The following is a 113,758-nucleotide window of genomic DNA, read 5'->3' as shown; positions in this document are numbered from 1 at the left end:
TGCTCTGTGCCGTCGGCAGGTCGGCCAGCGTCGCCCCAAACATTTTTCGCGACTTGGCGTGAGCAACCGCCTCGTCCAGCGCGCGGCGTGCGAAGCCAAGGGCTGCTGCCGCCACGGAGGGCCGGAAAATGTCCAGCGTGCGCATGGCAATTTTGAAACCTTCACCCGGCTCGCCCAGAAGCTGGGATGCCGGAATGCGGCAGTTGTCGAAACGCACGCGTGCCAGCGGATGCGGCGCGATCGTCTCGATGCGCTCGGCGATCGAGAAGCCGGGCGTGTGGGCATAGACGACGAAGGCCGAGATGCCGCGCGTGCCCGGCGCCTCACCGGTGCGGGCAAAGACGGTGTAGACGTCGGCGATGCCGCCGTTGGAGATGAAGATCTTCTCGCCGTCGAGCACGTAGTGGTCGCCGTCACGGCGGGCGGAAGTCGCCATCGCGGCGACGTCGGAGCCGGCTTCCGGCTCGGTCAGCGCGAAGGCGGAGATCAGTTCGCCGCGAGCGATCTTCGGCAGAACGGCCTGCTTGAGTTGGTCCGAGCCCGACAGGCTGATCGCACCGGTGCCGAGGCCCTGCATGGCGAAGGCGAAGTCAGCGAGGCCGTCGGCATAAGCGAGCGTCTCGCGGATCAGGCAGAGCGAGCGGCTGTCGATCTGCTCCGACACGCCGCCGAAAGCAGCAGGCACGCAGTTGCGCAGGAAGCCGGCCGCACCGAGTGCCTTGACCAGCTTCTTGCAGGCGCCGTCGGCGTCGGCATGGTCGATTTCGCCCAGCCCGCCCTTTGATATGAAGCCATCGAGTTCGGCGGCCAGCGCGCGGTGGCTGTCGGCGAAGAACGGCCAGTCGAGGTGGTCGCGGGCCGGCGCGCCGGCGGGCGTCAGGTGCGCGGCCATGGCTCAGTTCCCCTTGAATTCGGGCTTGGCCTTGGCGGCGAAGGCCTCGAAAGCCCGACGGAAATCGCCTGTCGCCATGCAGATTGCCTGGGCCTGGGCTTCAGATTCGATCAGCTGGTCGATGCCCATCGCCCATTCCTGGTCGAGCATCTTCTTGGTCATGGCGTGTGCGAACCAGGGGCCGTCGGCCAGGTTGCGGGCGAATTTCTGTGCCTCGGCGAGCAGCGCGCCGCGCTCGTGCAGCGCGTTGTAGAAGCCCCAGGCGTGGCCCTCGGCGGCGGTCATGGCGCGGCCGGTGAACAGCAGTTCGGCGGCGCGACCCTGGCCGATGATGCGCGGAAGGATGCCGCAGGCGCCCATGTCGGCGCCTGCAAGGCCGACGCGGGTGAACAGGAAGGCGGTCTTGGCTTCCGGCGTCGCGACGCGGTAGTCGGAGGACATCGCGATGATCGCGCCGGCGCCGGCGCAGATGCCGTCAACCGCCGAGATGATCGGCTGGGGGCAAGCGCGCATCTGGCGCACGAGATCACCGGTGAGGCGGGTGAAGTCGAGCAGGTCGGGCATCGGCATGCGGGTCAGCGGCTCGATGATCTCGAACACGTCGCCGCCAGAGCAGAAGTTGTCCTCAGCACCCGTGATGACGATGGCGCGCACGTCGCTGGCACGGTGCAGGGCGCGGAACAGGTTGCCCAGCTCCTCGTAGCTTTCGAAGGTCAGCGGGTTCTTCTTCTCTGGGCGGTTCAGCGTGATGGTCGCGACCTTGCCGTCGGCATCGGTCTCGAACTTGAAGTGCTTTGCCTCGTGGCCCTGGAAGGGACGCTTCTTGTCCTGCATCGGGTTGGTCATCGTCATCCTCCCAGAACTTCGCCGCCGGCGACCGGGATCGCCTGGCCTGTGATTGCGGTCGCCTTTTCCGAGGCGAGCCAGAGCACGGTGTGTGCCACTTCCTCAGGCGTCACCAACCGCCCCTGCGGGTTGGCGCGGGCCAGTGTGGCGCGGGCTTCTTCCGCCGAACGGCCGGTCTTGCCAGTGATCGTCTCGACCGCGCCGTCGAGCAGCGGCGTGTCTGTAAAGCCGGGGCAGACGGCATTGACGGTCACGTCGGTGCGGGCAAGCTCGAGGGCGAGGGCGCGGGTCATGCCGACCACACCGTGCTTGGAGGCGCAGTAGGCCGAGACATAGGCATAGCCGGTCAGACCGGCAGTGCTGGCGACATTGACGATGCGGCCCTTGCCGGCGCGCCTGACCGAGGCAAGCGCTGCCTGGGTGACCAGGAACGTGCCGGTGAGGTTGATGCCCATCACCCGGTTCCACAGCGCAAGGTCGGTCTTGTCGAAGGGCGCGGACGGTGCTTCGCCGGCACAATTGACCAGCACCGCGATGTCGCCGAACCGCTCGATCGCCTTGGCGACACCCGCCTCGACCGAGGCCGGATCGGTGACGTCAAAACCGTCGAGAACCGCTGCTTCGCCGCCTGCCTTGGCGATCTCGTCGCGCACAGCGTCGAGCGGACCGGCGCGACGGCCGCACAGGCTGACACGATGGCCTTCCGCAGCCAGCGCCAGGGCGATGGCCTTGCCGATGCCGCTGCCGGCGCCGGTGACGAGGGCGTGACGCTTTGCCATGCTCACGCCTTGCCGGTGGGAGCGGCGGCCTGTTGGGCGCGCTGCAGGTTTGTCACATATTGCTGGCGGCCCGAGCGGTACTGCTTAGGCCATTCCTGCTCGTCATAGCCGATCTTAGCCGCCTCATGCAGCACGAAGGCCGGGTCGGCGAGATGCGGGCGGGCAACCGCGCAGAGGTCGGCGCGGCCGGCGGCGATGATCGAGTTGGCGTGGTCGGCCTCCGAGATCGCGCCGACGGCGATTGTCGGCACCTGGATTTCGTTGCGGATCTTGTCGGAAAAGGGCGTCTGGAACAGGCGGCCATAAACCGGCTGCTCTTCCTTCACGACCTGGCCCGACGAGCAGTCGATCATGTCGGCGCCGGCGTCCTTAAACATCTGGGCGAAGATCGCGGCGTCCTCGGGCGTGTTGCCGCCCTCGTACCAGTCGTGCGTCGACAGGCGCACCGACATCGGCTTTTCCTCAGGCCACACGACTCGGATGGCGCGGAACACTTCGAGCGGATATCGCGCCCGGTTCTCGTGGCTGCCGCCATATTCGTCGTCGCGCAGGTTGGTCAGCGGCGACAGGAAGGACGACAGAAGGTAGCCGTGGGCGGCGTGCAGTTCGAGGATGTCGAAGCCGAGGTCGCGGGCGCGCTCCGTGGCGCTGACGAAATCCGCCAGCACCCGGTCCATGTCCTCTCGGGTCATGGCGCGCGGCATGTCCGAATGCTTGAGATAGGGCAGGGCGGATGCCGAAATCAGCGGCCAGCCGCCTTCCCTCACCGGCTGGTCGATGCCTTCCCAAGGCACCCTGGTCGCACCCTTGCGGCCGGCATGGCCAATCTGGATGCCGATCTTGGCAGGCGTCTGGTGATGGACGAAATCGACCATGCGCTTGAAGGCCTTGGCCTGTTCGTCGTTCCACAGGCCGAGGCAGCCGGGCGTGATGCGCGCGTCCGACGACACGCAGGTCATCTCGGGGAAGACGAGTGCCGCGCCACCCATGGCGCGGGCGCCGATATGCACGAGATGGAAGTCGTCGGGCAGGCCGTCGGTCGCCGAATACATCGCCATCGGCGACATCACGATGCGGTTCTTCAGCGTCATGCCGCGGATGGTGAAGGGCGTGAACATGGGCGGCGGTACCGAGCCGTTGGGCGCCGGGTTGACGCCGGCACGCTCGGCGAACCAGCGCTCGTAGCCCTCCAGCCAGTCCTTGTCGCGCAGGCGCAAATTCTCGTGGCTGATGCGCTGCGAGCGCGTCAGCATCGAATACATGAACTGCTCGGGCTCCAGCGTGTCGGCGTAGCGCTTGCCCACCACCTCGAACCATTCCATGGCGTTGCGCGCCGCGTTCTGGATGCGGGCGACGTCGACGCGGCGGACTTCCTCATAGGCTTCGAGCACGTCTGGAATGCTGGCCTTGTCGTGGCCGATCAGGTCGAACTGGCGGGTCAGCTCGATGGCGTCGTCGATGGCAAGCTTGGTGCCCGAGCCGATGGCGAAATGGGCGGTGTGGGCGCTGTCGCCCATCAGCACGACATGGCTGTTGCCGTTGAAATGGCTCCACTTGTCGCAGATCAGGCGGCCGAAATTCAGCCAGGCCGAGCCACGCAGATGGCGCGCATTGGTCATCAGTCTGTGGCCGTCCAGGGTCTCGGCGAACAGCTTTTCACAGAAGGCGATGGACTGGTCCTGGTCCATCTGGTCGATGCCGTGCGCCTTGAACACGTCGTCGGTCGTCTCGACGATGAAGGTCGAGGTGTTGTCGTCGAAACGATAGACATGGGCCTGGAACCAGCCATGCTCGGTGCGCTGGAAATCGAAGGTGAAGGCGTCGAAACGTTTGTCGGTGCCGAGCCAGATGTAGCGGTTGGGCCGCATCACCATGTCGGGCTTGAACACGTCGGCATATTTGTGCCGGATGCGCGAATTGACGCCGTCCGACGAGATGATGAGGTCGGCGTCGGGGAAGTCCTGGTCGCCCTGCACGTCGGTCTCGAACACCAGCTCGACGCCGAGTTCGATGCAACGCTCCTGCAGGATGTTCAGCATTTTCTTACGGCCGATGCCGACGAAGCCGTGGCCGGTGGTACGGATCTTGCGGCCCTTGAACACCAGCTCGATGTCGTCCCAGTGATTGAAGGCGTCCTCGATTGTCGCGGCGGTGGCCGGATCCCACTGGCGCATCGACTGCATGGTGGCGTCGGAGAAGACCACGCCCCAGCCGAATGTGTCGAAGGGACGGTTACGCTCGACGACGGTGACATGGTGGCCGGGGTGCTGCTTCTTCATCAGCAGGGCGAAGTAGAGACCGGCCGGTCCGCCACCGATACAGACAATGCGCATGCCGTCCTCCTCCTGAAGCCGTGCGATCAGGAGGGCATGCGTGCCCGACCCTGACCATGCGGGCACCATGGACGGTTTCCAAAAAAACTTCAAGCTTAAAGTTATTTTTGGGGACCGGACGCAAAGCGCACGCCCCGGTCGGCGTCGGCGCGACCGGGGCGGAGAGGGAGCGCGCACTATCGCGACAGGTAGGTCGCCGTATCCACCAGTTCGCCATAACCGAAGGCGATCGCCGCCATGACGGCGTCGTGGACCTGGGCTGCGGGCACGGTCTTGCCATTGAATTCGAGGTCGCGGGTGGCGCAGGCGTCGTGGACGACAACAGTCTTGTAGCCGAAGTCGGTGGCCGCGCGGGTGGCGCCCTCGACGCACATGTGGCTCATCGCGCCGACGATCACCACTTCGTCGATGCCGCCGGCGTCCAGCGTTGCCCTTAGGTCGGTCTCGCGGAACGAGTTGACATAGTTCTTGGTGATGACCTTTTCGCCGTCGGCCGGGGCGACAGTGGCGTTGATCTCGATGCCTGGGGTGCCTGGCGCAAAGATCGGTGCGTCGGCTGCCTTGGAGAGGTGGCGCACATGGATGACGGTGTCGCCCTTGGCGCGTGCCGCCTCGATGACGCGGGCGGCGTTGTCCGTTGCCTGCTCGATGCCGACGAGCGGCATGCGGCCCCCGGGGAAATATTCGTTCTGGATGTCGATGGCGATCACCGCGCGCTTGCTCATGTCCCTGATGCCTTTGCTGTTGGGAAGGATGTTGCACGGAAGATGCAATGGATTATGGTGCCGGCCCATTGGCGATATCGACATAACAAGGGGTGATTTCGACAAATGGCAAAGGCCGGCGTCATCGAGATCGGGCTGGTATTCTACCCCGGGACGCAGATGTCGGCGGTGCTCGGCATGACGGACCTGTTCGAGCTCGCCAACCGCACCGCCGGGCGCAAGAGCCGCGGCGCGCCGCCCTCCACCTTGCGCGTCAGCCACTGGCGTTTGGAAGAGCCGGGACAAACCCCAATACGGGTGTTCGACACCCATCCCGACGCGCCAGGCGTTCCCGAGGTCTATGTCGTGCCGCCGGCGCTCGGCGATCCCATTTCGCCTGAATATGCCGCGCCCGTGGCCGGCTGGCTGCGCCAGCGCCATGCCAGCGGCGGCGTGCTGGCCTCGGTCTGCGCCGGCGCCTTCGTGCTTGGCGAGACCGGGCTGCTGGCCGGGCGCGCAGTGACGACGAACTGGGTCTATGACGAGGCGTTCCGCACGCGCTTTCCGGAAGCCAAGCTCGACACCGACAGGCTGCTCATCGATGACGGCGACATCATCACCGCCGGCAGCCTGATGGCCTGGACCGACCTCGGGCTGAAGCTCGTCGACCGCTTCCTCGGGCCGACGGTCATGATCGAGACCGCCCGCATCCTGGCGCTCGATCCGCCTGGCCGCGAGCAGCGCTACTACAGCGCCTTCGCGCCGCGCCTCAGCCATGGCGACGCAGCCATCCTCAAGGTGCAGCACTGGCTGCAGGCCGGCGAGGGCAAGGACCTGAACCTCGCGACGCTAGCCGCGCTGGCCGGGCTGGAGGAGCGAACCTTCCTGCGCCGTTTCCAGAAGGCGACGGGACTGACGACCACCGAATACGGCCAGCGCCTGCGCGTCGGCAAGGCACGCGAGCTTTTGCAATTCACCACGCAGTCGGTCGACAAGGTGGCGTGGGAGGTCGGCTATGGCGACCCCGGCGCATTCCGCAAGGTCTTTGCCCGCATCGTCGGGCTGACGCCGAGCGATTATCGCGCCAGGTTCCGGGCGTAGGGCAATTCCAGGAAAGCTGCGATGCGGTTCTCCGTCGGGCAACGCTAGCTGCCCTTGGCGAGCGACGCGACGATCGATCGCTTGAGCTTGCCAAGTTCATCGAGCAGGATGCCGCCATCCTTGGCTGACAAGGTGCCGAAGAGGGCGCCGATCCAGTCGGCGTGAGCTGCCGCCATCTTCTCGAACTCGGCGCGGCCGAAGGGCGTCAGCGCGATGATCTGGACGCGGCGGTCGGTGGGTGACGTGGTGCGGCTGATGTGGCCGCTCTCGGCGAGGCGCTCGACCAGAACGGTGATGTTGCCGGGCGACACCATCATGCGCTTGGACACCTCGCCCAGCACCATGCCGTCGGGCGCGCGCTCGAGCTGCGCCATCAGGTCGAAGCGGGGCAGGGTGGAATCGAACTCCTCGCGCAGGCGCCGCCGCACCTCGGTCTCGACCAGCGTCGAGCAGGTGAGCAGGCGAAGCCACAGGCGAAGCTCGGTGCCGTGATCGGCAGGTGCTTCCAGCACCTTGGTCTCGCCGTCCACCCAGCCTTCGGCGCCTGCCGTATCCTTGCGTTCTTCCATCTGCCTACAGGTCTTCCCTCGTCGCGCGAGCCGGTGCTTTGGCCGGTTCGCTCAAGCAGTTGTAGTGCCGTTTCGCAGATTATTACAAGCTTGAAGGTTCAAGGAGCGGGAATGTCTCCGGCGAGCACCGCGGCATAGGCCCAGGCATCGATGTTGCCGCCCGAGATCACGCAGACGACGTTGCCCCTGGCGTGTTCGCTTTTCAGGGCTGCGGCCAGCGAGGCGGCGCCCGCGCCCTCGGCGACGACCTTGGACTTCGAGAAAAGCAGCCGCATCGCATCGGTGACCTGTTCGAGGCTGACGGTCACCGCGCCGTCGATCAGCTTGCGTGCCACCGGCCACAGCTGCGGCACCAATGACGGGCCGCCGATGCTCTTGATGAAGGACGGGCGCGTCTCGAGGTCGACGATGCGGCCTGCGGCAAGTGCCGCAGTCACCGGCGCCGCATTCTCGTCCTCGACAGCGAAGACTTTTGCTTCCGCGCGCAGCGCCTTCACGGCGCTCGCGACGCCGGTGGTCATCGAGCCGCCACCATAGGGCGTCAGCACCACGTCGACTTCGGGCAGGTCCTCGACGATCTCCATGCCGATCGAGCCGTTGCCTGACAGCACCGCCTGGTCCGTCACCGGGTTGATCAGCAGCTCCGGGAAATCGGGCTTCTCGGCGCCGACGATGTAGCGCCACCATGTCTCCATCGAGATGAAGCGGACGTCGCCGCCGAGGCGGCGCACGCCGTCGATCTTGGTCTGGGGCGCACCCGAATACATGTAGGCGGCCATCGGTACGCCCAGCCTGTTGGCGGCCCAGGCCATGCCGTAGGCCATATTGCCTGAACTGGTGGTGGCGACGCCGCTTGCCAATGCGTCGCTTTCGCGTGACAGCAGCGCGTTCAGCGCCGGCCGGAGCTTGAAAGCTCCGATAGGAGAAAGCGTCTCGAGCTTGAGGAAGATCTGCCGGTCGGGCAGGCCGAGATCGAGCCGCACCAGCGGGGTGGGCGGAACGTGTGGCGCGAGCCTGTTCCGCGCTTGCTCGATCTCCTGCAGCGATGGACGGCGGGGCGAGTTCATTCGGCCGCCTGTCGCTTCCTCAGGCTGCCCGGACGCGAAGAATGCTTGCCGCCGCTGTAGTCCTCGGTGTGGATATAGACGTGCAGCGTGTAGCCGATGTGGGCGATCATGAGCGACTTGGCCCGCTCGACATCACGGTCGAGCGCCGCTTCCATGAGTTCCGTGTGGTGCTCGATCGCCATGGCTTCGCGCAGCGCGGCCATCGCCTCTTCATACCCTTCCTTCTGGCCGGCGGCGGCGCGCAGCGTCGGCGCCAGGCCAAGGAAGCGGTGATGGCGGCGCAACTGGTCGGAAATGGTCGAGCGGAAGCGCAGCAGCCAGCTCGAGGTCGCAGCACTCAGCAGCGCGGTGTGGAAAGCCTCGTGCTTTTCGTCCCACTCGTCGACCGCCTCGTCCGAGGGATCGTCGGGCGCCGTCTTGCAGCGCGACAAACGATAGTGGGCGGTCACCACCGCCGATTCCCACTCGCTGCCGCCCTTTTCCATGGATTCGAGCAGCAATGGCAGTTCGACCACCATCCGCGCGCGGGCGAGGTCTTCCAACTCTTCGCGCGAGACGGGTGCGACGGTGAAGCCGCGATTGCTGATGGCGGTCACGAGCCGTTCGGCTTCCAGCCGCGACAGCGCCTCGCGCAGCGGGGTCCAGCCGACCCCGTAGGTATCGCGCAGCGCGCTGAGCTTCAGCGGGGCGCCCGGCATGAGACGCGTCGTCAGGATGTCGCGGCGCAGCAGGCGATAGGCCGCTTCCGTCTTCGAGGAGTGCTCGTCATCCTGCATCGCTGTTCATCCGCAAGGCCGTTCGATTCAAAAATTATATATCATGCGAGCAACTGGCAAGAATTATATATAATGTTTGACAGGAGCCCGCGGACTGCGCATGATCCGCGCCAGCCGCCGCCGGGATGTGCGGCGCCTTGTCAAATCTGGGAGGAATAGATGAGAAACCTGAAGTCCGGCCTGCTGTCGGGCCTGGTGCTGGCCGGCGCGCTCGCTGCCAGCCTCGGCGCCGCAATTGCCGAGCCGATCAAGATCGGCATCGCCAATTTCGGCGAACACCCGCAGCTCAACGCTTCGATCGCCGGCTTCAAGAAGGCGCTGGCCGACAACGGCTTCGTCGAGGGCAAGGACGTGGTCTACACCGAGAGCCACACCAACTTCGACGCCTCGCTGGTGCCGCAGATGATCGCCAAGCTCCAGGCCGAGCAGCCGAAGCTGATCTACACTGTGACCACGCCGGTTTCGCAGATCGCCAAGAAGGCGCTCGCCGGCTCGGGCATCAACATCGTCTTCTCCGCCGTGACCGACCCGGTCGCCGCCAAGCTGGTGCCCTCGTGGGATGCCGGCGACGAGGGCATGACCGGCGCCACCGACCTGCAGGACATGGCGGCGGTGATGGAATTCACCAAGAAGCTGCTGCCCAACGCCAAGCGTTTCGGCGTGCCCTACAATCCGGGTGAGGCCAACGACGTGGCCCTGCTCGAAAAGATCAAGGAAGTTGCCCCCGCGGCCGGCTTCGAAGTGGTCGCCGTGGGCGTCGACAACGTCAACGACATCCAGCAGCGCATCGCTTCCTTCGCCGGCAAGGCGGACGTGATCTACACGCCTGCCTCGAACCTGCTCCAGCCGGCCGTCGCCGCCGTCTCGGCCGCCGCCCGCCAGGCGGGCATCCCGATCGTCAACTCCGACGACGGCGCGGTCCGCAACGGCGTGGTGCCGGCAAGCTTCGCCGTCAACTACACCCAGGTCGGCATGAACGCCGGCAAGATCGCCGCCGAGATCCTCAAGGGCAAGGACCCGAAGACGATCGCGCCGTCGCGCCCGGCCTATGAGGACCATGCGCCGACTATCTCGAAGAAGGCGATGGCGGCGTTTGGCGTCGAGATCCCCGAGTCGATGGCCGATTGCGGCTGCATCGTCGACTGATTTCCTGCTTCGTCAAACAGGCGGCGGCGCTCCAGGGCGCCGTCGCCATTTCGGGAGGGACGGATGCTCGAAATCCGATCTGCACGTAAAGTCTTCTACAAGGGCCAGCCTGACGAGAAGACCGCGCTCGACGGCCTCAGCCTGAAGCTCGCCACGGGCGAGTTCGGCGTGGTCATCGGTTCCAACGGCGCCGGCAAGAGCAGCATGCTCAATGCCATTTCGGGCGCGCTGGTGCTCGATTCCGGCCAGGTCATCATCAATGGCGACGATGTCACCGGCATGCCGGTGCACAAGCGCGCCATGCGGCTCGCCCGCGTGTTCCAGGACCCGATGAAGGGCACGGCAGCGTCCATGACGGTGGCCGAGAACATGCTGCTCGCCGAGTTGCGCAGCAAGAAACGCACCTTGCGCCAGGGCCTCAACGCCAAGCGGCTTGCCGACTACCAGGAGCGGTTGTCGCTGCTCGGCCTCGGCCTCGAAAACCGTCTCGACACCCGCGTCGAACTTCTCTCCGGCGGGCAGCGCCAATCGCTGTCGCTGATCATGGCCGTCGGCGGCCAGCCTGAACTACTCCTCCTCGACGAGCACACGGCGGCTCTCGATCCACGCACCGCCGACATCGTCATGCGGGCGACCGTGCGTGCCGTCGACGCGCTGAAGCTCACCACCCTGATGGTGACCCACAACATGCAGCACGCCGTCGACTTCGGTCACAGCGTCATCATGCTCGATGCCGGCAAGCTCCGGCTCGAGATCACCGGCGAGGAGAAGACGAAGGTCACGGTTCCCGACCTGATCGGCCACTTCGCCGTCAAGACCGACCGCATGCTGCTGGCGAGCTGATCACCATGGACTTCATCCAGACCATCTTCTCGAGCTTCGTCTCGCTGATCCCCGTCACGCTGGCGCAGAGTCTGATCCTCGCCTTCGTGGTGCTGGGCATCATGATCCCGTTCCGCACGCTCAACTTCCCGGACCTCACCAGCGAGGGCGCGTTTCCGCTCGGCGGCTGCGTCTGCGGCGTGCTGCTTGCCGCCGGGGCCTCGCCGTTGACCGCGATCGCGGTGGCCATCATCGCCGGCTTCCTCGCCGGCTGCTGCACGGCTTTCATCCACCTGCGCTTCCGCATCCACACGCTGCTCGCCGGCATCCTGATGATGACGATGCTCTACAGCATCAATCTCAGGATTATGGGCAAGTCGAACCTGTCCGTCTTCGGCGCGCCCACCGTCTTCGACTGGGCGCCGTTCGTCCAGCCGGGCTTCCCGGCGAGCAAGATCATGGTTGCCGGCCTGATCGGCGCCGTCGTCTTCGTGCTGCTCAACCTGTTCTTCAAGACCGAGAAGGGCACGGCCATCCGCGCCGTCGGCTCCAATCCCGACATGGCCGAGGCGCAGGGGATCAATGTCTGGGTCGCCACCATCGGCGGCGTCGGCCTTGCCAGCGCCTTCTCCGCTACCGGCGGTGCGCTGATGGTGCAGTCTCAGGGCTTCGCCGACGTAAACATGGGCCTCGGCATCCTGATCAACGGACTCGCCGCACTGATGATCGGCGAAGCGATCGTCGGCAAGCAGACCGTGTTCCGCCAACTCGCGGCACCCTTCGTCGGGGCCATCGTCTACTACCAGCTGGTTTCGCTCTGCCTGGCCGCCGGCATGCCGCCCCCCGATCTCAAGCTGGCCACCGGCCTGTTCGTGCTCGCCATGCTGGCTCTGCCCAGCCTGCGCCGCAGCCGCGGCCCGGCACCGGCCCGAGAAACCGTCCGCGAATAATCGAGGATTGCCTGTATCATGACTGGAATTCCGGATCTCGCCGCTGTCGAGGCGATGGATGCTGCCGACAGCCTGCGTTCCATGCGCGACCGCTTCGTCCTGCCCGAAGGATTGATCTATCTCGACGGCAATTCGCTGGGGGCGGCCTCGCCGGCCGCCTATGCCGAACTGGAAAAGGCGGCCCGCGAGGAATGGGGCAAGGACCTCATCCGCAGTTGGAACACGGCCGGCTGGTTCGACATGCCGGTCGAGCTCGGCGACCGCATCGGCCGCCTGATCGGCGCGGCACCTGGCCAGACCGTGGTCGCCGACACGACGTCGATCAACATCTACAAGGCGCTGCACGCGGCGATGGGCTTGAGGCCGGACCGCAAGGTCATCGTCGCCGAGGGCGGCAGCTTCCCGACGGACCTCTACATGGCCGAAGGCGTGGTCTCGACCCGGCCGGGCGCCGTGCTTCGGCTTGAGGGCGTCGACGCGCCGACGATCGAGGAACTGATCGACGATCATGTCGCGGTGGTCCTGGTCAATCACGTCAACTACAAGTCGGGCGAGCTGCGCGACATGGCGGCGCTGACGAAGCGTGCGCACGAGGCAGGCGCGCTGGTGGTCTGGGACCTCTGCCATACCGCCGGTGCCCTGCCGGTCGAACTCGACCGTTGCGATGCCGACTTTGCCGTCGGCTGCACCTACAAGTACCTCAATGGCGGCCCGGGAGCGCCAGCCTTCATCTATGTAGCCGCGCGCCATCTCGGCAAGGCGGAGCAGCCGCTCAGCGGCTGGTGGGGGCATGCCCGGCCCTTCGCCTTCGAGCAGGGCTATGCGGGTGACGCCGGCATCCGCCGCTTCCAGTGCGGCACCCAGGGCGTGCTGTCGCTGCGGGCGCTGAAGGGCGCACTCGACATCTGGGACGACGTCGACATGCAGGCGCTGCGGACCAAGAGCATAGCGCTGACCGACCTGTTCATCCAGCTGGTCGAGGCGAAGTGCGCCGGCTACGGGCTCAAGCTCGAAAGCCCGCGCGATGGTGCCAGGCGCGGCAGCCAGGTGTCGTTCGAGCACGAGAACGCCTATGCGGTGATGCAGGCGCTGATCGAGCGCGGCGTCATAGGCGACTTCCGCGCGCCAGCCACCGTCCGCTTCGGCTTCACACCGCTCTATATCGGCTACAGGGACGTCTGGCAGGCGGTCGAGGTGCTGGAGGACATCCTGCGCACCGGCACCTGGAAGGACGCCCGTTTTGCCGTCAAGTCGGCGGTAACCTGACCTCAGGTCGAATGGAAATCAAAAAAGGGCGGCACTGGCCGCCCTTTTTCATACGCCGAGATAACGGTCCTGGATGTCGGGCGTCAGCGCTTCGGGCGTGCCCTCGAACACCGTCACGCCCTTCTCCAGCACGAAGCAGCGGTCGACGACGGGCAGAAGCTCCGACAGCGTCTTGTCGACCACCAGGATCGACTGGCCGGCTGCCTTGAGCGTGCGGATGGCAGCCCAGATGTCGTGGCGGATGACGGGCGCCAGCCCTTCGGTCGCCTCGTCAAGGATCAAAAGGCTTGGATTGGTCATCAGCGCGCGGCCGATGGCCAGCATCTGCTGCTCGCCGCCCGACAGAGTGTTGGCATACTGGTCGCGGCGCTCGCCGAGGCGGGGGAACAGGTCGACCACCTTGTCGTAGGTCCAGTCGTTGCCGCGGGCGGCGGCGACGAGGTTCTCGAACACGGTGAGGTTGGGGAAGCAGCGGCGCCCCTCCGGCACCAGTCCGAGGCCGAGGCGGGCGATGCGGTGCGGCCGCTGGCCTGAAATCTCGCGACCACCGAAGCGAATCGAGCCGCCGCGCGGGCGCACCAGCCCGAGCACCGAGCCGATGGTCGTGGTCTTGCCCATGCCGTTGCGGCCCATGAGCGCCACGACCTCGCCCTCGCGCACGTCGAGCGTCACACCGAACAGTGCCTGCGATGCGCCGTAGAAGGTCTCGATGCCCTTGAGTTCGAGCAGGCTCACGCGGCTTCTCCGAGATAGGCGCGGCGGACTTCCGGATCGTTGCGGATCTCGTCGACACTGCCGGTGGCAACGACGCGGCCATAGACCAGCACCGAGATGCGGTCGGCGAGCGCAAATACGGCGTCCATGTCGTGCTCGACCAGAAGGATCGGCGCTTCCCGGCGCAGGCCGTCGAGGAACGCCGTCAGTGCCTTGGAGCCTTCCGGTCCCATGCCGGCCATAGGCTCGTCGAACAGGAAGCACTTCGAACCCAGCGCCAGTGCAATGGCGATCTCGAGTTGCCGGCGTTCGCCATGCGACAATTCCGCCGCCGGCAGATGCGCGCGAGAGGCCAGGCCGACGCGCTCAAGCATGGCCATGGCAGGTCCGGTCAGGCTCCTGTCGCCCATGACGGGCTTGAAGAAGCGGAAGCTCGAACCCTGCCGCGCCTGCGCTGCCAGCATGACGTTGCGCATTGCCGAGAATTCCGGCGCCAGGGACGAGATCTGGAAGCTGCGGCCGAGCCCGAGGCGGGCGCGGGCGGCCATGTCGAGCCCGGCCATGTCCTGGCCGAGGAAGCGGATGGTGCCGCTGTCGGGGCGGATCGAGCCGGAGATCTGGTGGATCAGCGTGCTCTTGCCCGCGCCGTTTGGCCCGATCAGGGCATGGATCTCGCCTGGCATGAGGGTGAGGCTGACGCCGTCGGTCGCCTTCAGCGCGCCGAAGGTCTTGCGCAGCTCTTTGATTTCGAGGACCGGCTCAGCCATGACGCGCCTTTCCGGCCAAAAGCCCAAGCAGTCCGCCGCGCGCGAACAGCACCACGCAGAGGAGGATCAGCCCGAGGAAGAACTGCCAGCGCTCGGTGATGCCGCCCAGCGCATATTCGATCAGCACATAGAGCATGGCGCCGGCGACCGGGCCGAACAACCGGCCCTTGCCGCCGAGGATGATCAGCACGATGAACTCGCCCGACATCTGCCAGGACAGCATCGACGGACTCACGAACTTGTTGAGGTCGGCGAAGAGTGCGCCCGCGACGCCCGTGACCATCGCCGATATGACGAAGGCGACAAGGCGGATGGTGAAGGGGGCGATGCCGACGGCAGACAGCCTGACAGGATTCTGCCGGGCTGCTTCGAGAGCTGCCCCAAAGCGCGAGCCGCGCAGCATCCAGAACAGGGCGAGTGCCGCGAGCAGCAGGACGTAGCAGATCAGGAAGAAGGGCAGGGGCTGCGCCGTGTTCAGGCCAGGGAACTCGTTGCGCACATAGATCGACAGCCCGTCCTCGCCGCCATAGGCCGGCCAGGAGACGGCGAAGTAGTAGATCATCTGCGCGAAGGCGAGCGTGATCATGATGAAGTAGACGCCAGCCGTACGCAGGCTGATCGCGCCGATGGGCAGGGCGATGAGCCCGCAGACGACGATTGCCGCCAGCCAGATGGCGGGCATCGAGGTCGTGCCCTCGAAACCAAACAGCATCGGCTCGGCGTTGAAGGCATGCGTCGCCAGGATGCCGGCAACATAGCCGCCAAGGCCGAAGAAGGCGGCGTGGCCGAACGACACCAGCCCGCCGAGGCCGAGCGCGATGTTGAGGCCGACGGCGGCGAGCGCCAGCACCGCGATGCGGGTGGCGAGCGTGATGTAGAAGGGTTCGCCCATCGCCTGCGCGGCCAGCGGAAAGCCGAGCAGCAACAGCGCCAGCAGCGCGTTTATGATGGTTTCGCGGGTCATGAAAGGTGCGTTGGTCATGGCCGCCTCACGACTGCGCCGCAAACAGGCCGCTCGGCCTGAAGGCGAGGATGAGCGCCATGACGATGTAGATCAGCATGGAGGCGAGGGCCGCGCCGATCGGGCCGGCCTCGGCCGCGGGCATGGCGAGCGCCAGCGCCTTGGGCAAAAGAAAGCGGCCCATCGTGTCGACGACGCCGACCAGGATGGCGCCGAACAGCGCGCCCTTGATCGAGCCGATGCCGCCGATGACGATGACGACGAAGGCGAGGATGAGGGCAGGCTCGCCCATGCCCACCTGCACCGATTGCAGCGCGCCGACCATGGCGCCGGCGAGGCCGGCAAGGGCGGCACCCAGTGCGAAGACGACGGTGTAGAGCGTGCGGATGTCGACGCCGAGGGCCGCGATCATTTCGCGGTCGGATTCGCCGGCGCGGATGCGCATGCCGAGCCGGGTGCGCGAAATCAGCAGGTAGAGCCCTATGGCGACGACGATACCGACGCCGATGATGGCGAGGCGATAGAGCTGGTACTGGCCGCCGCCGGGCAGCGGCACCGCTCCCTGCAGCAGGGGCGGAATGTCGAGGTAGAGCGGGAAGGAGCCGAACAGCCAGCGCGTTCCTTCCGAGAACATCAGGATCAGCGCGAAGGTGGCGAGCACCTGGTCGAGATGGTCGCGGTCGTAGAGCCTGCGGATGACTGTCACCTCGACGATCGCACCGGCCGCGGCGGCGGCGATCAGGCTGGCGACGAGTCCGATCCAGAACGAGCCGGTGGCGGCCGCGACCGCCGCACAGGCGAATGCGCCGACCATATAGAGCGAGCCATGGGCGAGGTTGATCAGCCCCATCACGCCGAAGATCAGCGTCAGGCCGGCTGCCATCAGGAACAGCATCACCCCGAGCTGCAGGCCGTTGAGAAGTTGCTCGATGAGCAGTGCGATGGACAAGCGGATACTTTCGCTGGCTGGGAAATGTGCGACGAAGACGCCCCCTCTCCCCACCTGCGGGGAGAGGTCAAGGGTGAGGGGCAGCTCGGACGTCCGGGCGTATGCGCCGCCCCTCATTCGCCCCTGCGGGGGCACCTTCTCCCCGCAGGCGGGGAGAAGGGAACTTACATCTTGCACTGCTCGGCGTAGGCGTCGCCGCGCTTCTCGAAGGCGGTACCGACGATCTTGTTGGTCAACACGTCGCCTTCCTTCACCACTTCGCGAACATAGATGTTCTGGATCGGGTGGTTGTTGGTGTTGAAGGTGAAGTCACCGCGCACCGACTTGAAGTCGGCGGCCTTCAGTGCTGCGCGGAATGCGTCCTTGTCCTTGACGCTGGCCTTGCCGAGCGCCGACAGGATCAGGTTGGCCGTGTCCCAGCTCTGGGCGGCATAGACCGACGGCAGGCGCTTGTATTCTGCCTGGAAGGCTTCGACGAATTCCTTGTTGGCGGCGTTGTCGAGATCCTTGGACCAACTGGCCGAATTCTTGACGCCGAGGGCCGCGTCACCCACCGCCGGCAGGATGTCCTGATCGAAGGAGAAGCCCGGGCCCATGACCGGGATCTTCACGCCCGACTGGGCGTACTGCTTCATGAACGCGATACCCATGCCGCCGGGCAGGAAGAAGAACACCGAGTCGGCGCCGGAATCGCGGATCTGGGCGATCTCGGCGGCATAGTCGGTCTGACCGACCTGGGTGTAGATCTCGCCGGCCAGCTCGCCCTTGTAGTAGCGCTTGAAGCCGGTCAAGGAATCCTTACCGGCCGGATAGTTCGGGGCGAGGATGAAGGTCTTCTTGTAGTCCTTGTTGGCGTATTGCCCCATCGCCTCGTGGAAGTTGTCGTTCTGGTAGGCGACGTTGAAGTAGTTCGGATTGCACTTGGCGCCGGCAAGGACCGACGGGCCGGCATTGGGCGACAGGTAGATGATGTCCTGCGCCACCGCGTTCGGCACCACCGCCATGGCGAGGTTCGACCAGATGATGCCGGTGAGCAGGTCGACCTTGTCGCTCTGGATCATCTTCTCGGCCAGTTGCACGGCGATCTCGGGCTTTTGCGCGTCGTCCTCTATGACGAGTTCGACGTCCTTGTTGCCCGACTTCTTCATGGCGAGTGTAAAAGCGTCGCGCATGTCGACGCCAAGGCCGGCGCCGCCACCCGACAGCGTGGTGATGACGCCGATCTTCACCGGCTCGGCATGGGCTAGGTTGGACGCCGCCATCGAGAGGCCGAAGATGCCGGCCACAATAATCTTCTTCATCAGGTTCTCCCTCCCAGTGTTTTAATTGAAATTCAAAAAGCTTCAGAGCCGGGTGCGAACTTTCCAGAGTTCGGGGAACAGTTCAACCTCCAGCATCTTCTTGAGATACGAAGCGCCGGACGTTCCACCGGTGCCGCGTTTCATACCGATGATGCGTTCGACCGTAGTGACGTGATTGAAGCGCCAGCGGCGGAAGTAGTCCTCGAAATCGACCAGCTTCTCGGCCAGTTCGTAGAACATCCAGTAGCGCTGCGGCTCGCGGTAGATCGTCTGCCAGGCGGCCAGCACCTCCTCGCTTTCGCTGCGCGTCTCGCGCCAGTCGGTCTTCTTCGCCTCGGCGCCGACATCGAAGCCGCTACGGGAAAGCAAAAGGATCGCCTCGTCATAGAGCGACGGCTGAGCCAGGATCGCCTCCAGCCGCGCCGTCAGCTCCGGCTCGTGGGCGTGCGGGCGCAGCATGGCGAGGTTACGATTTCCGGCCATGAACTCGATGGCGCGATACTGCCAGGACTGGAAGCCCGACGACTGGCCGAGCGAGTTGCGGAACTCGGTATATTCGCTCGGCGTCATCGTCCTGAGCACGTCCCAGGCACTGTTGAGCTGCTCGAAGATACGCGACACACGCGTCAGCATCTTGAAGCTCGGCTCCAGCTTGTCGGCGCGGATCGAGCGGATGGCGGCGCCGATCTCGTGCAACGCCAGCTTCATCCACAGCTCCGATGTCTGGTGCTGGATGATGAACAGCATCTCATCATGGGCCGTCGACAGCGGCGCCTGCGCGTCCAGCACCTTCTCAAGGTGCAGGTAGTCGCTGTAGGACATGCGGTCCTTGAACGACATCTGCGCACCCTCGGCCGCGGGATCGTAGGGCTTGCTCAATTTGCCTTCTCCGCACGCAGCCGGAAGCGCTGGATCTTGCCGGTCTGGGTCTTGGGTAGTGCGTCGATGAACTTCACCGAGCGCGGATACTTATAGGGCGCGATCGTCGCCTTGACATGGTCCTGCAGGCGCTTGATCGTCTCGCCGTCGCGGGCGATCCCTTCGACCAGAACGACATAGGCCTCGACGATCTGGCCACGCTCGCCGTCCTCTGTGCCGATGACGGCGCATTCGGCGACGTCGGGGTGCGAGAACAGTGCTGCCTCCACCTCGGGGCCCGCGATGTTGTAGCCGGCGCTGACGATCATATCGTCGGAGCGGGCGGCGAAATGGAAGAAGCCGTCGACGTCCTGGAAGAAGGCGTCGCCCGTCAGGTTCCAGCCATCGCGGACATATTCGCGCTGGCGCTCGTCGGCCATGTAGCGGCAGCCGGTCGGGCCGCGCACGGCAAGCCGGCCGACCGTGCCGCGCGGCACCTCGTTCATGTCGGCATCGACGATGCGCGCCTCATAGCCGCCCACCGGCTTGCCGGTGGAGGCCGGCTTGCGGTCGGCGAAACGGTTGGAAATGAAGATGTGCAGCATCTCGGTGGCGCCGATGCCGTCGAGGATGGGCTTGCCGGTCTTGGCCGTCCATTCCTCGAACACCGGCCCCGGCAGGGTCTCGCCGGCGGAGACGGCGACGCGCAGCGAGGAGAGATCCGCGCCCTCGTCCATGGCCTTCATCATGGCTCGGTAAGCGGTGGGGGCAGTGAACGATATCGTCGCCTTGTAGGTCTCGATGATGTGGATCATGTTCGGCGGCGTCGCGTGCTCGAGCAACGTGGCTGCAGCACCGAAGCGCAGCGGGAAGATGGCGAGGCCGCCGAGACCAAAGGTAAAGGCCAGCGGCGGCGAGCCGACGAACACGTCGTCGGGCGTGACCTCGAGCACCTCCTTGGCATAGGCGTCGGCGATGATGAGCAAGTCGCGATGGAAATGCATCGTCGCTTTCGGCACGCCCGTCGTGCCTGAGGTGAAGCCGAGCAGAGCGACATCGTCGCGGCCAGTCTTCACAGCTTCGAAGATCACCGATTTGTCGAGGGCGATGCGGTCGAGTTCGGCGTCATGGTTGGCGGTGCCGTCGAAGCCGATGACTTTCTTGAGGAACTTGCTGTCCTTGGCGCAGGCCACCATTTCGTCCATCAGGCGCGTGTCGCACAGCGCGATCGTGATCTCGGCCTTGTCGACGATCTTGGCGAGTTCGCCGGCGCGCAGCATCGGCATGGTGTTGACCACCACGGCGCCGGCCTTGGTGGCGGCGAGCCAGCAGGCAACCATGGCGGGGTTGTTGGCCGAACGGATAAGCACGCGATTACCCGGCCTTACGCCGTAATTCTCAACCAACGCATGCGCCAGCCGGTTGGTCCAGTCCGACAGCTCCTTGTAGGTGCGACGGCGGCCATTGCCGATCAGGGCGGTGTGATCGCCGAAGCCTCTTTCGACCAACCTGTCGGTCAGTTCGACGCCGGCATTGAGGTGGTCGGGATACTGGAAGCCGTCGAGCAGGAAATCCGGCCACTGACCCTGAGGGGGCAGGTTGTCGCGCGTGAACGTGTCGGTATGCGCTGACGGTCCAAGCATTCTGCCCCCTATATTGCCCATCGCAACGACCGCATCGCCGCGCTTGCGTTCTTGAATTTTTGAGGGGAGATCGAGCACCGGTTCCAGGCCAAGCCGGCATTCCGGCGACACCCTTCGCACAGTCGACGATTTGACCGGCTTTCGGCGCAGCGAGACCTCCCATTCTCACTGATGGCCAAGCATCGCATCAGACCAAATTTATTTCAAGCCTAAAGTTTTTGGCCGCTGGTACATTGACGCCGGCCGGCACGCCCGCCATTTCTGTGCTCCACGAACGATACCGCCAGAGGAGGGCGCCGGTGCTCGAACGTCATATCGCCGATTGGGACAATGCCTACACCAACGGCGCCAATATCGCTGGCGGCGACCGCTGGCCGGCGGCGTGGGTGGAGCCGGCCAAGGGATTTCGCGACAGATTGGCGGCTGTGAGCCGGGCTCAGCTCGATGTCGCCTACGGCGAGCGGCCGCGCAATCGGCTCGATCTTTTCCTGCCCGCAGACAAGGCCAGAGGCCTCGTCGTCTTCGTCCACGGCGGCTACTGGATGGCGCTCGACAAGAGCTACTGGTCGCATCTCGCCAAGGGCTCGGTAGACAGCGGCTATGCCGTCGCCATGCCGTCTTACACGCTGTGCCCCGAGGCCAGGATCGGCGACATCGTGCGCGAAGTCGGCGCGGCCATTGCCAAGGCGGCCACGCTGGTCGATGGACCCATCATGCTGACCGGCCATTCCGCCGGCGGGCACCTGGTGTCGCGCATGGTCGCGTCGGGCTCGCCACTTGGCTCGGATGTGCTTTCGCGCATTCGCCATGTCGTCTCGCTGTCCGGTGTCCATGACCTCAGGCCGCTGATGAACACCGGCATGAACAAGACGCTCCATATCGACGAGGCCGAGGCGCTGGCCGAGAGCCCGGCCTTGCTGCGGCCGGTTGCCGGCACACGCATCACCTGCTGGGTCGGCGGCGGCGAGCGGGCCGAGTTCCTACGCCAGAACGAGCTTCTCGCCAGTATCTGGACCGGCCTCGGCGCCACAACGTCAGCGGTGGTCGAGCCCGACCGTCATCATTTCAGCGTTATCGACGGGCTCGCGGATGCAAGGCACCCTCTGACCAGGGCACTGATCTCGGAATAGACAGAGCCGGACGGCGCCCAACAAAGTCAGAGCCGCAAGCGTCTCCGGTGGTGACCGTCCCGTCGCCAATAATTCCGAAAGCGACAGGCGTGTCAGTCGGCCTCGTGCATGGCCCGCCGCAGACCGAGCAATGCATCCTGCAGGTCGGACCGCGCCTCGATCGCCTCGGGATAGACGGCATAGACCGGATAGGTGAATTCCGGCGCGCCTTCGACCCGCTCGAGTTCGCCCGCCGCGACCAGCGGCGCGACGATGCCTCTGCGAAAATAGCCCATGCCCCCGGCCCTGAGGATGTAGTTCAGGCCGAGCGGGCCGAGGCCGACGAACAGGCCGGGCTCGCCGAACGGATTGGACCCGGCATCGTGCTGGGCGGCAAATGTCGGGCCCCAGTCGACATAGACATAGTTCTCCGCCGGGTCCCGCCTGCCTTGCTTCGAAGTGGTCCTGACCAGCACGAGTTGCTCCTCCTGCAGGATCTCGACCTTGAAACCGGGCAACAGCTTCGGCGCGTAGAGCACGGCGATATCGAGCACGCCCGTACGCAGCTGGTCGAGCAGCTGGTCGGGGACCCCGACATGGGCGCGGATGGCGATCTCCGGGCTTGCCTGCCTCATCCAGACCAGCCAGTCGAGCAGCAGCGGATTCCACAGGCTCAGCTCGCCGCCAATCGCCAGCAGGCTCGTGCGCCCCGAGGGGACGGCAAGCTGATGGCGGGCGCGCTCCCAAACCTGCACGAAAGACTGCGCATAGCGTTCGAAGTCCCGCCCCGCAGCCGTCAGTTGCGCGCCGCTTCGATTGCGGACGAACAGCTGGCGCCCGAGTTCCTGCTCGAGCGTGCGGATCCGCGCACTGACGGTAGTCTGCGTCACATGCAGGCGCTCGGCAGCCTTGAGAAAGCTGCCGCCCTGGACGATTTCGAGGAACGTGCGTGCGCGATCGATATCCATGGTACCGATTAAGTGCAATTTTTTTGCAGTAATCCAGCATTTAATTCCGTTTGCCTTCCGGCCTGGATCGGCCCAGCCTCTCGAGGCGATGCTATCGTCGTGCTGCTACGGGAGAGGGAACACGATGTCGGACAAGAACGATTCGCCCCATGAGCCAGCCGAATATGCGTCCCCGCCATGCTACATGCACGAATTCGAGCCGGGCCCGGACACTGCACCGGTCCACAAGGACAACTGGCCCGAAGTGGCAGGCTGGCGGAAGGTGGAAAGAGCGCGCCTGATCGACCAGCGCCTGACCGTCGGCGCGGACGAGCGAAAGGCCAGGTCGGAAAGGATCGCTTCGGCTCTCGACCTGGCCATCGGCAAGGTGGGCGGGCGGCTCATTAGCGTCTATTGGCCGTTCCGCGGCGAGCCGGATCTTCGCAACTGGGCCGTCAGTGTCATCGCCCGGGGCGGCCGAATCGCCCTGCCGGTCGTCATCAGGAAGGCATGGCCGCTGGAATTCCGTGGCTGGGCGCCGGGCGATCCGCTCGAGCGCGGCGTCTGGAACATCCTCGTGCCCGCCCATGGTCCTGCCGTGCAGCCCGACGTCGTCATCGCCCCGGTCGTGGGCTTCGACGCGGCAAACTACCGGCTGGGTTACGGTGGCGGCTTCTTCGACCGCACGCTCGCGGCCACGCCGAAGCGACCGCTCGCCATCGGCATCGGCTATGCGGAAAGTCGCATCCGCACCATCTATCCGCAGGCTCACGACATACCGATGGATGCCGTCGTCACCGACGGGTGAGGAGTCAGGTTCCAATGCCAAGCTCGCCAGCGGCGTCAGCGCTGGCGGGCAGGCGTTGGCAAAACCTCAGCTCAGCACCACGACCGTCGCCCCAACCGGCACGCGCTCGTAGAGATCCTGGACGTGCTCATTGGTCATGCGGATGCAGCCATTCGACACTGCCCGACCGATCGTCCAGGGTTCGTTGGTGCCATGGATGCGATAGTAGGTATCGCGACCATTGCGGTAGAGATACAAGGCTCGCGCACCCAGCGGATTGGACTGTCCGCCCGGAACGCCATCGGCATACTTGGCGTATTTCTCCGGATCGCGCTTGATCATGTTCTTGGTGGGTGTCCAGGTCGGCCACTTCGCCTTGCGGGCGACTTCGGCCGTTCCCGACCAGGCCAGGCCGGCGCGGCCGACGCCAACCCCGTAGCGGCGGGCGACCCCAGTTTCCTCCACCAGATAGAGAAACCGGTTCTTGGGATCGACCACAACTGTTCCCGGAGAATATTGCGGTTCGAAATCCACTAGTTGCGGTTGGAACTTCGGGTCGAGGACGAAGGCCTTGGCCTTCGCCTTCTGAGCTGTGGCCACGGACGGCGCCGCAAACAGAGCAGCCACCCCGAGCATGAGGGAACGACGATTTATCATGATGCACCTGTGAGAGAGAATTTTGCGAAAAGGCTAGGAGAGCGCCTCGTAGCTGGGTGGTCGGTCGTCTCTGACAGGTTCGATGCCGGCAAGCGTTAGTGCAGCCGGCGGTTGGCTATGTTCGCGGAGTTGCATGGGCGCGCCGAACTGGATGATACCGGTGAAGGCATGCACGGAATGGCATCCCGAAGCGGGCGGGGGATTGAAGGGCCCGGCCTGACCGCATCCGCCCGTCTCGATCACCGAGTGCTTGGCTGGCGCCGTGCTCAGGACCGCGGCCGACGCTGGCGCCGCAAAATGCAGCGACAGCGCCAGTACGACGACCAGCCCCAACAACGACCGAGCCAGATACATGGACTTCATGAAAGACAGTCTGGTCCCCGACAGTTTTTCATCCGTTAGCGTTTCATCACAACTTCGTGAGCACAGGGATGCACAATGCATCGTTCGTTTCAGGAGGCGACTGTAGGCATTTGCCGAAGCACTCGCAGTCTGCTCCACTCGAATTCATCATAACCTTTGGCTATTGGCCACGGTCATACTACAGTAATGGATTGTATTTCAGAAACAACTTCACTGGCAATGTTTCATCCGCAACAGCTCCGGCAGATACCGGGATCGAACACCTACTGGACCGCCCTCCGATCAGGCTTACGCATCCCCGACCGGCTTGCGCCCGAGCGGCGCTTCCGTCGCGGTCGGCACGCTCCTTCTCGACGCTGCAAAGCTGCAGCAGGCAAGGCTGGCGTATCTTTCATGGACGCCCGACGAGGTTCATTGTTAACGTTCCGACCGCTGATCCTGGAGGAGACGCAGCATGGACCGTTTCACCGGCGGTTGCCTGTGCGGCAACGTCCGTATTGTGGCATTGGGCCGCCCATACCGGGTCGGCCTTTGTCACTGTCTCGACTGCCGCAAGCATCACGGGGCTCTTTTTCACGCTTCCGCGGTGTTCCCGCAGGATGCGGTGACGATCGATGGCGAAACGCGCGACTACGCCGGGCGATTTTTCTGTCCCCGCTGCGGCTCGTCCGTTTTCGCACGCACCGCAGACGAAATAGAAGTGAGCCTGGGATCCCTGGATGCCCCTGACCAACTGATGCCAACCTACGAACTCTGGACCGTCCGTCGCGAGTCCTGGTTGCCGCCGTTTCCGCTCGCCAGACGATACGAGCGCGATCGTGACGCCACCGGCCGCTTTGAAGAGTAGGCGGCACGGATGATTGATTCAGAGGGCTGGGCGACGGCAGTTTGGAAATGCAACAGTGACGTGCGTGCAGATGTGCGCGCCTCGCATAATCTATCTTATGGAACTGGTGTCTTATTGGACAATGCCGGCTTCGCCAACTGGTCGTTTGGCACCGACATCCGCTCGTCGACTGTGCCTGGCAGCGACGCCCCCGCGCATATGGAGGGCACGCTGCTGCTTCCTTCCGGCGCCTATATCGGCATACTGCCCGATCAGGACGCTGCAGAGACGCTGGCCCAGGCGATCGTTGAAGGCATTGGAACGAAGTGACGAGGGCCAGGAATTACCTCGTGCCGCAAGTTCGATCTCGGCTTATCGCCCGTCCGTCCGGCTCAGCGCGCCGGCGGCCGTTTCACAGACCTCCACGTGCCTGGTCAGCGCCTCTTTGGAGAGCACCGCGCTGATCGTGCAGATGTCGCGGTTCTGGAACTTGGGCATCTGCTGGAGTTCCTGAAGCCTTGCAAGCAGTTCCGCTCGGGTCATGCCGTCCTCCTTTGGCCCGGCCTGGCGGTAGCGGCGCTGCCGCCGGGTCGAGTGCCATCAGCAGCGCGGACACGCGCGTTGAGCGGGATCTCGATGTCGACCTCGAGCGTCGATACCTTTTCGCCGCGGTCCATTTTCACATTGACCTTGTCGCGATCGATCTGGACGTGCTTGGCGATGACGGCGAGGATTTCCTCACGTAGGACCGCCACGAGGTCCGAGTGTCCCTCGGTCGCCCGCTCGTGCGCAAGCAGCACCTGCAGCCGCTCGCGTGCGGTCGGCGCCGAACTCTTCTTGTTGAAGAAATTGAAGATGCTCATGCCGCCGCCCTCCGCCCGAAAATCTTGCTGAGCAGGCCGCGCTTCTCGCCCGGAATGGTTACCGGCAGCGATTCGCCGGCAAGCCGGCGCGCCGCGTCGAGATAGGCGAGAGCCGGCGCGCTGCGGTTGTCGGCAAGCGTTACCGGTGCGCCCAAGTTGGAGGCGCGCAGGACGTCCATGCTTTCCGGAATGATGCCGAGCAGCGGGATCGACAGGATCTCGAGGACGTCATCGACCTTCAGCATGTCACCGCGCTCGGCGCGGTTAGCATCGTAACGCGTAAGCAGGAGATGCTTCTCCACCCGCTCGCCGCGCTCTGCCCGCTCGGTCTTGGAATCGAGAAGGCCGATGATGCGATCGGAGTCACGTACCGACGAGACCTCCGGATTGGTGACGACGACCGCGATGTCGGCGTGGCGCATGGCCAGGGTTGCGCCGCGCTCGATGCCGGCCGGGCTGTCGCAGATGATCCAATCGAAGGACTGCTTGAGTTCGCCGATCACCCGCTCGACGCCTTCCGGCGTCAGGTTATCCTTGTCGCGGGTCTGCGATGCCGGCAGGAGGTGTAGCGTATCCAGGCGCTTGTCGCGGATCAGTGCCTGCGGCAGCTTGGCGTCGCCCTGAATGACGTTGATCAGGTCATAGACCACGCGCCGCTCGGCCCCCATTACGAGGTCTAGATTGCGCAGACCGACGTCGAAATCGACCACGACGGTCTTCTCGTTCCGCTGCGCCAGCGCCGCTCCGAGGGCCGCGGTCGAGGTCGTCTTGCCGACGCCGCCCTTGCCCGATGTAACCACGATTACTTTCGCCATCTCGCTCTCCTGTCCTCCGGTCTGCCGCCGTTTCAGTTTAGAAGTTCCGCCATGATCGCATCGCCATCGAGCCAGAACTGGACGGCTTGACCGCGAAGCTTGCGGTCCATGTGCTCGGCGGTCATGTAGAGGCCGTCGATCGCCAGCAACTCCGCTTCCAGCTTCCGGCAGAAGATCCGGGCCGACGCATTGCCGACCGAGCCCGCCAAGGCCCGCCCCCTCAATGCCCCGTAGACATGGATCGATCCGCCGGCGACGACTTCCGCACCCGAGGCGACCGACCCCAGAATGGTGATATCGCCTTCCGGAAAGACAATCGACTGGCCGGACCGCACCGGCTCATGGATGATGATTGATTGCACTGGCCGGACCATCTGGGTCTCGGCCGGCAGCGCAGGCGCCGGAGAAGCGACCTGCCCGTTCGTTTCGGTCGCCGGCGCCTCGAAATCGGGAGCCGGCCTGCCACCCTTCATGGCAGGGGGCATGCCTGGGCCCAGCAGCGAGGGACGAGCGCCCTCGATCCCCATGATCCAGACGTTGCGCTGAGCGAGCGCGCTGATCAGGTCCGCCAGCTGCGTCCGGGTGATGTCGAGGTTCTCGACATCGAGAACGATGGGGCGCCCGAGGAAAAAGCCCGCAGAACGCCCTGACAGGTCATCGAGCCGATCGAGCCATTCGTCGAAGGGCAGATCCGGCGAGAGCGTAAGCGCCAGGAAGGAGCGGCCCTTGAGGCGGATCGGACGCGTGTCTGTTAGCACTCTGGTCATCTTGGTTAATTTTCCGTTGCTTCGATGCCTATGGATTGATGGTTAACCAATGGTTAACGCAGCACCGTGGCGCGACGTTGGAAACACGATTTGATCGGATGGAACCGCTTTCTTCGGGGAGGCCTGCATCGCAAGATTGTATCGGTCGGGAGCTTCGGCTCCCTCAGGTTTAGCTGCCTGTCAGCATAGCTGAGTCGCTCAATTTGGCGCTTCGCTTTCGTCGTCATGCGGCATGTTTCGCCATTGTCGAAAACGATTCACGCACAGGCAGCACAGTTCGCTCCGCATATTTTTGTGGGATGACCGGCGCCCGGCGGAGGCTTGGCGCGACGCAATCTTGCAGCCCAACGAACACACTGCACCCTGCTGTTTCGCAGCAGAGATTGCCATCGGGAGCATGACGGGCGATAGACTTGCGGCAACCGACAACGCTCGAACAAGGTCGACAGTCTGTTGAAATTCCGAACACCCGACCGGCAGGGGCAACGCGAGCGCCTCCGGTTGAACCTCGCCGACACCGTCGCCTACGCGGTGGGCGACGTGCACGGCTGCTACCGCGAACTGCGCTCGCTGGAGGAAAAAATCGTCGCCGACGCGGCACGGCTGCCCGGGCGAAAGCTCATCATCATGCTCGGCGACTATATCGATCGCGGACCCGACTCGGCGAAGGTCCTGGATCATCTGCTCGCTGCGCCGCCGGACGGCTTCGAGCGCATCTGCCTAGTCGGCAATCACGAGACCCAGACACTCGACTATCTCGACGGCAGGATATCGCTCGACGCATGGCTGGCCACTGGGGCGCGCAGCACGCTGTTTTCCTACGACATCGACCCCGAGCATCTCGCCGAGATCTATGGAAGCAGCGCCAGGCTCGACGGCTACATCCGCGCCAACTTTCCCCGCGAGCACGTCGAATTCATGCGATCGCTGCCGATCCTCGCCTATTCGGACCGGTTCGTCTTCGTACATGCAGGAATCCGGCCGGGCGTACCGCTGCTCGAGCAGGAAGAGACCGATCTTCTCTATATCCGGGAAGACTTCTTCGAAGCATCTCGTCGCCTCGACCGCTGGGTGATCCACGGCCACACACCGATCGAGCGCCCTCGCCTCGACGGGCGTCGGCTGGACATCGACACCGGTGCGTTCAAGACCGGCCGGCTGACGGCGGTGCGGGTCGGCGGCAAGAGCGGTCGCCTTCTGTACTCCTAGTTGCGGGGCCTTTGCCAAGGCGCGGCCGCCGTATCTTGAAACGACGCCCCGCCCTTCCATCTATCTGGGAAGAGCGCACAGCTTTCCAGCCGAGGAAGTGCCAGGAGCGGGTCGCAGGCCCTGCGGTCTCTCGAAACACACCGCCCCTCCCGGACGCGTCGACAGTCAGGATCTTCCTCGTCGCTGCCAGACGAAGGGAGATGAAACATGGCCAAGGTTCTTTGCGTCCTCTACGATGATCCGGTCGACGGCTACCCGGCATCCTATGCCCGCGACGGCCTGCCGAAGCTCGATCGCTATCCCGGCGGCCAGACACTGCCTACCCCCAAGGCGATCGACTTCGCACCCGGAGACCTGCTCGGCAGCGTGTCGGGCGAACTCGGCCTGAGGACATTCCTCGAAAATGCGGGACACAGCCTCGTCGTCACCTCCGACAAGGACGGCCCCGACAGCGTTTTCGAGCGGGAACTCGTCGACGCCGAGATCGTGATTTCGCAACCTTTCTGGCCGGCGTACCTCACCAAGGAGCGCGTCGCCAAGGCCGGCAGGCTGCGGCTTGCGATCACTGCCGGCATCGGGTCGGATCATGTCGATCTCGAAGCGGCGATGGAGCGCGGCATCACGGTGGCCGAGGTGACCTACTGCAACTCGATCAGCGTTTCCGAGCACGTGGTGATGATGATCCTGTCGCTGGTACGGAACTACATCCCGTCCTACGACTGGGTCGTCCGCAGCGGCTGGAACATCGCCGACTGCGTGGCTCGCTCCTATGACGTCGAGGGCATGCAGATCGGTACCGTCGGCGCCGGCCGTATCGGCAGCGCCGTTCTGCGCCGCCTGAAGCCCTTCGACGTGAAGCTGCACTACACCGATCGCCACCGGCTGCCCGCCGCGGTCGAGGCTGAGCTCGGCGTCACCTTCCACGCAGACGCTGCCTCGATGATAGGCATCTGCGACGTGGTGACCATCAATGCCCCGCTGCATCCGGAAACGGAGAACCTCTTCGACGAGCAGATGATCTCCCGCATGAAGCGCGGGGCCTATCTGGTGAACACCGCTCGCGGAAAGATCTGCAATCGCGACGCCGTCGCCCGTGCCTTGGAGAGCGGCCAGCTTGCCGGCTATGCCGGCGATGTCTGGTTCCCGCAGCCGGCCCCCAAGGATCATCCTTGGCGGTCGATGCCGCACCACGGCATGACGCCGCATATCTCGGGTTCGTCGCTGTCAGCCCAGGCGCGCTATGCGGCAGGCACGCGCGAGATCCTGGAATGCTGGTTCGAAGGCCGCCCGATCCGGGAAGAATATCTGATCGTCGACGGCGGCAAGCTTGCCGGCTCCGGGGCGCATTCCTACAGCGCGGGCGATGCCACGCGCGGTTCGGAAGAGGCCGTGCGGTTCAAGACCAAGCAATGACGGCGCCGGCGCTGATCGCCGAACGGACTCAGGAAGCAGCCTTCACCTTGGCTTCGCTCTTGTCGATGTAGTAGCTCGAATACTGGCCGAGGAACTGCTCGGACCCGCCATAGGCGCCGTAGCTCGGCAGGCGCTTGAGATCGACCTTGTTCAGCACCAGCCCGAGAATCTTGTTGGCGATGTGGGGCTCGGCATTGAGGGCGGAGCGCACCAGCGGGCGCGGCGTGGCACCCCACTCAGCCACCAGCACGAAGCCGTCGGCGAGCGGCGCGAACGCCTTGGCGTCGACGACCGGGCCGAGCGGCGGCAGGTCGACGATGATGTATTCGAACGTCCCTTTTGCTTCCTCGATGAAGCGGCGCATGCGCGCCGACGAGAGCAGCTCGCTGGTATGCGAGAAGCGGCCACGCACGACAGCCGGAACGATGGCCAGCTTCGACTGACGGTCGACTTTGACCACCGATTGCCAGCCTTGGTCGTTGACCACCGCCTCCACCAGCCCCTGGTCCGCGTCGATGCCGAGGCTGCGGCTGAGGCCCGGATTGCGCAGGTCGCCATCGACCAGCAACGTCCTTGCGCCATTGTTCGCGAGCAGCCCGGCCAGGTTGGCCGCCACCGTCGACTTGCCCTCCCCCGGAAGCATCGAGATGACGCCTATCACCTTGCTGCCGGCGTCCTGCAGCACGACGTCGGCGGCGATCTTCGTGTTGCGCAACGTTTCGGCGAACATCGAGGCAGGTGAATCGACCGCGATGCGCATGCGTGCCCGCCTGTCGGCAGCCGCCGAGACCTTCGTCGGCGGCTCCGCCGGAGCCCCATCCTTGACATATTTGCCGTCCTTGGCCTTGCTCTTCTTGTCGTCGGACGCGCCGATCAGCGGCAGGTATCCCAGGAATTTGACGCCAAGGCGCTGGCGAACGTCGTCGGCGGTCCGGAAGAAGCGCTCGTTGAATTCGTTGAGCGCGCCGAATGCCGATCCCATCATCAACCCCAGCACCAGCGAGAGACCGAGCACCAGGGACGTCCGCGGGCTCGATGGCCCACGCGGCATGGTCGCCTCGGAGATCACGCGCACCTTGGCGATCGGGAACGACTGCTGCTGCGAGGCCTCCTCGTAGCGAGACAGGAAGGTCTGGTAGAGCGTGCTGAGGGCGGTCGACTGCTGCTCCAGTTCGCGCAGGCGAACCTGGGCCTGGTTGGCGTCCGAGTTCTGGCCCGTGGCCTTTGCCACGCTGTCGCGGAGCGCGGTCTCCCGCGACTGCGCCACCTCGTACTCGTTGCGATAGGTCTCCGACAGCTGGCTGAGCTCGCGGAACATCTGGTTGGCGAGATCCGCCTGTTCCTTGCGCAGCGCAACCGCCTGCGGATGGTCCGCGCTGAAGCCGGACGAGATTTCCTGCTCGCGTTTCGACACGGCGGCGTAGCGCTTCTTCAGCTCCGAGATGACCGGGTTTCCCGGATCCTCCGCCGACAGGGTCGAGTTGCTAACGGCTGCTTTCGGCCCGCTCTCGACGATGATGCGATATTGCTCGTAGCGGGCGCGCGCCTTTGCCGAGTCCGCCTGGGCAAGGATGAGCTGCGCGTTCAGGTCGGAAAGCTGCTGCTCGGCGATCGTCTCGCCGCGCGCCGCGGTCAGGCCGTTTGCGGCGCGGAATTTCTCCACTTCGAGAGCCGCCGCCTGCGAGCTCACGCGCAGTTCCTCGATCCGACCCTGGAGCCAGACGGCGGCCTTTTCGGTGGCATCGAAGCTGGCGTCGAGCTGGTCCGAGACGAAGGCATCGGCATAGGCCTTGGTGATGGCCGCCGCCAGTTGCGGATCATTCGAGCGATAGGCGATGGATATGACGTAGCTGCGGCCCAGGCGTTCGGCCATGACATTGGCCTGTAGGGTCTGCACGGCCTGCTCCTTGAGGGCCGCATCTGCCGCCGCCTTGCGCTGGGCCTCGGTCAGTTCCGGCCCACCGGCGGCGATGTCCGGACGCGAGCGGAACATCTGGACGACACCGCGCGCATAGCCTAACAGCCGAGACACCAGCGATTGCGGCGGCTGCATGAAGCTGGGGTTCTTGTCCAGCTTCTGCTTCTCCACCACGACTGCCGCCAGCCGGGCCGACTTGATGATCTCGATCTGGCTGAGGATGGCCGCGTCGGTCTGCATGTTGACCGGCGTTGCCGACACCTCGTCGACGATCTTGTTCATGCCCTCGTCGATGAGGACGCGGGTCATGGCGGTGAATGTCGGCGGCGTGGTCTGCAGGTAGACCAGCCCGAACAGCAGTCCGACCAGCGCGCCGATGCCGACCACCCTGGCCTGGCGCTTGGCCATGGCAAGAAGGCGCTCGAGATCGATGAAGTCGCTCGCCTCCCCTGCTTCCTGGGAAGCAGGCGCAACACGGCCGTTGAAAGGGAAGCTGGCGTAGTTCATCTGCGTTCCAGTTCTTGCTTGAGCGAACAGTCGCTCGAAGGGTTCTGGGCGAAGCCGCATTCAGCCACGCATTCTAGTTGCAAGCTGGCGTGCCTACAGCACTGCCGAAACGGAATCGAGGGCGGCCGCGAGCGGCCGCCCTCGATGATTGGCGAACTCAGGCGGCGGCGACGTGATCCTGCTCGGCGACCATGTCGCGGATCGCATCGAGCACCGAGTCGCGGATGTCGGCCCGCTTCAGCGCAAAGGCCACGTTCGCCTGGATGAAGCCTTCTTTCGAGCCGCAATCAAACATGCGGCCCTGGAAGGGCCTGGCGAAGAAGGCCTGGCCGGCGGCGAGGCGCACCATCGCGTCGGTGAGCTGAATCTCGCCACCGGCGCCGCGCGTCTGCGTGCCGAGCAGCTGGAAGATCTCCGGCTGCAGGATGTAGCGGCCGTTGATGTAGTAGTTCGAAGGCGCCTTGGCCGGGGCGGGCTTCTCGATCATCGCGGTCACCTCGAAACCAGCGCCGACGTCCGGGCCCTTGCCAACGATGCCGTACTTGTTCGTCTCGTTGGGATCGCATTGCTCGACCGCGATCACGTTGCCACTGGTCTGCTCGTAGAGCTCCATGATCTCGGCAAGGCAGCCGCGCTTTCCGAACGACACCATGTCGGGCAAGAGCAGCGCAAACGGCTCATCACCGATGATGTCGCGGGCGCACCACACCGCATGGCCCAAGCCGTGGGGCGCCTGCTGGCGCGTGAAGCTGGTAGCGCCGGGCACGGGCAGCAGGCTTTCCAGCGACTTGATCTGCTCGACCTTGCCGGCCTGTTCGAGCGTGCCGACCAGTTCGGGATGAAGGTCGAAATAGTCTTCGATGACCGCCTTGTTGCGGCCGGTCACGAAGACAATGTGCTCGATGCCCGCCTCCAGCGCCTCGTCGACCGCATATTGCACCACCGGCCGGTCGACGACCGGAAGCATCTCCTTCGGCATCGACTTGGTGGCCGGGAGGAACCGCGTTCCGAGACCCGCAACAGGTATCACCGCCTTCCTGACTTTCTTCATCGTGCCTTTCCTATCGATCACTATAGTCTCCTCGTCTTTCGTCTGGCCGTGCGGACAGGCAATTGCCTCACCTGCCCGGCCGACCCGCGAACTGATCCGCGACCCGCCGCAACCGTACCGCGATCGGCATCCGCAAATGGCGGATCGCCGACGGGTCGCGCAAAGCCGTCCGCATCGCCTTGAGCGGCGACCGCGACTTGATGTGCTGAACCAATGACAGGAATGTGGCAGCCCTACTCAGGCTTCGAGTGCGGCGCGTGAACGCCTGACGCGCCTCTCCGTCGAGCCTGTTGACACGCTCGAAAACGGCATCGGCGCGCTGCATCGCCTCGACATGGCGAAGCTCCAGAACCCGCGAAATCGAGCCGCTGCGGATATGGTAGGCATAGCCTACGGAGGGTTCGACGGCACATCGGCCGCCCCTGGCGAGGGCGCTGGCCAGCAGGATGAAATCCTCGCCGATGCGCAGGTCTTCGTCGTAGCGGAGGTGGTTGTGATCCAGATATCCTCGCAAGAATATCGGCTTCATGTAACCAAAATTGAACGTGACTTCGAACAGCAGATTGCCGTCGATGTAACGGGCCAAGGTGAGTTCCGGGAACTGTTCGAGCTGGCCTGGGGCAAACATCGTCTCGGGGGCGGTGCCGTCCGCTCGAATCACCACGAGATTGTCGACAGCCATGACTGCATCTTCGACTTCGGCGCGCGAAATCATCGTCGCGAGCCTGTCCGGCAACACGGAGTCATCGGAGTCGAGCACCGCCACCCAGCGCCCGCGGGCCGCATCGAGCCCGGCGTTCCTGGCCGCGCCGGGGCCGCCGTTGTGTTCGAGCGGCACGACGCGCACGCGGTCGTCGGAATAGGACCGCGCCACCGCCAGCGTCCCGTCCGAGGAGCAATCGTCCACCACGATCACCTCGACCGAAACGCCCCTCTGGGCCAGGGCGCTGTCCACGGCGCGGACGAGCGTGGCTTCCGCATTGTACGCCGCGATGACGAAGCTGATGTCAGGCTGCACGCTGGCCTCCTTCGCTGCCGTAGAGGCGGATTTCGCGCACGCCGATCAGCCCGCTCAACACGCCGACATGCATGACGCCCCTGAGCAGGCTCCGGCTGCGCCCAACCGGCCGAAAGACGCCGATGCCGGCCGCGAAGAAACAATAGCCCGCCTTGGCCGAGGCGAGCGCAAATGCCGGGATCAGGCACATGCCAGAGGTCTTCGAAGCCAGCAGCCTGCCATGCGTCTGCCCGACGCGGTAGCGGCGCTTGGTGAGCCAGCCGAGGGTCGCGCGCGTAGCGGGAACCGGCTCCTCCACCCATGCGTCCGCGGCATAGGCAATGGCCCCTCCGGCCTCGAAGACCTGGTCGAAGAATTCGGTATCCTCGCCGCCCGTCTGGCCCCGCGCCAGGCTGAAGCGCCGGCCGGCGATGCTCGCAGCCTTCGTCCTGAGCAGGACGTTGCAGGTGTAGCCGGTGCGGATCTGCCCCGAGACGAAGACCGGGTAGGTCGAGTGGAAATCGCCCGTGCGCATCCAGCGCGGTGCGGTCGAACTGTAGCGTGCCCGGACCGGCCCGAGCACGACATCGGCGGAGGTTGCCTCCGCGGTCTCGGCCAGGCGCGCGAGCCACTGGCTCGTCGCCTTCTCGTCATCGTCGATGAAGGCGACGAAGTCGGCGGAGCTCGCCTCCAGGCAGGCGTTGCGGGCGATCGAGATATTGCGTGCCGGACAGTGGACATAGCTGATCGGCAGCGCCAACTGAGCAGCGAGTTCGTCCACCAGCGCGCGTGCACTGGGCCCGTCGTCGTTGTCTGCTACGATCACGCCGATCCGGTAGCCCGCCGGCATTTCCATGGCGGCAAGCGAGCGCAACGTCTCGGCGAGAGCCGGTCGCCGGAAGGTGCAGACGCAGATGTCTATGCTGGCGGCAATCATCATGCGGCCCTGCCTCTCGTTCCGGCGTCGAGCAGTTGCAGCCAGAAGCCCAGCGACCAGGCGAAATGCATGACCATGGCCGAAATGCCGGCGAGCGCCCGCTTGGGAGCTCCCGTACGCAGGCCAAGCATGAGGCCATAGCCGAGGCAGGTCGCCGCCCACAGCATAAGCGGTGCGGCAAAGACCGCGTGCAGCGGCGCAAGCAGCGCCAGCGAAGCCGCGGGCGCAACCATCAACGGTGCCAATTGCCTGAGCTTGGGCGCAACCCGGTGCTTGAGCACGTTTTTGGCGCGGCCGCGCCCGTAGCCGAAATACTGGCGATAGAGGCCGACGAGCGAGTTGCGCGGGTAATAGGTCATGCGCGTCCGGCCGCTCATCCAGATCTTGCAGCCGGCCTGGCGCAGGCGATGGTCGAACTCGGCGTCCTCGTTGTGGCTGAAGCTCTCATCGTACCCACCGAGATCCCGAAACACGTTCACGCGCATCAAGGCGTGGTGGCCGTGATCGACCCACTCGCCCGACGAACGATGCCGGTGCTTCGAGCCGCCGGTGCCAAGCTTGGAATTCTGCGCGGCTGCGGCGGCCTGCTGCAGCAGACCGGTGCCCTTGGTGAGCATCGAGACGACCACGGAATCGGCCCCCGTCTCACGGGCTTCCTCGATGAGGCAATCGCAATAGTCGTCGGGGTAGCCGCCATGCGCGTCGATGCGGATCAGATAATCGACGCCTTCACCGAAGATCTCGACGGCCAGGTTTAGCGCCGCGCTCTGGATCCGCCCCGGATTGTCGATCATCACCACGTTGGCGTCTTCCAGCGCAGCCATGCCGACGATGGCACGGGTCGCGTCGCGGCTGCCGCCGTCGGCGACGATGATGCGCGCCCCGAGGCGTTCTGCAGCCGGCCGGAGCTGGTCGAGCAAGGCGCCGATGTGGCGCTCCTCGTTGAGACAAGGGATGACAATGATGCAGGAAGGGTCTTCAGGCATGCGTCGCTATGGAGATTGTTTCGTTTCAGGCGGCGATGGCGCCGGTCGCGCCGGCCCGTGAATCGGAGGCGACGCGTTCGAGCGTCGCAACCAGTGCGCGGCAGTCGGAGCGGTCACAGCTCCAGGTCTTCGGATCGCGAGCAAGCACGCCGCGACGCAGGACCTCGTAGCGCTCCGCCGTCATGCCGGAGAGCGCTTCCGTCAAAGCTTCTTGTGTGGGTTCGCGGAGGATCAGTCCGACGCCCTGCCGGTCCAGGAAACTGGCGGTCTCGGTTTCCGCCATGGCTATTGGCACAGCGCCGAAGCGGCCGCCTTCGTACAACCGGTTGGGCAGGAGCCACTTCGAGTTCTGGCCGTCCTCGAAGAAGTCGATCGCCCAGGAGAAGTGCACCTGCCTGTAGATGCCGGCCATGTCCTCCGGGTTTCGATAGGCACCCATAAACTGCAAATGGGGCTCGGATGCGACGAAACCGTGGAAATCCGGGAACTCGGTGAGCGACGGCCTGCCGCGCATTGTCACTTCGAAGCGACCCCCGCTGTTGCGGGTAAAGGCCGCCAAGAGTTCGAGCGAGCGACGGCAGCGCAAAGCGCCGAACCAGCCGATGCGCCAGGGCGGACCTGCCAGGGGCGGACCGGAGGGCGGCTGGGCCGCATCGGTGGCAAGGTCGAGCAGCTTGTTCTCGACCAGTTCGATGGGGGCGTCGATCTGGCCGAACCTCTGAAAGTATTGCCTTACGAAGGCAGGCGAACTGGTCAGCAGAAGTTTCACGTTGCGGCCAAGCATACGCTCGACACCACGAAGGCCGATGCCGACCAGGTCTTCCCTAAGCACAAGCCGATGTATGTCCAGGCACTCGTAGACGACGGGCGCGGACGAAGCGAACGCGGTTCGCGCACGCTGTGCCAGCGCCAGCATCTCCAGATTGCGCGCCATGACGATATCGGGGGCCGGCACGCCTTTCAGCGACGCGGAGATGCTCGCGGCGGCCTTGGCCACCGCGCCGAGCCGCTGCGCGAAGCGGCCATCACGGGTCGGGCCGAGGTCGACGGGCTTCAAGCCCTCGACGTCTTCGACCGGTTCCGCGGTCCGGCGGAAGCCGGCCAATGTAAGACGTGCACCGCCGGCCTTGAGCATGATGACCCGACGGCGAACAGCTGGATCGGATACGTCATGCACGAGGTACAGAACATGCAGCATGAATCCACGCTCGCAGTTTGGCCCACCCGCGGGGAAAGCTAGAGGACGATTTGCTGCGCCGCAACAATTATTGACCGGCAACCACTCAACTCTTGTTGCGCCGCAAAATAGCCCGTTTAGTCTGGCCTTTTCCCATCGACCGGATGGAAACGAGGAGCCGAGCCTGCATGAAGAAAGTCATTGTCGAGAACACGGTCTGCCTGAACACCGGAGACGCCGCGATCCTGCTCGCTATCAGGCACATTCTGAAGTCGGCCTATGAGGGCAGCCTTCAGATCCAGGTTTTCGACAGCCAGCCCGAGGTGGCCTCGCGGCTCTATCCGAAGCGGGATTATCCCGACATCGAGATCCGCAAGCTCCTGTCCGAATCGATCTTCAAGTACCCTTACGACGACAACCGGCTGAAGAACCTCGCCAAGCCGATCTACAACAGGCTGGCGCTGAGCGCATTGCGGCACTACGGCAAGAGCCGGGCGCTCGACGAAACCATGTTCGGCGCCGAGGACCGCCGCAGCCTCGACATGTATCGCGAGGCGGATCTGGTCATCACCACCGGCGGCACCTACCTGGTCGAGAACTACAATCTGGAACGGCGTCTCAACCAGTTCCGGATCGATGGTCTGTTCGGCAAGGACCCGATATTCTTCACCCAGTCGCTCGGGCCGTTCGACAAGGACTACAACCGCCGCGAACTGAAGCCCGTGTTCGACCGCAGCCCGCTCATCCTGCTGCGCGACGAGCGTTCGCGGCAACACCTGCGCGGCCTGGTCGACGATCCCGGCAAGTGCCATGTCGTCGCCGACTCGGTGTTCGCGCTGGCCGACAGGAAGCGGATCGAGGCTATCCTCTCGTCCGGTGAAGCGCCCGCGCCGACCGGTCGCGTCGGCATCTCGGTGCGCCACTGGAACTACGTCAGCGACGGTGCCGGCGGTATGGGCCGCTACATGGATTCCGTTCGCGAAATCGCCACCAGGCTGGTGCGCGAGCATGGCAAGCAGGTGACCTTCGTGTCGACCTGCCAGGGCGTGCCGGAATACGCCCATGACGATTCGAAGACCGCGCGAGCCATCTTTTCGGGGCTGGCTCCCGAGATCGCCGAGCATGTGACGGTCGATCCCTCCTTTCACACGCCCGAACAGCTGATGGAACTGGTCAAGGGCTTCGACTTCGTGGTGGCGACCCGCATGCACATGATGATCATGTCGCTGTGCGTCGGCGTCCCGGTGCTGCCGATCGCCTACGAATTCAAGACCAAGGAACTGGCCAAGCGGGTCGGCGTGGCCAACCTGCTGCTCGACATCGACACAATCACGCCCGAAGAGGCTTGCGGCAAGCTCGCAGCCCTTGTCGGGGGGCTCGACGCCTATCGGCGGGACACGCTCTCGGCAGTGCTCGAGGAGCACGCGTCGGCGATGTCGGCGGCGGATCTTCTCCGGCCCCTGCTTGCTGAGCCGTCAGCGAATGTTGCGGGCGACGGTCTTCCAGGCCTCGGCAAGAGCGCGGCGCGACTGCGGCACGGCGAGCATGAAGATCAACGCCACCGCGTAGCTTAGGATGGCAGCGGAAGCCGCAGCTAGAATGTTGGACTGGCCGACCAGCGTTTCCAGCAGGTAGCCGTAGCCGACCCAGGCGACGGCCGCGGCGACGATGAGCAGCGCCTGGACCATCAGGAAGTCGACCGACGACACCGGTCCGACGCGCTGCATCAACACGGCAAGGACCGGCAGCCGCAGCACATAGCCGCTGACCGCATAGGCAGCTGCAACGCCGACCGCGCCCCATTTCAGGCCGACGACGAAGGACAGCACCGTCGTCAGCGCCGAATAGATGCCCCACCGGAACATCGTGCTGGTCTTGCCCTGGCAGATGAAGATCCAGCCCGTCGTGCTGGACACGGGCTGCATGAGGCCGGCGATGCCGAGCCAGGCGAAGATGGGAGCCACCGGCAGCCAGCGCTCGCCGAAGAGGATCGACACGACCGGTTCGGCGGCGATGGTGAGCGCGGCGATGCCGGGAACGGTGATTGCGGCAAGCAGCCAGTTGGTCCTGAGGTAGAGGTCGCGGAAACGCGGCTTGTCGTCCTGGATGCGGCTGAGCAGCGGCACCATCAGCCGCGACAGCGGCTGGTTGATGTTCTGCAGTGGAAACAGCAAAAGCTTGTAGGCGCGGTCGTAGTAGCCGAGTTCGATCGGTCCCGAGAACTTGCCGATGAGGATGTTGTCGAGGTTGCGGGAGAAGAAGTTGACCAGGTTGAACCCCGTGAGGTTCGCCCCGAAGGACAGGATCTCGCGATCGACCTTCACGTCGGGCCTGCCCGGCTGCCAGCGTGTCGCCCACCAGGCGCCGAGCAGGGTCACCACCGCCCCGACCGCAGGACCGATGACCAGCGACCAATAGCCGAGGCCGGCATAGGCCGCCGCCACGGCGGCAACAAGCCCCGCCATGGCGGTCAACACGTCGTTGATAGCCAGCTGGCCGAACTGCAAGTGGCGGTTCATGAGGGCAAGCGGCAAGGCGGCAAGGCTGCCGAACAACAGCGGCAGCGCCGCAGCCAGCGTGATCCCGGTCATCCTCGCGTCGCCGTAGAAGGCGGACACTGCAGGCGACAGCGCGGCTGCAGCGGCGGTGCACACTAGCCCTGCAAGGGCGCTTATCCAGAACACCCGGTTGAGCTGCGCCTGGTCGATCTGCGGCCGCTGGATGACCGCCTGCTGCAGCCCGAGATTCTGGAACAAGCCGACGAAGGCGACGATAGGGCCGACCGAGGCGACGAGGCCGAAATCCTCCGGCGCGAGCAGCCGCGCCAGGATGACCACCGACAGCAGCTGGATGACCATCTTGGCGGCCTGGGCGCCGGCAGTGAACACGCCACCGCGCAACGCGATGCGTCCAAGTGATTGGGGCTCGGCGGTCATGCCGCTGCCCTCGCCTCGACCAGCCGAACCAGCGTGTCGGCAAACTCGTCGTTGAGCCGCGTGGAATTGAAGTCGTCTTCCACCTTCCGCCGTGCCGCCACCGCGAGCGCTGCGCATGCCTCAGGATTGTCGGCGGCCCAGATCAGCTTTTCGGCGAGCGCCGATACGTCGCGTTCGAGGGCCAACAGGCCGCTGACACCGTCCTCGATCAGTTCGGGAATACCCGAATGGAAGGTGCTGACGACGGTGAGCCCTGCCGCCATGGCCTCCATCAGCGCCACCGGAATGCCTTCGAGGTCGCCGTCGCCTGCCTTGACGCTGGGAAGCAGAAAGACATGCGCCTTGCCGAGCCGTCGCTTGACCTCCGCATGCGGGAGGGGGCCGAGAAAGTCGACACGCGACGCGATCCCCAGCCTCGCGGCCAGTTCCTTCATGTCGCCGAGGAGTTCGCCCCCGCCGACGACGGTGTAGGTCCATTCCAAATCCGGACGCTGCGACCAGACATGCGACAGCGCGCGGAGCGCATATTCGATACCCTTCTTCTCGGTCAGCCGGCAGACCGAAATCAGTGCCAGCGCGTCGCCTCGTTCTGTCGGCCGGAATGCGATCTCCTCGGTCTTCACGCCCATGTGGTGCACAATGGCTGTTTCCGGGGCGGCGCCGGCGCCGATGAGCGCGGCGCGGAAGAAGCCGTTGACCGGCATCTGCAATGTCCCCTGCTCGAAGACGGCGCAGTAGCGCGACAGCGTGCCGTCATGCATGGGGGCGCCCACGTCATGGCCGTGGAAGACGGTCACCAGCGGCGCCGAGATGCGCCGCCGCTTCATGGCCCTCGCGACCCTGAGGCCGTTGTTGCCGAAATGGGCGACGATGACGTCGTACTTCTCGAGCTTGCCGGCGAGAGCGACGTCGAGCGCGGTCGACGCCTTGTCCCACAGCCGGCCGGACCAGTAGCGCAGATGGGGACGCAGTGGCGCAAGCGGACCCCACCACCTCGCCACGCCGGCAGGCAGGTTGCGCCAACGAGCATTGTCGACGTTCGGCTCCGTGCCGAAGGTCGTCTGGTTGCAGACGACCCCGACCTCCATGCCCCGTTCGAGGCATCCCGATATCTGGTCGAGGACGAAAGTCTCGGAAAGGGAGGGGAACTTGTCGACCACGAAACAGACCTTCATCTCTCCGCGCCCTTGGAAATCCGTCGGCAAAACGGGAGCGCCTAGGCCGCGGCCCGGTCGAGGCGCTGTGCGGCCGCCTTCTCGAGCACGCCCATGAAGGTGGCGAACTGCGCGTCGGGCTCGAGTTGAGGGCGCCGGGAGAACTCGCGCGCCTCCGCCGACAGTCGCTCGTATTCGACCTGGTCGTCCCACAGCAGCCGTACCGCCGCGACCCAGAGGTCGAGCGGCGCATCGTAGTCGAGCACGATGCCGCCGCTGCCGATGGCCTCGGGCAGGCCGCCGCGCCGCGAACCGACGACCGGGATGCCGCTGCAATGCGCCTCCGAGGCCACACGGCCCCAGGCCTCCTCCCACTTGCTCGGCGCAAGCAGGACCTTCGTGCGGCCATAGACCGTCTTCATGTCGTTGGTTCGGCTTTCGAGCCTGACATTGCCGAGCGGTGCGATCGTTTCCTCGATGCGCGCGCGATGATCGTCGGCCAGCTTCCAGCTCTCGACGAACAGGAAGGGAATGTCGCGGCAACGCTCCGCGATGCTGACGGCAAGTTCGAACCCTTTTTCGTTGTAAGGGTTGATCAGGGTGACGTACTGGCCGCTCGTCGTGGTGGCATAGAGCGCCGGATTGATGGTTGGCGGGATGACCGTCGATTCGATGCCGAACTTGTCCTTGTAGGTGCGGGCCGTGAACTCCGAATTGGCGATGTAGTGCGCCGAACGCAATTCCCTGAGATCGCCGGCGAGTTCGTGGAATTCGACGTTCCTCAGATAGACGACCAGGGGCACGCCCTGCGCTTCGAGCGCTTTGCCGATCGGCACCGACTTGTGGCACTGGACCACCGCAACGTCGGGCCTGAGCTTGTCCACGGCAAAATCTGCGGCCTCCCACGGGAACCACGCGCGCACGACCGGGTAGCCGGGGAAGCAGTCGATCACGGCGCGCTGCCCCAGCAGCTTCATCTTCGCCCGCGCCTTGAAGCCGAACATGCCGTCGCCGAACAATGCGGCAAGCACAGAGGCCTCGTGGCCATGGGCACGCAGTTGCTCGACCAGGTGATGGGTGCTCGACTGCACCCCGCCGCTGAATTCGGGGGTGTAGCCGTTGCCGCCGGCAAACAGAACCTTCATGCGCTAGCTCCGGTTGGTTTCCTCACGCGGCCTGCCGGCCAATGCTGAAATATTGCAGGCCGTGGCGGGCCACGATCCTCGGGTCGAACAGGTTGCGGCCGTCGAAGATGACGGGCGTGGTGAGCGAGTTGCGGACGACGTCGAAGGCAGGCGCGCGGAAGTTCTTCCATTCCGTGGCGATCAGCAGGCCATCGGCTCCGCGCAGCGCCGCCTCCTTGGTGCCGCACAGGAGCAGGTCGTCGCGCTGGCCGTAGATCGACTGGCACTCCTGCATCGCCTCCGGATCGTAGGCCTGCACCTTGGCGCCGGCCTTCCACAAGGCCTCCATCAGCGTCCGCGAAGGCGCCTCGCGCATGTCGTCCGTATTCGGCTTGAAGGCCAGCCCCCAAAGCGCAAAGGTCTTGCCGGCGAGGTTGCCCTTGAAGAAGCTCATGACCTTGTCGAACAGCACCGATTTCTGGGCGTTGTTGCGGTCTTCGACCGATTTCAGCAGCGTGGCGTCGAAGCCGACGTCCTCCGCTGTGCGGATCAGCGCCCGCACATCCTTGGGGAAGCAGGAGCCGCCGTAGCCCAGGCCGGGATAGATGAAGTGGTAGCCGATGCGAGGATCGGAGCCGATGCCCTTGCGAACCTCCTCGACGTCGGCCCCCAGCAGTTCGGCGAGGTTCGCCATCTCGTTCATGAAGCTGATCTTGGTGGCCAACATGCAGTTGGCCGCATACTTGGTGAACTCGGCCGATCGCACGTCCGTCACGATCATCTTCTCGTGGTTGCGGTTGAACGGCGCATAGAGCTCGCGCATCACCATTTCCGACTCTTCGCTGCCGGTGCCGACAATGATGCGGTCGGGCTTCATGCAATCGGCGACGGCCGATCCTTCCTTGAGGAATTCTGGATTGGAGACGACATCGAAGGTAAGGTCTTCGCGACCGCGCGCCTTCAAGGCCTGAGCCATCGTTGCCCTGACGCGGTCCGCGGTGCCAACCGGCACGGTCGACTTGCCGACGACGATTTTCGGTCCCTGCATCTCGCGGCCGATCGCCTCGGCGACCGAGAGCACGTATTTGAGGTCGGCGGCCCCGTCCTCACCTTGCGGCGTGCCGACGGCGATCATCTGGATTTCGCCATGGTTTACCGCCGCGGCGGCGTCAGTTGTGAAGACGATGCGGCCTTCCGCATGGTTTTCCCGCACGAGGGCCTCGAGCCCCGGCTCGAAGATCGGGATGAAGCCCTGGTTCAGCCGCTCGACCTTGGCCGCGTCGATATCGACGCAAACCACGTCATGGCCGACCTCGGCGAGCACGGCCGCCTGCACGAGGCCGACATAGCCAATTCCAAAGACCGTTAATTTCATGAACGCAATCCCGTTGATGCTGGCCGGCCCAATGGCGGCCGGCCCCTTCGTTTCGCAAGTGGATCACTGCAGCTTGCAGGCCACCGATTCCTCAAATTGGCACGGTTCGCCCAACGCCGTGAAGGCCAGCCGGTCCACCGACATGGTCACCACCCTGCCCGGATCAGTGAACGGTCCCATCCATTCGCCGAGGGTATCGCTGCCCCACAGGCTGAAGAAGATCTTCTGCGCATTGCTCGGGAGCGGCGTCGCCCCCGTCGCCTCATGCACCAGTTGGCCGTCGACATACCAGCGCAGCCGCTCCTTCTCCCAGACGAAGGCATAGTCATGGAAGCCCTTGTCGGCGCCGCCCGGCACGTCGACCAGCTTCTCGTTGTAGGGTTTGCCGCCGACATAGGTGTTGACCTGGACCTTGGAGGGATCCTTGGTCAGGACCTCGAAGTCGATCTCGTCGTGCGGCTGCTTGTCGACCGGGCCGATATAGGTGAAGAACGCCGCATTGAGCCCGGACCCGGTATCGGTTTTCACCCGCGCTTCGTAGACGCCGTAGCTGAAGCGCTCCCGGGTCTGGACCTCTCCGCAGGAATATTGGCGTTCCTTGTAGGGCTTCTTCTCGAAGCTGAGATTCAGCATCCCTCCGGAAACCTTGACCTGGCTCTTCGACCAGGTGCAGTTCTGGTGCTTGCCGTTGTTCCAGCCGTCGGAAACGAACCAGCGCGAGCCGCTGAGACTATCGAAATTGTCGACGAAGGACTTGCCGGTGGCATCCTGAGCCTGCGCGCCCGACGTTGCCGCCAGCATGCCGGCGAGTGCCGCACAAGCGGCACCTGCACCACGGCGGCCGATCGAGAGGGATTTGACAGCTTCCATTGCCAGTTCATCCTTGTCCTGCTTGCGCCTCCCGCCCGGGAATCGCATTCGCACTTCCGGCCGAAGGGCTGATCCCTCGGCCAGCAAAAATCGCTTCCATCCTCCCTTGGTGACTGTGCCGCCTATGGCCGGCGCTATATGTTTCCGCCTGCCGGTTTGGTCGCCGACTCCTCGTCGGTCCTGCGACCATCGACGACAAACGTGTCCACCAAATGACGAAGCCGGTCGATGAACGCCGCCTGGGCCTCAAGGGCATCGATGCGGCGGCGGCATCCTTTTATCGACTTGGTTAACTGGTCCATCTCCGCAATGCGCTGCGGCGATGCAGCATCGTTGTCGACCGCTTCCGCCAGAAAGGCGGCGTTGGCCGACACGTTTTCGTAGCGGTTTCTGATCCCGGCGCCTTCCGAGTCGATCTCGGCGGCGAGTCGCACCAGAACCTGCGACAGTTGCTCGAAGCGCGTCTTGTCGGTTTCCCGATCGCGGTCCGGGCTACGGGTCTTGAAGCCGAAGATCGCGGCCATGCTAGGTACTCCGTGCCGATTCCGGGGGCATCATGAAGCTCCGGCATTGTCGCCGGCAAGCACCTTGCCAGGCAGGAGGTAGCGTTGGCGAAGCGCGCCTTCCGACCGGGAAGGTGCCAAGTATCGGCGCAGCGGCTCGAACTTGTCCATCGCCACGCCGCGCGCGACACCGAGAAAATTCGCCGGCGAAGCCAAGCCGAAGGCGAGCGCAGCGCCGGCACCTTTTGCAGTCTTCAGGTCGAGAAAGTGCCGCAGGCGATACTTGTCCCGGACATGCCGTTCATGGCGGTGCAGCCATGCCTTGGCTTCGGCCGCGATGCCGGGCACTGCCAGCAGCGACAGGTCTGCGTCCGCCAACTGCCGCAGGTCTTCGGTTCGGTGCTGGCCGCTGAGCGAATCGCGCCGCACCACCGCGCCGTAGCCGCATGAGCGGATCAGCTTGAAACGGGCGCCGGAGAGCATCGCCCGGGCGTAAAGGGCGTAGTCTTCACCAAGGCGTAGCGTCTCGTCATAACCCAATCCATGCCGTTCAAGGAAAGCGCGTTGCATCACCGGCTTCAGGAAACCGAGTTCGCCGCGCTGCGCGCCGCGACGCGAGATGTTGCCTGCGATGAACTGCGCGAAATCGAGGAAGCTGGGCTCGGCGGCGAAATGCTGCACGTCCCCCAAAAGGACCTCGCGTGCGGAACCGCCCTGGATGAAGACGATGTTGTCGGCAGCAAGATCCCAGTCCGCGCTGCCGACGAGGTTCCCGAATCGCCCCGGCAGGAAGAAATCGTCGGCGTCGAGAATGCTGATGAACGGCGCCCGCGAACTGCGTATCGCCACGTTGCGGGCGAAGGACGGTCCACGATTGACGTCCAGGCGAAGCACCGTCAGCCGGCCGCTGCCGTCGTCGGCCCCGCGTGCGACGGCCTCCGTCGCGTCCGAAGAGGCGTCGTCGACCACCACCACCTCGGCCACCTCCGGCTCCTGCAGAGCCGAGGCGATCGCAGTAGCGATCGTGTCCGCTGCATTGCGTGCAGCAACAATGACGCAGACGCTGGTTCCGTTCACGCCGGCTACCTTTCCGTCATTTCCCGCCGCCGCCAGAGCTATATTGCAGGTGCGAACAAGGGAACCCCAACTTTTGTTACGGCGGTTCATCTTCGAGTTCGGAAAGCACTCGGCCTCCGCCGTCGTCGCGCCTTTCAAACACGGATATAGTTTATCGATGCCACCAGTTATCGGGGATGTCGCGAAGTCATCTTCGAGCGCCGATGCCCGCCTCAGCTACCAAACGGTCGATTGCCGAAGGTAGGTGACGAGCCTGCCGTCAGTGCGAGCTGCCCTTGGGCGTGAGGTCGTCTCCCGGCACCACGGCGGCAGTGCCTGCGGCAGGCGTGCCTGCATCCTTGGCCTGGGCGGGTTTGGGCTCGCTGCGCAGGACCATTGCAAGGACGACCAGGAAGTATCCTACCTGAAGAATCACTGCGCAGATCACGCCGCGCAGCAGAATCGTGCCCCAGCTGGCAGCATCCAGGTAGGACCAAATCGACACGATGATGATCACGATCACCATGCCGAATACGAACTTTGGCAATGTCATGCCGCTGCCCATGAAGTCCGAGGCACCGGTGCTGAATTCATCACCATGTTACTTGCAACTCCCCTAGCCCCGGCAAGCTTCCGCCAGCCTTTGTCCGTCGCATATATTTATGCGTCAACGATCTGGCCGCCACTCGATCGGAAGAACGCGTCCCTACTATATTGGCCGCTCCACCCGCCAGCAAGCCAAACACCCGCTCGGCACGAATCCGCATAATGTTGCGCCGCACTATTTGCCGCTCCGTCTTCTGAAAAATCCTGTTTTCCGAAGCCGGCCTCAACGAGAAGAATCTTCGCCACTCGACCGCCATTCGTAACATTTTTTGTTTTTCTATGATCAACCCGACGCCTATCGATAAATATCTCACCTCTATTCTTAAAATCCTGGTCTGCTGGTTTTCACATAATACGTATCTAAAATATTATATTCTTGGCCACAAAACTGTCACATTGCGCATTCTTTGTGCACAACATGGCCAACCAATCGTCATTGATTAGCGCTATTGTTTCAAGCGCCAAGAAATCGTGTGTTGCGGCGCAACATGACATTGGTAACGTCGCCCGCGGCAATTCATCGGCCAACTGGAGTTGCAGCATGAGGGAAACAGCCAAGTCGACCAGCTTGGACCTCCAATATATAGACGCGGAGACAGCACCTCCCTTGGGGGGGGGCATCAAACGCGCATTCGACATCGCCGGCGCGGCGGCAGGGGTGCTCGTACTGAGCCCGCTCTTTCTGCTGATCGCGCTGCTGGTGAAGGCTTCGGATGGCGGGTCGGTCCTTTACGGCCACCGCCGCGTGGGGCGAGGCGGAAGCGTCTTCCACTGCCTGAAGTTCCGGACCATGGTGTCGGATGGGGACGCGGTGCTCGCGGCCCACTTCCGCGACAACCCCGACGCCAAGAGCGAATGGGAAGCGACCCGCAAGCTGAAGGACGACCCGCGCGTCACGCGGGTCGGGACGGTGCTGCGCAAGCTGAGCCTCGACGAGCTGCCGCAGATCATCAACATCCTGCTCGGCGACATGAGCATCGTGGGGCCGAGGCCCGTGGTACGCGACGAACTCGAATATTACGGCAAGGCCGCCGTCTTCTACCTGAAGTCCCGGCCCGGCCTCACCGGCCTGTGGCAGGTCAGCGGCCGCAATGATGTGTCATACGACAGCCGGGTGGCGTTCGATCGCCACTATGTGGAGAACTGGTCGCTGGTCCAGGACATCCGCATTATCCTGAAGACGGTTCCGGCCGTCTGCCTGTCACGCGGCAGCTACTGAGCCGCGACGCTAGAAGTCGTGCCCTGGGTTGGGGGCTGGCACGGCATTTCCCACCCCGCCACGGTCCAGGCGACCGGGCAAAGGAACGGACGAACGACTTGATTTCGCACTACATGACCCGCCGCCGCTGCGCGGCGAAAGTCCCGGCTTGGCTCGGCGGCGTCCTCGCCGCAGCGCTGCTTGCCTCCCCTGCTCTCGCCGCGGAATACCTGCTTGGCAGTCAAGACAAGCTTACGATCCGCGTCGTCGAATGGCAGACGGTAGAGGGTGCGTTCCGTGACTGGTCCTCGGTCAGCGGCGACTACACGGTCGGGCCGACAGGCAACCTTTCGCTGCCGTTCGTCGGCGAAACGGCGGCCGCCGGCAAGACGACAGCCGAGATCGCCGAGACCATCGGCAAGACGCTGCAGGAAAAATTCGGCCTTCCCGACCGGCCCGAGGCATCGGTCGAGGTGGCACAGTTCCGCCCGTTCTACATCTCCGGTGACATCCAGACGCCCGGCCAGTACGCCTACGCGCCGGACCTTACCGTGCTCAAGGCGATCAGCATTGCCGGCGGCCTGCGCCGCGCCGCCGACGCCGGCGCCCGCATCGAGCGCGACGTCATCGCCGCCAGGGGCAGCTACGACGTGCTGACCGACGAGCAGCTACGGCTGCTGGTGACAAAGGCGCGGATCGAAGCCGAACTCGCCGGCAAGGCCGAGGTCGTCGCGCCCGAGGACATCGCGTCCAACCCTCTGGTGCCGGCGATGATCGCCGACGAAACGGCGATCATGACCGCCCGGCAGAAGAAGGTTTCGCTCAGGCTCGCGGCGCTCGACAACCTCAAGAAGCTGCTGCAGAGCGAGATCGAATCCCTCGGGCAGAAGTCGGAAACCCAGAAGCGCCAGGTCGAATTGGCCAAGAAGGAACTCAGTGGCATCGGGTCGCTCGCCCAGAAGGGCCTTGTCGTGAACACGCGCGTGCTTTCCACCGAGCGTTCCATTGCCGAGATGGAAGGCAAGATCCTCGACCTGGAAACCGCAGCGCTGCGCGCCAAGCAGGATATCAGCAAGGCGGAGCAGGACGCGATAGATCTCCGCAACGATACCGAGTCGGAGTTGGCGGTCGAGCGGCAGAAGGTGGTGGCAGAACTCAACGCCGTGACGCTCAAGGCCCGCATGCAAAAGGGCCTGATTTCGGAAGCGGTGGGCCTCGCGCCTGCCGCCGTGACGGCCGCAGGCGGCGAGCAGTCCATGTCCTATGTGCTGGTCCGCAACGAGGGCGGCAAGGCCAAGCAGGTCACCGCGGCGGAGGACACCCCCGTGCTGCCGGGCGACGTGGTGAAGGTGCAGCGCGTCGACGCGACTGTGCGCTAGGCAAGATCCCGCGACGACCGGCGCCAGAGATGCGCATCAGAAAATCAATCCTCATCCGTCCGGGCGACAACACGCTCTACGGAGCTTTTGCGGTCGCCGTCTCGCTGTTCGTCTTCGCCTACTCCTTCCGCCTCGGCCAGGTTTCGATCCTCGCCTACTACGCGGTGTGGCTGCCGCTGATCCTGGTCGACTATCGCTTCACCCTCGACCGGCTCGTTCGCTCCCCGCAACTGCTGGCCTTTTCGCTTATCGCCTGCCTGTCCTACTTCTGGTCGGACGCGCCGGACGCAACCGCCCGCGCCGCGGTGCAATATCTGACGCATGTCGTCTGTGCGGTGATCGCCGCCCGCGTCATCGACGCACGCACGCTCGCCATCGGCGCGCTGGCGGGTATCGCGGTCGTCCTCGTCTATTCGATCCTGTTCGGCGGATCGGTCTACGATGCCCTGGACGGAACCTACAGCTTCGTCGGCGCCTTCGGCTCCAAGAACCAGCTCGGCTTCTACGCCTCGCTGGGCATTGTCTTCGGCTGCTATTTCGCGCTCTTCCTGACACGCGGCCGCGCGGCTCGTCTCGGCGCATTCGGTGTTGTCGTGCTCTCGGCCGTGCTCCTGGTCTTGTCGCAGTCTGTAACGTCGATGCTGGCCACGCCGGCGGTCGTCGCCATGATCGTCGCGCTGGCCGGGCTGGACGCCTTTTCGCCTACCCACCGCAAGGTCTTCTTCGCCGCCGGAACGGCGATTGCGCTGGCCGCAACAATGGTCGCGCTGAACGCCGGTGCCGTCGACATGGTGCTTGGCGCCTTCGGCAAAGATTCGACCCTGACGGGCCGGACGTATCTTTGGCAGGAGGGCCTGAAGGCAGCCGCCTTCGCACCCTATCTCGGCGTGGGCTACCAGGCCTACTGGGTGCAGGGCTTTTCGGAGGCAGAGCGGCTGTGGAGCGAATTCTATATCGCCTCGCGCACCGGTTTCCACTTCCACAACACCTACATCGAAGCACTGGTCGAACTCGGCTATGTCGGGGCGGCGGCAATCGTCCTGCCGCTGCTCGCTATCCTGCGCCTCTGCATCCAGCGGCTGCTCGGCGAGCGTAACCGGACCGAAGCGCTGCTGCAGACGGGGCTGCTCGCGCTACTGGTGATCCGGTCCTTCTTCGAGGTCGACATCCTGCAGCCCTACGCCATCGGCTCGTTCCTTTTGTACTACTGCTGGGCGCGTGCGAAGGAGCCTGCGGCAAGGCCGAGGATTCCGGCCAGCCGTGGCACGGCACAAGACGAAGCAATAGCCGGAGAACTCTACGCCTGGAGACGGTAGCGCAACCCCCTGTCCCCGAGCCGGCATAGCTCGAAGCCACCGGACGAGAGCCGGCGCGGTATTGCGCATTGATCCCGGGCGGACTTTGAACGATAGTTTCCCAGTGTTGTTGAGGACCGCTGGACTATGCGTACACGGGTCGCCAACCAGATCAGGAAACGCAAGGCAGTCGCGGCAGCGCTCGACCGCCAGAAGATATTCATCAGTTCCAGACGGTTCCGCGGCAACGGCCAGCCCATTTCGCGGATCCTGGTCTCGGGCCAGTATTATGATGTCGGCGACGACCTGCTGGAGCGCCTCATGGCGGGAGCCACCCCAAAGGACCTGGAGCTCGAGAGGGTGCCGGACGACACCACGGGTCCGCGTTAGTTCGGGCCATGGCGGCTGAAAAGCTTCGCAGCTACCGGCAGAAACGAGACTTCTCGAAGACGAGCGAACCGCGCGGCCGCACGGAAGCGGCGCAAGGCAACCGTTTCGTCGTGCACAAGCATCACGCCACGGCCGATCACTACGATCTGCGTCTCGAACTCGACGGCGTGCTGAAAAGCTGGGCGGTGCCGCGCGGCCCCTCGCTCAACCCTGCCGACCGGCGGCTGGCGGTCGAGACCGAGGATCATCCGCTTGAATATATCGACTTCGAAGGCCTGATCCCCGAGGGCGAGTATGGCGGCGGGCCGATGATCGTCTGGGACACCGGCACCTGGGCGCCCATGGAGGAGGCCCATGCAGCTCTGGAGAAGGGCGCGTTCAAGTTCCGGCTGTGGGGCGAGAAGCTGAGGGGCGGCTGGATGCTCGCCCGGCTCAAGCCGCGGGCCGACGAGGAGAAGCGCAACTGGCTGCTGATCAAGGAGCACGACCCAGCTGCCGATGCCGAACTCGACGTCCTCGCCTCAAGGCCGAAAAGCGTGAAGTCGGGCCGGCTGATCGAGGAGCTTGCCCCATCCCGCAAACCGCCGACGAAGCCCGAGGACTTGAAACCCGAAAAGCTTGCCGGCGCGGTCCGCTCAGCCATGCCCGTCCGCATCGAGCCGCAGCTCGCGACAGCGATCGAAAGTCCGGTCTCCGGCAGGGACTGGCTGCATGAGATCAAGCTCGACGGCTACCGGACCATGGCGCATGTCGCTGACGGCGCGACCAGGCTGATCACCCGCAGCGGGCTGGACTGGACCAAGCGCTACGGCACGCTGCCGATGGCCTTCCGCCGCCTGCCATGCAGCGAAGCCATCATCGACGGCGAGATCGTGGTCCTCGACGAGCGCGGCATCAGCCGCTTCGCCGCTCTTCAGGACGCGCTCGCGAGCGGCCATGACAGGCAGCTGGTGTTCTATGCCTTCGATCTCCTCTATCTCAACGGCTGGGACCTGACGAAGGTCCAGCTCGACCAGCGCAAGGCGCTTCTGGAAAAGCTGCTCGCCGGCCACGTCGATGCGCGCAGCGCCCTGCAATTCTGCGACCACGTCATCGGCGACGGCAAGGCGCTCTATGACAGCGTCACCGAGATGGGGCTGGAGGGCATAGTCTCCAAGCGTCTGTCCGCCCAATATGTTTCCGGACGGACGCACAGCTGGACGAAGACCAAGGCGCTGCAGCGCGGCGAGTTCGTCATCGCCGGCTACACGACATCCCAAGCGGCCGAGGGGCTGGCAGCACTGGCGCTCGGGGAGTGGGTGGACGGCGAACTCCATTATCGCGGCAAGGTGGGAACCGGCTTCGACGCCGGGACGTTGGAAACCCTGCTGCACCGGCTCGAAGGTCTCCGCGACGGCGCGGCGAAGCTCGACGGGGCGCCGAAGGAGGTCATTCCCGTGCGGCCAGTGCTCAATGCCCGCATCCACTATGCAAACCGCACCACGGACAATGCACTGCGCCATGCCGTGTTCAAGGGGCTGCGCGAGGCGGAGCTCACCGCTTCACCCCAGATCGAGCGCAAGCGGCTCATCACCGACGCGGACCTCGCAGGCATAACGATCACCAATCCGGAGCGTCGGATCCTCGGCAAGTCCGGACCCACCAAGCTCGACATCGCCGTCTACTACGCGGCGGTCGGCGATTTCATGCTGCCGCATATCCTCGGCCGGCCGGTATCGCTGTTCCGTTGCCCGAGCGTGAGGCTGCAGGACTGCTTCTTCCAGCGCCACGCATTCTCCGGCATGCCGCCGACCATCGCCTCCTTCGACACCAGGAATTCAGACGACGAGACCAAGACTTACATCTCGCTCGAGGACGCCAAGGGCTATCTGGCGCTCGCCCAGTTCGGCGTGGTCGAATTCCATGTCTGGGGCGCGTTGCGCAAGCACCTCGACAAGCCTGACCGGATCGTCTTCGACCTCGACCCCGGCGATGGCATCGCCTGGCGCGAAGTGGTCGAAGCGGCCGTGCATGTGCGCGGCGAACTCGAGAAGCTCGGCCTCGTCCCCTTTGCCAAGACCTCGGGAGGCCGAGGCATCCATGTCGTGGTGCCGCTCGAGCGCAAGCTCGGCTGGAAACAGGTGCACCAGGCGACGAGTGCCATCTCGTCGCGCATTGCCGCCACCGCGCCCTCGACCTTCACCACCACGATGGGCAAGGAGAACCGCAAGAAGCGCATCTTCATCGATTTCCACCGCAACGCGCGCAGTGCCACTGCGGCAGCACCCTATTCGCTGCGGGCGCGGACCGGAATGCCGGCCTCGACGCCGTTGAGTTGGAGCGATCTCGAGTCCATCGACGCTCCCGAGGATTTGAACTATTCTTCGCTGCCGGGTCTTCTGGCCAGGTCCGGCGACCCTTGGGCAGATATCGCAGACCATGCCCGAGATATTCCGGCCTCGGTCAGTGCCAAGAACAAGTCTTGATCATGTAATCGCGTAGGAGACGAGCATGGCCCCCAGGGCGACTTGGAAAGGATACCTGAAGTTGAGCCTGGTGAGTTGCCCGGTTCGGCTCTACCCCGCCACCAGTTCGAGTGAGCGCATCAGCTTCAACCAGCTGCACAAGGACACCCACAACCGGATCAACATGAAACCCGTCGATCCGGAAATCGGGCTCGTCGACCGCTCCGACCTCGTCAAGGGCTATGAATACGAGGACAAGAAGTACGTCATCATCGAGGAAGCCGACCTCGAAAGCGTGCGCATCGAGTCCAACCACACGATGAACATCGAGGCTTTCGTCGACGAAGACGACGTCGACGTCATCTACCAGGACTCGCCCTATTATCTCGCACCCGACGGGGCGATGGCCGAAGAGACCTTCGTCGTGCTGCGCGAGGCGATGCGCAAGTCCGGCAAGCTCGCCATCGCGCGGCTGGTGCTGTCGAGCCGCGAGAGGGTGGTGACCATCGGCTCGCGCGACAACGGCATGTTCGTCTGCACCCTGCGCAATCCGAGCGAGGTGCGCGGCACGGCCGAGTATTTCGGCAACATTCCCGCCGGCAAGCCGGAACCTGAAATGCTCCAGCTCGCCGAGGCGCTGATCAAGCAGAAGCTCACCAAGTTCGATCCGAAGAATTACGAGGATCGCTACGAGATCGCCTTGATGAACATGATCAAGGAGAAGCTGAAGGGCCACAAGCCGATCATCGCGGCGGCACCCGAGCGCGGCAACGTCATCAACCTCATGGACGCGCTGAAGGCGAGCCTCGGCCAGTCTAAGCCACCGGCCAAGAGCAAGGGCAAGAGCGAGGCGGCCGAGAAGCCGGCGGCGAAGCTGACGGCGGTCGCGGGCGGCAAGTCGAAGGCGAAGAAGTGACGGCAGCCGCTGGTCAGGTCTTCGGGCTCGTAGGCGCGCTCGCCGCATTTCCCCGCCGCCTCGCCGCGCGCGAGGTCGAGCGGCAGGGCGGCGAATTGCAGCATGGCACGACGCGGCGCACGACCCATGTCGTGTTCGGGCGACGACTGCTCGACGAGACGAGCGAGACCAAGCTGGAAGCACGGCTCGACATGCTGTCCGTCAGCGTCACGCCGCTTAGCGAAAACGGCTTTCTGCGGATGCTCGGGCTGCTCGGCGCGCCGGAACAGTCGGCAATGACCCGGCAGTCGCTGATCGAGCAATCGAAGATCCCGCCGCGCGCGTTCGACATGCTTTCACTGTTCGACGCTTTCGAGCACCACGCCGAGCCCTACTCGTTTCGCGACCTGATCCTGGCACGCAAATATGCCGGGCTGCTCGCTTCCGGCGCGGGCTGGAGCGCCATCGCGCGCTCGGTCCATCGTTCCGGCGCGGTCGCCTCGCTGACCGCTTTGTCGCTGCACGCGGATGGCCGGGACGCCATCTATGCGCGGCTCGGCGAAGGCCTGTCCGAGCTCGACGGCCAGGGGCTTCTGCCGCTCGGCCGCGCAGACGACGTCGAGGCAGACGAGCTGTTCGCCCTTGCTGAGGACGCCGAGGAGGACGGTCACTTCGCCGAAGCGGCGGCGCTGTACGGCCGCTGTCTCGCGGTCGATCCGGCCGACAGCGTGGCCGCCTTCAACCGCGCCAACTGCCTGCGTGCCGACGGCCTGGAGGCGGAAGCCGCGCAAGGCTACATGCGGGCGATCAAGCTCGACCCCAGGTTTGTCGAAGCCTGGTTCAACCTTGCGGGCCTGCTTGCAGCGCAAGGCAAGGCGGGTGCTGCCCGTCGCCACCTGCGGAGGGCGATCGCACTCGATCCCACCTATGCCGACGCGATGTTCAATCTCGCCAATCTGGAATACGAGGCGGACAATCTCCTCGAGGCGCGACGCTGGTGGTCGGCCTATCTCGAACTCGACGCCACCTCCGAATGGGCGCAGGCCGCAGCCCGGGGCGTCCAGTATGCCGACCTTCATTTCAAGCAACGTACGGCAGGCTGAATGAGCATCGCATTCCTCTACGATGGCGCCGAGGATGCCCGAGCCACCATCCTGCTCGCGCATGGCGCAGGCGCGCCGATGGACTCCGCCTCGATGAACGCGGCTGCAAAGGCCCTGGCGGATGCCAGCTTCCGCGTCGCACGCTTCGAGTTCGGCTACATGGGGGCGCGACGCACGGAAGGCGCGCGCAAGCCGCCTCCCCGCGCCGAGACGCTCAATCCCGAATATCGGGCGGCGGTGGAGCAACTGAGCGCCAGAGGTCCGCTCGTTATCGGCGGCAAGTCGATGGGGGGGCGTGTCGCCAGCATGGTCGCCGACGATCTTTTCGCGCAGGGCAAGATCGCCGGCCTGCTCTGCCTGGGCTATCCGTTCCATCCGCCGGGGAAGCCGGAGCAACTGCGTACCAGGCACCTGGCCACGCTGCAGACGCCGACGCTCATCGTCCAGGGTACGCGCGACGAATTCGGCACCCGCGAGGAGGTACCGACCTACGCACTCTCCGAGCGCATCGAACTGCTCTGGCTGGAAGACGGCGACCACGACCTCAAGCCGCGCAAGGCGATCTCCGGCTTCTCCGCCGCCGATCACCTCAAGACCATGGCCGAGAAGGTCGCGGCATGGGCGGACGCCCTGTCGCGCTAGGATGCCGGCGTGAAGATTGCAACCTTCAACATCAACAACGTCAACAGGCGGCTGCAGAATCTGCTCGACTGGCTGGGCGACGCGAAACCGGATGTCGTCTGCCTTCAGGAGCTCAAGACATCCGATGCGGATTTCCCGAAATCCGCCATCGAGGGCGCGGGCTACGGCGCAGTCTTTCGCGGGCAATCGACCTGGAACGGAGTGGCGATCCTCGCGCGCGACACCGAGCCGATCGTGACCCGATGGGATCTGCCCGGCGACGACGGCGATCGCCAGGCGCGCTACATCGAGGCGGCCGTCGGGGGCGTGTTGATCGCCTCGCTTTATGCGCCGAACGGTAACCCACAGCCTGGTCCAAAATTCGACTACAAGCTTGCCTGGCATAAGCGGCTCAACGCCCATGCCCAGGGCCTTGTCGCTGCCGGCGTGCCGGTCGTTCTCGCCGGCGACTACAATGTCGCTCCCGAGCCGCGCGACGTGTACGAGACCAGTTCCTACGACGACAATGCACTGGTGCAGCCTGAAAGCCGCGCCAGTTTCCGCCGGCTGCTCGACCAGGGTTGGACGGACGCCGTGCGCGAGGCCTTTCCGGAGGATGGCGTCTATACGTTCTGGGACTATCGCCGGAACCGGTGGCAACGCAATGGCGGCCTCAGGCTCGATCACCTGCTGCTCGACTGCCAGATGGCGAAGCGTCTGCGGGGTGTGGGCATCGACCGCGACGTGCGCGGCCGCGACGACGCCAGCGATCACGCACCGGTGTGGGTGGAGGTCGGGTGAACAGCCCGGGCGGCAGCCGCCGGGCCCGAGCATCTCCCGATGACCCTTGCATGACGGCGCCCGGCGTGTGATCCGCTCCAAGCGAACGTTCTAGATGGGGGAAAGGGTGGCGGTCCGGCAGATTGTGAAGTTCCCTGATGCGCGCCTGCACGCGGTGGCCGAGCCCGTGGTCGTATTCGACGACGGCTTGCGCGCTCTGGCCGGCGATCTCATCGACACCATGCGGGCCGCGCCCGGGGTCGGCATTACCGCCCCGCATATTGGAGTTGCCAGGCGGCTCGTCGCGCTCGAACTGTCGCCGCAGGACGTGCGCATCTACGTCAATCCGAGCATCACCTGGGCATCGCAGGAGAAGATCAGGCATACTGAGGGCAGCGTTTCGATGCCCGGCTTCGTCGAGGAGATCGAGCGCCACGCCAGCGTCGAGATCGCCTACCAGGACCTGCACGGCCGGCGGCAAACGGAAAAGGCCGACGGGTTCCTGGCCGTCTGCCACCAGCATGAGATCGACCAGCTGGATGGCATCTTCTGGATCCAGCGGCTTTCCAAGCTGAAGCGCGACCGCCTGATCAAGCGCTACGGAAAAATCGCCTGACGACCGGGACCCGTGTGTGGAGTGACGAAATTTGCTCTGCTGCATTGCACAATGCGCGGATGCGCGCAAAATAGCGGTCGATGACCGCCAAGCCCCTCGCCGTGCTCGTGATCGACGAAAACCGAATCCGCGCCTCGATCATCGAGGCCGGGCTGCGGGAGGCCGGCCATGAGGACGTGACGCTGGTGCACGATGTCTCCGGCATCGCCAAGCGCATCGCCGAGGTCAATCCCGACGTCATCGTCATCGATCTGGAAAACCCCAACCGCGACATGCTGGAGAACATGTTCCAGCTTTCGCGCGCGGTGAAGCGGCCGATCGCCATGTTCGTCGACCGCTCCGACAGTGCCTCGATAGAGGCAGCGGTCGATGCCGGCGTGTCGGCCTATATCGTCGACGGCCTGAAGCGCGAGCGGGTCAAGCCGATCCTCGACATGGCGGTGAGCCGCTTCAATGCCTTTGCGCGGCTGACGCGCGAACTCGAGGAGGCGCGCAGCGAACTCGAGAACCGCAAGGTGATCGACCGCGCCAAGGGCATTTTGATGAAGTCGCGCGGGCTCTCCGAGGCGGATGCCTATGCACTCTTGCGCAAGACCGCGATGAACCAGAACCGCAAGCTCGCCGAGATCGCGCAAAGCCTGGTGACCGCGGCGGGCCTGCTGGGAGACGACGCATGACCGACGCCCGCTTCGAGATCGCCGCCGGTTTCCTGCCGCTGCTCGACAGCGCGCTGCTGGTCGCCGCGCGAGAGAAGGGCTTTGCGGCGGACGAGGGCGTAGCGCTCAACCTCGTCCGCGAGACATCATGGGCCAATGTTCGCGACCGGCTCGCCGTCGGCCACTTCCAGGTGGCGCACATGCTGGCGCCAATGCCGATCGCCTGCAACCTCGGGCTGACGCCGCTGGCCGCGACCACCATAGTGCCGATGGCGCTCGGGCTTGGCGGCAACGCCGTCACCGTGTCGAATGCGTTGTGGGCAAGGATGGCGGCGCATGGCGCCACCGATGATCTTGCGCCGCGCGCGGCCGGCGACGCGCTCCGCGCTGTAGTGGCGGAGAAAGCCGGCGGCGGCCAGCCGCCGCTGCGTTTCGCGGTCGTGCATCCTCATTCGGGGCATAACTACGAACTGCGCTACTGGCTTGCCGCCTGCGGCATCGATCCCGACCGCAAGGCAGAGATCGTGATCGTGCCGCCGCCGCTGATGGCGGATGCGCTCGGCTCGGGCGCGCTCGACGGCTTCTGCGCCGGCGAGCCCTGGAATACGGCGGCCGTCATGCTCGGCCACGGGCAAATCGCCACCGTGAAGGCCAAGATATGGCGGTCGAGCCCAGAAAAGGTGCTGGGCGCCGACGCGCGCTGGGCCGAAGCAAACGACGACGCGCTGGCGGCACTGCTGCGCGCCGTCTACCGCTCGGCGCAATGGTGCGCCGAACCTGCCAATCATCAGGAACTGGCGGCCATCCTGGCCGCCCCCGCCTATGTCGGGCGGCCGGCGGAATGGATGCGGCCGGCGCTGTCGGGCCGCATGCACATAGGTCCGGACGCAACCGTTGATGTCCAGGATTTCTTTGTCCCGCAAGCCAAGGCGGCGACCTTCCCATGGAAGAGCCACGCACTGTGGTTCTACAGCCAGATGGTGCGTTGGGGGCAGGTCGGGCATTCGGCGGGAAACACGGCCGTTGCCCGCGAAACCTACAGGCCCGACCTCTACCGCGCCGCCCTCAAGCCCTTGGGCGTCGCCCTGCCGGGCGCCAATGCCAAGGTCGAGGGCGCGCTTGCCGCTACGACCCCGGTCGGTTCGGCGGGTGCGAGCCTCACTCTCGGCCCGGACGGCTTCTTCGACGGCAGCCTGTTCGATCCCGACGAACTTGATGGCTACATCGCCGCCCAAGGGCAGGATCGGAACGGCTGACGATTTATCGGGCACCTCTTTTTCGATGCACAACAAATAGGCAGTAAATGGCAACGGCTGATCATGGATTGGCCGGTTGCAGCTTCGCCGTCAAATCATCGAAACCAACGTAACCAACAGATAATACAAGCAATTTCGTCGCATGGCGAAACTGGCACGCTTTGTGCAATGCAATAAGCGAGGCCGACGACAGGCCAGACATATCGGCGTCCAATGGCGGGCGCCCCAGGCGAAGCTGCCGATCGGATGACCGCGATCCCGGATGTACGGACGCGCGACCCTGGTCGGCAGCTTTCTTGTTTTTAGCGATCCAACTCAGCGCGGCGCCTCCCAAGCCGCCCCACGGAGCCGACGATGAACGCAACCATCCCTGCCGCCCCCAGCCTGGTCAGTGGGCCGAAGCGGGCGCTTGCCATGTCCACCCTCGCCTTCACCGTGTGCTTTGCCGTATGGACGATCTTTTCCATCATCGGCGTGCGCATCAAGCAGGAGCTCGGGCTTTCCGAAACCGAGTTCGGTCTACTGGTCGGCACGCCCATCCTCACCGGTTCGCTGGTGCGCATCGTGCTCGGCGTCTGGACCGACCGCTTCGGTGGACGGCTCGTCTACACCGCAACCATGCTCGCAGCGGCTATTGCGACCTTCCTGCTCGCCTTCGCCCAGACCTACACGCAGATGCTGATCGCCGCCCTCGGCGTCGGCCTTGCCGGCGGCTCGTTCGCCGTCGGCGTCGCCTATGTCTCGCGCTTCTTCCCCGCCGGCAAGCAGGGCACCGCGCTTGGCATCTTCGGCGTCGGCAACGTTGGTGCTGCCGTAACCAAGTTCGCCGCTCCCTTCGTGCTCATCGCCGCCGGTTGGCAGGAGGTGGCTCTGATCTGGGCGGCAGTGCTTGGCTTCATGGCCTTCATCTTCTGGTTCGGCACCGAGGACGACCCGGTCATCCGCGAACGCCGCATCCACGGCGGCCAACCCAAGGATTTCTGGAGCGAGTTCGCGCCGCTCAAGAACGTACAGGTCTGGCGTTTCGGCCTCTACTACTTCTTCTCCTTCGGCGCCTTCGTCGCGCTCGCACTGTGGCTGCCGCGCTACCTGATCGGCGTCTACGGTTTCGATATCGCGACCGCGGGCATGATCGGCGCTGCCTATTCGATCCCGGCCAGCATCTTCCGCGCCTATGGCGGCGTGCTGTCCGACCGCGTCGGCGCCCGCACCGTGATGTACTGGACCTTCGGCGTCTCGGCCGTCGCCACCCTGATCCTGGCGCTGCCGGCCGCCGACTATGTCGTGCGCGGCATCAGCGGACCGATGTCCTTCCACTTCGAGGTCGGACCGATCGCCTTCATGGTCGTTGCCTTCGTTCTCGGCTTCTTCATGAGCCTGGGCAAGGCCGCCGTCTACAAGCACATCCCCGTCTACTACCCGCAGAATGTCGGCGCGGTCGGCGGCCTGGTCGGCATGATCGGCGGCCTCGGTGGCTTCGTCCTGCCCATCGCCTTCGGCGCGCTCAACGACCTCACCGGCCTGTGGACGAGCTGCTTCATGCTGCTCTTCGCCATCGTTGTCGCCTCGCTCGTCTGGATGCACCTGTCGATCCGCAGGATGTCGCGGACCGAGATCGAGCCGCTGGCGGTCGCCGCGCAGTAACGGACAAGGACCATCACCATGACCGAGAGGCTCATCATCATCGGCAACGGCATGGCCCCCGGGCGCATGCTGGAGCACCTGCTGGAAGCGGCGCCGGACCGTTACCAGGTCACCATCTTCAACGCCGAGCCGCGCGTGAACTACGACCGCATCATGCTGTCGCCGGTTCTGTCGGGCGAAAAGGACTACGAAGAGATCATCATCCACGGCGACGGCTGGTACATCAAGCACGACATCACGCTCTACAAGGGCCACAAGATCGTCGCCATCGACCGGCAGGCCAAGACCGTGACCTCCGACCACGGCGTGACCGAGCCCTATGACAAGCTGGTCATCGCCACCGGTTCGGTGCCGTTCATCATCCCGGTGCCCGGTAGCGACATGGCCGGCGTGCTCACCTACCGCGACCTCGACGACGTCAACGCCATGTTGCTTGCCGCCCAGTCGCGCGCCAAGGCGGTGGTCATCGGCGGTGGCTTGCTCGGGCTGGAAGCGGCGGCGGGCCTCAGCCTGCGTGGCATGGACGTCACCGTGCTGCATGTCATGCCGACGCTGATGGAGCGCCAGCTCGATGCGGCCGCTGGCTACCTGCTGCAGCGCGCCGTGGAGGCGCGCGGCATCAAGGTCCTGACCAAGGCCAACACCAAGGCCATCGCCGGCAACGGCAAGGTCGAAGGCATTGAGCTGGCGGACGGAACGACGGTCCCTGCCGACCTCGTCGTCATGGCGGTCGGCATCCGCCCCAATGCGGGGCTGGCAAAGGAAGCCGGCATCGAGACCAATCGCGGCATCGTCGTCGACCACGGCATGCGCACCTCAGATCCCGACATCCTTGCGCTCGGCGAATGCGCCGAGGTCGGCGGCCAGGTCTACGGCCTGGTGGCCCCACTCTACGAGATGGCGCGCGTCGCAGCCGCCCGTCTGGCCGGCGACGACACTGCAGCGTTCGTCCATTCCGACACCCCGACCAAGCTCAAGGTCACCGGCATCGACCTCTATTCGCTCGGCGACTTCGCTGACGGCGACGACCGCGAGGAGATCGTGCTGCGCGATGCGGCGGCCGGCGTCTACAAGCGTCTGGTGCTCAAGGACAACCGCATTATCGGCACCGTGCTCTACGGCGAGACCTCCGACGGCGCCTGGTTCAACGACCTCAAGAAGAAGCAGACCGACATTTCGGAGATGCGCGACACGCTCATCTTCGGCCAGGCCTACCAGGGAGGATCGCCGCTGGACCCTATGGCGGCCGTTGCAGCGCTGGCGGATGACGCGGAAATCTGCGGCTGCAACGGCGTCTGCAAGGGCAAGATCACCAGCACCATCACCGCCAAGGGCCTGACCTCGCTCGACGACGTGCGTGCCCACACCAAGGCGTCCGCCTCTTGCGGCTCCTGCACCGGGCTGGTCGAGCAGCTGATGTCGCTGACGCTAGGCGACGCCTACAACCCGACCGCCGTCCAGCCCATGTGCGGCTGCACCGATTTCGGCCATGATGATGTCCGCCGGCTGATCAAAGCCAAGAGGTTGAAGACGATTCCTGCAGTGATGCAGGAACTTCAATGGAAGACCTCATGCGGCTGCGCCAAGTGCCGGCCGGCGCTCAACTATTACCTCGTCTGCGACTGGCCGGACGAATATGCCGACGACTACCAGTCGCGCTTCATCAACGAGCGCGTCCACGCCAACATCCAGAAGGACGGTACCTATTCGGTGGTGCCGCGCATGTGGGGCGGGGTGACGAATTCGAACGAACTCCGCGCCATCGCCGATGTCGTCGACAAGTTCGAGATCCCGCTGGTCAAGGTCACCGGCGGCCAGCGCATCGACATGCTCGGGATCCGGAAGGAAGACCTGCCGGCGGTCTGGGCAGATCTGGGCAAGGCTGGCTTCGTCTCGGGCCACGCTTACGCCAAGGGACTGCGCACGGTGAAGACCTGCGTCGGCTCCGACTGGTGCCGCTTCGGCACGCAGGACTCGACCGGGCTCGGCATCCGCATCGAGAAGTTCATGTGGGGCTCGTGGACGCCCGCCAAGGTCAAGATGGCGGTGTCGGGCTGCCCGCGCAACTGCGCCGAGGCGACCTGCAAGGACGTCGGTGTCATCTGCGTCGATTCCGGCTACGAGATCCATTTTGCCGGTGCCGCCGGCCTCGACATCAAGGGCACCGAAGTACTCGGCCTGGTGAAGACGGAGGACGAGGCGCTGGAAGCGATCGTAGCGCTCACGCAGATGTATCGTGAGCAAGCCCGCTATCTCGAGCGCATCTACAAATGGGCCAAGCGCGTCGGCGTGGCCGAGATCAAGCGCCAGATCCTCGACGATGCCGAAAAGCGGAAGGCCTACTACGACCGCTTCGTCTTCAGCCAGAAATTCGCCCAGGTCGACCCGTGGTCGGAGCGCGTCTCCGGCAAGGACAAGCACGAATTCCGGCCGCTTGCCTCGGTCGGTTTTGCGGAGGCTGCGGAATGAGCAAGATGGACTGGATTTCTATTGGCATGGTCACCGACATTCCCTTGCGCGGCGCGCGCTGCGTGAACACGCCTCAGGGCAAGATCGGCGTGTTCCGCACCGCCGAAGACCAGGTCTTCGCCATCGAGGACCATTGCCCGCACAAGGGCGGGCCGCTGAGCCAGGGCATCGTCCACGGCGCGTCCGTGACCTGCCCGCTGCACAACTGGGTGTTCTCGCTCGAAACCGGCGAGGCGCTGGGCGCCGACGAAGGCTCGGTCAGGACCATCCCGCTCAAGGTCGAGGACGGGCGGCTGTTCATCGCCCTCGACGTCCTGGCTTCGAAGGCAGCGTGATCATGACGGATGCACGCGAGGTGAGGACCGCCTGCCCCTATTGCGGGGTGGGATGCGGCGTGCAGGCGCGGGTCGCCGCGGACGGCGAAGTGTCCGTGCGCGGCGACCCCGCAAATCCGGCCAATTTCGGCAAGCTGTGCTCCAAGGGATCGGCGCTCGGTGAAACGCTCGGTCTCGATGGCCGGCTGCTCCATCCCGAGATTGCCGGTCGCCGCGCCGGTTGGGACGATGCGCTCGATCTGGTGGCAAGGCGGTTCTCCGAGACCATAGCGCAACACGGGCCGGATTCGGTCGCCTTCTACGTCTCCGGGCAACTGCTCACCGAAGACTACTACGTCGCCAACAAGCTGATGAAGGGTTTTGTCGGCTCGGCCAACATCGACACCAACTCGCGGCTCTGCATGGCCTCGTCGGTCGCGGGTCACAAGCGGGCCTTCGGCGAAGACATCGTGCCGGGCACCTACGAGGATTTCGAAGAGGCGGACCTCGTCGTGCTGGTCGGCTCCAACACGGCCTGGTGCCATCCGATCCTCTACCAGCGGCTGCTCGCGGCACGGGCCGCGCGCGGAACCAGGATCGTCGTCGTCGACCCGCGCCGCACCGCGACCGCGGCGGAATGCGACTTGCACCTGCAGCTCAAGCCGGGCACGGACGTGCTCCTGTTCAGCGGCCTGCTCGCCCATCTCGCGCGCAGCAGTGCCGTCGACCAGGCTTACGTGGCAACGCATACGATCGGCTTCGACGCGGCACTCAGCCTGGCTGCAGCCGACGCGCCCTCGGTTAGGCGGGTCGCCGAAACCTGCGATCTGAACCCGGCCGACATAGCCGCCTTCTACGACTGGTTCACGTCGACGGAGCGCACGGTCACCGTCTACAGCCAGGGTGTCAACCAGTCGGCGCATGGCACCGACAAGGTCAATGCCATCCTCAACTGCCATCTCGCCACCGGCCGCATCGGCAAGCCGGGCATGGGACCGTTTTCGGTCACCGGCCAACCCAATGCCATGGGTGGCCGCGAAGTCGGCGGCCTCGCCAACCAGCTCGCCGCGCATATGGGCTTCGAGGATCCGTCCGCGCCCGACCGCGTCGGCCGTTTCTGGGGCGCACCGCAAATCGCCCGGCGGGCCGGCCTCAAGGCGGTCGATATGTTCGAGGCTGTGGCCGACGGGCGCGTCAAGGCGCTGTGGGTGATGGGCACCAACCCCGCGGTCAGCATGCCAGACGCCACGCGGGTGCGAGCGGCGCTCAAGGCTTGCGATTTCGTCGTGGTCACCGACGTGACCCACACCGACACGACTCGCTTCGCCGATGTGCTTCTGCCCGCCGCCGCCTGGGGCGAGAAGGACGGCACGGTGACCAATTCCGAACGCCGCATCTCGCGGCAGCGACCGTTCATGCCCCTGCCCGGCGAGGCACGGCCGGACTGGTGGATCGTCACTGAAGTCGCCCGGCGCATGGGTTTTGCGGCGGCCTTCGACTACGCGGGACCGGCTGCGATCTTTCGCGAGCACGCAGCGCTTTCCGCCTTCGAGAACGACGGCGCAAGGCTGTTCGACATCGGTGGGCTAGCCGACATTTCGTACGACCAATACGAGGCGCTCTCGCCCGTCCATTGGCCTCAGCGGCGTGGAGTGCCCACAAATGAGCGTCTGCTGGGCGACGGGCGCTTTCCCACCGCCGACGGCCGCGCCCGCTTCGTGGCCGTGCGCCAGGAAGGCGCGGCGCTGCCCGTCGACACCACATATCCCCTTGCCCTCAACAGCGGCCGCCTGCGCGACCAGTGGCACACCATGACCCGCACTGGCCGGGTGGCGCGACTGATGGCGAACGCGCCCGAGCCTGCGCTGGAGTTGAACCCCGCCGATGCAGCAGCGCTCGACCTCGCCGATGACGACCTCGCGCGGATCGACAGCCGCTACGGCAGCGGCCGCGCCAAGGTGCGCGTGAGCGATGGCCAGCGCCGGGGCGAGGCCTTCCTGCCGATGCACTGGAGCGGGCGCTTTGCCGCCAACGCAGCGGCGGGGGCGCTGTCGGCGCCAGTCACCGATCCCTTCTCCGGCCAGCCGGAGCTCAAGCACGTGCCGGTGCGGATTTTTCGTGAGCCGGTCGAATGGGTCGGCGTGCTGATGACGCGCCGCGATCTGAGGCCCACCGGCTTCGTCCACTGGAGCCGAGCCGCCGTCGACGGCGGCTGGGTCTACGAGCTTGCTGGAGCCGAGCCGCCCGAACAGGGTATCTTGCTCGCCCGCAGGCTGATCGACGTCGTGCCGGCCGACCAGCGCCTCGAATATACCGACCGGCGAACTTCGACCTTCCGGGCCGCCGCCACCGATCCGCAAGGACGGCTTGCCGAGGCGCTGCTGGTTGCCCCTCGCGGCATGCTGCCCGAACGCGACTGGCTGTTGTCCCTGCTCGCCTCGAGCGAACCGCTGACGCCGCTCGACCGGCGCGCGCTTCTCTCGGGCAGGGCGCCGGTGCCGATGCCTTCGGTGGGGCGCATCGTCTGCTCGTGCTTCAATGTCGGCGCCAACCAGCTCGCCGGCGCCATCGCCGGAGGCTGCGCCACGCTTGCGGACATCGGCAAGACGACGAAGGCAGGCACCAATTGCGGCTCCTGTCGGTCGGAGATCAAGGCGATGCTCGATGACAGCGAGTTGCGGCTGGTCGGATGACGTCCGCCAACCCAGCCGACCGCCGCGCCAGCTAAAGGTCGATCTGCGACGAGAGCACCGCCCGTGGCGCGAGGTCGCTGCCAAGCAGCACGATGTCGGCGCGGGCACCCTCCCCCAGACGGCCGATCTCCTGCGACAGTCGCATCAAGGCCGCAGGCGCGGCCGTGGCCGAGGCAAGGGCCTCCTCAAGGGGTAGGCCGACGTCTTCGACTAGGCGCCTGACGGACGAGGCCATGTCGATGTGGACACCGGCAAGCGAGCCCAGGCGATTGACCAGCTTGCCGTCGACCACCCGGATCGTTTCGCCGTAGAGCTCGAATTGATCCGGCCCGTTCCAGGTGGGCATCGCATCCGAGACCAGCACCATGCGATCGCGGCGGGAGCGCGCGCGGATGGCGAGGCGCAGCACCGTATCGTCGATGTGGTGGCCGTCGGCGATGAAGCCGCAATAGAGATCGCTGTCGAGTGCAGCGCCCACCACGCCGGGCGCGCGCGAGGTCATCGGCGTCATGCCGTTGAACAGGTGCGTGACGGCCGAGGCCCCTTCGGCGATGGCCGACCTGACGGTGGCCGCATCGGCCGCGGTGTGCCCCAGCGAGACGAGCGCGCCCAGTGCACAGAGCCGCGCGATCGTGCCTTGCGGAACGCATTCCGGCGCCAACGTGAGCAGCACCGGCAATCCGGCGTGGCGCAGCCTTTCGACAACCGAAAAAGTCCGTTCGTCGATGGGCCGGATGAAAGCCGGATTGTGGGCGCCCTTGCGCTCGACGCTGATATGCGGGCCCTCGAGATGGATGCCGGCGACGCCAAACCTGCCGAAGGCGGCGATGGCAGCGTCCGCCGCCCTGTCCATCACCTCCGCCGCGTCGGTAATCAGCGTGGGCAGGAACGCAGTGGTGCCGGTCGCGCAGTGGGCAGCGCCAATCCTTTCCAGGCCCTCGACGGTCGGTGTCGTGTTGAACAGCACGCCGCCGCCGCCATTGATCTGGACGTCGAAAAACCCTGGTGCCGCGAGACAGGCCGTGCGCCACACCGGCGCGCCGTCAACTCCCGCTTCACTCCCTGGGCGGACGGCGGCGATCCGTCCGGCTTCGATGCGCAGCGCGGTTCCATTGCGCAGCATCTCGCCGTCGAAAAGCCGATTGGGCGACAGCCACCAGGCATCCACCTCGTCCAGGTCGAAAGGAGGCCGGTCCGCCAAAGACAGCAGGGTCACTGCTTTGCTCCGTAGCAGGCGAAGTAAGGCGCCAGCGCCTCCTGGATCTGGGCGTAGATCAGAGCCCTGGACCAGTTGCTCACGGTCGGCTCCAGCCCCTCGGCGCGATCCATCACCGCAGGCGCGAAAAATTGCTCCAGGACGGTCCGCGGCGGACGGCGCGACCCGAGATCGGCCAGCAGCCGCATCACGGCGCCAGCTGCATCGGGCTGTGCCCAATAATAGCGGATACGGTCGGCATAGCTGAAGTGGCGCAGCAGGTGTTGCTCGGCTTCGTCGCCCGCATAGTGTTTTGCCCAATTGCCGGGATTTGCCAGCATCAGCCGTTCCATGACCGACGCGACCAGCGCGCGGTCAGAGCTGGGCGCGACCCAGCCCGCCACCGCGTCGAGCGCGTAGATCGCCTGGCGGTAGGCATAGGTCAAAGCGGGGCCGACCTTGAGCACCGCGAAATGGCGCCGCGCCAGTTCGGGGAAGACGTCCGGGGCCTGGTAGTCGGTCGAATGCGCCTCGAAAGACAGGCCTGGGTGGCCTGCGAGCACCGGCGCGAGCCTGTCCGGGGCAGCCGTGTCGAAGCGATGGACATGATCCGGCGCGAACTCCAGCCCCGGCTGCACCACCAGCCCGACTGCGCGTGCCCAGGCGGTCTGTTCGAGGCCACGTGCGGCAAACGCCTGGCGGTGCGCCTCGATAGTGGCAAGGGCGCTTTCGGGCGCCGTGGGCACGATGCCATGCGAGCCGTCCTCGGCACGCGCGCCGCCTGGCGGCGGCACTTCGGTGCCGTACATGTAGCTCAGTGCCTCGGGCTCGCCTGCAGCAGCCTCGCAGACGGCGGCAAGGTCGGCGGCGCGTTCGGCGCTGACCTGATCGCCGACTTGCGGCAGCTCTCCGGCACAACCCTCGGAACAGTCGAGATGGATCTTGGTGAAGCCAGCCTGCACGTAGGCTGACACGAGGTCACGGGCGTGTCCCATCGCCACCTCGGCCGGCCGGTCGCGCCATGCCTGGGGGCCGAGATGGTCGCCACCGAACAGAATGCGTTCGGGCGAGGCGCCGTTGTCGTCGCAGATGTGCCGCACGAAGCCGACGAAATCGGCGGGCTTCATCCCCGTATAGCCGCCGAACTGGTTGACCTGGTTGCTGGTCGCCTCGATCAGAAGCGGTACGTCCGCCTCCTCGGCAAGCAGCACCGAGGCCGCCACGACGTCGGGATGCGCCGAGCAGACCGACGGCATGGCTTCGCCCGAACCCGCGCGGTTGCGGGCGATCAATTCCCTCAATTGCCTCATCGCAGGGAGTTTCCTTCCACCGTTGCACGCGCCAGCATCGCCGCGCCGCGCACGCCGCTCGCGTCGCCAAACCTGGCGACTTCGAAAACCGGGCTGCGCACGCCCGGCAGCTTGTGATCGGCAAAGACGCCGGTGAGCTTGCCGGCAACGCCTTCGATGCGCGACAGGCCGCCGCCGAGCACCACGCAGTCGGCATCCACGGTGAGCTGGATCGTGTGGATCAGCTCAGCCAGCAGGTCGAGCCAGGCGTCGAACACTTCGCCCATCGCGGGGTCGCCGGCAGCCGCCTGCGCGGCGATCTCTTCCGGCTTCGCCGCCCGGCCCGTCATGTGTTCGCAGAGCCGGCTCATGCCCGGTCCGGAAACCAGCGTCTCGTAGCAGCCGACGCGGCCGCAGCCGCAGGCGACGAGCGGCAGCTTGCGCCGGCTTACAGTGGCGGCCGGCAAGCCAAAATGCCCGACCTCGCCGGGCAGACCGTTGAGCCCCGTCACCAGCCGGCCGTCGACGCAGACGCCGCCGCCGACCCCGGTTCCGAGGATGAGCCCGAAGACGGTGCGATGGCCGGCACCCGCTCCGCCATTGGCCTCCGACAGGGCGAAGCACTTACAGTCGTTCGCCACCGGCGTCGCGCGGCCGAGCCGCGCGCCGAGATCGGCGCTCAGCGTGTGGCCGGTCGCGGGAAGGTTGGCGGTTGTCGAGCGGCCCGTGACCGGATCGATGAGGCCGGGAATGCCGATGCCTATCGGCAGGTCGGTGCCAGCTTCCCTTTCGAGCCAGCGCACCTCTTCCACAACTGCCTCGACGAGCTGATCGTAGCTTTCCTTTTGCGTGGCGCTCCTGCGCCTCGCCACCGGCTCCAGCCTGTCGTCGAACAGACAGGCCTCGATCTTGGTGCCGCCGAGATCGAGTGCACCGAACAGCCGGGGTCCGGCCTTCGGCAACCCGTAGAGTTTGACGCCGGCGACCACGCGGGTCAGGTTGCCGCCGCTGAACGGGTTGTCGACATTGATGCCGAGCCTGTCCGACCAGATCACCGCCAGCATCTGCGCCACCAGAACGTAGAGCGGCGAGGACCAGGCGTCGTTGCCGACCACGGGGATTTCGATGTCGGCGCCGTCGGCGACGCTGCCGAGCCGCACGACGCGATCGGCGCCGAACTGGACGGCGACTTCCGCCGCCAGGTCCATGTCGTAGGCACGCGTGAACGGATCGGCGGACTGCAGCACGAAGACGCGCGTATCATCGTTCACGACCGCCTTGGGGCCATGGCGGAAGCCGAGGGTGGAATCCCACGACGTCGGAATCCTGCCGGCCGCGAGTTCCAGCACCTTGAGCGCGCACTCCCGCGCCGAACCGGTCAGCGGACCGGACCCGAGGAAGACGGCTCGCTCTGGCATCGCCAGCGCTGGCAGCTTCTCGAAGCCGCGCGCGATGACCGTCTCGGCCGCAGATGCCAGTTCGTCAAACAGCGCGGTGACCGGAAGCGGCGGCGCAGGGTCGAAACAGGCGAGCGCCGACAACAGCATCGTCGTGTAGCTCGACGTCATGGCGAAGCCGCGATCGTCGGTTTCGGACGGCAGCACGATCGTGCGCAGTTCGCCCGGTCCTGGATGGTTTTGGCGCGCGAGCGCGCTGTCGCCGTTGCAGGTGATGTGCAGCCTGTCGGCCTCGGGCGCATGCGTCGAAAGCAGGTCGAGCGTGGCGATGCTTTCCGAGCTGTTGCCACTGCGACCGAAGGAAACGACGAGGAGCTTCACTCCTGGCCGAATGAAGTTCCGCGGGCACGCCACCAGGTCGGTCGTGGGCACCGCGCGGAAGCGCGCAGGCCCCGCGGCCCGATTGAGATGGGCGGCGAGCGTCTCGCCGATGAAGGCGGACGTGCCGGCCCCGCAGAACCAGATCTCGTCATGCGTGCGCGCTTGCAGCCAGTGGCGGATGTCGCCGGAGATCGCATCGATCCTCGGCCCCCAGCTGCGCCACACCGACGGCTGCTGGGCGATCTCGCGCGTCGTTGCCCAGCGGTCGAGGCCGGCCGACATGTTTGCCGCCGATTTTGCGGTCATTGGGTACTCCCGTCATTTGGATCGACGCGATGGACCGTAACCCCTCGCGCCTCGATCATCTCGGCAACCTCATCGGGCAGGCCGGTATCCGTGACGATCGAATGGATGCGATCGAGTTCGCAGAAGCGGTGCAGCGCCGGCGCCCTGAACTTGGTGGAATCGGCCAGCACCACGACGCGCTGGCAGACATTGATCATCGCCGTGTTCTGATGCGCCTCGTCCTCGTTGAACGTGCTGAGGCCGAATTCCGGATCGATGGCGTCGGCGCCAAGGTAGACCGTGTCGAAGCGCATGCTGGCCAGCGTGTTCTCGACCAGGCGGCCCGACACCGACCGCGATTCGAAACGCACCGTACCGCCCGGCAGCATGACCGTATGCTGGCTGGCATCGCGCAGGGCGTCGACGGTGTTGAGGGCGGTGGTCATGATGACGAGGCCGGCGGCATCACGAAGGCTTTCGGCAAACAGCTGCGCCGTCGAGCCGGAATCGACGATGATCGAGCGGTCGGTCTCGACAAGGCTTCGGGCAAAGCGCGCGATCGCTTTCTTCTGGGCGAGATTGACGACCGCCTTGTCGGTGATCCTGGGCTCGAGATAGGAGCTGCGCTCGCTGCCGCGCGCCAGCGCCATCGCGAGAGCGATGCGGAAATCCGGGAGCCCCTTGAAGCCATAACGGCGGCAGAAACGCACGACGCTCGGCTCGCTGACCTCGGCGGCCAGAGCAATCTCCTGCACAGGCTTGTGCATGAAGCCGTCCGGCGCGGACAGCAGGTACTGTCCGACGCGCCGGAAGGTCTTGTTCAGCTCGGGCAGGTCGTTCGAGATGAGCTCGATCAGCGACTGGCCGGACTGGTGAGGGGTTTCCATTGCAGGCTCCTTGTCGGGCCGTGCCGCAGCTGCCGCCGGAGGCACATCGCCTCCGCCACGGCCGGACTGATCGGCATCGAGCCAACGCCTCTGGACAGGCGCTTCCGGCCATTCCTTAGCCCGCATTCGCCACGCTCCGGAAGCGGATGTTGCGGCCCCCGGCCTCGAAAACATGAAGCCGCTCGGCGTTCACCCGGAACGCGAGCCGGTCGCCCGCTTCGACGCCTGCCTGTCCCGGCAGCTTGGCGATGATCGGCTGCCCGTCGGCCAGCCGTCCGTAGACGATGGTCTCGCCACCGAGCTGCTCGACCACCTCGACGACGATTGCGATCTCGCCCTTGTCGTCGATGGTCATGTCTTCCGGCCTGACGCCGAGCTCGACGCCGTCGAGGGCGAAGTCATTGGCGACCGGCAGGTCGAGCGCAACGCTTCCCGCACCCGGCAAGCGGAGTTCGACCGCGCCGACCTTGGGGCGCCTTGCGGTCACCTTGATGAAATTCATCGGCGGCTGGCCGAGGAAGCCGGCGACGAACTTGTTGACGGGATTGTTGAACAGCTCCAGCGGCGTGCCGACCTGTTCGACGACACCGTTGCGCATCACGACCATGCGGTCTGCCAGCGTCATGGCCTCGACCTGGTCGTGGGTGACATAGATCATGGTGTTGCCGAGCCCGGCATGGAGCTTGGCGAGTTCCACGCGCATTTCGGCACGCAGCGACGCGTCGAGATTGGAAAGCGGCTCGTCGAAAAGGAAGATGCGCGGCTTGCGCGCGAGCGCGCGGCCGATCGCGACGCGCTGGCGCTGGCCGCCCGACAGGGCCTTGGGCTTGCGCTCGAGCAACTGGTCGAGCTTGAGCAGCCTGGCCACCTCGACCACGCGTGCATCGATCTCAGGCTTCGCTGTGCCGGCAATCTTGAGGCCGAAGCCGATGTTCTCTGCCACCGTCATGTGCGGATAGAGCGCGTAGGACTGGAACACCATCGCGATGCCGCGCTCGACCGGATCGGCCCTGGTCATGTCGACGCCGTCGATGATCAGCTGCCCGGCGGTCATCTGCTCCAGGCCGGCGATGCAGCGCAGCAGCGTGGACTTGCCGCAGCCGGAAGGGCCGACAAGCACAACGAACTCGCCTTCCTCGATGTCGAGATCGGCGCTGCGGATGACGTCGACCGATCCGAACGACTTGCGAATATCGCGCAGTTCCACGCGGGCCATTTAGTTCTCCTCGATTTCGGACGCGACTCGCATGCGGAAGTCCAGATGCTCGGGCAAGGGGTTAAGCTTGAGCCGTTCGCGCAGCTCGGATGGGGCAGCCGGCCGACCGAGCGCCCCCTCGAGACGCCCTTTCTGCAACGCGTTCCACAGATCCTCGGGCAAGGTCTCGCCCTCGCGGATCGTCGCGAACTGCCGCTCCAGCAGCGCCTCGAGCTCGTCCAGGTCGTTGCGCCCGGCTGCGAGCAGCGCCCGGGACAGGACGATGCGCTCCTGCTCCTGCACCTGATCGGGGCCGGAGACAAACCGGCCGAGCGTTTCGAGCCGGCCATCTTCCAGCAGGAAACGGACGATCTCGACGGCAAGCGATGCCGGCGCACCACCGGCCGACCAGGCCGCGAGATAGGCCTGTTCGGCCGCGTCCTTGTCGGCCGCCACCAATGCCCGCTGGCGCAAACCCAGCCAGGTCGGCTTCAGTGCCAGCGACCGTTCGAACAGGCCGCGCGCCTTGTCCACTTCCCCGCGATCGAGAGCTGCAATGCCGAGCAGCAGCGCGTGGAGCCAGGTCTCGCCGCTTGAGGCGTTGCTTTGCTCCAGGGCCGCGACCCAGCTGTCCGATACTGCAAATTCATCCGGGACCACGGACAGGCTCGCCTCCGAGAACTCCCCCTCGGCAAGCAGATCGTCCCAGCAGTCCTTCGGCGTGGCAGTCGAGAAATCGAGCCCGGCAGCAAGAGCCCGTCTCGTCAGGCGCTCATGGCGACCGCCCCATGCCACGCCCTCCGCGATCCTGTGGCCCACCGGCTGGCGCGATACGCGGGTCAGGAAGGCATCGATGTCTTCGAGTTCGCTCTCAGGGAAACGCCGGTCCACGGCCTCGGCGGCCGCGGTAACCGCCGATCCGTAGTCCTTGTCATGGGCGGCGGCAGGCGCCACCGACAGCGCGCCATAGGCCTCGGTCCAGTGGATCTCTCCGCCCGCCGGCAGCTCGAAGCGCTGGTTCTGCGTCGGCGCGATGCCGCTCTGGATCTCGATGTAGTCGCCCTCGCCGGGAAGGGACAGGTAGTCCATCCAATGCTGGCCGCCCGGAGCGGTACCGAAATAGAAGAACTTGCGGCCGCGCATGGCTCCCGTCGCCGTCTGCGTCAGACCCGTTCCCTGCTGGTCGAGCGCAGCGATGAACAGCCGCTTCGCCTGCGGCTGGCGGAAGAACACCGAGGTCGCGTCGCGCCAGTTGCCGGGGTAGGAGCCGTCGAAGCGCGCCGGATCGGGGAAGGCAAAACGTTCAAGCTGGTTGCCCGGCAGGACATGCTCGATGGCGTAGTCGGCCGGGCTCAGGACACGCATGCCGGGCGCCGTCGGCACCGCCACGTTGGTCCACCAGTAGGCGAGCTTCGCCCTGGGATTGGAATTGACGATGCGGCCATGCACAAAAAGGCGGTCGTCGTCATCGGGCAGGAAGAGATCGATCTGCCAGGTCGCCTCGACGATGCGGTCGAACTCGTAGAGCCTGAGCACCGGTCCGCGCTCGGTCTCGGTGATGCCGGCGAAGACCGGGGCGCAGGTAAAGGGCGTGTGGCCGGGAATCAGGCCGTTCCATTCAATGCCGCCCGAAAACCATGCGTTGAGCGCGGCCAGGTTCGCCGGCTGGAAGACCGGATTGTGGAACACGAGGTCGCGTCTGAGCGCCAGATCGTGCAGTTCCATCAGCCGGCCGCCATATTGCGGCGCCACCGAAACGCGCAGGCGGCCGTTGCTTAACGTCACCAGCGGCATTTCATCAGGCTGAGGCGCCCGATCGTAATCGTCATAGACGCGATAGGGCAGGATCGAATCCTCGCCCCAGGCAAAGGGATGGGCATCTTCTTCGGCATTCAGCCCGACATTGGGCGGCGTCTGCTTGCTCGGGATCGGTTGCTGCCAGCGGAAGCGCGGCAGGCCGCTCGGCCCGCCAAGCCGCGCCATCGGGATACGGACCGTGGTCTGCTCGATGCGGGTCACATGGTGCGTTGCCTTGAGCACGCCGGTCACTTCACGCCTCCCATGGTGATGCCGCTGATCATCCGTTCCGACAGGATGACGAAGAGCGCAATCGTGGGCACCATCACGATGGTGACGCCGGCGAACAGCCCAGCCCAGTCGCCGCCCGAATATTGCATCGAGGTGATCAGTGAATAGATGCCGAGCGACAGCGTCCGGTTTTCCGGGCTGTTGATGAGGACGAGCGACAGCTGGTACTCATTCCAAAGGCCGACGAAGTTGAGGATGGCGACCGTCGCGATGCCAGGCACGGCGAGTGGCAGCATGACGTGCCGGAACACCTGGAAGTCCGAGCAGCCGTCGATGATCGCAGCGGACTCCAGTTCCGAAGGCAGCGACGAGAAGAAGCCTTCGAGCACGTAGATCGTGAACGGGATCGATAGCGCGACATAGACGACGGTAAGCCCGGTCAGCGTGTCGGCGAGCCTGAGCGTCGCCATGATGACGAAGAGCGGAACGAAAAGCAGCGGGATCGGCACGCCCATGCCGAAGGCGAGGAAGCTCGACAGCGCTTCCCGGCCGCGGAACCGGCCGCGGCTCAGGACATAGGCTGCCGGCACCGAGACCAGCAGCAGCGCCGCGACCGAGACCGAAACCACGAGCAGGCTGTTGAGGAAATAGTCGCCGAAACGGCTCGCCACCCAGGTCTTCACATAGTTCCCGAACGCGGGCTCGGCCGGAAACGTCCAGGGCGAACCGAACAGGTCACGGTTCTTCTTCAGCGAGGCGAGGATCACCCACAGGACGAAGAACACCGAGAAGGCCGACCAGCCGCCGACGAACACATAGGCAATCGCGCGCTTGAGCGGGGCAGGAAACCGGGATCTGGTCATGATCAGAACTCCACCCGCTCGCGACGAAACACGAGCCGCAGGAACAGGATGGTCACGATGGTGAGGACGAAGAGGACGACGCCGATGGCGGTGGCGTAGCCGAGCGCGTAGACCGGCTCGCGCTGGCCGAAGCCCATGATGTAGAGATAGATCGACGGCGTGTAGAGGTTCTGGTCGATGTTCGGCCCGCCGAAGGCGTATGGAAATTCCATGATCTTGATCGCCTGAATCGACCACAGCACGAGCGTGATCAGCACGACATCCCAGATCATCGGCAGTGTCACGTAGCGAAAGACCTGGAAGGTGCTGGCGCCTTCGAGGCGAGCCGCCTCGTACATGTCGGCCGGAACTTTGTCGGCGCCGGCGAGGATCAGGATGGTGAAGAAGCCGGTCGAGATCCAGATCAAGCCGACCATCATGGCGTAGAACACGTTCTCTGGCGCCGTCCAGGCAACGCCGGCGAGGCTCGTCAGCCCGATCTGCTTGAGGAAATTGGTGAGCAGGCCGTAACGCGGCATGAACACGAACGACCAGAAAGTCGTGATTGCCACCACGGCGATGATGTTGGGCATGAAAATCAAGGCGCGGAACAGCTTCTTGCCCCAGAGCCCCGAGTTCAGCAGCATCGTGAACAGGAATGCGAGGCCGAAGATCGCTATGCCACCGACCAGGAGGATCAGCGCCATGTTGCGCAGCGAGCGCCAGAAGATCGGATCGCCAAGCAGCGTGACGTAGTTGCCCAGGCCGACCCAGACCGGCTCGCTGCCGAAGCCGGACGTCTTGTAGAAGCTGAGGTAGAACGCCTGGATCGCGGGAAGCACCAGGAAGCCGAGATACAACGCCAAGGCGGGCGCCAGGAACGCTATGACCATTCGTCGTCGCATCATCGCGCCGCCCTTCCCTGGTTGTCAGGCACAATCATCAGGCGGACGAAACGTCCGCCGCCATAGGTCGGCATGGGCAGCGTCGCGGCTGCCCATGCCTTTGGGTCCGGCTACTTGTTGGCGGCCCAGAATTCCTTGGTCTTGGCGACCAGGGTTTCGACGAACTGCTCCGGCGTCGTCTCGCCGAGGAACATCTTGTTGTACTCCGGATTGAGCACCTGCGAGGTGAAGTCCGGATAGGCAACGTTCAGGCCACCGCCGAAGGGTGAAAGGGCGGTTGCCGCGGATGCGGACTGATAGGCGTCGCCCAACACGGCCGGCCATTCCACGCCCTTGCGGGTGACACCCACGCCGGCATCAGCAACCAGGATCTTCTGCGCCTCCTCGCTCATGACATATTTGAGGAAGCCGGCAGCCTCCTTGGCATTCGGAGAACCCTTGAGCACGATGAAGGACAGCAGGCCGACCTGAAGGTCCGTCGCCTTGCCAGCGCCGCCCTTTACGGTCGGGAAGTTGAAGGCACCCCAGGGGAAGTCCTTGCCGGCACTCTCGGCGAGTTCGGTGGGCAGCCATGAACCGACAAGCTCGCCCATGGTGTCGCCCAGTGCGATCGTCTGCTGTCCGGCCGGATACTGGAAGCCGCGCGCGTCGTCGGCGAAGCAGCCGGCATCCCACAGCGCCCGGCTCGCCTTGGCCGCCTCGAGCACCGCTGGGTCCGACCAGCCGGCGCCCGACTTGTCCTCGAAGGCCTTGATCAGCGCGCCCGAACCCTTGGCGCGCTCGAGATGATTGGCGAAATAGAGGATGTTGTAGAAGGCGACGTTGCCTTCGATGACCAGCGCTTGCTTGCCTGCGTTCTTGACGGCGCCGCACAAAGCAAGAAGTTCGTCGAAGGTCTGCGGAACGGAGCCGCCAACCTCCTTCATCATGTCCTTGTTGTACCAGAAGTTGACCGTGTTGTAGACGTACGGCACCTGGTAGAGCTTGCCGGCATCGGCATAGACGTCGAGCACGCCCGGCAGGAAGGCGCCCTTGGTATCGGCATCGAGGTCGGCCGAAAGATCGTAGGCTAAGCCTTCCTTCTGCAGGCCGCCGGCCAGCTGGTCGCTGTCCTGATCCATGAAGTCGACCTGCGTGCCCGCCTGCAGGGCGCCGCGCAGCTTGGTCTGGTTCTGGCGGCCGTTCCAGACGACCTTGAAGGTCACGTCCGGGTTTGCCTTGGTGTAATTGTCCATGATCTTGCGCAGGGCCGCTGCCTGCGGCTCCGGCTCATTCCACATCGACCAGAAGACCAGCTCCTTGGCCGAAGCCGTACCTGCCCCGGCGGCAAGGCCGGCAGTTGTAAGGGCAAATGCGGCCAGTGCGCGCCGCGAGACCTCCGAAACCATCTAACTCCTCCCTCTTTCAGGACAGTCGCGCCGTTCGCGGGCGGGTCCAGGCGGCTAGAGTTAGCGACAGCCTGAAATTTTGCAACAAGATTCTATTGCTTTCCTACATTTTTGTAATTTTCCTACAATCGAAATTGGCACCTTGACAAGCCACGCTCCAATCGGCACCAATTGGACCAATGGTCCGACCAATTTCGAGGTGCGAATGTCGACCCTTCAGTCGATAAGGCCTACTGCGCGCGACGATGCCGTGCTCAACGTGCTGGCGGATTTCGTCACTGTCGAGGGTCTGCAGCCGGGCGACAGGTTGCCGACCGAGCGCGTGCTCTCGGAGCGCCTGAAGGTCAGCCGGACGACGGTACGTGAGGCCCTCACGCGCTGGGAAGGACTAGGTCTCGTCGAGCGCCGCCAGGGTAGCGGCACCTATCTCAAGGCGGCGGTCTCGCGCGACATGTTCCACCTGCCGCTGACCTTCGCCTCGGGCAACGACTTCGAAAGCCTGATGCAGACGCTCGAGATCCGCCGGGCGCTGGAAGCCGAGGCCGCTGCACTCTGCGCCCAGCGTGCCGGCCCCAAGGAGATCGCCTTCATCCGCGAAAAGCTGGAAGCGATGGAGGAGGCCTTCCATGCCCACGCCGGCATGTCATCCGAGGAAGACTGGGACTTCCACCTTGCCATCTACAGCGTCTCGGGCAATCCCCTGTTCGGACAGATCATTTCGGCCATGCACGAGGCGTTCCACCGATTCTGGGAGCACCCGCTCGGCGTGCGCGATTTCGGCCATGCCAGCTTTCCCTACCACCGCGCGCTCTACGATCGAATCGTCGCGCATGACGCCGATGGCGCGCGTGCCGAGGCGTTGAAACTCATCGCCACCGTCGAGGACGACCTCCGGCGCGGTGCGGCCAATCTCAAAACTGCGGACATCAAATGAACGACCGGACGAGCGATTTCGACAGGGACTACATCGCCGAAGCGGCGACGCTTCTGGCGCACGACGATCCCTTCCCTGGCGGGGCAGTGGTGCCGCCGATCTACCAGACGTCGCTGTTCACCTTCGACAACTATGCCGACATGGCCGACACCTTCGCCGGCCGAAGCACACGCCCGATCTATTCGCGCGGCAACAATCCGACGGTGATGGAATTCGAAAGCCGCATCGCGGCCCTCGAGGGCGCGGAAGCCGCGCGCGGCTTCTCCAGCGGCATGGCGGCGATCAGCTCCACGGTGCTCGCCTTCGTCGGCACCGGCCAGCGCATCGTCGCCATCCGCAACTGCTATGGCGATGCCTACCGCCTGTTCGAGCGGCTTCTGCCGCATCTCGGCATCAAGGTGGACTATGTCGACGGCTCCGATGCGGACGCGGTCGCCGCCGCCCTGCCGGGTGCTGCGATGCTCTACCTCGAAAGCCCGACCTCGATGATGTTCGAGCTGCAGGACCTCGAATTGCTGACGGGCATGGCGCGCGAGCGCGGCATAATCACCGTCGTCGACAATTCCTGGGCAACGCCGCTGTTCCAGAAGCCGATCCTGCACGGCGTCGACCTGGTCATGCACTCGGCCTCCAAATATCTCGGCGGCCACAGCGATACCGTCGCGGGCGTGGTTGCTGGCTCCGCCGAGCACATCCGCCGCATCAACGAGCGCACCTATCCCTATCTCGGCGCAAAGCTTTCCCCCTTCGAGGCATGGCTTTTGCTGCGCGGCCTGCGCACGCTGCCGCTGCGGCTGCCGCACCACATGAAGAGCGCGCTCACCATTGCCGAGCGGCTGAAGGGCCATGCCCATGTCGAGCGCGTCAACCATCCCGCCTACTCCAACCATCCGGGCAAACGCACGCTTGCAGGCTTCTCGGGCCTGTTCTCCTTCGAGGTGACCGAGGACGTCGACGTGCCGGCCTTCGTCGACGCGCTCAAGCTGTTCCGCATCGGCGTCAGCTGGGGCGGGCACGAAAGCCTCGTGGTGCCGGCGCTCGCCTCGCTGCAGCAGACGCCGGACGCCAATTCGATCGGCCGGTTCGGGGTCAGCCCGCGGACCATCAGGCTGAATGTCGGGCTGGAAAACGTGGAGGATCTCTGGGCCGACATCGATCGGGCCTTCGAGGCGACAAAGAAATAACAGCTTCAAAAACCGAGCTAAATGGGAGTGACTGTAATGAAGAAGTACGGAGTGTTGTTCGCGACGGCCATCGGCCTCGCCCTGTCGGCCGGCACGGCCCTGGCGGACTCGACGATCAAGATGGTCGAGGTCATCACCAGCCCGCCGCGCACCGAATTCCTGAAGAAGCAGATCGCCGAGTTCGAGGCGGCCAATCCGGGCGTCAAGGTCGAGCTGGTGTCGCTGCCCTGGGGCCAGGCCTTCGAGAAGTTCCTGACCATGGTGCAGGCGGGCGACACCCCCGACATCGTCGAGATGCCTGAGCGCTGGCTCGGCCTCTATGGCACAAATGGCCAGCTCGAGGACCTGGGACCCTACATGGCCAAGTGGGGCGACGCCGCGACCCTCGGCGACCGCGCCAAGCAATTCGGCTCGGTGGTCGACGGCAAGCAGTACATGATCCCCTACGGCTACTATCTCCGGGCGATGTTCTGGAACAAGAAGCTGTTCAAGGAGGCCGGCCTCGACAAGGCCCCGACGACGCTCGACGAGTTCATGGAGGCCAACAAGAAGATCTCGGCGCTCGACGGAAAATATGGCTACTGCCTGCGCGGTGGCCCCGGCGGCTTCAACGGCGTTCAGATGTTCATGAACATCGCCAACGGCAAGGGCGGCTACTTCAATCAGGACGGCACTTCGACCATCAACGAGGAAGGTTCCGTCAAGGGTCTGCAGATGCTGGCCGACATCTATAAGAACGGCTACGCGCCGAAGGACAGCGTCAGCTGGGGCTTCAACGAAATCGTGACCGGCTTCTATTCGGGCACATGCGCAATGCTCGACCAGGATCCGGATGCGCTGATCGGCATCGCCGAGAAGATGAAGCCGGAAGACTTCGCGGTGGCACCCATGCCGGCCGGCCCCTCCGGCAAATCCTATCCGACGCTCGGCTATGCCGGCTGGTCGATGTTCGCCAATTCCGACGTCAAGGAAGACGCCTGGAAGCTGATGTCGACGCTGCTTTCGCCCGCAAACAACATCGGCTGGGCGAAGGAAGTGGGCGTGCTGCCGATCCACAACAGCGCCGCCGAAGATCCGCACTTCAAGACCGAGCAGTTCAAGGGCTGGTTCGAGGAGCTGAACAGCCCCGACAAGTTCGAGTTCGTGACGCCGCCGGTCCATCTCGAAAACCTCGGCAACTTCTATGACCAGGTCTCGGTCAAGAACTTCCAGGAGGTGCTGCTGGGTCAGCGTACGGCCAAGGACATCGCCGACGAGTGGGCTGCGTTCCTGACCAAGGAACAGCAGGACTGGATGGCCAAGAACAAGAGGTAGGCGGCCACGTCGGGGCGTTCGCGCCTCGCACTCCTTGCCGTCCCCACGCCCCGAATTGCATCGTCGCCTTCCCGCTGCGGTGAAGGCTCCGGCATCGCTGCCAAGCCCCTCCTCCCTTGTCATGCGAGGCCGGGCGGGGCGTGGGACGGCTCCTTTGGACATGACGAGAGTATCGCCATGACATATGCAGTCTCCGAAATCGGAACCGCCGAGAAGGCCCGGCGCAGAGGACGCTCCCTGCCTGCACTCGAGCCTTGGCTCTATCTCAGTCCCGCCCTGATCCTGCTGGTCACGGTGCTGCTCGTGCCGCTGATCATCGGCATCAGCTATTCGTTCCGGAAGTTCTCCGCCTTCAGGTCCGAGTATGTCGGGCTCGGCCAGTACCAGGCCATGTTCTCCGACCCGCTGCTCGCCCAGGCGCTGATCAACACGCTGTGGTGGACCATAGGCAGCTTGTTCTTCCAGTTCTTCCTCGGGCTCGGCCTTGCGCTGCTGCTCGACCGGCCGTTCTACGGGCGCAAGGTGGTGCAGGCGGTGGTGTTCCTGCCCTGGGCGGTGCCGTCGTTCCTCTCCGGGCTTACCTGGGCCTGGCTGTTCAATCCCATCGTCGGACCGCTGCCGCACTGGCTCTACGCCATGGGCATCATGGCCGAGCCGAGCAACATCCTGGCCGACCCCAAGGTCGCCATGTGGGGACCGATCATTGCCAATGTCTGGTTCGGCATCCCGTTCTTCGCCATCACGCTTTTGGCGGCGCTGAAGTCGATCCCGTCGGAACTGCATGAGGCCGCGGCCATCGACGGCGCCACGCCGTGGCAGCGCTTTTCCAAGGTGACGCTACCGTTCCTGGCGCCGACAATCGCCATCACCGTGATGCTGCGCACGATCTGGATCGCGACCTTCGCCGACCTGATCTTCGTCATGACCTCGGGCGGGCCGGCCGGCTCCACCAACACGGTCGCGACCTACATCTATGTCAGCGCCTTCAAGTCGCTCGACAAGGGTTATGCCTCGGCGGTCGCCGTGCTGCTGCTCGTGCTCCTCATCCTCTACGCCGTGGTGCTGATCGGCATCCGCCGCTCGCTTGCGAGGTATTCGTGATGATCGCCGGACGTTCCACTTCCTCGCGCCTGCTTGGCGGCATAGGCCTCTATTCGGCCGTCGGCGCCTACGTCATCTTCGCGCTGTTCCCGATCTACTGGACCTTCAAGATCTCGCTCACGCCGCAGTCGCTGCTCTATTCCGAGGGCATCACGCTGTGGCCGTCGGCGACGACCTTCGAGAACTATGCCACCGTGCTGAGGGCCAGCGACTTTCCGCTCTACTTCCTCAACAGCGTCATCGTGTCGGTGACCACCGCGCTCGTCGTCACCGTCATCGCCTCAGCGGCGGGCTACGCCATGTCGCGCTTCTCGTTCCGCGGCAAGACGACCGTGGCGATCGCGCTTCTTTTGACGCAGACCTTTCCGCTGGTGATGGTCATTCCGCCGATCTACCGCATCATGGGCGAGATCGGCCTGACCAACAGCCTGACTGGCCTGATCATCATCTACACGGCCTTCAACACGGCCTTCGCCACCTTCCTGATGCAGTCCTTCTTCGATGGCATCCCCAGGGATCTGGAGGAGGCCGCGATGATCGACGGCTGCACGCGCTTCGAGGCGTTGCGCCGCATCATCATCCCGCTGACGCTGCCAGGCATGGGGGCGACGCTCGGTTTCGTCTTCACCGCCGCCTGGAGCGAACTGCTCTTCGCGCTGATGCTGATCTCGAGCGAAGGCCAGAAGACCTTCGCCGTCGGCCTGCTCACCTTCATCGGCAAGTTCGCCGTCGACTGGGGGCAGATGATGGCCGCCTCGATCCTGGCGCTCATCCCGGTCTGCATCTTCTTCGCATTCCTGCAACGCTATCTCGTGACCGGCCTCACCGCCGGCGCCGTCAAAGGGTAAGCCGATGGCATCCGTTTCGCTCGACAAGGTTCAGAAGAATTACGGCGCACTCAACGTGCTGCAGGCGGTCGACCTCGAGATCTCCGACGGCGAGTTCGTCGTGCTCGTCGGCCCCTCCGGCTGCGGCAAGTCTACGCTGCTCCGGATGATCGCCGGACTGGAGGAGGTCTCGGCCGGCGAGATCCGCATCGGCGAGCGCGTCGTCAACGACGTTGCGCCCAAGGACCGCGACATCGCCATGGTGTTCCAGTCCTACGCGCTCTATCCGCACATGGACGTCTCGGCCAACATGGGCTTCAGTTTGGCGCTCAGGAAGACCGATAAGGGCGCCATCGACAACCGCGTCTCAAGCGCCGCGGACCGGCTCGGCCTCAACAAGCTTTTGCAGCGCCTGCCGCGCCAACTGTCCGGCGGCCAGCGCCAGCGCGTCGCCATGGGCCGCGCCATCGTGCGCGACCCCAAGGTGTTCCTGTTCGACGAGCCGCTGTCCAACCTCGACGCCAAGCTGCGCGTGCACATGCGCACCGAGATCAAGGCGCTGCACCAGCAGCTCAAGACCACCTCCGTCTATGTCACCCACGACCAGGTCGAGGCGATGACCATGGCCGACCGCATCGTCGTCATGCACGATGGGGTCGTCCAGCAGGTGGGGGCGCCGCTCGAACTCTACGACCGTCCGGCCAACAGCTTCGTCGCCGGCTTCATCGGCTCGCCGGGCATGAACTTCCTGCCGGCGACGGTGGAGCGCGCGGGGGGGCAGGCCATCGCCGTGCTCGCCGACGGCCAGAAGCTGGCAGTGCCTGCCGAGCTGCCGCTGACGAACGGCGACAAGATTTCGGTTGGCATCCGGCCGGAGCATCTGCGCGTTCAGGCGGATGGGCCGCTGGCAGCGGAGGTCGAGGTGGTCGAGCCTTTGGGCATGTCGACGCAATTCTATGCGCACATGGCCGGCCAGCAGATCTGCGTCTTCGCCATGGGGCGCGTTTCGGTGAAGCCCGGCGACACGGTACGGCTCGCGGCGAACCCGGAGAGCCTCCACCTGTTCGACCCCGAGACCGGCCGGCGCATCGGCTGAGACCCAGAACACAGGGGCTCCCTGCTCGAGGCGGAAGTTTCGCGGCGTTCGGGCCAGGTGTCCGCGGGTCAGCGCTGCCGCTGGTGCAAATGCGCGTAGCGGGCGTCCTGCCGGTTAGCGACCAGCACGATCCAGGCACGAAGTTCGGCCCCGTTCGGCTTTTGCAGCGCCGAGCGGTCCCAGGCGAGGAAATAGGGATCCGGGAGGCGCAGCGGCAGGTCGAACGGGACCACAAGGCGACCGGCGGCAATGTCTTCGGCAGCCATGGACAATTGCGCGAGCACAAATCCCCGACCACTGATTGCGGCGTCGATGGCCGCGCTCGACAGCGAAAACGCGACCTCGCCGGCGTTTCGCCGATATTTCTGTCCGATGCTCGATGCCCATTCGGCCCAGGTCGGCGGCGAGCGGTGGTCGCGTGCCCATTCGATGCCGAGCAACGGCCGTTCGAGGATGTCGGCCGGCGTCCGCAGCGGCTGCCGCTCCAGCAGGGCCGGCGAGCAAGCAGGCACCACCCAGTCCGTGAACAGCTCGGCATAATGGTCATAGTCGCGGATCTTGGCACCGTAGGAAATGCGGAAGTCGACCTGATCCTCGCCGAACCGGGCTTCGGGCTCGGCGCCGATCAGCCGCAGCGTCGCGCCGACATGGTGCGCCTGCCAGTCGAAGAGCTGCGGCGCCAGCCACTTGCTGGCGAGCGAAGGCAGGCACGACACGGTGAGCGTGCTTTCCAACCGTGTCCGCTCGAGCAGGTCGGCTGCGTCACGGATGCGATCGAAGCCCGCCGAGACGGCTGCATGGTACATCCTCCCCCAGGAGGTCATGGTGACCGTCCTGCCGCGCCGCTCCAAGAGCAGAATGCCTAGCGCCTCTTCCGCCTTGCGAATCTGCTGGCTGATCGCACCGGGTGACACGCCGAGTTCGTCGGCCGCGCCGGTGACGCTGCCCAGCCGGCCGAACGCCTCGAAGGCCTGTATCGCGCGCAAGGGCGGGGATTTCTTCACGTATCTGATCCAGCCTGTCTGTTTTAGTTTTTCTAAAATAGAACACAGCTGCAAGCCCTTTTTGCGCGGATGCCCCCGCGTTAGCCTCCCTTCCGAAAGACGAGGTCTCACGGAGGAAGCGGCCATGTTTTTGAGAAATTGCTGGTATGTCGCCGCGTGGGACCACGAGGTCGGCCAAAACGAGCTGAAGCCGGTCAAGCTGCTGGGCGAGGAGATCGTCCTCTACCGCAAGACGGACGGCGTCGTCGCTGCGCTGGAGGATGCCTGCCCGCACCGCAAGCTGCCGCTGTCGATGGGCCGCATCAAGGGCGACAACGTCGAATGCGGCTATCACGGCCTGACCTTCGACTGCACCGGCACATGCACCCGCGTTCCCGGCGCCGAGAAGATCCCGCACGTCGCCCAGGTGCGCAGCTACCCGATATCAGAGCGCTACGGCCTGCTGTGGGTCTGGATGGGCGATGCGGCGCTGGCCGACCCGGCCAAGATTTTCGAAGTGGACCACTGGGGCGATCCCGCGTGGGGCGTGAACCGCGGCGAGTCGATGACGCTCGACTGCAACTACCTCTACATGACCGACAACTTGCTGGACCCCTCGCACGTCGCCTGGGTGCATCAAAGCTCTTTCGGCAATTCGGCCGCCGAAGCGGCGCCGCTCGAAACCACCATCGGCGAGGACGGCGTCACCGTCTGGCGCTGGATGATCGACGTCGAGCCGGCTCCCTTCTACGCGCCCTATCTCAAATTCGCCGGCAACTGCGACCGCAAGCAGCACTACGAGGTGCGCTATCCGAGCAACGCCATCATCAAGGCGATCTTCGTGCCGGCCAACACCGGCGGCGAAGGCAAGTCCCTCCACGAGGAGGTCTTCCTGATGGACAGCTACAACTTCATGACGCCGGTCGATGAGAACCACACCAAATACTACTGGTTCCAGATGCGCAATTTCGCGCCGGACGTCGAAGAGATCTCGCGCCAGTTCGCCAAGTCGGTGCGCGGTGCCTTCGATGAGGACCGAGTGGTGCTCAATGCCGTGCACAAGGGCATGGCCAACAAGCGCACCCCCAATCTCGATCTCAAGATCGACGTCGGCCCGCTCCGCTTCCGCCGCAACCTGGCCAAGCTGATCGCAGCCGAGGAACAGCAGCTGGCAGCGGCCGAATGAACGCCTTCGCCGCTCCCGCCAGCACACGCAGGAACGGGTTCCACGAACTCAAGGTGGTCGCGAAGGTGCGCGAAAGCAGCATCATCACCTCCTTCCACCTTGAGCCGGTGGTTCCGGAAGGATGGAGGGGCTTCGAGCCGGGCCAGTTTCTGGTCTTCCGTATTCCGAAGGCGGGCAGCAATGACTTCGTGCTCCGCAACTACAGCGTCTCCTGTTCGCCCGGAGAGCCGGGTCGCTACCGCATCACCGTCAAGCGCGAGGCTGCCCCCTCCCCCGGCGTCCCCGACGGCCTGAGCTCCTGCTTCCTTCACGACCACATAGAGGTCGGTGACCTGCTCGTGGCCGAAGGCCCACGCGGCGATTTCGTGCTGGACAGAAATAGCCGGCGACCGGTGGTGCTGCTGAGCGGCGGGGTCGGGCTCACGCCGCTCGTGTCCATGCTGCACGCGCTCGCGGCGACCGACAGGCGGGTGCTCTTCGTCCATGCCTGCGACAATGGCGACGTGCACGCCCTGCGCGACGAGGTCGAGGCGCTCGCCGCTTCACGACCCGGCCTGACGGTGCATTTCTGCTACCGCTTTCCGACGGAACGGGACCGGGATGCCGGCCGCCATCACAGCCAAGGCGTGGTGACGCGCGAACTGCTGCAGGGCCTGCTGCCGATCGACGACTACGACTTCTATCTGTGCGGGCCCTCGCCATTCATGCAGGCCGTGCACGGCGTCCTGCGCGGCTTCGGCGTGCCGAGGCAGCGCATCGCCTACGAATTTTTCGGGCCGGCGACGCTGCTGGAGCCCACCCCTGAATCGACCCCTGCGCCTGCATCGAGACCCGAACCGGCGCCTGCCCCGGCACCCGCAGATGCGACGATGGTCGAATTCCGCAAGTCGGGTCGCACGGCCATATGGGACGCGACGGCCGAGTCGCTGCTTGCCTTCGCAGAGGACCAGGGCCTTGCGCCCGAATTCAGCTGCCGCGCCGGCATCTGCGGCACCTGCAAGTCGCAACTGGTCTCCGGCGACGTCGCCTATTTCGAGGAGCCGCTCGACGAACTTGCCCCAGGCGAGGTGCTGTTGTGCTGCTCCAAGCCGCAAGGATCGGTCGTCTTGGACCTATGACAGGGCGCGCGCCCAACATCGGTACGAACTCCAGGTAGAACCCCGAGAACGGAAACATTGGCGTGGATAATCCGGTAGAAAAGACCCCGATGGCCAGCCTGGCGATAAACCCGAATGTTGCCGCCCTGCCACCCTACAATGCCGGCATGAACGTGGCAGTTGCCCGCTCGATCTCGGGCCGCGACGACATCGCCCGCCTCGCCAGCAACGAGAACCCTGACGGCTGTTCGCCGGCAGTTCTCGCGGCCCTTGCTTCGCCGACGCTGGAACCGTGGCGCTACGCCGATCCGGCATGCACCGCCCTGCGTGCCGCCCTCGGCCGGAAGCTTGCAGTCGATCCGGAAACAATCGTCGTCGGCAACGGCTCCGAAGAGATGATCGCCGCGATCTCGCGTGCCGCGCTCCTGCCAGGCGCCTCGGTCGTCACGGTGGTCCCCAGCTTCGGCCTGCACGAGATCGAACCGCTGGCGCAGGGCGCCATGGTCTCCAAGGTAGCGATGACCGACGATCTCGGTTTCGACATAGCTGCGCTCGAAAGCGCCATCGCCGCCGGACCTAACCTCGTCTTCCTGTCCTCGCCGTGGAACCCGGTCGGTCCGGCGCTCGACGCATCGTCACTTCAGCGGCTGCTCGCAGCGACCCGGCCCGGCACGCTGCTTGTCCTAGACGAGGCTTATTTCGAGTTCGCGGACGGCTCCAGTCCCGACGGGCTCGAGATGCTGCGCGACAGCGGCGTCGCCTACATCGTGCTGCGCACATTCTCCAAGGCCTACGGTCTTGCCGGCCTGCGCGTCGGCTACGCCGTCTGTTCCGACCCCGCGCTGGCGCGCCTGGTGGCAGCCGCCAAGACGCCATTCAACGTCAACGCCGCGGCCCAGGCGGCCGCCATCGCCGCACTTGGCGACGAAGCCTGGATGCAGGCCTCGGTCGCCCGGCTGCGCGAAGAGCGTGTTCGTGTCGCAGCCGCGCTCGAAAGGCTCGGCTTCAGGGTGGCACCTTCCCAGACCAACTTCCTGTTCTTCGACTGCGGCATCGACAGTTCCACGCTCGCAGCTGCCCTTCTGCAGGAAGGCATCATCGTCAAGGCCTGGCGCGAGAAGGGCTACGAGCGCTATCTGCGCGTGACGATCGGCTCGTCCGGCGACAACGACCGGCTGATCCTTGCCCTCGATGGGATGGTACGTCGATGACGGGCTCGGAGGCGGCCCCCGCCAATCACGAGGCCCCTGCCCTGGCCGAGGTTTCGCGCGACCTGATCGGCAGCCTTTGCACGATCGTTGGCACTAGCAACGTGCGCACCGGCGCCGAGGCTGACGTCGATCCGGGCCAGCACCCGGACAATCTGGGCGCCGGCATCATTGTCTCCCCTGGTTCGACCGAAGAGGTCGCGGGCGTGGTGCAGCTTTGCCGTCGCGATGGCGTTCCGGTCGTCGCCCATGGCGGGCGAACGGGGCTGGTTGGCGGCGGCATCTCGCGGCCCGGCGAAATCGTCCTGTCGCTCGCAAGGATGAACCGCATCGAACGGCTCGATCCAGTCGAACGCACCGCCGTCGTCCAAGCCGGCGTGAGCCTCGAAGCCTTGCAGGTGGCCGCGCTGGAGCACCGGCTGGAACCGGGCATCGATCTCGCGGCACGCGGCAGCGCCACCATCGGCGGCATGGTGTCGACCAATGCAGGCGGTGTCATGGCGTTCCGCAATGGCGTCATGCGACATCGCGTGCTCGGCCTCGAGGCCGTGCTGGCCGACGGCACGGTCTATTCCGACATGACGCGGGTGGTGAAGAACGCCGCCGGCTACGACCTCAAACACCTGTTCATCGGTGCGGAAGGCACGCTCGGCATCGTCACCAGGGTGGTGGTGAAGCTCGACTCCACGCCGCGGGCGACCGCGACGGCGCTGTTCGGCCTGCCTTCGGTCAGTGCTGCGCTCGAACTCATCCGCCTGGCGCTCGACAGCGAGGGCGGCCAATTGCGAGCGGCCGAGGCCATGTGGCGACCCTATATCGGGCTGGCCGCCTCGGCACATGGCTGGGCCGAGGCTGATTTCGACCTCGACCTGCCGATCTATCTGCTCTTGGCGCTCGGTGGCGCACACGAGGAGATCCTGCGGGCCGAATTCGAGAGGCTGTTTGTCGACCTGCTTGAACGCCACCCCGAGACCATAGGCATCGTCGCAGGGTCGAAGCGCCAGGAAGAGGTTTTGTGGCGACTGCGCGAGGACACCGACGTGATCTACCGGGCGCATGAAGCGGCCCCCTCCTACGACGTGTCCGTGCCGCTTTCTGAAATCGATGGCTATGTCGAGAGGGTCCTCGCAGGTCTGTCCGCCATCGACGACGACCTGGAACCTTACGTCTTTGGCCATCTCGCCGACGGCAATCTTCACATCGTTCTCAACCGGCAGGGCCCGCTGCCGCAGCCTGTCGCCGAGGCGATCGAAGCGGTTCTCTACGCCGATCTCGCAGCGCTCGGGGGTTCGTTCTCGGCCGAACACGGGGTCGGCTCCAAGCGCATCCAGTCGCTGCTCGCCACGGCCGATCCAGGCAAGCTGAACCTGATGATGCGCGTCAAGGACGCGCTCGACGGCCTGCAACTCATGAATCCGGGAAAGGTCCTGCCCCTTGCTCCACTTCCTGCCAAAGACAGCAACGAGCGCGGAAACCCGTCCGATGCGTGACGCCCCAGCAAGCCGCTCCTACTCCGTCGACTACGCCGAGCTCCGCCAGCGATTCCGCGCCGCCGCTGCGCGGTCAGGCGCCGAGCTCACCGAATATCTCCACCCGCTCCACGGGCCGGCCGGAGAGGCGCTCACCACGGACGTCGCCTATCTCGGCCGCCGCGACGCTTCGAAACTGATGGTGCTGGTCTCGGGCACCCATGGGGTCGAAGGCCAGTTCGGCTCGGCTTGCCAGACGGCGTGGCTCGAGGAGAATTCGCCCTGGCGGTTGCCGGAAGACACGGCCGTGCTCGCCATCCACCTCATCAACCCATGGGGCACGGCCTGGTCGCGGCGCGTCAACGAAGACAATGTCGACCTCAACCGCAACTTCATCGACTGGCAGGCGGGCGCGCCGAAGAACGACAGCTACGCGGCCTTGCACGAGGCCCTGGTCTGCCACGAATGGGAAGGCCCGGACCGCAACAAGGCCGACGAAGCGCTCGCGGCGGCAATGCAAAGGCTCGGCGGCCACGCCGGCCTGGCCCCCATCGTCGAGGCCGGACAGTACGATTTTCCCGACGGGCTGTTCTACGGCGGCGCTGGACCGGTCTGGTCGAACCGCACGCTCAGCGACATCCTCACGACCTTTGCGGGCCAGGCGCGTCACGTCGTGGTCTTCGACCTGCACACCGGCGCCGGCCCCTATGGCTACCCGGCCCTGCTTGCGGTCGCCGAAACCGAGCACAAGGGGCTCGCCTGGGGCAGGTCGATCTTCGGCCCGGCCCTCTCCATGGTCCTGACCGGCAAGGACGCCACGACGGACACCGGCATTGCCGCTACCGCCACCGGCTACGTTTCGGCTGCGGTCCGAAAAGCCATGCCTGAAGCGCGCGTCCTGCCATTGGTCGTAGAGTGCGGCACGCTCGACGGACCGACCGTCATGGACGCGGTGCAGGCCGACAACTGGCTGCATGTGTTCGGCAAGGTTGACTCATCGCTCGGCCAGCGCATCAAGGCCAACCTGCGGGCGGCCTTCATTCCGGAGGACCCGGATTGGCAGTGGAACTGCCTGAACACGAGCCTGCGCTACTTCGACCGGGCATTCGCCGACCTCAAGGCGGTCGACGGCGGGCCAGAGAACAAGCCGCTGTCCATGCCGAAGCCCGCGACCGCGACCGTCGTGCAGCCGCATCCTGCGAGCCGGCAGACGCCCGCAGTCGAAGTGCTCGACCTGCACAAGCGCTTCGGCCAGCTGGAAGTGCTGAGCGGCGTCAGCCTTTCGGCCAGAGCTGGCGAGGTGGTGTCGATGATCGGCTCGTCCGGCTCGGGCAAGAGCACGTTCCTGCGCTGCATCAACCTGCTTGAGCAGCCCAATGGCGGCCGCATCATCGTCGATGGCGAGGAGATCCGGATGAAGACTGCGTCGGACGGGAGCATCCATCCCGCCGACATGCGCCAGGTCGAGCGGATCCGCGCCCGCGTCGGCATGGTATTCCAGAGCTTCAACCTCTGGCCGCATTTGACCGTGCTCGAGAACATCATCGAGGCCCCGGTGCATGTCCTGAAGGAACGGCGTGACGAAGCCGTCGAGCGCGCGCACGCCCTGCTCAAGAAGGTCGGGCTTTCCGACAAGCAAGCCCAATATCCCGGCCAGCTGTCGGGTGGCCAGCAGCAGCGCGCGGCGATCGCCCGCACACTTGCCATGCGGCCCAAGGTCATCCTGCTCGACGAGCCGACATCCGCGCTCGACCCCGAACTCGTCGGCGAGGTGCTGCGCGTCATCCGCCAGCTCGCCGAGGAAGGCAACACCATGATCCTCGTGACGCACGAGATGCAGTTCGCGCGCGAGGTGTCGCACAAGATCCTCTTCCTCCACCGCGGCAAGGTGGAGGAGGAGGGAGCGCCGGCGGAGCTTTTCGCCAATCCGCGTTCGGAGCGCCTGCGCCAGTTCCTGGCAAGGACGCTCTGACGGCCCGGCGCGACCACGGAGCAACAGGGCGCCCAGCCCGATGCAACCCAACAACATCCAACAATGGGGAACACGAAAGATGAAATTGAAGGTCCTGTCCCTGCTCGCCTGCTTCGCCGCAGGAATGGGCAGCGCATTCGCCAACGAGGGTGAGCTGTCGATCGGCACCGAGGGCGCCTATCCGCCCTGGAGCATGGCCGATGCCGCCGGCAACGTCACCGGCTTCGACGCCGACGTCGGCGCATTGCTCTGCGCCAAGCTGAACACCAAGTGCCACTTCGTCGTCCAGGCCTTCGACGGGCTGATCCCGGCGCTCAAGGCCAAGCGTTTCGACATCATCATCTCGGGCATGTCGATCACCGCCGACCGCAAGAAGGAGATCAACTTCTCCGTCGGCTATGCCGAGCTTGCCAACATGTTCGTGGCACCGAAGGATTCCGACCTCGCCGGCATCAAGGACATCGACACGCTGCTCAAGTCGCTCGACGGCAAGAAGGTCGGCGTCCAGGCAGGCACGACGCATGCGCATTTCCTCGAAAAGCGCGTGCCGAATGCCGATCTCAAGACCTACGACACGCTCGACCAGATGCAGATCGACCTTGCCACCGGCCGCATCGACACCGCCTTCGCCGACGCCTCGGCGCTGCAGGACTTCCTCGACAAGCCAGACGGCAAGACCTTCCAGTTCGTCGACGTGAAGATCCAGAGCACATTCGACCCATCGCTCGGCGAAGGTATCGGCGTGGGCATTGCGCAGGAGAACACTGCGCTCAAGGCCGACATCGACAAGGCGCTATGCGAACTGGTCGCCGACGGCTCCATCGGCAAGGCGAGCCAGAAATGGTTCAAGACGGACATCTCCCGTCCCTGCCAGTGACGCGCTGAGGCGACCGGCGCAACAGTGTGCCCGGTCGCTGCGAAAGCCCGGAAGGCGCCATCCCGGCTGCCTTTCGGGCATGACCATCATCAAAACATCAGGCGGGTCCGATGGAATTCGGTCTTTGGCAGGTATGGGAAGGCGGCTGGATCGGCGCCATCTTGCGCGGCGGTTCGATCACCATCGCGGTGGCGATCGCCAGCATGCTCGGCGGCTTCGTCATCGGCACGATATGCGGCATGATCAAGTGGGGCCGCGTCCGCCCGCTGAACTATCTGGTCGACGGATACACAGCGCTGGTGCGCGGGGTGCCGGAACTGCTCATCATCTACCTGCTCTTCTTCAGTTCCGTCGAATTCGTCACCAGGGTGGCCACGGCCTTCGGCTATGCCGGCCTGGCCGAAAGCGGCTATGCCTTCGTCATTGCCGTCATCGCCATCGGTGCGATATCGGGCGCCTATTCCACCGAAGTCGTGCGCGGAGCGCTCGCCGCCATTCCGCAGGGCCATATCGAGGCCGCCCGGGCGCTCGGCATCCCGAGCCTGCGCATCTTCCGCCGCATCATCGCCCCGCAGATGCTGCGCATCGCCATTCCCGGCATGAACAATGTCTGGCAGGTCACCATCAAGGACACCGCGCTGGTATCGGTGGTCGGCCTGCAGGAGCTGATGCGCACGGCGTTCATCGGTTCCAACACGACGCGGAACCCGTTCATTTTCTATCTCATCGCAGCGGTGGTCTATCTGGTGATCACGCTGGTCAGCCAGGCCGGCATCGACTGGGCCGAACGCCTGCTCAGGCTCCGTTCAAGGAAATAGTCCGATGGATCTCGAACTCATCGGGCAGGCGCTGCCCGTGCTCTTCAAGGGCCTCAAGGTCACGGCGGTACTCACCTTCCTGTCCGTCCTGGTCGGCTTCAACCTTGGCCTCGGGCTCGCCATCATGCGGCTCTCGTCGAACCGGGCGATCGCCGGCTTCGCAAAGTATTACAGTACCGTCTTTCGCGGCACGCCACTGCTCGTGCAGATATTCCTTTTCTACTACGGGCTCGGGCAGCTCTCCTTCGTCAAGGACAACGCCGCGCTTTGGTGGGTGGTCAGCGACGGCGCGCGCTGTGCCGTGTTGGCGCTTGCCCTCAACACTGCCGCATACACCTCCGAGATCCTGCGCGGCGGGCTCATGTCGGTGCCTGCCGGCCTCGTCGAGGCGGCCCAGGCCTGCGGCATGTCGCGCTTCCTGCGCTTCCGCCGGATCGAGTTTCCGCTCGCCATCCGCCAGGCACTGCCGGCCTACGGCAACGAACTCGTGCTGACGGTCAAGGGCACGAGCCTCGCTTCCACCATCACCGTGCTCGAGATCACCGGATACGCCAAGCGGCTGATGAGCCAGACCTATGCCGTCTTCGAGGTGTTCGCGATTGCGGGTGCGCTGTATCTGGCGACCAACCTCATCCTGATCACGCTGGTACGCCTGCTGGAGCGGCATCTGACACGCCATCAGGCGCGGTGACGCTGGCCACCCCGGGCAGGTCAGCGGCGCCAGCGCTGAAGCGGTCCAAGCTCGGCGGCGAAGCACCCGATCATGGCAAGCCCGGTCGCGTTCGGGCGCAGCGCCGGGGCGCGGTCATGGACGGTGAGGCCGGCGCGGAGTGCAAACAGGCGCTTGCCGTAGCACATCAGGTGCTCGATGCCCTGCATGGTCGATACCACGGCGGGCAGCATGGTACGGTAGTGCGCCATGGCAGCCTCTTCGTCGTCGGCAGCAAAGGCTTCGTAGACGGCGACCGCGTGGTCGATACAGTCGGGCGCCAGGATCAGGCCCCGGCAGCCGATGCGCAAATTGTCGATCAGCTCGAGCCCGCCGCGGCCGTTGAAGATCGGCAGCTTGCCGCCGGTCGCCTCGACCAGGCCGGCGATGTCGGTCACCGGCCCCTCGCCCTTGACCAGCTGGATGTTGGGATGCTGCCGCACGAGGTCGGCGATCTCCTGCGAGCTCAGCCCGCGCCCCATGAAGGCAGGCGCATTCTGGATCGCGACCGGCAGGTCGGTGGCGTCTGCCACGCGGCCGAAGAAGCGGATGTACTCGACTGCTACGAACTGCCCCACCATCGGCGGCTGCAGGATCAGCCAGTCGGCGCCGACGCTCTCGGCATGGCGGACCTGCGCCACCTGTTCGGCGACGGATGAGCCGAAGATGGTCAGCGCCAGCGGCACACGACCGCCCGTGTCTTCCGCGATCCATTCCATGACCGTGCGGCGCTCGGCCTCGCTCAGCTTCGAGGCCTCGGTGGCAAGGCCGAGAGCCGCCATGCCGTGCACGCCGACATCGAGGCAGATCTCGACCTGGCGACGCATTGCCGCGCGGTCGAGGCGCTCGTGTTCGTCGAACAGCGCGTAGAGGATGGCGTGGATGCCGTGCATGTCAGCTGCGGGGAAGCGCGGCATGATGGACCTCAGTGGCTCTCGCGCGGCACGTCGTGGCTGCGGCAACCGACCAGGAAGTCGAGATCGGCGCCCTTGTCGGCCTGCATGACGCGCTCGACATAGAGGCTCTGGTAGCCACCCTGCATCATGGGCTCCGGTGCCTTCCAGCGCGCCCGGCGCCGCGCCAGCTCCTCGTCGGTGACTTCGAGGTTCAGCCGGCGCGCCTCGACGTCGAGCTCGATCATGTCGCCGTCCTCGACCAGCGCCAGCGGCCCGCCGACGGCGGCTTCGGGTGCTGCGTGCAGGACCACGGTGCCGAAGGCGGTGCCCGACATGCGCGCGTCGGAAATGCGCACCATGTCGCGCACGCCCTTTGCCAGAAGCTTCTGCGGCAGCGCCATGTTGCCGACCTCGGCCATGCCGGGATAACCCTTGGGCCCGCAGTTCTTGAGCACCATCACGCAGGTCTCGTCGATATCGAGCGCGGGGTCGTCGACACGCGCCTTGTAGTGCTCGATGCTTTCGAACACGACGGCGCGTCCACGATGGCGCATCAGCTCGGGCGAGGCGGCCGACGGCTTCAGGATCGCGCCATCGGGGGCGAGATTGCCACGCAGCACGGCAATGCCGCCCTGCGCCGTCAGCGCCTTGTCGCGCGGTAGGATCACCTCGTGATTGAAGTTCTCGGCACCGGCGATGTTCTCGCCTACTGTCCTGCCGGTCACCGTCAGCGCGTCGAGATCGAGCAGGTCGGCGATCTCCTTCATCACCGCTGGCAGGCCGCCGGCATAGCAGAACTCCTCCATCAGGAATTTGCCCGACGGCATCAGGTTCAGGATGGTGGGTATGTCGCCGCCGAAGCGGTCCCAGTCGTCGAGCGAAAGCTCGGTGCCGGTGCGGCCGGCAATCGCCAGCAGGTGCACGACCGCATTGGTCGAGCCGCCAATGGCGCCGTTGACGCGGATGGCATTGGCGAAGGCCTTGCGGGTGAGGATCCTGGACATCAGTAGGTCCTCCTTCACCATCTCGACGATGCGCCGGCCCGACAGCCGAGCAAGCCGGGCGCGGTGGGCGTCGACAGCCGGATAGGCGGCGTTACCCGGCAGCGCGAGGCCGAGCGACTCGACCATCGAGGCCATGGTCGAGGCCGTGCCCATGGTCATGCAATGGCCGGGCGAGCGCGACATGGCACTTTCGGCGGCGGCGAACTCCTGCTCGCTCATCACGCCGGCGCGCACGTCCTCGGAGAATTTCCACACGTCGGTGCCCGAGCCGATGGCCTTGCCGCGGAAGCGGCCGTTGAGCATCGGGCCGCCCGAGACGACGATCGCCGGCACGTCGCAGGAGGCAGCCCCCATCACCAGCGATGGCGTGGTCTTGTCGCAGCCGGCCATCAGCACGACGCCGTCCATCGGGTTGCCGCGGATCGCCTCCTCGACGTCCATCGAGGCGAGGTTGCGGAACAGCATCGCTGTCGGCCGCAGGTTGGACTCGCCACAGGAGAAGACGGGGAATTCCAACGGCAGGCCGCCGGCTTCGAGCACACCCGCCTTCACATGCTCGACCAGCCCGCGGAAATGGGCATTGCAGGGCGTGAGTTCGGAGAAGGTGTTGCAGATGCCGATGACCGGGCGCCCGTCGAAGGCATCGTCGGGCAGGCCGTTGTTCTTCATCCAGCTGCGGTGGATAAAAGCATCCTTGCCGAAGCCGCCGAACCAGGCCTGGGAACGCAGTTTCCGTGTCACGTGCTGTACCTTCTGTCAGAGTCCCGTCAGACCGCGTGCTGCAGCACGCTGAGACCACCATCGACCACAAGCGTCGCGGCGTTCATGAACGGGCACTCGTCCGAGATCATGAACACGGCGGCCTTGGCGATCTCAGTCGTGGTGGCGATGCGCTTGCCCGGGTGCAGCGCCAGCGTCTCGGCCTTGGCCTTCACCGGATCGGGAAAGCTGTTCCAGTAGTCGATGTTCTTCTGCGTCTCGACATATCCCGGCGCCAGCGCGTTCACGCGCACGCCGGCCGCCGCATATTCCAACGCCAGCGACTTGGTCAGGCCCAGCAGCGCGTGCTTGGCCAGCGGATAGGGGAAGGTGTGCGGGATGATGGTGAAGGAGTGCGTCGATGCGATGTTCAGGATCGCCCCGCCGCCGGCCGCGATCATGCCGGGAAGTGCTGCCTTGCAGCAGTTCCATGCGCCCTTGAGATTGACGTCGAAGCAGCGCTGCCATTCTTCGTCGGTTGTCTCGAGCGGCAGGCTGAAGACGTTGATGCCGGCATTGTTGATCAGCGCATTGACCGGCCCGATCTCCTTGTCGGCCTGCGCCATGGCGGCGGCGATGGCAATGGCGTCGGAGATGTCGGCTTCGGCGTGGCCGAGCATGCCCTCGCCCGCACCGAGCTTCCTCACCGTCTCGCGCAACAGCGCCCCGTCGCGGTCGACGACGAACAGCTTCGCGCCTTCCTTCAGGCACTGTTCGGCGATCGCCAGTCCGATGCCTTGGGCAGCACCGGTGAGAAAAATGCGCTTGCCGACAAGACGGTCGCTCATTGGAATTCCTCGCAATCGGAAACGGTGATCGAAAACGCGCCGGACAGGGTTTCGCCGGGGGCAAGAAGATGGAGGGCGTCGGCCCCCGAAATCGCCAGCGCGTTGGGCGCGTGCGACATCGGTTCGAGGCAGAAGAAGCCCGTGTCGTCCTCCGGCGCGTAGAGCATGTAGCGCGAGAAGATGGGATCGGCCGTCATGTCGGCGGCGAGCCTCGTCTCGGGCCAGGCGATGCGCGCCCGGCCGTTCCAGCCTTCGAAGCAATTGTTCAGCCTGCGACGCGGCAGCTTGCGCAGCGTCGAGAAATCCGCACTGTCGGGGATAGGCGTGCGCACGCCGGGCAGAAAGCCCTCGCGTTCGGTCCACCAGCCTTCGGCCGAGGCCATCAGCCTGGTTCCGCCGGTGCGCGGGAAATGGGGATGGAAGCCGATACCGAAAGGCAGCGTCTCTCGACACCGGTTCGTCACCTTGAGTTCCAGCCGCACCGTGGCACCATCCAGCGCCATGGTTTGCACCGCGCGATAGACATGCGGCGACTTTTCCGGCCGCGCCTGCTCGAATACGAGCGTCACATGCGCGGCCGACGCCTCGTCGACCGCCCACGAGGCAAGCCAGCCGTCGCCATGGATGTAATAGGGCTCGGCGGTGTTGGGCACGAAGCGATAGTGCCTGCCGCCATGCTCGAAACCATTGCTCTCGACGCGATTGCCGACCGGCACCAGCGGGAAGCAGGCCGAGCGCAGCACGTCGAAGCTGCCGTCGCCGAACGGCCGAAGGAATGGCCGGCCGTCACGGGTGGAGCCGTCGACGACCGCCCCGCCCCGTGGGCTCACCCGCAGCGACAGACGGTCGTTTTCAAGCCTGACGAACCCTGGCATCTCACCGGCGTCCGAGCGCGCTGGACCTCAGATTGTCGAGCAGCACGGCCAGCAGCAGGATCACGCCGCGGACGATGTACTGGTAGAAGGCCGGGATGTTCAGGAGGTTCATGACGTTTTCGGCGATGCCCATGATCATCACGCCGACGATGACGCCGGCAATCGCCGCGCGACCACCGGCCAGTGACACGCCGCCGAGCACGCAGGCCGAAATGACCGACAGCTCGAGCCCGATGGCGGCATTGGGCTGGCCTGAGGTGATGCGCGAGGCAAGCAGGACGCCGGCGATGGCGCACACCACGCCCTGCAGCGTGAAGATCCAGATGCGGGTACGATCGACATTGACGCCGGCCAGCCGGGACGCCTCGGGATTGCCGCCGATGGCAAGCGTGTTCTTGCCGAAGACGGTGCGGTTGAGCACGAAGCCGAACACGGCAAACAGTACCAGGAGCACCCAGATCGGGGTCGGCACGCCGAACAGCTTCGACAGCGCCAGCTGGTAGAAATTCGGGTCGTTGATGCCGACGGCGCGCCCGTCGGACGAGATCAGCGCCAGGCCGCGCACGATCTGCATGGTAGCAAGCGTGGTGATCAGCGCGTTGATGCGGAACTTGGCGATGACCACGCCGTTGACCAACCCGACCGCGGCACCGCACAGGATGGCGGCAACGATGCCGATGAAGATCGAGCCCGTGGTGTTGGAGGCCATCACCGCCACCATGCCGGCAAAGGCGACGATGGAGCCGACCGACAGGTCGAAGTCGCGCGCCGCCAGGCAGAACATCATGGTGCAGGCGACGATGCCGACGGTGACCACCGACTGCAGCAGGCCCAGCATGTTGCGTTCGGTCAGGAAGTTCGGGACGAAGATCGACACCAGCGCGAAGGCCAGCACGAAGATCACGACCAGGCCCTGGTCGCCGAGCAGTACGTTCTTGAAAGATTTCGTCATGCTCCGTCCCCTTAAGATGCGATTGCAGCTGGCGTCTTCTTGTCGGGGAGCGCTGCCGCCAGGATCGCGCGCTCGCTGAACTGTTCGCGGTCGATATGCGCCGAGATACGTCCGCCGCACATGACCAGGATGCGGTCGCAGATGCCCATCACCTCGGGCAGCTCGCTCGACACGACGACGATCGCCATGCCCTGCTCGGCGAGCTGGTAGAGGATGTCGTAGATCTCCGACTTGGCGCCCACGTCGATGCCGCGTGTCGGCTCGTCGACGATCAGCACGCGCACGCCCTCTTCCGACAGCCAGCGCCCGAGGATCACCTTCTGCTGGTTGCCGCCGGACAGGTTGACGATGTCCTGCTTGCGCGACGGCGTCCTGACCTTGAGCTTCCTGATGAAGGTCTCTGCAACCTCCACCTCCTTGCGCGGGTTGAGCATGCCGAGGCGCGCGTGGTGGCGCCGCGAGGAGATGTTGATGTTCTCCTCCAGCGAACGCCCCTGGATGATGCCGTCATGCTTGCGGTCTTCCGAGCACAGCACGATGCCGGCGCGGATCGCCTGGTGCGGATCGGCGGGATGGATCGCCTTGCCGTCCATGGCGATCGCACCGCCCGAGCGTGGGTCGGCGGCGTAGACAAGCCGCATCAGCTCGGAGCGGCCGGCGCCGATCAGGCCGAAGAAGCCGAGGATTTCGCCTGCGCGAACCTCGAAGCTCGCGGGCTGGCCGAGCTTCTCGCCCGAGATGCCGTCGACTTTCAGCCTGACGTCGCCGATGGCACGCGGCCGCCAGCCCCAGACATTGGCGATCTCGCGACCGACCATTTCGGCGACCACCTGCTCGCGGGTGACGTTTTCGAGGCTCGGATGATGCGCGGCCAGCTTGCCGTCGCGCAGCACCGTCAGGCTGTCGCAGAGGCGGAACACCTCGTCGAGCCGGTGGGAAATGTAGAGGATGACCTTGCCCTCGGCGCGCAGGCGCTCGATCAGGGCAAACAGGATTTCGCTTTCGCGCGACGACAGCGACGAGGTCGGCTCGTCGAGCGCGATCACCCGGGCGTCGAGCATGATCGCCTTGGCGATCTCGACCATCTGGCGCTCGCCGATGGACAGCGTCTTGACCTTGCGACGCGGGGCGATGTCGATGCCGGCCGACTTCAGCTTCTCGCCGACTTCGGCGAACATCTGCCTGGACTGGATCACGCCGGCATTGGCCGGGAAACGCCCGAGCCTCAGGTTCTCGGCGACGGTCAGCTCGGGAACGAGCTGCAGCTCCTGGTGGATGACGATGACGCCGGCATGGAAGGCGTCGCGCGTCGAGGCGTATTTCTGCACCTGGCCGTCGATGATGATGTCGCCGTAGTCGGTGTGCTGGTCGCCCGAGAGCACCCGGATCATCGTCGACTTGCCGGCGCCGTTCTCGCCCATCAGGCCATGCACGGCGCCCTTCTCGACGCTGAACGACACGTCCGACAGCGCCTGGACGCCCGGATAGGATTTCGAGATGCGGGAAAATTCCAGATATGCCATCGACGGTCCTCCTGAAAATCCGGCGGCAGGGCCAAGGCTCTGCCGCCGGACACCGTTCAATGCAGCGGCTTACTCGATGCCGAGTTCGGCGCGGACCTTCTGGTAGTCGTCGCGCTTGGCAAGCGCGCCGGCGGTCAGGATCAGCTTCTCCGGCTCCTTGTTGTTGGCGACCCACTCATACATGTTGAGCGCGGTCTCGTAGCCGTGACGCTTCGGCGAGATGATCACCGAGCCGATGAACCCGGTCGCGGCCGGCTTCTTGAACTCGTTGATGGCCGAGTCTGCGCCGCCGATGCCGACGCCGATCATGCCGTCAGCCGCAATGCCGACGCCTTCCGAAGCGCGCACCGCACCCAGGACCGCCTCGTCGTTGAGGCCGAAGGCGACCCACTTCTTGATGTCGGCATGCTTGTTCAGCACCACGGTCGCGGCGTTCAGCGCGGCTTCCGTGTCGGTCTTGGCCTGCGGTGCGTCGAAGATGTTGTCCGCCTTGAAGCCGTTCGCCTTCAGCACCGAGATCGCGCCTTCGACGCGGTCCACGGCGGTCGGCAGCTGGTCGTAGGAGACGCGGATAGCGCCGACTTCTTCAGGCTTCCAGCCGCGCGCCTTCATCTCGTCGACGATCGCCTGGCCGACAGCCTCGCCAATCTTGGTCGCAGAGATGCCCATGTGCGGCACGTCTTCAAGCGGCTTGCCGTCAGCGCCGACCAGACGGTCGTCGACCGTCATCAGCTTGAGATTGTTGGCGGCAGCCTTGGCGACGATGCCCGGTCCGAGCTTCACGTCGGGCGTGCAGACGATGAACCCCTGGGCGCCCTGGGCTCCCAGATTGTCGATTGCCGACATCAGCTTCTCCCCGTCCTCGGCGCCGATCTTCACCAGCGTGAAGCCCTTTTCCTTGGCCGCCTGGTCAGCAAACTTCCATTCGTCCTGGAACCACGGCTCCTCGGGCTGCTTCACGATGAAGCCGATCTTGGTCTCCTGCGCATAGGCAGAAGCGATGGTGGTGGCAGACAGGACGGCGAGGGCGCCCGCGACGAGCGCCGTCTTCAACAATCGCATGATTTCCTCCCAGAACATGCCGGGGCTCGGCCCGGATGATCAACGCTAACCGCTTTTATCATACCAGTCAATTGCGCTGGTATGATAAATGAGCTAGGCTTCGTCTCGTGGTGATGCGCGGCTGCGGAAATACGGTCGCAACCAGCATTGTCCGGCGTGCAGCGCGCACATAAGAACGAGAATACAATGCCGGGGGAGGAATAACTGATGGCCAATGCTACGGCCGAAATTGCAGGTCCAGCGCCGAAGCCACGCCGACCGCGCGTCTTGCCCGACGTAGTCAGGGCGATCGCCTCCGAAATCCTGTCCGGCAGCTATCCCGTCGGCTCGACGCTCCCGAGCGAGAACGATCTCTGCACCGAGCATGGCGTCAGCCGCACCGTCATCCGCGAAGCGCTGAAGACGCTGGCGGCCAAGGGCCTGGTGCTCAGCCGCCCGCGCATCGGCACCGTCGTCTGCGAGCGCGACAACTGGAACATCATCGACCCGCAGGTGCTCGAGTGGCACGCACCGAACAGCATCGATCCGGCACTGTTCGACTCCATCCTCGAGACGCGCCGCGCCATCGAGCCGCTGGTCGCCGAACTCGCGGCTCAACGCGCCTCGCTGCAGGAGATCGCCGACCTCGAAGCCGCCTGGAAAGGCATGGAGGCCGCCGGCAGCGACGTCGGTCGCTTCGCCCGCTCCGACGCCGTATTTCACCAAGTGCTCTACGGAGCCTGTCACAACCCGATCTTCCGCCAGATCGGCGGAATGATCGAGACGGCGCTGAACTTCGCCCTCGAGGCGACAGCCAGTTCCGTCGACCGGCGCGACGAGGCGGTGAAGGTGCACTTCGGCGTGATCGAGGCGCTGCGCATGCGCGACGGCGCGGCGGCGCGCAAGGCAGCCGACGAGATCCTCGACCTGGCCGCGCGCGACCTCGCCCGCGCCAAGAGCCAGCACAAGCAAGACTGAACGGGCGCGAGCCCATCCGGAGTAGTGCCTGCATCATGAAGATCACTGCGTTGAAGACCTTCATCGTCCCGCCGCGCTGGCTGTTTCTCAAGATCGAGACCGACGAGGGTATCAGCGGCTGGGGCGAGCCGGTGGTCGAGGGCCGCGCCCTGACCGTCGAGGCCGCGGTGCACGAGCTTGCCGACTACCTGGTCGGCAAGGATCCGCGCCTGATCGAGGACCACTGGAACGTCATGTACCGCGGCGGCTTCTATCGCGGCGGCCCGATCCTGATGAGCGCCATCGCCGGCATCGACCAGGCGCTGTGGGATATCAAGGGCCGCGCACTCGGCGTGCCGGTGCATGAACTGCTCGGCGGCAAATGCCGCGACCGAATCAAGGTCTATTCCTGGATCGGCGGCGACCGTCCTTCCGAGGTCGCCGACGGCGCGAAGGACGTGGTGGCCCGTGGCTTCACCGCGCTCAAGATGAACGGCACCGAGGAGCTGCAGATCGTCGACAGCCACGACAAAATCGACGCCGCCGTCGAGCGTGTCGCCATGGTGCGCGAGGCCGTCGGCCCGCATGTCGGCATCGCCGTCGATTTCCACGGCCGCGTCCACCGCCCCATGGCGCGCATACTGGTCAAGGAACTCGAACCCTACCGGCTGATGTTCATCGAAGAGCCGGTGCTGAGCGAGAACCGCGAGGCGCTGAAGGAGATCGCCGCCCTGTCGTCGGCGCCGATCGCGCTCGGCGAGCGCCTCTACAGCCGCTGGGACTTCAAGAGCGTTTTCGAGGAAGGCGTGGTCGACATCATCCAGCCTGATCTCTCCCATGCTGGCGGTATCACCGAATGCCGCAAGATCGCGGCCATGGCGGAGGCCTACGACGTCGCCGTTGCGCCGCATTGCCCGCTCGGCCCCATCGCGCTCGCCGCCTGCCTGCAGCTCGACGCCGTCAGCTACAACGCCTTCATCCAGGAACAGAGCCTCGGCATCCACTACAACAAGGCCAACGACCTGATCGACTACGCCAGGAACAAGGACGTGTTCCGCTACGAGGACGGCTTCGTCGCCATCCCCGACGGTCCCGGCCTCGGCGTCGATGTCGACGAGGACTACGTCAAGGAACGCGCCAAGGAAGGCCACCGCTGGCGCAATCCCGTCTGGCGCCACGCCGACGGCTCCTTCGCCGAGTGGTGAGGCCCCAACCCTTGGTCTAAGGACCAATTGACCTGACGCTGCCGTCCGATGCAATTTGGCCGCCGGCTTTCAGCCGGACAGGCTATGCAGGCAACGCCTTGGGAGGGGCGCATGAACGCGAGCGTTGTCGTCGAGCATGTGGACCGGATCCAGACCGCGCTACGGTCCAGCGAGGCGGCCCGATCCGCGCTTGTTGCCTCATGGCGGCGTTCGTCGTCCCTGCACCGGCTGGATCCGGCGTACCGCAGCCCGCCGCGACGCCTGACCGATTCGGAGCTTTCGGTCGCACGTGAGCGCATCGGACGGCTGCTGGCCGCCGCACAGGCAAGCCTCGACCGCCTCTATCTCGCCGTGGGCGGCGTCGGCTGCTGCGTGCTGCTCGCCGACCGCGACGGCGTGCCGGTGGAGCGGCGTGGTGCCATGGCCGACGACGAAACCTTCGAGGACTGGGGGCTATGGACCGGTACGGTGTGGAGCGAAGAGTGCGAGGGCACAAACGGCATCGGCACCTGCCTGGTCGAGCAGCGCGCGCTGACCATTCACCGCGACCAGCATTTCCTGAGCCGCAACACGCTGCTCTCCTGCACGACGGCGCCGATCTACGACCATGAGGGCCAGCTCGCCGCTGCACTCGACGTCTCGTCGTGCCGGGCCGACCAGACCGACGGCTTCATCAACTTGATCTCGGTGGCCGTGGGCGACGCCGTGCGCCGCATTGAGGCCGAGAACTTCCGGCTGTGCTTCCCAGCAGCGCGCATCCTGATCGCGCCTACCCCCGAAAACTCGCCCGCAGCCCTGCTTGCCGTCGATGGCGACGACCTTGTGATCGGCGCTACGCGTGCGGCGCGGCAGGCGCTCGGCCTGACGCCGCAGATGATGGCCAGGCCGATGCCGGCCGCGGACCTGCTTGGAACCCACGCAGCCGCGTCGAAAGACCTGGCCGGGGCAGAGCGCAGCGCAGTCCAGCGCGCCTTGGCGCGATCCGAAGGCAACGTCTCTGCCGCGGCCGAAGCGCTCGGCATTTCACGCGCGACCTTGCACCGCAAGCTCGTCCGGCTGGGGCTGCAGCGACCGAACTGATCTTTCCTCGCTCCATCTGTCGCAGATCTGCGACACATGAGCTCCGCCTCCTGCCGGGTCCCGGCTGACATCGGCCGGCAACTTGGCACTCTCCTCTCGGGCGCCGCATCCCGCGGTGCGATCTTCGGGAGGAAGAGATGAACAAGGTGGAATTCTCGCGCGCGGCCAAGATCCCCTTCGCCAAGCGCTACGACAACTACATCGGTGGTGAGTGGGTGGCGCCGAAGGCCGGTCGCTATTTCGAAAACCTCTCGCCGGTCACCGGCCGACCGCTGGGCGAGATCGCCCGCTCCGACGCCGCCGACATCGAGGCGGCACTCGATGCCGCCCACAAGGCCAAGGACGCCTGGGGCAAGACCGCGCCGGCGACGCGCGCCCTGATCCTCAACCGCATCGCCGACCGCATGGAGGAAAACCTCGACCTCCTGGCGCTTGGCGAGACCTGGGACAACGGCAAGCCGATCCGCGAGACGACCGCCGCCGACGTGCCGCTCGCCATCGACCATTTCCGCTATTTCGCCGGCGTCCTGCGCGGCCAGGAAGGGTCGATCTCGGAGATCGACAACGACACCGTCGCCTATCATTTCCATGAGCCGCTCGGCGTCGTCGGCCAGATCATCCCATGGAACTTCCCGCTCTTGATGGCGTGCTGGAAGCTGGCCCCGGCCCTTGCAGCCGGCAACTGCGTGGTGCTGAAGCCGGCCGAGCAGACACCCGCCACCATCATGCTGTGGGCCGACCTGATCGGCGATCTTCTGCCCGCAGGCGTGCTCAACATCGTCAACGGCTTCGGCCTCGAGGCCGGCAAGCCGCTGGCATCGAGCCCGCGCATCGCCAAGATCGCCTTTACCGGCGAGACCACGACCGGCCGGCTGATCATGCAATACGCCAGCCAGAACCTCATTCCGGTGACGCTCGAGCTCGGCGGCAAGTCGCCCAACATCTTCTTCCAGGACGTGACGGCGGAAGACGACGACTTCTTCGACAAGGCCATCGAAGGCTTCGTCATGTTCGCGCTCAACCAGGGCGAGGTCTGCACCTGCCCGAGCCGGGCGCTGGTGCACGAGAAGGTTTACGACAAGTTCATGGAGCGCGCGCTGAAGCGCGTCGAGGCAATCATCCAGGGCGACCCGCTCGACCCAGCCACCATGATCGGCGCGCAGGCCTCGTCGGAGCAGTTGGAAAAGATCCTGTCCTACATGGACATCGGTCGCCAGGAAGGCGCCGAGCTCCTGACCGGTGGCGAACGCGCCAACCTGCCGGGTGACCTTGCCGGCGGCTACTACGTCAAGCCGACCGTGTTCAGAGGCCACAACAAGATGCGCATCTTCCAGGAGGAGATCTTCGGGCCGGTGGTCTCGGTCACGACCTTCAAGGATGACGACGATGCGCTGTCGATCGCCAATGACACGCTCTACGGCCTCGGTGCGGGCATCTGGAGTCGCGACGCCAACCGGCTCTACCGCTTCGGTCGCGCCATCCAGGCCGGTCGCGTCTGGACCAACTGCTACCACGCCTATCCGGCGCACGCCGCCTTCGGCGGCTACAAGCAGTCGGGCATCGGCCGCGAGACCCACAAGATGATGCTCGACCACTACCAGCAGACCAAGAACATGCTGGTCAGCTACAGCCCGAAGAAACTTGGCTTCTTCTGAGCGTTCTTCCCTCTCCCCGCTCGCGGGGAGAAGGTGTCACGAAGTGACGGATGAGGGGCCGGCTCGACCGTCGAGGTCCGCGCTGCCCCTCACCTGCCTGCCGGCATCCTCTCCCCGTGAACGGGAAGAGGATGGCTAGCCGCAACGCCGAAACCCGCGCCATGTCCTCGCATCCTCCTCTCGACAAGGTCTCCGCCACGCCTGACGCCGTCGCCCTGCTCGACGAGATCATCGCCGACCACGGACCAGTATTGTTCCACCAGTCCGGCGGCTGCTGCGACGGTTCCTCGCCGATGTGCTACCCGCGTTCGGATTTCATCGTCGGCGACCTCGACGTGCTGATGGGTACCATCGGCGACACGCCGGTCTACATCAGCGCCTCGCAATACGAGACCTGGAAGCACACCGACCTGATCATCGACGTGGTGCCCGGGCGCGGCGGCATGTTCTCACTCGACAATGGCCGCGAGAAGCGCTTCCTGACGCGCTCGACCGTGTGCCTACCGACTCCTGGACGATGACACCGGACTGCAAGGCTACACCCACGACGCCGGCGTCCTCGGAAGGCGCTGCTCGGGGTCGATGACCTTCACCGAAGGCTTTCCCGAACCGTTCCAGTGCCATAGCGCCACGCAACTGCCGCCGGGCGACATGAAGGACGGATAGACGACCCCGTCGAAACCCTCCGCGAGCAGCCGTTGCCGAAGCGCATGCGTTTCGGGTTCTCGGCCTTCGTCGAGATCGGCCCGCCACTCGCAACGATGGATCGCCGCATCGATGCCAAGTTCGGCAAGTACGACTGCCTCCGTCAGATCCGCGAGCCTGGCGTCGCTCAGTTCCAGCTGCGCGATCAGCGCCGGATGCTGCACGAAACCCTGATTGTATTCGGCCCACGCGGTGGAGAGTTCGCAAGCCGCATAGAGCGTTGGCGCGCCGACCGGGTTCCAGCGCCCCCCGAAACGCGCCGCCCCCTCCCCGGAAAGCGGCAGATAGGCCCAGCGCGGCACGAAGGCCCGCCACAAGGTCCGGCTTTTCGGCCGCTCCTTTTCAGGCATAGACGCCGGAGCGCACCGCCTCCAGATAGGCCAGGACCTTGTCCGCCTTGCCCTCGCCCACCAGGTCGTAGGCCGTCTTGCCGGCCCAGCCCGGGATCGGCTGGTGCTTGAACCAGATCACCGCACGATGGTCGTCGCCGGCCATCTCCGACGCCATCGCCAGGATGCGCACCACCGGGCTCAGCGCCTGGTCCACCTTGCGCGCGCCGGAACGTGCAGCCAGCGTGTTTCGGGCCACCCCGACGAGGCGGGCAAGCTCCGACTGCGTCACGCCGAGTTGCTCGGAAACCCGCCGTGCCGACAGGAAGGGCGTGCGGCTGTCGCCGAAATGGGCCGCAGAAACGCCGAGGCTCTGAGCAGTCATCGCGCACTCCCAGTGCAAGATTTGAACTTCATTGGGTCAATATGTGCTCATTGCCTGCTCATTTCAAGCACAACCGACCCGGACGATGACACGCCCCTGTTCGGCGCCTGATCCCGTCCGATGAAGTGCGGCCAAACGCGACGTCGGAGCGCCTCCCCAATCGGTCGGAGATTTCAACTGTCTACAAAAATATAAAAAATAGTACCCATTATTGTCGACAATTTGGTTGACACTGCCTCGCTGCGTAAACAAACTGGCCCCTGCAAGCACAAGCTAGGGAGGAGCAGTGTGATGCGGAGACTTTGGAAGACCATCGCGACAGCGGTATCCGTGGGGCTTCTGGCCACGGCCGCGCATGCGAACATGCTGCGCTGGGCCGGCCAGCGCGACATTTTCTCGCTCGACCCCTATTCCTACGGTTCCACGTCGAACCTGGCCTTCCTCAATCACATCTATGAAGGCCTCGTGCGCTACACGCCCGAGTTCGAGGTGGTGCCGGCCCTGGCGACCGAATGGCAGCTGATCGACAACAAGATCTGGCGTTTCAAGCTGCGCCAGGGCGTCAAGTTCCACAATGGCGCCGAATTCACCGCGGACGACGTGATCGCCTCGCTGAAGCGCGTCAGCGATCCGACCTCGCCCCTGCGCGGCAACATCCCGCTCTATGTCGGCTCGAAGAAGATCGACGACTATACGGTCGAGATCGAGGTCTCCTCGCCGTCGGCGCTGTTCCTCAACGACATGACGAACATCTTCATGTTCGACGCTCAATGGCTCGTCGACAACAACAGCGAGAAGCCGACCGACGTTGGCGCCAAGGTCGAGGGCTACGCGACCTACAACACCAACGGCACGGGGCCGTTCAAGCTCGAGAGCCGCGTGCCGGACAGCAAGACCGTGCTGGTCGTCAACGACGGCTGGTGGGACGAGAAGAAGCATAATCTCACCCGCATCGAATTCACCCCGATCGGATCGCCGGCGACCCGCGTCGCGGCACTGCTTTCGGGCGAGGTCGATCTTGTCGACTCGGCCCCGATCCAGGATCTGCCGCGGCTCGAGGCCGCGCCCGGCATCAAGGTCGACAAGCGCTCCGACCTGCGCACGGTCTCCATCGCCTTCAACCGTCGCGAAAAGCTGGAGGACGGAAGGAAAAACCCCTTCAACGACCTGCGCGTGCGCCAGGCCTTCGACCACGCCATCGACCGTGAGCTCATCAACAAGAAGGTCATGCGTGGCCTCGCGCACCCAGCCGGCACTCTCGTGGCGCCGGAAATCCCGGGCTACAGCGCCGAACTCGACAAGCCGTCGGCCTACGACCCCGAGCTTTCACGCAAGCTGCTGGCCGACGCCGGCCAGTCGGATCTCGCCTTCACCTATCTCTGCATGAACGACGAAAGCGTGAACGAGGAGGACGTTTGCGCCGGCATCGTCAACATGCTGACGCGCGCAGGCTTCAAGCCGAACGTCGACATCGGGCCGCGCGCCGCCCAGGCGCCCAAGCGCTCCAGCGGCAAGTCCGACGTCTACATGATCGGCTGGGCCAACGAGCCGACGCTGGATGCCTATTCGATCCTCGTGCAGGTCCTCTCAACCCGCAGCGGCGCGGCGGGTGTCGCCAACTACGGCGGCTGGTCCTATCCCGAACTGGACAAGATGGTCGATCAGGCGGCCAAGGAGCCCGACCGCGAAAAGCGCCTGGCGATCGAAACGGCGGCACTCAAGCTCGCCAAGGACGAGTTGATCATGATCCCGCTGCACCAGCAGCCGATGGCCTGGGCGATGTCCGAACGGGTCGAGCAGGTGGTGATCCGCGCCGACAACAAGCCGCGCCACTGGCTGACCCGTCTCGGCGAATAGCCGAACGCCCATAGCCGGACGGCCCTCCGGCCGTCCCTGTCTTCAAAAAAGAAGAAGAACCCCGCCAAGGGGAACGATGACCTCAAAAGGGAGAACTGCAGAATGCTGAAGAAACTGACCCTCGCGGCCTTCATGGCGGCCGCGCTATCCACGGCCGGCCAGGCGGCGACGCTCAAATGGGGTGCCTCGCGCGACATCTATTCGCTCGACCCCTATTCCTATGGCGACAGCTACACGATTGCCTTCCTCAACCACGTCTATGAAGGCCTCGTCCGCTACGACGCCAACCTCAAGATCGAGCCGGCGCTGGCGGCATCCTGGGAGACCGTGGCGGACAACGTCTGGAGGTTCCGCCTGCGCCAGGGCGTGAAGTTCCACAACGGTGCCGACTTCACGGCAGACGACGTGATCGCTTCGCTCACCCGGGTCAGCGATCCGGTGTCTCCGCTGCGTGGCAACCTTCCGGCCTACAAGTCCGCGAAGAAGGTGGACGACTACACCATCGACATCGAGCTGGTCGGCCCCTACCCGCTGCTGCTCAACGACCTGACCAACATCCACATCTTCGACGCTACCTGGCTGAAGGACAACAATTCCGAGAAGCCCACGGACGTCGGCAAGAAGATCGAGGGATACGCGACCTACAACACCAACGGGACCGGGCCGTACAAGCTCGAGAGCCGTGTGCCGGACAGCAAGACGGTGCTCGTCAAGAACCCCGACTGGTGGGACAAGTCGCAGTCCAACATCGACCGCATCGAATTCACGCCGATCACCTCGGCTGCGACGCGTGTCGCGGCACTGCTGTCGGGCGAAATCAACTTCACCGAGAACGCGCCGGCACAGGACCTGCCGCGCCTTGTCGCGCAGCCTGACCTGAAGGTGATGGAGCGCACCGACCTGCGCACCGTGATGGTCGGCTTCAACCGCAAGCCCAAGCTGGCGAACGGCACCGACAACAAGTTCAACGACCTGCGCGTCCGCCAGGCATTCGCCTATGCGCTGGACAAGGAACTGATCCAGAAGCGCGTCATGCGCGGCAAATCGAGGACCGCGGGCGCGATCATCGCGCCGGAGATCCCGGGCTACGCCGAGGCGCTGGACACCGTCGTTCCGTTCGACCCCGACATGTCGAAGAAGCTGCTTGCCGAAGCCGGCGCCAGCGACCTCCCCTTCACCCTCGTTTGCACCAACGAGGCCTATGTCAACGAAGAGGAGCTTTGCCAGGGCATCGTCAACATGTTGAGCCGCGCCGGCTTCAAGCCGCAGCTCGACATCGCTCCGACGGCCGCGCAGGCGCCCAAGCGCACGGGCGGGCTGTCCGACGCCTACCTGATCGGCTGGGCGAACGAGCCGATGCTCGACAGCTATTCGATCCTGCTGCAGATGATCGAGACCAAGAGCGACAAGGCCGGCGTCTTCAACTGGGGCGGCTGGAGCTATCCGGAGATCGACAAGCTGATCGTTCAGGCATCGACCGAGATGGACCGGACGAAGCGTCTCGAGCTGCAGACCAAGGCGCTCCAGATGGCCAAGGACGAGATGATCATGCTGCCTCTGCATCAGCAGCCGATGGCCTGGGTCATGAGCAAGAAGATCGACCGGATCGCGCAGCTCGCAGACAACAAGCCGCGTCATTGGCTGACCAATTTCGCGGAATAACCCTGGCGCGGAGCCGGAGCACATGGCGCTCCGGCTCCCGCACAGCTTGCGAGGCTTGACATGCTGGTTTTCATCATCACCCGCATCGCCAATGCGATCATGGTCATGCTCGCTGTCGCGATGCTGGCTTTCCTGATCTTCCGCCTTGCGGGCGATCCGGTGGAGCTGATGGCCAACGAGCAGATGACACAGGCCGACCGCGACAGCCTGCGGGAACGGCTGGGCCTGAACGATGGCATCCCCACACAGTTCGCCCGCTTCGTCGTGAATGCGGCTCAGGGCGACTTCGGCATCTCCTACCGCAACGGCCAGGACGTGCTGACGCTGATCGCCGACCGCTTCCCGGCGACGCTCGAGCTGGTGCTGGT

The 113,758-nt window shown here is 65.1% G+C and carries 105 protein-coding genes (2 of these 105 only partly in view); 50 read left to right on the top strand and 55 right to left on the bottom strand.

The window, feature by feature from the left end; all coding sequences use genetic code 11:
- From AmiPiv_RS09880 to AmiPiv_RS09860, 5 genes are all read right to left on the bottom strand, one after another.
- On the bottom strand, window positions 1–892 hold the 5' portion of the coding sequence (locus AmiPiv_RS09880) for an acyl-CoA dehydrogenase family protein (RefSeq protein ID WP_340037218.1). Its footprint begins 302 nt before the window's first position; only the first 892 of its 1,194 coding nucleotides appear in the window; it begins with the start codon at window positions 890–892; its stop codon lies beyond the left edge, outside the window.
- Between the two features lie 3 nt (window positions 893–895).
- Window positions 896–1,744, bottom strand: coding sequence for an enoyl-CoA hydratase family protein (locus AmiPiv_RS09875; RefSeq protein ID WP_340037217.1), 849 nt, complete (start codon window positions 1,742–1,744; stop codon window positions 896–898).
- Window positions 1,741–2,517, bottom strand: coding sequence for an SDR family NAD(P)-dependent oxidoreductase (locus AmiPiv_RS09870; RefSeq protein ID WP_340037216.1), 777 nt, complete (start codon window positions 2,515–2,517; stop codon window positions 1,741–1,743). The genes AmiPiv_RS09875 and AmiPiv_RS09870 overlap by 4 nt, the downstream gene beginning before the upstream one ends.
- 2 nt (window positions 2,518–2,519) lie before the next feature.
- Window positions 2,520–4,850 carry a bifunctional salicylyl-CoA 5-hydroxylase/oxidoreductase gene (locus AmiPiv_RS09865; protein WP_340037215.1) on the bottom strand — a complete coding sequence of 777 codons (2,331 nt, stop codon included), beginning with the start codon at window positions 4,848–4,850 and terminating at the stop codon, window positions 2,520–2,522.
- Between the two features lie 176 nt (window positions 4,851–5,026).
- Window positions 5,027–5,575 (bottom strand): cysteine hydrolase family protein, encoded by a 549-nt coding sequence (locus AmiPiv_RS09860; protein WP_340037214.1) that lies wholly within the window; start codon window positions 5,573–5,575, stop codon window positions 5,027–5,029.
- 105 nt (window positions 5,576–5,680) lie between these two features.
- On the opposite strand from AmiPiv_RS09860, the gene AmiPiv_RS09855 reads away from it, so the two are divergent.
- Entirely contained in the window at window positions 5,681–6,655 is a 975-nt protein-coding gene (locus tag AmiPiv_RS09855) for a GlxA family transcriptional regulator (protein WP_340037213.1), read from the top strand.
- A 44-nt stretch (window positions 6,656–6,699) separates the two neighbouring features.
- Here AmiPiv_RS09855 and AmiPiv_RS09850 read toward each other — a convergent pair whose 3' ends face one another.
- The 3 genes from AmiPiv_RS09850 to AmiPiv_RS09840 all read right to left on the bottom strand — a co-directional run bounded on the left by AmiPiv_RS09850 (window position 6,700) and on the right by AmiPiv_RS09840 (window position 9,067).
- Window positions 6,700–7,224, bottom strand: coding sequence for a MarR family winged helix-turn-helix transcriptional regulator (locus tag AmiPiv_RS09850; RefSeq protein WP_340037212.1), 525 nt, complete (start codon window positions 7,222–7,224; stop codon window positions 6,700–6,702).
- 98 nt (window positions 7,225–7,322) lie between these two features.
- Window positions 7,323–8,291 carry a pyridoxal-phosphate dependent enzyme gene (locus AmiPiv_RS09845; protein ID WP_340037211.1) on the bottom strand — a complete coding sequence of 323 codons (969 nt, stop codon included), beginning with the start codon at window positions 8,289–8,291 and terminating at the stop codon, window positions 7,323–7,325.
- Entirely contained in the window at window positions 8,288–9,067 is a 780-nt protein-coding gene (locus AmiPiv_RS09840; RefSeq protein ID WP_340037210.1) for a GntR family transcriptional regulator, read from the bottom strand. Before AmiPiv_RS09840 ends, AmiPiv_RS09845 begins: the two co-directional genes overlap by 4 nt.
- A 159-nt stretch (window positions 9,068–9,226) precedes the next feature.
- Between AmiPiv_RS09840 and AmiPiv_RS09835 the strand changes: the two genes are divergently transcribed.
- The 4 genes from AmiPiv_RS09835 (at window position 9,227) to kynU (ending at window position 13,251) form a co-directional block, all read left to right on the top strand.
- Complete coding sequence (locus AmiPiv_RS09835) at window positions 9,227–10,213, top strand: ABC transporter substrate-binding protein (protein ID WP_340037209.1); 987 nt, start codon at window positions 9,227–9,229, stop codon at window positions 10,211–10,213.
- 63 nt (window positions 10,214–10,276) lie between these two features.
- Window positions 10,277–11,056: an ABC transporter ATP-binding protein gene (locus tag AmiPiv_RS09830; RefSeq protein ID WP_340037208.1), complete on the top strand. Its 780-nt coding sequence runs from the start codon at window positions 10,277–10,279 to the stop codon at window positions 11,054–11,056.
- Window positions 11,057–11,061: 5 nt separating this feature from the next.
- Window positions 11,062–11,985, top strand: coding sequence for an ABC transporter permease (locus AmiPiv_RS09825; protein ID WP_340037207.1), 924 nt, complete (start codon window positions 11,062–11,064; stop codon window positions 11,983–11,985).
- Between the two features lie 18 nt (window positions 11,986–12,003).
- Entirely contained in the window at window positions 12,004–13,251 is a 1,248-nt protein-coding gene (gene kynU, locus AmiPiv_RS09820; protein ID WP_340037206.1) for a kynureninase, read from the top strand.
- A gap of 48 nt (window positions 13,252–13,299) precedes the next feature.
- Here kynU and AmiPiv_RS09815 read toward each other — a convergent pair whose 3' ends face one another.
- The 7 genes from AmiPiv_RS09815 to AmiPiv_RS09785 form a co-directional block, all read right to left on the bottom strand.
- Entirely contained in the window at window positions 13,300–13,986 is a 687-nt protein-coding gene (locus AmiPiv_RS09815) for an ABC transporter ATP-binding protein (RefSeq protein WP_340037205.1), read from the bottom strand.
- Window positions 13,983–14,732: an ABC transporter ATP-binding protein gene (locus AmiPiv_RS09810; protein WP_340037204.1), complete on the bottom strand. Its 750-nt coding sequence runs from the start codon at window positions 14,730–14,732 to the stop codon at window positions 13,983–13,985. The genes AmiPiv_RS09815 and AmiPiv_RS09810 overlap by 4 nt, the downstream gene beginning before the upstream one ends.
- A complete protein-coding gene (locus AmiPiv_RS09805; protein WP_340037320.1) occupies window positions 14,725–15,696 on the bottom strand; it encodes a branched-chain amino acid ABC transporter permease in 972 nt (323 codons plus the stop codon). The genes AmiPiv_RS09810 and AmiPiv_RS09805 overlap by 8 nt, the downstream gene beginning before the upstream one ends.
- Before the next feature lie 25 nt (window positions 15,697–15,721).
- The gene (locus AmiPiv_RS09800; RefSeq protein ID WP_340037203.1) at window positions 15,722–16,642 is read right to left on the bottom strand and encodes a branched-chain amino acid ABC transporter permease; all 921 of its coding nucleotides are present in this window, start codon (window positions 16,640–16,642) and stop codon (window positions 15,722–15,724) included.
- Between the two features lie 164 nt (window positions 16,643–16,806).
- Window positions 16,807–17,943 carry an ABC transporter substrate-binding protein gene (locus AmiPiv_RS09795; RefSeq protein WP_340037202.1) on the bottom strand — a complete coding sequence of 379 codons (1,137 nt, stop codon included), beginning with the start codon at window positions 17,941–17,943 and terminating at the stop codon, window positions 16,807–16,809.
- 42 nt (window positions 17,944–17,985) lie between these two features.
- On the bottom strand, window positions 17,986–18,783 hold the full coding sequence (kynA, locus tag AmiPiv_RS09790; RefSeq protein WP_340037319.1) for a tryptophan 2,3-dioxygenase: 798 nt from the start codon (window positions 18,781–18,783) through the stop codon (window positions 17,986–17,988).
- Window positions 18,784–18,818: 35 nt separating this feature from the next.
- Window positions 18,819–20,444 carry an AMP-binding protein gene (locus AmiPiv_RS09785; protein WP_340037201.1) on the bottom strand — a complete coding sequence of 542 codons (1,626 nt, stop codon included), beginning with the start codon at window positions 20,442–20,444 and terminating at the stop codon, window positions 18,819–18,821.
- Window positions 20,445–20,743: 299 nt separating this feature from the next.
- On the opposite strand from AmiPiv_RS09785, the gene AmiPiv_RS09780 reads away from it, so the two are divergent.
- Complete coding sequence (locus tag AmiPiv_RS09780; protein WP_340037200.1) at window positions 20,744–21,574, top strand: alpha/beta hydrolase; 831 nt, start codon at window positions 20,744–20,746, stop codon at window positions 21,572–21,574.
- Between the two features lie 92 nt (window positions 21,575–21,666).
- On the opposite strand, the gene AmiPiv_RS09775 is transcribed toward AmiPiv_RS09780, so the two are convergent.
- Window positions 21,667–22,521, bottom strand: a complete 855-nt coding sequence (locus AmiPiv_RS09775; RefSeq protein ID WP_340037198.1) for a LysR family transcriptional regulator — start codon at window positions 22,519–22,521, stop codon at window positions 21,667–21,669.
- Window positions 22,522–22,645: 124 nt separating this feature from the next.
- Here AmiPiv_RS09775 and AmiPiv_RS09770 point away from each other — a divergent pair, with 124 nt between their 5' ends.
- A complete protein-coding gene (locus AmiPiv_RS09770; RefSeq protein WP_340037197.1) occupies window positions 22,646–23,308 on the top strand; it encodes a 5-formyltetrahydrofolate cyclo-ligase in 663 nt (220 codons plus the stop codon).
- Window positions 23,309–23,374: 66 nt separating this feature from the next.
- Here the strand turns inward: AmiPiv_RS09770 and AmiPiv_RS09765 are convergent, their stop codons facing one another.
- A complete protein-coding gene (locus tag AmiPiv_RS09765) occupies window positions 23,375–23,923 on the bottom strand; it encodes a L,D-transpeptidase (RefSeq protein WP_340037317.1) in 549 nt (182 codons plus the stop codon).
- 54 nt (window positions 23,924–23,977) lie between these two features.
- The gene (locus AmiPiv_RS09760) at window positions 23,978–24,307 is read right to left on the bottom strand and encodes a hypothetical protein (protein WP_340037196.1); all 330 of its coding nucleotides are present in this window, start codon (window positions 24,305–24,307) and stop codon (window positions 23,978–23,980) included.
- A 454-nt stretch (window positions 24,308–24,761) separates the two neighbouring features.
- Here AmiPiv_RS09760 and AmiPiv_RS09755 point away from each other — a divergent pair, with 454 nt between their 5' ends.
- Together AmiPiv_RS09755 and AmiPiv_RS09750 are read left to right on the top strand one after the other, a co-directional pair.
- Window positions 24,762–25,154, top strand: coding sequence for a GFA family protein (locus AmiPiv_RS09755; RefSeq protein WP_340037195.1), 393 nt, complete (start codon window positions 24,762–24,764; stop codon window positions 25,152–25,154).
- 9 nt (window positions 25,155–25,163) lie between these two features.
- A complete protein-coding gene (locus AmiPiv_RS09750; protein WP_340037194.1) occupies window positions 25,164–25,463 on the top strand; it encodes a hypothetical protein in 300 nt (99 codons plus the stop codon).
- 42 nt (window positions 25,464–25,505) lie between these two features.
- On the opposite strand, the gene AmiPiv_RS09745 is transcribed toward AmiPiv_RS09750, so the two are convergent.
- From AmiPiv_RS09745 to minC, 4 genes are read right to left on the bottom strand one after another with little or no spacing between them, the layout of a single operon-like run.
- On the bottom strand, window positions 25,506–25,676 hold the full coding sequence (locus AmiPiv_RS09745; protein WP_340037193.1) for a hypothetical protein: 171 nt from the start codon (window positions 25,674–25,676) through the stop codon (window positions 25,506–25,508).
- A complete protein-coding gene (gene minE / locus AmiPiv_RS09740; RefSeq protein ID WP_340037192.1) occupies window positions 25,673–25,996 on the bottom strand; it encodes a cell division topological specificity factor MinE in 324 nt (107 codons plus the stop codon). The genes AmiPiv_RS09745 and minE overlap by 4 nt, the downstream gene beginning before the upstream one ends.
- Complete coding sequence (gene minD / locus AmiPiv_RS09735; protein ID WP_340037190.1) at window positions 25,993–26,811, bottom strand: septum site-determining protein MinD; 819 nt, start codon at window positions 26,809–26,811, stop codon at window positions 25,993–25,995. The genes minE and minD overlap by 4 nt, the downstream gene beginning before the upstream one ends.
- Before the next feature lie 32 nt (window positions 26,812–26,843).
- Complete coding sequence (gene minC, locus AmiPiv_RS09730) at window positions 26,844–27,578, bottom strand: septum site-determining protein MinC (protein WP_340037189.1); 735 nt, start codon at window positions 27,576–27,578, stop codon at window positions 26,844–26,846.
- 450 nt (window positions 27,579–28,028) lie between these two features.
- Between minC and AmiPiv_RS09725 the strand changes: the two genes are divergently transcribed.
- Together AmiPiv_RS09725 and AmiPiv_RS09720 are read left to right on the top strand one after the other, a co-directional pair.
- Window positions 28,029–28,787: a metallophosphoesterase family protein gene (locus tag AmiPiv_RS09725; RefSeq protein WP_445206938.1), complete on the top strand. Its 759-nt coding sequence runs from the start codon at window positions 28,029–28,031 to the stop codon at window positions 28,785–28,787.
- A gap of 207 nt (window positions 28,788–28,994) precedes the next feature.
- Window positions 28,995–30,200, top strand: coding sequence for an NAD-dependent formate dehydrogenase (locus AmiPiv_RS09720; RefSeq protein ID WP_340037187.1), 1,206 nt, complete (start codon window positions 28,995–28,997; stop codon window positions 30,198–30,200).
- Window positions 30,201–30,228: 28 nt separating this feature from the next.
- Here the strand turns inward: AmiPiv_RS09720 and AmiPiv_RS09715 are convergent, their stop codons facing one another.
- From AmiPiv_RS09715 to AmiPiv_RS09690, 6 genes are all read right to left on the bottom strand, one after another.
- On the bottom strand, window positions 30,229–32,625 hold the full coding sequence (locus AmiPiv_RS09715; protein WP_340037186.1) for a polysaccharide biosynthesis tyrosine autokinase: 2,397 nt from the start codon (window positions 32,623–32,625) through the stop codon (window positions 30,229–30,231).
- A gap of 157 nt (window positions 32,626–32,782) precedes the next feature.
- The gene (locus AmiPiv_RS09710; protein WP_340037185.1) at window positions 32,783–33,676 is read right to left on the bottom strand and encodes a UTP--glucose-1-phosphate uridylyltransferase; all 894 of its coding nucleotides are present in this window, start codon (window positions 33,674–33,676) and stop codon (window positions 32,783–32,785) included.
- A gap of 67 nt (window positions 33,677–33,743) precedes the next feature.
- Window positions 33,744–34,694: a glycosyltransferase family 2 protein gene (locus tag AmiPiv_RS09705; RefSeq protein ID WP_340037184.1), complete on the bottom strand. Its 951-nt coding sequence runs from the start codon at window positions 34,692–34,694 to the stop codon at window positions 33,744–33,746.
- Window positions 34,684–35,610 (bottom strand): glycosyltransferase family 2 protein, encoded by a 927-nt coding sequence (locus AmiPiv_RS09700; protein WP_445206937.1) that lies wholly within the window; start codon window positions 35,608–35,610, stop codon window positions 34,684–34,686. Before AmiPiv_RS09700 ends, AmiPiv_RS09705 begins: the two co-directional genes overlap by 11 nt.
- Complete coding sequence (locus AmiPiv_RS09695; RefSeq protein ID WP_340037182.1) at window positions 35,610–36,596, bottom strand: glycosyltransferase family 2 protein; 987 nt, start codon at window positions 36,594–36,596, stop codon at window positions 35,610–35,612. The genes AmiPiv_RS09700 and AmiPiv_RS09695 overlap by 1 nt, the downstream gene beginning before the upstream one ends.
- Window positions 36,597–36,621: 25 nt before the next feature.
- Window positions 36,622–37,794 carry a glycosyl transferase family 1 gene (locus tag AmiPiv_RS09690; protein ID WP_340037181.1) on the bottom strand — a complete coding sequence of 391 codons (1,173 nt, stop codon included), beginning with the start codon at window positions 37,792–37,794 and terminating at the stop codon, window positions 36,622–36,624.
- Between the two features lie 167 nt (window positions 37,795–37,961).
- On the opposite strand from AmiPiv_RS09690, the gene AmiPiv_RS09685 reads away from it, so the two are divergent.
- Complete coding sequence (locus AmiPiv_RS09685; RefSeq protein ID WP_340037180.1) at window positions 37,962–39,347, top strand: polysaccharide pyruvyl transferase family protein; 1,386 nt, start codon at window positions 37,962–37,964, stop codon at window positions 39,345–39,347.
- On the opposite strand, the gene AmiPiv_RS09680 is transcribed toward AmiPiv_RS09685, so the two are convergent.
- The 8 genes from AmiPiv_RS09680 to AmiPiv_RS09645 form a co-directional block, all read right to left on the bottom strand.
- Entirely contained in the window at window positions 39,249–40,709 is a 1,461-nt protein-coding gene (locus tag AmiPiv_RS09680) for a lipopolysaccharide biosynthesis protein (protein WP_340037179.1), read from the bottom strand. The genes AmiPiv_RS09685 and AmiPiv_RS09680 overlap by 99 nt on opposite strands.
- Complete coding sequence (locus AmiPiv_RS09675) at window positions 40,706–41,884, bottom strand: glycosyltransferase (RefSeq protein ID WP_340037178.1); 1,179 nt, start codon at window positions 41,882–41,884, stop codon at window positions 40,706–40,708. Before AmiPiv_RS09675 ends, AmiPiv_RS09680 begins: the two co-directional genes overlap by 4 nt.
- Before the next feature lie 41 nt (window positions 41,885–41,925).
- Entirely contained in the window at window positions 41,926–43,008 is a 1,083-nt protein-coding gene (locus AmiPiv_RS09670) for a glycosyltransferase (RefSeq protein ID WP_340037177.1), read from the bottom strand.
- A 22-nt stretch (window positions 43,009–43,030) separates the two neighbouring features.
- The gene (locus tag AmiPiv_RS09665; RefSeq protein WP_340037176.1) at window positions 43,031–44,362 is read right to left on the bottom strand and encodes a UDP-glucose dehydrogenase family protein; all 1,332 of its coding nucleotides are present in this window, start codon (window positions 44,360–44,362) and stop codon (window positions 43,031–43,033) included.
- Window positions 44,363–44,425: 63 nt separating this feature from the next.
- Complete coding sequence (locus AmiPiv_RS09660) at window positions 44,426–45,232, bottom strand: glycoside hydrolase family 16 protein (RefSeq protein ID WP_340037175.1); 807 nt, start codon at window positions 45,230–45,232, stop codon at window positions 44,426–44,428.
- 134 nt (window positions 45,233–45,366) lie between these two features.
- A complete protein-coding gene (locus AmiPiv_RS09655; protein ID WP_340037174.1) occupies window positions 45,367–45,756 on the bottom strand; it encodes a hypothetical protein in 390 nt (129 codons plus the stop codon).
- 30 nt (window positions 45,757–45,786) lie between these two features.
- Window positions 45,787–46,812: a glycosyltransferase family 2 protein gene (locus tag AmiPiv_RS09650; protein WP_340037172.1), complete on the bottom strand. Its 1,026-nt coding sequence runs from the start codon at window positions 46,810–46,812 to the stop codon at window positions 45,787–45,789.
- Window positions 46,813–47,071: 259 nt separating this feature from the next.
- Window positions 47,072–47,344 (bottom strand): exopolysaccharide production repressor protein, encoded by a 273-nt coding sequence (locus AmiPiv_RS09645; protein WP_340037170.1) that lies wholly within the window; start codon window positions 47,342–47,344, stop codon window positions 47,072–47,074.
- A 594-nt stretch (window positions 47,345–47,938) separates the two neighbouring features.
- Here AmiPiv_RS09645 and AmiPiv_RS09640 point away from each other — a divergent pair.
- From AmiPiv_RS09640 to AmiPiv_RS09565, 16 genes are all read left to right on the top strand, one after another.
- The gene (locus AmiPiv_RS09640) at window positions 47,939–48,616 is read left to right on the top strand and encodes a sugar transferase (RefSeq protein WP_340037169.1); all 678 of its coding nucleotides are present in this window, start codon (window positions 47,939–47,941) and stop codon (window positions 48,614–48,616) included.
- A gap of 98 nt (window positions 48,617–48,714) precedes the next feature.
- Window positions 48,715–49,974 (top strand): polysaccharide biosynthesis/export family protein, encoded by a 1,260-nt coding sequence (locus tag AmiPiv_RS09635; protein ID WP_340037168.1) that lies wholly within the window; start codon window positions 48,715–48,717, stop codon window positions 49,972–49,974.
- Between the two features lie 29 nt (window positions 49,975–50,003).
- Window positions 50,004–51,290 (top strand): O-antigen ligase family protein, encoded by a 1,287-nt coding sequence (locus AmiPiv_RS09630; RefSeq protein ID WP_340037167.1) that lies wholly within the window; start codon window positions 50,004–50,006, stop codon window positions 51,288–51,290.
- A 126-nt stretch (window positions 51,291–51,416) separates the two neighbouring features.
- The gene (locus tag AmiPiv_RS09625) at window positions 51,417–51,659 is read left to right on the top strand and encodes a hypothetical protein (protein ID WP_340037166.1); all 243 of its coding nucleotides are present in this window, start codon (window positions 51,417–51,419) and stop codon (window positions 51,657–51,659) included.
- An 8-nt stretch (window positions 51,660–51,667) separates the two neighbouring features.
- Window positions 51,668–54,124 carry a DNA ligase D gene (gene ligD, locus AmiPiv_RS09620; RefSeq protein ID WP_340037165.1) on the top strand — a complete coding sequence of 819 codons (2,457 nt, stop codon included), beginning with the start codon at window positions 51,668–51,670 and terminating at the stop codon, window positions 54,122–54,124.
- A gap of 25 nt (window positions 54,125–54,149) precedes the next feature.
- Entirely contained in the window at window positions 54,150–55,019 is an 870-nt protein-coding gene (gene ku, locus AmiPiv_RS09615) for a non-homologous end joining protein Ku (RefSeq protein ID WP_340037164.1), read from the top strand.
- Window positions 55,016–56,101, top strand: a complete 1,086-nt coding sequence (locus AmiPiv_RS09610; protein ID WP_340037163.1) for a tetratricopeptide repeat protein — start codon at window positions 55,016–55,018, stop codon at window positions 56,099–56,101. The genes ku and AmiPiv_RS09610 overlap by 4 nt, the downstream gene beginning before the upstream one ends.
- Window positions 56,102–56,743, top strand: a complete 642-nt coding sequence (locus tag AmiPiv_RS09605; protein ID WP_340037162.1) for an alpha/beta hydrolase family protein — start codon at window positions 56,102–56,104, stop codon at window positions 56,741–56,743.
- Window positions 56,744–56,752: 9 nt separating this feature from the next.
- Complete coding sequence (locus AmiPiv_RS09600) at window positions 56,753–57,523, top strand: exodeoxyribonuclease III (protein WP_340037161.1); 771 nt, start codon at window positions 56,753–56,755, stop codon at window positions 57,521–57,523.
- 94 nt (window positions 57,524–57,617) lie between these two features.
- Window positions 57,618–58,118, top strand: coding sequence for a peptide deformylase (locus AmiPiv_RS09595; RefSeq protein WP_445206932.1), 501 nt, complete (start codon window positions 57,618–57,620; stop codon window positions 58,116–58,118).
- A gap of 80 nt (window positions 58,119–58,198) precedes the next feature.
- Complete coding sequence (locus AmiPiv_RS09590) at window positions 58,199–58,795, top strand: ANTAR domain-containing response regulator (RefSeq protein WP_340037160.1); 597 nt, start codon at window positions 58,199–58,201, stop codon at window positions 58,793–58,795.
- Entirely contained in the window at window positions 58,792–60,030 is a 1,239-nt protein-coding gene (locus AmiPiv_RS09585) for a CmpA/NrtA family ABC transporter substrate-binding protein (RefSeq protein WP_340037159.1), read from the top strand. Before AmiPiv_RS09590 ends, AmiPiv_RS09585 begins: the two co-directional genes overlap by 4 nt.
- Before the next feature lie 354 nt (window positions 60,031–60,384).
- Window positions 60,385–61,674 (top strand): MFS transporter, encoded by a 1,290-nt coding sequence (locus AmiPiv_RS09580; RefSeq protein WP_340037158.1) that lies wholly within the window; start codon window positions 60,385–60,387, stop codon window positions 61,672–61,674.
- An 18-nt stretch (window positions 61,675–61,692) separates the two neighbouring features.
- Window positions 61,693–64,143 (top strand): nitrite reductase large subunit NirB, encoded by a 2,451-nt coding sequence (gene nirB / locus AmiPiv_RS09575; protein ID WP_340037157.1) that lies wholly within the window; start codon window positions 61,693–61,695, stop codon window positions 64,141–64,143.
- 5 nt (window positions 64,144–64,148) lie between these two features.
- Entirely contained in the window at window positions 64,149–64,478 is a 330-nt protein-coding gene (nirD, locus tag AmiPiv_RS09570) for a nitrite reductase small subunit NirD (RefSeq protein WP_340037315.1), read from the top strand.
- 2 nt (window positions 64,479–64,480) lie between these two features.
- Entirely contained in the window at window positions 64,481–67,150 is a 2,670-nt protein-coding gene (locus AmiPiv_RS09565) for a nitrate reductase (protein WP_340037156.1), read from the top strand.
- Window positions 67,151–67,181: 31 nt separating this feature from the next.
- Here the strand turns inward: AmiPiv_RS09565 and nagA are convergent, their stop codons facing one another.
- The 9 genes from nagA to AmiPiv_RS09520 all read right to left on the bottom strand — a co-directional run bounded on the left by nagA (window position 67,182) and on the right by AmiPiv_RS09520 (window position 78,942).
- A complete protein-coding gene (nagA, locus tag AmiPiv_RS09560) occupies window positions 67,182–68,366 on the bottom strand; it encodes an N-acetylglucosamine-6-phosphate deacetylase (protein WP_340037155.1) in 1,185 nt (394 codons plus the stop codon).
- The gene (locus tag AmiPiv_RS09555) at window positions 68,363–69,655 is read right to left on the bottom strand and encodes a class II D-tagatose-bisphosphate aldolase, non-catalytic subunit (protein ID WP_340037154.1); all 1,293 of its coding nucleotides are present in this window, start codon (window positions 69,653–69,655) and stop codon (window positions 68,363–68,365) included. The genes nagA and AmiPiv_RS09555 overlap by 4 nt, the downstream gene beginning before the upstream one ends.
- A complete protein-coding gene (locus AmiPiv_RS09550; protein ID WP_340037153.1) occupies window positions 69,652–71,718 on the bottom strand; it encodes an ROK family protein in 2,067 nt (688 codons plus the stop codon). The genes AmiPiv_RS09555 and AmiPiv_RS09550 overlap by 4 nt, the downstream gene beginning before the upstream one ends.
- Window positions 71,715–72,584 (bottom strand): transcriptional regulator, encoded by an 870-nt coding sequence (locus tag AmiPiv_RS09545; RefSeq protein ID WP_340037152.1) that lies wholly within the window; start codon window positions 72,582–72,584, stop codon window positions 71,715–71,717. Before AmiPiv_RS09545 ends, AmiPiv_RS09550 begins: the two co-directional genes overlap by 4 nt.
- A 115-nt stretch (window positions 72,585–72,699) precedes the next feature.
- A complete protein-coding gene (locus tag AmiPiv_RS09540) occupies window positions 72,700–73,800 on the bottom strand; it encodes an ABC transporter ATP-binding protein (RefSeq protein WP_340037151.1) in 1,101 nt (366 codons plus the stop codon).
- Window positions 73,801–75,828 carry a DUF5107 domain-containing protein gene (locus AmiPiv_RS09535; RefSeq protein ID WP_340037150.1) on the bottom strand — a complete coding sequence of 676 codons (2,028 nt, stop codon included), beginning with the start codon at window positions 75,826–75,828 and terminating at the stop codon, window positions 73,801–73,803.
- Entirely contained in the window at window positions 75,825–76,670 is an 846-nt protein-coding gene (locus AmiPiv_RS09530) for a carbohydrate ABC transporter permease (RefSeq protein WP_340037149.1), read from the bottom strand. Before AmiPiv_RS09530 ends, AmiPiv_RS09535 begins: the two co-directional genes overlap by 4 nt.
- 2 nt (window positions 76,671–76,672) lie before the next feature.
- Window positions 76,673–77,557 (bottom strand): carbohydrate ABC transporter permease, encoded by an 885-nt coding sequence (locus AmiPiv_RS09525; RefSeq protein ID WP_340037147.1) that lies wholly within the window; start codon window positions 77,555–77,557, stop codon window positions 76,673–76,675.
- 107 nt (window positions 77,558–77,664) lie between these two features.
- Window positions 77,665–78,942 (bottom strand): ABC transporter substrate-binding protein, encoded by a 1,278-nt coding sequence (locus tag AmiPiv_RS09520; RefSeq protein WP_340037146.1) that lies wholly within the window; start codon window positions 78,940–78,942, stop codon window positions 77,665–77,667.
- 205 nt (window positions 78,943–79,147) lie between these two features.
- Here AmiPiv_RS09520 and AmiPiv_RS09515 point away from each other — a divergent pair, with 205 nt between their 5' ends.
- From AmiPiv_RS09515 to AmiPiv_RS09490, 6 genes are all read left to right on the top strand, one after another.
- A complete protein-coding gene (locus AmiPiv_RS09515; protein WP_340037145.1) occupies window positions 79,148–79,876 on the top strand; it encodes a FadR/GntR family transcriptional regulator in 729 nt (242 codons plus the stop codon).
- Window positions 79,873–81,060, top strand: coding sequence for a PLP-dependent transferase (locus AmiPiv_RS09510; RefSeq protein WP_340037144.1), 1,188 nt, complete (start codon window positions 79,873–79,875; stop codon window positions 81,058–81,060). The genes AmiPiv_RS09515 and AmiPiv_RS09510 overlap by 4 nt, the downstream gene beginning before the upstream one ends.
- A gap of 36 nt (window positions 81,061–81,096) precedes the next feature.
- The gene (locus AmiPiv_RS09505; RefSeq protein ID WP_340037143.1) at window positions 81,097–82,374 is read left to right on the top strand and encodes an ABC transporter substrate-binding protein; all 1,278 of its coding nucleotides are present in this window, start codon (window positions 81,097–81,099) and stop codon (window positions 82,372–82,374) included.
- Window positions 82,375–82,551: 177 nt separating this feature from the next.
- Window positions 82,552–83,475, top strand: a complete 924-nt coding sequence (locus AmiPiv_RS09500) for a carbohydrate ABC transporter permease (RefSeq protein ID WP_340037142.1) — start codon at window positions 82,552–82,554, stop codon at window positions 83,473–83,475.
- Window positions 83,475–84,323, top strand: coding sequence for a carbohydrate ABC transporter permease (locus tag AmiPiv_RS09495; protein WP_340037141.1), 849 nt, complete (start codon window positions 83,475–83,477; stop codon window positions 84,321–84,323). The genes AmiPiv_RS09500 and AmiPiv_RS09495 overlap by 1 nt, the downstream gene beginning before the upstream one ends.
- A 4-nt stretch (window positions 84,324–84,327) precedes the next feature.
- Window positions 84,328–85,398: an ABC transporter ATP-binding protein gene (locus tag AmiPiv_RS09490; RefSeq protein ID WP_340037140.1), complete on the top strand. Its 1,071-nt coding sequence runs from the start codon at window positions 84,328–84,330 to the stop codon at window positions 85,396–85,398.
- 68 nt (window positions 85,399–85,466) lie between these two features.
- Here the strand turns inward: AmiPiv_RS09490 and AmiPiv_RS09485 are convergent, their stop codons facing one another.
- A complete protein-coding gene (locus AmiPiv_RS09485; protein WP_340037314.1) occupies window positions 85,467–86,384 on the bottom strand; it encodes a LysR substrate-binding domain-containing protein in 918 nt (305 codons plus the stop codon).
- 142 nt (window positions 86,385–86,526) lie between these two features.
- On the opposite strand from AmiPiv_RS09485, the gene AmiPiv_RS09480 reads away from it, so the two are divergent.
- The 8 genes from AmiPiv_RS09480 to AmiPiv_RS09445 all read left to right on the top strand — a co-directional run bounded on the left by AmiPiv_RS09480 (window position 86,527) and on the right by AmiPiv_RS09445 (window position 95,699).
- Window positions 86,527–87,567 (top strand): aromatic ring-hydroxylating dioxygenase subunit alpha, encoded by a 1,041-nt coding sequence (locus AmiPiv_RS09480; protein WP_340037139.1) that lies wholly within the window; start codon window positions 86,527–86,529, stop codon window positions 87,565–87,567.
- Window positions 87,564–88,685 (top strand): 2Fe-2S iron-sulfur cluster-binding protein, encoded by a 1,122-nt coding sequence (locus AmiPiv_RS09475; protein ID WP_340037138.1) that lies wholly within the window; start codon window positions 87,564–87,566, stop codon window positions 88,683–88,685. The genes AmiPiv_RS09480 and AmiPiv_RS09475 overlap by 4 nt, the downstream gene beginning before the upstream one ends.
- A gap of 89 nt (window positions 88,686–88,774) precedes the next feature.
- Window positions 88,775–89,875 carry a histidinol-phosphate transaminase gene (gene hisC / locus AmiPiv_RS09470; protein ID WP_340037313.1) on the top strand — a complete coding sequence of 367 codons (1,101 nt, stop codon included), beginning with the start codon at window positions 88,775–88,777 and terminating at the stop codon, window positions 89,873–89,875.
- Complete coding sequence (locus AmiPiv_RS09465; protein ID WP_340037137.1) at window positions 89,872–91,362, top strand: FAD-binding oxidoreductase; 1,491 nt, start codon at window positions 89,872–89,874, stop codon at window positions 91,360–91,362. Before hisC ends, AmiPiv_RS09465 begins: the two co-directional genes overlap by 4 nt.
- On the top strand, window positions 91,355–93,313 hold the full coding sequence (locus tag AmiPiv_RS09460; RefSeq protein WP_340037136.1) for a DUF2817 domain-containing protein: 1,959 nt from the start codon (window positions 91,355–91,357) through the stop codon (window positions 93,311–93,313). Before AmiPiv_RS09465 ends, AmiPiv_RS09460 begins: the two co-directional genes overlap by 8 nt.
- A gap of 79 nt (window positions 93,314–93,392) precedes the next feature.
- On the top strand, window positions 93,393–94,190 hold the full coding sequence (locus AmiPiv_RS09455) for a transporter substrate-binding domain-containing protein (RefSeq protein WP_340037135.1): 798 nt from the start codon (window positions 93,393–93,395) through the stop codon (window positions 94,188–94,190).
- A gap of 110 nt (window positions 94,191–94,300) precedes the next feature.
- A complete protein-coding gene (locus tag AmiPiv_RS09450) occupies window positions 94,301–95,008 on the top strand; it encodes an ABC transporter permease (RefSeq protein WP_340037134.1) in 708 nt (235 codons plus the stop codon).
- Window positions 95,009–95,012: 4 nt separating this feature from the next.
- Window positions 95,013–95,699 (top strand): ABC transporter permease, encoded by a 687-nt coding sequence (locus AmiPiv_RS09445; RefSeq protein WP_340037132.1) that lies wholly within the window; start codon window positions 95,013–95,015, stop codon window positions 95,697–95,699.
- 20 nt (window positions 95,700–95,719) lie between these two features.
- Here AmiPiv_RS09445 and AmiPiv_RS09440 read toward each other — a convergent pair whose 3' ends face one another.
- The 7 genes from AmiPiv_RS09440 to AmiPiv_RS09410 form a co-directional block, all read right to left on the bottom strand.
- Complete coding sequence (locus AmiPiv_RS09440) at window positions 95,720–96,634, bottom strand: dihydrodipicolinate synthase family protein (protein WP_340037131.1); 915 nt, start codon at window positions 96,632–96,634, stop codon at window positions 95,720–95,722.
- Window positions 96,635–96,642: 8 nt separating this feature from the next.
- The gene (gene araD, locus AmiPiv_RS09435) at window positions 96,643–98,358 is read right to left on the bottom strand and encodes an L-arabinonate dehydratase (RefSeq protein WP_340037130.1); all 1,716 of its coding nucleotides are present in this window, start codon (window positions 98,356–98,358) and stop codon (window positions 96,643–96,645) included.
- Between the two features lie 26 nt (window positions 98,359–98,384).
- Window positions 98,385–99,164, bottom strand: a complete 780-nt coding sequence (locus tag AmiPiv_RS09430) for an SDR family oxidoreductase (RefSeq protein ID WP_340037129.1) — start codon at window positions 99,162–99,164, stop codon at window positions 98,385–98,387.
- Entirely contained in the window at window positions 99,161–100,039 is an 879-nt protein-coding gene (locus tag AmiPiv_RS09425) for an aldose 1-epimerase (RefSeq protein ID WP_340037128.1), read from the bottom strand. Before AmiPiv_RS09425 ends, AmiPiv_RS09430 begins: the two co-directional genes overlap by 4 nt.
- Before the next feature lies 1 nt (window position 100,040).
- Complete coding sequence (araH, locus tag AmiPiv_RS09420) at window positions 100,041–100,991, bottom strand: L-arabinose ABC transporter permease AraH (RefSeq protein WP_340037127.1); 951 nt, start codon at window positions 100,989–100,991, stop codon at window positions 100,041–100,043.
- 11 nt (window positions 100,992–101,002) lie between these two features.
- The gene (gene araG / locus AmiPiv_RS09415; protein WP_340037126.1) at window positions 101,003–102,514 is read right to left on the bottom strand and encodes an L-arabinose ABC transporter ATP-binding protein AraG; all 1,512 of its coding nucleotides are present in this window, start codon (window positions 102,512–102,514) and stop codon (window positions 101,003–101,005) included.
- Between the two features lie 69 nt (window positions 102,515–102,583).
- On the bottom strand, window positions 102,584–103,576 hold the full coding sequence (locus AmiPiv_RS09410; protein ID WP_340037125.1) for an arabinose ABC transporter substrate-binding protein: 993 nt from the start codon (window positions 103,574–103,576) through the stop codon (window positions 102,584–102,586).
- 207 nt (window positions 103,577–103,783) lie between these two features.
- Here AmiPiv_RS09410 and AmiPiv_RS09405 point away from each other — a divergent pair, with 207 nt between their 5' ends.
- From AmiPiv_RS09405 to AmiPiv_RS09385, 5 genes are all read left to right on the top strand, one after another.
- A complete protein-coding gene (locus AmiPiv_RS09405) occupies window positions 103,784–104,533 on the top strand; it encodes a FadR/GntR family transcriptional regulator (protein WP_340037124.1) in 750 nt (249 codons plus the stop codon).
- A 35-nt stretch (window positions 104,534–104,568) separates the two neighbouring features.
- Window positions 104,569–105,717: a galactonate dehydratase gene (gene dgoD / locus AmiPiv_RS09400; RefSeq protein WP_340037123.1), complete on the top strand. Its 1,149-nt coding sequence runs from the start codon at window positions 104,569–104,571 to the stop codon at window positions 105,715–105,717.
- A gap of 111 nt (window positions 105,718–105,828) precedes the next feature.
- Window positions 105,829–106,797, top strand: a complete 969-nt coding sequence (locus tag AmiPiv_RS09395) for a GAF domain-containing protein (protein WP_340037122.1) — start codon at window positions 105,829–105,831, stop codon at window positions 106,795–106,797.
- Between the two features lie 137 nt (window positions 106,798–106,934).
- A complete protein-coding gene (gene adh / locus AmiPiv_RS09390; protein ID WP_340037121.1) occupies window positions 106,935–108,452 on the top strand; it encodes an aldehyde dehydrogenase in 1,518 nt (505 codons plus the stop codon).
- 131 nt (window positions 108,453–108,583) lie between these two features.
- Window positions 108,584–108,973, top strand: a complete 390-nt coding sequence (locus AmiPiv_RS09385; RefSeq protein ID WP_445206931.1) for a DUF779 domain-containing protein — start codon at window positions 108,584–108,586, stop codon at window positions 108,971–108,973.
- Between the two features lie 15 nt (window positions 108,974–108,988).
- On the opposite strand, the gene AmiPiv_RS09380 is transcribed toward AmiPiv_RS09385, so the two are convergent.
- Together AmiPiv_RS09380 and AmiPiv_RS09375 are read right to left on the bottom strand one after the other, a co-directional pair.
- Window positions 108,989–109,507: an RES family NAD+ phosphorylase gene (locus AmiPiv_RS09380; RefSeq protein ID WP_340037120.1), complete on the bottom strand. Its 519-nt coding sequence runs from the start codon at window positions 109,505–109,507 to the stop codon at window positions 108,989–108,991.
- The gene (locus AmiPiv_RS09375; RefSeq protein WP_340037119.1) at window positions 109,500–109,871 is read right to left on the bottom strand and encodes an antitoxin Xre-like helix-turn-helix domain-containing protein; all 372 of its coding nucleotides are present in this window, start codon (window positions 109,869–109,871) and stop codon (window positions 109,500–109,502) included. The genes AmiPiv_RS09380 and AmiPiv_RS09375 overlap by 8 nt, the downstream gene beginning before the upstream one ends.
- A gap of 291 nt (window positions 109,872–110,162) precedes the next feature.
- Between AmiPiv_RS09375 and AmiPiv_RS09370 the strand changes: the two genes are divergently transcribed.
- The 3 genes from AmiPiv_RS09370 to AmiPiv_RS09360 all read left to right on the top strand — a co-directional run.
- Window positions 110,163–111,728 carry an ABC transporter substrate-binding protein gene (locus AmiPiv_RS09370; RefSeq protein ID WP_340037118.1) on the top strand — a complete coding sequence of 522 codons (1,566 nt, stop codon included), beginning with the start codon at window positions 110,163–110,165 and terminating at the stop codon, window positions 111,726–111,728.
- A gap of 102 nt (window positions 111,729–111,830) precedes the next feature.
- Window positions 111,831–113,390 (top strand): ABC transporter substrate-binding protein, encoded by a 1,560-nt coding sequence (locus tag AmiPiv_RS09365; protein WP_340037117.1) that lies wholly within the window; start codon window positions 111,831–111,833, stop codon window positions 113,388–113,390.
- A gap of 60 nt (window positions 113,391–113,450) precedes the next feature.
- Window positions 113,451–113,758, top strand: the 5' portion of a protein-coding gene (locus AmiPiv_RS09360) for an ABC transporter permease (RefSeq protein WP_340037116.1). It continues 661 nt past the right edge of the window; the window shows 308 of its 969 coding nt (coding positions 1–308); it begins with the start codon at window positions 113,451–113,453; its stop codon lies off the right edge, out of view.

The organism is Aminobacter sp. Piv2-1, from assembly GCF_037625995.1.
Classification (GTDB): Bacteria; Pseudomonadota; Alphaproteobacteria; order Rhizobiales; family Rhizobiaceae; genus Aminobacter.
This window is presented reverse-complemented; position numbering and strand designations above follow the sequence as displayed.

Coding starts and splice junctions, on each gene's coding strand:
- AmiPiv_RS09875 (WP_340037217.1), bottom strand. CDS start 1,744: ATGACGATGACCAACCCGATGCAGGACAAGAAGCGTCCCTTCCAGGGC.
- AmiPiv_RS09870 (WP_340037216.1), bottom strand. CDS start 2,517: ATGGCAAAGCGTCACGCCCTCGTCACCGGCGCCGGCAGCGGCATCGGC.
- AmiPiv_RS09865 (WP_340037215.1), bottom strand. CDS start 4,850: ATGCGCATTGTCTGTATCGGTGGCGGACCGGCCGGTCTCTACTTCGCC.
- AmiPiv_RS09860 (WP_340037214.1), bottom strand. CDS start 5,575: ATGAGCAAGCGCGCGGTGATCGCCATCGACATCCAGAACGAATATTTC.
- AmiPiv_RS09855 (WP_340037213.1), top strand. CDS start 5,681: ATGGCAAAGGCCGGCGTCATCGAGATCGGGCTGGTATTCTACCCCGGG.
- AmiPiv_RS09850 (WP_340037212.1), bottom strand. CDS start 7,224: ATGGAAGAACGCAAGGATACGGCAGGCGCCGAAGGCTGGGTGGACGGC.
- AmiPiv_RS09845 (WP_340037211.1), bottom strand. CDS start 8,291: ATGAACTCGCCCCGCCGTCCATCGCTGCAGGAGATCGAGCAAGCGCGG.
- AmiPiv_RS09840 (WP_340037210.1), bottom strand. CDS start 9,067: ATGCAGGATGACGAGCACTCCTCGAAGACGGAAGCGGCCTATCGCCTG.
- AmiPiv_RS09835 (WP_340037209.1), top strand. CDS start 9,227: ATGAGAAACCTGAAGTCCGGCCTGCTGTCGGGCCTGGTGCTGGCCGGC.
- AmiPiv_RS09830 (WP_340037208.1), top strand. CDS start 10,277: ATGCTCGAAATCCGATCTGCACGTAAAGTCTTCTACAAGGGCCAGCCT.
- AmiPiv_RS09825 (WP_340037207.1), top strand. CDS start 11,062: ATGGACTTCATCCAGACCATCTTCTCGAGCTTCGTCTCGCTGATCCCC.
- kynU (WP_340037206.1), top strand. CDS start 12,004: ATGACTGGAATTCCGGATCTCGCCGCTGTCGAGGCGATGGATGCTGCC.
- AmiPiv_RS09810 (WP_340037204.1), bottom strand. CDS start 14,732: ATGGCTGAGCCGGTCCTCGAAATCAAAGAGCTGCGCAAGACCTTCGGC.
- AmiPiv_RS09805 (WP_340037320.1), bottom strand. CDS start 15,696: ATGACCCGCGAAACCATCATAAACGCGCTGCTGGCGCTGTTGCTGCTC.
- AmiPiv_RS09795 (WP_340037202.1), bottom strand. CDS start 17,943: ATGAAGAAGATTATTGTGGCCGGCATCTTCGGCCTCTCGATGGCGGCG.
- kynA (WP_340037319.1), bottom strand. CDS start 18,783: ATGTCGTTCAAGGACCGCATGTCCTACAGCGACTACCTGCACCTTGAG.
- AmiPiv_RS09785 (WP_340037201.1), bottom strand. CDS start 20,444: ATGCTTGGACCGTCAGCGCATACCGACACGTTCACGCGCGACAACCTG.
- AmiPiv_RS09775 (WP_340037198.1), bottom strand. CDS start 22,521: ATGGATATCGATCGCGCACGCACGTTCCTCGAAATCGTCCAGGGCGGC.
- AmiPiv_RS09770 (WP_340037197.1), top strand. CDS start 22,646: ATGTCGGACAAGAACGATTCGCCCCATGAGCCAGCCGAATATGCGTCC.
- AmiPiv_RS09765 (WP_340037317.1), bottom strand. CDS start 23,923: ATGCTCGGGGTGGCTGCTCTGTTTGCGGCGCCGTCCGTGGCCACAGCT.
- AmiPiv_RS09760 (WP_340037196.1), bottom strand. CDS start 24,307: ATGAAGTCCATGTATCTGGCTCGGTCGTTGTTGGGGCTGGTCGTCGTA.
- AmiPiv_RS09755 (WP_340037195.1), top strand. CDS start 24,762: ATGGACCGTTTCACCGGCGGTTGCCTGTGCGGCAACGTCCGTATTGTG.
- AmiPiv_RS09750 (WP_340037194.1), top strand. CDS start 25,164: ATGATTGATTCAGAGGGCTGGGCGACGGCAGTTTGGAAATGCAACAGT.
- AmiPiv_RS09745 (WP_340037193.1), bottom strand. CDS start 25,676: ATGACCCGAGCGGAACTGCTTGCAAGGCTTCAGGAACTCCAGCAGATG.
- minE (WP_340037192.1), bottom strand. CDS start 25,996: ATGAGCATCTTCAATTTCTTCAACAAGAAGAGTTCGGCGCCGACCGCA.
- minD (WP_340037190.1), bottom strand. CDS start 26,811: ATGGCGAAAGTAATCGTGGTTACATCGGGCAAGGGCGGCGTCGGCAAG.
- minC (WP_340037189.1), bottom strand. CDS start 27,578: ATGACCAGAGTGCTAACAGACACGCGTCCGATCCGCCTCAAGGGCCGC.
- AmiPiv_RS09720 (WP_340037187.1), top strand. CDS start 28,995: ATGGCCAAGGTTCTTTGCGTCCTCTACGATGATCCGGTCGACGGCTAC.
- AmiPiv_RS09715 (WP_340037186.1), bottom strand. CDS start 32,625: ATGAACTACGCCAGCTTCCCTTTCAACGGCCGTGTTGCGCCTGCTTCC.
- AmiPiv_RS09710 (WP_340037185.1), bottom strand. CDS start 33,676: ATGAAGAAAGTCAGGAAGGCGGTGATACCTGTTGCGGGTCTCGGAACG.
- AmiPiv_RS09700 (WP_445206937.1), bottom strand. CDS start 35,610: ATGATTGCCGCCAGCATAGACATCTGCGTCTGCACCTTCCGGCGACCG.
- AmiPiv_RS09695 (WP_340037182.1), bottom strand. CDS start 36,596: ATGCCTGAAGACCCTTCCTGCATCATTGTCATCCCTTGTCTCAACGAG.
- AmiPiv_RS09690 (WP_340037181.1), bottom strand. CDS start 37,794: ATGCTGCATGTTCTGTACCTCGTGCATGACGTATCCGATCCAGCTGTT.
- AmiPiv_RS09685 (WP_340037180.1), top strand. CDS start 37,962: ATGAAGAAAGTCATTGTCGAGAACACGGTCTGCCTGAACACCGGAGAC.
- AmiPiv_RS09680 (WP_340037179.1), bottom strand. CDS start 40,709: ATGACCGCCGAGCCCCAATCACTTGGACGCATCGCGTTGCGCGGTGGC.
- AmiPiv_RS09675 (WP_340037178.1), bottom strand. CDS start 41,884: ATGAAGGTCTGTTTCGTGGTCGACAAGTTCCCCTCCCTTTCCGAGACT.
- AmiPiv_RS09670 (WP_340037177.1), bottom strand. CDS start 43,008: ATGAAGGTTCTGTTTGCCGGCGGCAACGGCTACACCCCCGAATTCAGC.
- AmiPiv_RS09665 (WP_340037176.1), bottom strand. CDS start 44,362: ATGAAATTAACGGTCTTTGGAATTGGCTATGTCGGCCTCGTGCAGGCG.
- AmiPiv_RS09660 (WP_340037175.1), bottom strand. CDS start 45,232: ATGGAAGCTGTCAAATCCCTCTCGATCGGCCGCCGTGGTGCAGGTGCC.
- AmiPiv_RS09655 (WP_340037174.1), bottom strand. CDS start 45,756: ATGGCCGCGATCTTCGGCTTCAAGACCCGTAGCCCGGACCGCGATCGG.
- AmiPiv_RS09645 (WP_340037170.1), bottom strand. CDS start 47,344: ATGACATTGCCAAAGTTCGTATTCGGCATGGTGATCGTGATCATCATC.
- AmiPiv_RS09640 (WP_340037169.1), top strand. CDS start 47,939: ATGAGGGAAACAGCCAAGTCGACCAGCTTGGACCTCCAATATATAGAC.
- AmiPiv_RS09630 (WP_340037167.1), top strand. CDS start 50,004: ATGCGCATCAGAAAATCAATCCTCATCCGTCCGGGCGACAACACGCTC.
- AmiPiv_RS09625 (WP_340037166.1), top strand. CDS start 51,417: ATGCGTACACGGGTCGCCAACCAGATCAGGAAACGCAAGGCAGTCGCG.
- ligD (WP_340037165.1), top strand. CDS start 51,668: ATGGCGGCTGAAAAGCTTCGCAGCTACCGGCAGAAACGAGACTTCTCG.
- ku (WP_340037164.1), top strand. CDS start 54,150: ATGGCCCCCAGGGCGACTTGGAAAGGATACCTGAAGTTGAGCCTGGTG.
- AmiPiv_RS09605 (WP_340037162.1), top strand. CDS start 56,102: ATGAGCATCGCATTCCTCTACGATGGCGCCGAGGATGCCCGAGCCACC.
- AmiPiv_RS09595 (WP_445206932.1), top strand. CDS start 57,618: ATGGGGGAAAGGGTGGCGGTCCGGCAGATTGTGAAGTTCCCTGATGCG.
- AmiPiv_RS09590 (WP_340037160.1), top strand. CDS start 58,199: ATGACCGCCAAGCCCCTCGCCGTGCTCGTGATCGACGAAAACCGAATC.
- AmiPiv_RS09585 (WP_340037159.1), top strand. CDS start 58,792: ATGACCGACGCCCGCTTCGAGATCGCCGCCGGTTTCCTGCCGCTGCTC.
- AmiPiv_RS09580 (WP_340037158.1), top strand. CDS start 60,385: ATGAACGCAACCATCCCTGCCGCCCCCAGCCTGGTCAGTGGGCCGAAG.
- nirB (WP_340037157.1), top strand. CDS start 61,693: ATGACCGAGAGGCTCATCATCATCGGCAACGGCATGGCCCCCGGGCGC.
- nirD (WP_340037315.1), top strand. CDS start 64,149: ATGGACTGGATTTCTATTGGCATGGTCACCGACATTCCCTTGCGCGGC.
- AmiPiv_RS09565 (WP_340037156.1), top strand. CDS start 64,481: ATGACGGATGCACGCGAGGTGAGGACCGCCTGCCCCTATTGCGGGGTG.
- AmiPiv_RS09555 (WP_340037154.1), bottom strand. CDS start 69,655: ATGAGGCAATTGAGGGAATTGATCGCCCGCAACCGCGCGGGTTCGGGC.
- AmiPiv_RS09550 (WP_340037153.1), bottom strand. CDS start 71,718: ATGACCGCAAAATCGGCGGCAAACATGTCGGCCGGCCTCGACCGCTGG.
- AmiPiv_RS09545 (WP_340037152.1), bottom strand. CDS start 72,584: ATGGAAACCCCTCACCAGTCCGGCCAGTCGCTGATCGAGCTCATCTCG.
- AmiPiv_RS09540 (WP_340037151.1), bottom strand. CDS start 73,800: ATGGCCCGCGTGGAACTGCGCGATATTCGCAAGTCGTTCGGATCGGTC.
- AmiPiv_RS09530 (WP_340037149.1), bottom strand. CDS start 76,670: ATGACCAGATCCCGGTTTCCTGCCCCGCTCAAGCGCGCGATTGCCTAT.
- AmiPiv_RS09525 (WP_340037147.1), bottom strand. CDS start 77,557: ATGATGCGACGACGAATGGTCATAGCGTTCCTGGCGCCCGCCTTGGCG.
- AmiPiv_RS09520 (WP_340037146.1), bottom strand. CDS start 78,942: ATGGTTTCGGAGGTCTCGCGGCGCGCACTGGCCGCATTTGCCCTTACA.
- AmiPiv_RS09515 (WP_340037145.1), top strand. CDS start 79,148: ATGTCGACCCTTCAGTCGATAAGGCCTACTGCGCGCGACGATGCCGTG.
- AmiPiv_RS09510 (WP_340037144.1), top strand. CDS start 79,873: ATGAACGACCGGACGAGCGATTTCGACAGGGACTACATCGCCGAAGCG.
- AmiPiv_RS09505 (WP_340037143.1), top strand. CDS start 81,097: ATGAAGAAGTACGGAGTGTTGTTCGCGACGGCCATCGGCCTCGCCCTG.
- AmiPiv_RS09500 (WP_340037142.1), top strand. CDS start 82,552: ATGACATATGCAGTCTCCGAAATCGGAACCGCCGAGAAGGCCCGGCGC.
- AmiPiv_RS09495 (WP_340037141.1), top strand. CDS start 83,475: ATGATCGCCGGACGTTCCACTTCCTCGCGCCTGCTTGGCGGCATAGGC.
- AmiPiv_RS09490 (WP_340037140.1), top strand. CDS start 84,328: ATGGCATCCGTTTCGCTCGACAAGGTTCAGAAGAATTACGGCGCACTC.
- AmiPiv_RS09480 (WP_340037139.1), top strand. CDS start 86,527: ATGTTTTTGAGAAATTGCTGGTATGTCGCCGCGTGGGACCACGAGGTC.
- AmiPiv_RS09475 (WP_340037138.1), top strand. CDS start 87,564: ATGAACGCCTTCGCCGCTCCCGCCAGCACACGCAGGAACGGGTTCCAC.
- hisC (WP_340037313.1), top strand. CDS start 88,775: ATGGCCAGCCTGGCGATAAACCCGAATGTTGCCGCCCTGCCACCCTAC.
- AmiPiv_RS09465 (WP_340037137.1), top strand. CDS start 89,872: ATGACGGGCTCGGAGGCGGCCCCCGCCAATCACGAGGCCCCTGCCCTG.
- AmiPiv_RS09460 (WP_340037136.1), top strand. CDS start 91,355: ATGCGTGACGCCCCAGCAAGCCGCTCCTACTCCGTCGACTACGCCGAG.
- AmiPiv_RS09455 (WP_340037135.1), top strand. CDS start 93,393: ATGAAATTGAAGGTCCTGTCCCTGCTCGCCTGCTTCGCCGCAGGAATG.
- AmiPiv_RS09450 (WP_340037134.1), top strand. CDS start 94,301: ATGGAATTCGGTCTTTGGCAGGTATGGGAAGGCGGCTGGATCGGCGCC.
- AmiPiv_RS09445 (WP_340037132.1), top strand. CDS start 95,013: ATGGATCTCGAACTCATCGGGCAGGCGCTGCCCGTGCTCTTCAAGGGC.
- AmiPiv_RS09440 (WP_340037131.1), bottom strand. CDS start 96,634: ATGCCGCGCTTCCCCGCAGCTGACATGCACGGCATCCACGCCATCCTC.
- AmiPiv_RS09430 (WP_340037129.1), bottom strand. CDS start 99,164: ATGAGCGACCGTCTTGTCGGCAAGCGCATTTTTCTCACCGGTGCTGCC.
- AmiPiv_RS09425 (WP_340037128.1), bottom strand. CDS start 100,039: ATGCCAGGGTTCGTCAGGCTTGAAAACGACCGTCTGTCGCTGCGGGTG.
- araH (WP_340037127.1), bottom strand. CDS start 100,991: ATGACGAAATCTTTCAAGAACGTACTGCTCGGCGACCAGGGCCTGGTC.
- araG (WP_340037126.1), bottom strand. CDS start 102,514: ATGGCATATCTGGAATTTTCCCGCATCTCGAAATCCTATCCGGGCGTC.
- AmiPiv_RS09410 (WP_340037125.1), bottom strand. CDS start 103,576: ATGCGATTGTTGAAGACGGCGCTCGTCGCGGGCGCCCTCGCCGTCCTG.
- AmiPiv_RS09405 (WP_340037124.1), top strand. CDS start 103,784: ATGGCCAATGCTACGGCCGAAATTGCAGGTCCAGCGCCGAAGCCACGC.
- dgoD (WP_340037123.1), top strand. CDS start 104,569: ATGAAGATCACTGCGTTGAAGACCTTCATCGTCCCGCCGCGCTGGCTG.
- AmiPiv_RS09395 (WP_340037122.1), top strand. CDS start 105,829: ATGAACGCGAGCGTTGTCGTCGAGCATGTGGACCGGATCCAGACCGCG.
- adh (WP_340037121.1), top strand. CDS start 106,935: ATGAACAAGGTGGAATTCTCGCGCGCGGCCAAGATCCCCTTCGCCAAG.
- AmiPiv_RS09385 (WP_445206931.1), top strand. CDS start 108,584: ATGGCTAGCCGCAACGCCGAAACCCGCGCCATGTCCTCGCATCCTCCT.
- AmiPiv_RS09380 (WP_340037120.1), bottom strand. CDS start 109,507: ATGCCTGAAAAGGAGCGGCCGAAAAGCCGGACCTTGTGGCGGGCCTTC.
- AmiPiv_RS09375 (WP_340037119.1), bottom strand. CDS start 109,871: ATGACTGCTCAGAGCCTCGGCGTTTCTGCGGCCCATTTCGGCGACAGC.
- AmiPiv_RS09370 (WP_340037118.1), top strand. CDS start 110,163: ATGCGGAGACTTTGGAAGACCATCGCGACAGCGGTATCCGTGGGGCTT.
- AmiPiv_RS09365 (WP_340037117.1), top strand. CDS start 111,831: ATGCTGAAGAAACTGACCCTCGCGGCCTTCATGGCGGCCGCGCTATCC.